We start from the raw sequence: 108,590 nt of genomic DNA on the forward strand, positions 1-108,590 counted from the left end.
CGATCATGCCAACCAGTCTGGCGCGCAGCTCATCGAGCGACGGAAGTGTGGCGAGTGCCTTCACACCGTCGGCGTTGAGCGAGGTGGTGCCCATCGCGCCGCCGAGAATGACAAGCTTGTCATTTCCCTTGGCGAAATCGGACGCGACCTTCGGCGCCGCAATCGGATCCTCCGAATAAGCAATCAGCGTCTGTCCCTTGAACAGATCGATGATCGATGCGGAGTCCGTGCCCTGAAGAGCGATTTTGGCGAGACGGTTCTTCGCGACTTTAACGGTGCCACCGGCAGCGCGCATTTTCGACCGAAGGTCGTTCATTTGCGCGACGGTGATACCGGCATAGTGGGCCACGACGACTGAACCTGCGTTTCCGAACGCTTCGTTCAGGCCCGTGACGAGTTCGCGTTTTTCCGCTCTGTCCACTGCCTATCTCCAGTTGACCCCTGCCCTGTTTCGAGGACAGGCGTCGGGTTGCCTTTTGCCGGCCGGGCCATCCAGTAACGGATCTCCCGAACGACGCTCGAGGATCCTGCCCCCTTTCGCCACACCGGCGGCAAGCCGACGATGCGCAGACAAAAGGCAAACACGGTTCGAACCTTTCATTGGAGCACTTGCTCCTTTGTCGGGTCTTCACCCGTCTCATGCAGGCCCACATGAATTAAGGCTTTTGGGCCGCCTGCAATCTCGGACAGGATGTCCGGAAGCCTTTCGACTTCCGGCACCGGGCCCAGGATAAATCCGGGGCCCGGAATTCAGTCTCGGATCGGCCTTTCAGCGGCCGATCCAAATTGTCTAATCAGGACGCAGCGAGCGTCGCGACGTCGAGCTTGAGGCCCGGGCCCATCGTCGAGGTGACCGACACCTTCTTGACGTAGTTGCCCTTGGCGCCAGCCGGCTTTGCCTTGGTCACCGCATCGGCGAAGGCACGGATGTTCTCTTCGAGCGCCTTGACGTCGAACGAGACCTTGCCGACGCCGGCATGAACGATGCCGGCCTTCTCGACACGGAACTCGACCGCGCCGCCCTTCGATGCCTTGACGGCGGCGGCGACGTCGGTGGTGACGGTGCCGACCTTCGGGTTCGGCATCATGCCGCGCGGGCCGAGCACCTTGCCGAGACGGCCGACCAGCGGCATCATGTCCGGCGTGGCGATGCAGCGATCGAAATCGATCGTGCCCTTCTGGACGATGTCGACCAGGTCTTCCGCGCCGACGATGTCGGCGCCGGCGGCCTTGGCTTCCTCTGCCTTGTCGCCACGGGCGAACACGGCGACACGAACCGAGCGACCGGTGCCGTTCGGCAGATTGACCACGCCGCGGACCATCTGGTCGGCATGGCGCGGGTCGACGCCGAGGTTCATGGCGACTTCGACGGTCTCGTCGAACTTGACCGAGGAACGGTCCTTGAGCAGCTTCAGCGCTTCACCCAGGGCATAAGCCTTGTTGGGATCAATGCCTTCGCGGGTCTTCGATACACGCTTTGCAATCTTTGCCATGATCTCAGCCCACCACTTCCAGACCCATCGAGCGGGCGGAGCCCTCGACCATGCGCATGGCCGCCTCGACGTCGTTTGCGTTCAGATCCTTCATCTTGGCGGTCGCGATTTCGCGCACCTTGTCGCGCGAAACGGTGCCAGCCTTGACCTTGCCCGGCTCCTTCGAGCCCGACTTCAGGTTCGCGGCCTTCTTCAGGAAGTAGCTCACCGGCGGCGTCTTCATGACGAAGGTGAACGACTTGTCCTGGTAGTAGGTGATGACGACCGGAACCGGCGATCCCTTTTCCATTTCCTGGGTCTGCGCGTTGAACGCCTTGCAGAACTCCATGATGTTAATGCCACGCTGACCAAGCGCCGGGCCGATCGGGGGCGACGGCGTAGCCGAACCCGCGGAAACCTGGAGCTTGAGCTGGCCTGCAATTTTCTTAGCCATCTCTTTTCCTGCCTTTGTCTATGCCGGCCCCACCATCAGGGAAAACACCGGCGGTTGCAGTCTGGTGGTGCGGTTCACGTGGCCGGCTAAAGCCACATTCGCCTCCCACCGTTCTCAGGCCGTGCGTTTCCGCACCGCCTCCCCCGATCGCCGAGCCGGCGTCGCCGGCTCAACATCGGGGATTTCGGCTCAGCCCTTTTCGACCTGTCCGAATTCCAGATCGACGGGCACGGCGCGCCCGAAGATCGAAACTTCCACCTTGAGCCGCGCCCGCTCCTCGTCCACTTCCTGGACGAAACCGTTGAACGACGCGAAAGGACCATCCGAAACGCGGATCGCCTCGCCGATCTCGAACGTGACCGACGGCTTCGGCCGCTCGACGCCTTCCTGCACCTGGTTCAGGATGCGCTGCGCTTCCGCCTCGGTGATCGGCACCGGCTTGGAGTCGCCAAGAAAGCCGGTGACCTTCGGCGTGTTCTTCACCAGGGAGAACACGGCATCGGTCAGGTTGGCCTTCAGGAGCACGTAGCCCGGGAAGAACTTGCGCTCGGCATCGACCTTGCGGCCACGACGAACCTCGACGACCTTTTCGGTCGGCACCACGATCTGCTCGATATCGGCGGACAAGCCCTTCTGCTTGGCCTTATTCTCGATGTCCTCGGCGACCTTCTTTTCAAAGTTCGAATAAGCGTGGACGATGTACCAGCGCGCAGCCATTTTTTTAGACTTCTCCGTATTCGCCGGACTTAGCGTCCAATGCCCAGAATCTGTTCGATCGCGAGGCCCATCAACTGATCGGCGCTGAAGAAAAAGATCATCGCAATCACAGCGAAGGCCAGAACCATCACCGTCGAGATCATCGTTTCGCGCCGCGACGGCCAAGTCACCTTGGCGGTCTCCGAGCGAACCTGCTGGAGAAAGACGAAAGGATTTGTGGTTTTCGAAGCCATATGCCGCCTGTCTTCAAGACCCGTTGGCCGGGCCTCCTGGATGATCCCGCTGGCCGGGACATGCCGCCTGAGCCCAGTCTCGCGCCGAATCAGCGCAATCATTTCGCCCATGCAAATCAGACGCGTAAAGCCGGCCTCCCAGCTCCACGCGTCGCGTGCCTGTTCCGTCTACATAAAACCGATTCTTGATCCACGCAAGTGGCAAGTGTCCGCTTTATGACCAAACGCCGCCTCGGAACCATCCAGTCGTTCCGTCCCGGCTATGGCGCCCTTATGCCCCAATCGGGCTAATATGGCAAGCGTGTCGCCGGTTTTCAAAGGCCGGTCCGCAGAAATATGGTTCTTGATGGCCATTTAGAGAATGGGAGGAGTAGCGGGGTTGAACCTACGACCCGCGATTCTTCAGGCCGATTGTCCTTACTGCATCGCGTGCCCCCGGTGCACATTCGGTATTCGACGAGGAAAATTGGATCAACGGCTGGGCGGAATGTCTTGGGGCCTTTTACAGAGGTCGGCTTGACGCAGTTCGGCGGAGCTCGACCCGCCTCGCCCAATCGCCACCCTCGGAACCATTGTTCGTTCCGTGCCGTTGGGTGTTCGGAAGGGGCATCATCAAATGCAAATGTCGGAGGATTTAGGCAAATCGCCGGAAAAAGGCGGTGACGGCGTGGTGCGCCGTTTGGTCGAAGAAACCGGCATTACCGAAAACCAGGCCCGCGAGCTAATCGTCTTCCTTGGGCTAAATTGGACATCGCTTCTGCGAGAGGCCAGGATCTTAAAACCGAGGCATTAGATCCGTACGACCTTATCGAGACCAAGGCGAAGTCGCTGACCTTCCGCAAAGGCTAGAGCGAACGATTCCAGTTCGAATGATCGGGTAATTTCCTGATCCGCCTCGATCACGCGCACGAACCATTCGCCGCAGGCTTCGACCACTTCGACCGCTGGTTGGCGTATGCCATCTGGGAGCACGTCATCCATCGCGTTGCCTCGCGAGCAATGGGGAAACGCCTATTGTCATAACGCTCAGCCAAGGTGGCTTTCAATATCAAATGTGGTTGACCCGGATCCAGTCCTAGCCGGGTCTGATCGCCTTCATTTTCCAGGGAACATTTTTTCAAGTTGGCACTTTTTTGGCCGTCAGACCAAAGGAGGCTGTCATGAAGCGGCGCGTCGATCGCGAAAAGATTGAACGGGCGAACCGCGAGAGCAAGGTCGTGCTGGATGCGGAACGCAAGGCCAGGGAAGATAAGACGGCGCGCCTACGAGAACAGCGATTGGCTTTGCAGGCAGGCAGCCCACAAGTTACGGCGCAACGCCGAAGCAATCCAGATTAGAGCCGGAAGCGGCTTTGCGATCGGCAGACCCGGCGCCGTCCGCTTTCAGAGAGCCTACTTGTGCTCCTGACGCCTTTCGATCTCGTATGTTAGCCATCGGCAGAACATACCGGCGATCGACGCTGCGGCGCCGCCAAGTAAGCAGGCGACGAGCAGCGGACTTTGTGAAGCGCTTTTCCAACTCACGATGGCGAGGAGGACAACGCTCAGCGTTGAAATCAAATAGCCCACACCCTTGAGCATTTGCAGAGCAGCTTTTGTCATGCCTGAAATCTCCTTGAAGGCTGCACTTCGGAACATTCTTCACGCCCCGAAGTTCCAGAGCCGACCCACATCTGCGAGGCGTCTTGATGCCCAACTTTCTAAAGCTGCCGACAACGGCGAATGCCCTGATCAGAGTGGTGATCGAAACCCCACGTGGTGCCGCGGCGAAATTGGCCTATGATCCGGCGACGCAGGTTTTTGGATATGTCCGCCCTTTGCCGGTTGGAATGAGTTATCCTTACGATTGGGGCTTTGTTCCCTCCACATTGGGCGAGGATGGTGACCCTCTTGATGGGCTCGTTATTCATCAGGCGACTACCGCGCCAGGCGTGATCATCAAATGCCACTTGCTGGGTGCGTTGCGTGTCAAGCAGAAGGATCGGGACGGCAAGGCAATCCGCAATGATCGATACATTTTCTGTCCTCACAAGGAGGATGCGGAAGACGAGCCCGCGGTCGCAGACCAAGTGCCCGAGCACCTCAGGCGGGAAATCGAGCAGTTCTTTCTCTCATCGGTGCTTGGGACCGGAAAAACCATCAAATTCAAGGGCTGGCAATGCGCTGACGAGGCATTACGAGCGATCCGCAAGGGCATGAAGGCCTTTGCTGCTCGCGGATCAAGCCGTATTAAGGGCTAATCGTTCGGCTGGCTATTCCCGCCAACCGAACGGCATCCAATCCTTTGTCGCGATTTTCCTGGGAAAATGGCACGGGCAGCAGGGCTCGAACCTACGACCTGCGGTTTTGGAGACCGCCGCTCTACCAACTGAGCTATGCCCGTATCGTGTGCGCCTCGGCGCAGCAGGGGTTTCCTAAAAGCTTCCGCGCTCTGTGTAAAGAGTGGTTTGCACGCAAACGCGCCTTCATCCCCTCGCCGGAGATCCGGACCACCGATGACTGGCCGCCGCTTCGGCCTGTTCTGGACGTCTACGACTACGATTTCACGGCCGGCGGCTTGTATGGCCCGCCAGGCACGCCCCAACCCCAGGCCGGCATCGGTTCGGTTTCCGGATCGCAAGTCTCGCCCAGATTGGAATTCATCTTGGCCAGCCGCGATCCCCATTCGACATAGCCCATGAAGGCCGAACGGAACTCGGGATCGTCGGGCAGGCCAACGGCATCGGCGGCATCGGCGAGCAGGTTGATCCAGCGGCGGCGCTGCTCCTCGGTCAAATGCTTGCCCAGATGATGCATGACCATCTCGCGGTGGCCGCCGAACTTTTCGCTGTAGGTCTTCGGTCCACCGAAGACCTCGCCGATGAAGGCCGCGACATGGGCGGGATGGTCTGGCGACATGGCCTTGAACACCGGCCCGACGACCGGGTCCTGCGCCACCTTGTCATAAAAGGTCCGTGTCAGCCGGTTCAGGGCTTCGCTGCCGCCGGCCCATTCGTAGAGTGTCGGAACGTCCTTGCGCATGGTCACCTGTCCTCGATGCCGCTGACGGTAGCGGAAAGACCCGGCCGGCCTCAACCTGCCTCGATGGCCAGTTCAACATACGCGACGTTACAGTTTGGCCGGCATGTCGGCTTCGGCATTGGCAGACGGCACGACCCGGCAATTGTCGGGCCTCGGAACCGATCTGCATATGGTGGCGCCTGTCATTTCGTCAGCAGACTGACGTCCGGTCGCCAGCCCGAATTTGAGTATCGTCTCACGATCAAGCTGCTGTTGATCCGGGGAAATGGCGAACAGGCCAGGCCTGACCGCCATTTCCTCGAGATACGCATCGACCTTGTCCTGAAAGCCAAGGGATCCCACGCTTAGGCGCACGGCCGGACCAATCAAGCGTCTGACGCCACCGGCAACCATGATCGGACAGGCCGAAGCACATTCGCCCTCCGATTCGATGGTGAGCCCGCCATGGACGCCCTCCTTGGCCAGGCAATCCGCCGAGGGATCGCAATCCACGAAATCGGTGTGAGCGACGACAACGTCGAGCCTGCGTTCCCGGATGAGCCTGCCCGCCGCAAGCGCGCCCTCGACATCTCCTCCTCGCGAGCTGATGACGATCGGCAGCCGCCGGCCGGCGACGGCATCGAGCGCCTGGCGCAAGCTTTCCGGCGTCCGCGCGGTGATCGTACCCTCCGCCGAGATCCATTCCGGGCAGTCGGGATCGCACAGCGGGTTGCTGCCGCGGACGAACACAAAACGCATGTCCGCTTCCTTTGGCGCCGTAGTCCTGGCCGACGAGGGTAGAGCGGGGCCTGCCTGGGCGGTCGCGACATTGGCCGGCCTTGTCCCTTTGTCCTTGTCCGTCAATATCTCCCGGCAATTCGCCGGCATCGGATCTGCCTTGCAGATCGTGCTGGCGGTGAAAAGCTCGACGGTGTCCAGGGACGTGACGAGGTTCATCCGAAGCATGTTTTGGAGAACCAATTGATGGATATCGGTGGCCGGCGTGTTCTTCATCGTCAGCAGTACGCCGTCGCCTATCCCCATGCCTTTCAGATAGGCCGAAAGCTTCTTCTCGACCGCCTTGCTCATTTCGTAGGTCTTGTAGCTGCCCGCGTTCCTCCGGCTGACAATTTTGGTGCTGATGATCTTCTTCCTGCCGTTCACGATCCGGTAGGTGGTCCGATAGAGCAGCTTCTCGCGCTGGTAGGTGGTGGTGATCTGGTGGACGCCGAGATAGGCGAAGTCCCCGACCACGCGGCGAATTCCGCCGGAAAACATCAGCGGGCAAGCAGAGTTGCACATGGCGCCGTTGTCATAGGCTGTGCCAAAGTAGTCGGTGCCCTTGTCCTTGCAATCCTTCATCCGCGGCTCGCAGCCGGAAAACGCCGTCGTGCCGACGGCGATATCGAGCCTGTTCTTGCGGATCATCCGGCCGAGGGTCACCGCAGCATCGACGTTGCCGCCGGGGGAATTGACGACCACGGGCAATTGGCGGCCTTTGAGCGCCTTGAGCGTGCGCTTGAACAGCGATGGCGTGCCCGCCTCGATGGTGCCTTCAGCCGATATCCATTCGGGACAATTGGGCTCGCAGCCCGGCACATTGCTGCGCACGACCGCGAACCGCATCGACGGTATGTCCAGCGACTGCTCCTGAGCCTGCGCCGCCGAGACCGACAGCACCATGGCCGTCAACAGCACGACACGGACCAGCGCCCGCAACCACCATGCCTCGAAACAGCGCCCTGGAACCACTCTTTCGCCAAGCTCCCGCAATGCAAGCCATACTAGTTGGCGCGATGGCGCTTGCAACAGCTTTGAAATTATTGCGGCTGACGGCTGTCCCGGCTGCCTGGAAACAAAAAAGGGCGGTCCGAAGACCGCCCTTTCCGTGTCGATCCGGCCAATGCCGGCGTCGATTATTCCTTGATGGTGACGACGATGCCGGCACCGACGGTGCGGCCGCCTTCACGGATGGCGAAGCGCAGCTTCTCTTCCATGGCGATCGGCACGATCAGCTCGACATCGACCGTGATGTTGTCGCCAGGCATCACCATCTCGGTGCCGGCCGGCAGCGACACGATGCCGGTCACGTCGGTCGTGCGGAAGTAGAACTGCGGGCGGTAGTTGGTGAAGAACGGCGTGTGACGGCCACCTTCGTCCTTGGTCAGGATGTAGGCTTCGGCCACGAACTTCTTGTGCGGCTTCACCGTGCCCGGCTTGGCCAGAACCTGGCCGCGCTCGACACCTTCACGATCAACGCCGCGCAGCAGCGCGCCGATGTTGTCGCCAGCCTGGCCCTGATCGAGCAGCTTGCGGAACATTTCCACGCCCGTGCAGGTCGTCTTGGTCGTCGGACGGATGCCGATGATCTCGAGTTCCTCGCCAACCTTGACCACGCCGCGCTCGACGCGGCCGGTCACGACCGTGCCGCGGCCCGAGATCGAGAACACGTCCTCGATCGGCATCAGGAACGGCTTGTCGAGCGGACGAACCGGGGTCGGGATGTAGGCGTCGACCTGAGCCATCAGCTCGCGGATCGCGTCCTCGCCGATCGTCTTGTTCGAATCCTCAAGAGCGGCCAGCGCCGAACCCTTGACGATCGGAATGTCGTCGCCGGGGAATTCGTTCTTCGACAGAAGCTCGCGAACCTCGAGCTCGACCAGCTCGAGCAGCTCGGCGTCGTCGACCTGGTCGACCTTGTTCAGGAACACCACGATCGACGGCACGCCGACCTGACGGGCGAGCAGGATATGCTCGCGGGTCTGCGGCATCGGGCCGTCGGCGGCCGAAACGACCAGGATCGCGCCGTCCATCTGCGCGGCGCCGGTGATCATGTTCTTCACATAGTCGGCGTGGCCGGGGCAGTCGACATGGGCGTAGTGGCGGTTGGCCGTCTCGTATTCGACGTGGGCCGTCGAGATCGTGATGCCGCGCGCCTTCTCTTCCGGTGCCGCATCGATCTGGTCGTAGCGCTTGTACTCGCCAAAATACTTCGTGATCGCCGCCGTCAGCGACGTCTTGCCATGGTCAACGTGACCAATCGTGCCGATGTTCACATGAGGCTTAGTGCGCTCGAATTTACCTTTTGCCATAGTCTCTTTCCTTGGACGGCCTTGACCTTCAGTTCAGTCGAATGCGGGGCGATTAGCGACAAAGGCCAAAAAACACAAGCGTCTTTTGGCTGGGTGCCGTCTCACTCAGTCCGAACCTGGGATCCGATTGCGGGATGTGGCGCTGATATAGGAAGGCTCGGCACGAAATGAAATGGGTGACAGGCCGGCCGATCGAGGTCTGCGTCAAGCGCTCTTGCCCGCCGATCCCTGTCCGGCTCGCGGCCGACTGATGGCCTATTGCGGTGGCGACCGACGTCTGATCTCCTGACCTCATGCATTTCATCCCTGCTTCAATCCGCGGCCCGCTGTTCATGATCGTTTCGACGGGGTCGTATCTCGTCAACGATACGATGATGAAACTCGCAACGGCGGGCTTGCCCTCCTACGAGGTGCTGTTCCTGCGCGGGGCCGCGGCAACACTCTGGGGCTTCCCGCTGCTGTTCCTGCTCGGCTATGGCAAGCAGATTCCACTGATCTTCGACGGCCATGTGCTGCGCCGAAACCTGCTCGAGCTGGCGGCGATTCTTTGCTATGTCGTTGCACTCGCCAACATGCAAATCGCCGATTCCACCGCGCTCGGACAAATCACGCCGCTGTTGATGCTGGTCGGCTCGTCGATCCTGTTTGGCGAACGCATCGGCGGCCAGCGCATGGCGCTGATCGGGATCGGCTTCATCGGCGCCCTGATGGTGGCGCAGCCTACCATGCAAGGCATTTCGGTCTATGCCCTGCTGGCGCTCGGCAATGCGGCGCTGTCGGCCGCGCGCGACCTTGCCGGCAGGCATGTCCCCGCGGAAGTGCCCGGGATGATCGTGGCGATTTCCGCCGTCTTGGTGGTGCTGGTCGGCGCGGGTGCCGCGCATCTGATATCCGAGCAATGGGTCATGCCCGAGGGGCGCCATTTGCTGCTGATGGCCGGTGCCGGGTTTTTCCTGATCTTCGGCCATTTCTTCATCTTCATGGCCTATCGCGTCGGGCCGACCAGCGCGGTGGCGCCGTTCTACTACTGCTTCACCGTCTGGGCCGTCATTTCAGGCCTGCTGGTGTTCGGGCAGTTCCCTAACACGCTGGCGATCTGCGGCATCCTGCTGGTGGTGGCCAGCGGACTGACGATCGTGTCGCTGGACCAGCGCAAACGGAGGCTGACTGTCGTAGCCTAGTATCGGCGCCATCGCGCCTGTCTTGCGCCGCTGTTGCAGAGGCCAGATTGATCGTCTATTCGGCCATGTATCGTCCATTCGGCGAAGACATGATCAATTCAGCCAAGGGAGGTTCCCCATGACCGATTTTGACCAGAACAAGAGTTCCGACGCCGAGCACAAGGCCGCCATTCGCAAATCGCTGGTCGGCTGGGCGGTATTCATCGCGGGAACGCTGATCTTCTTCGCCGCGGCCGATGCGGTGCTGATGCCATAGGCAAGCCCGAAGCAGGTCTTGCCTCGGCCGAAATTCGAATTTCGGACGATCCGCCCTGCGCCTAAAGCGGTCCACCGTTTCGCGGAAACGGCGACCGCTCCAGCCTTTTGTTTTGGCGCAATTCCTATGGGAAAACCGCCTAACACTTTTCCTGGAATTGCCCTAAAGCGTCCGGCGTCCGCTGAACTGATGGTAGGCCCACAGCACAACCACCGCGCCAACCACCGCGACGATCAGGCTGTAGATGTTGAGGCCAGTGACGCCCGACGCGCCGAAGGCACTGAAGATCAGGCCGCCGACAATGGCGCCGACAATGCCAAGCACGATATCCATTATCATGCCCTGGCCGGTCTTGTTGACGATCTTGCTGCCCAGGAAGCCGGCGATGACGCCGAGTATGATCCAGCTGATGATTGACATTTTTTCCTCTCCATCCCCCGCCGCCCCAACATTTTCATATGATTGTCAAAACCTCAAGCCAGCTTGAAATTCCGGCCGGATGCGCCATTGTTGCGGATGGGCCGGGCTTGGTTGAGATGGAGGATCCACTATGGGACTTTTTGACAACGCCGTTCCCGGCGGCAACATCACCAAACCGCTGATGATCGCGCTTGGCGCATTGCTGGTCGGAAAGATGCTGAGCGGCAGAAGTGCCGAACAGCCGGATCAAGCGCCTGCGCCAGCCGACCCAACCCCTGCCGGAACCACCGCCAGTGATGGCGGCCTGCTCGGCGGTCTGGGCGGCCTGCTCGACAAGCTCAGGGATGCCGGCCACGGCAACACCGCGGACTCCTGGGTCGGCACCGGGCAGAACCAGTCGATCAACGCCAATGATCTCGGAGCCGCGCTTGGGCCGCAAGTCATCCATGAGATCGCGCAACGCACCGGGCTGGACGAACAGGAGCTGCTCAAGCAGCTGTCCACCGCCCTGCCTGGCATCGTCGACAAACTGACACCGAACGGCCAGGTGCCTCAGCAGCACCAGGTGGCATCGGCGTTCAACAGCTGACGCGGCGCAGATTATGCCTGAAGCGCTGCGCGTTTGGTCGCGCAGTGTCCGGGCTTACCGATGGCGGGGATGAAAATCTGGAGCGGGTAGCGGGAATCGAACCCGCATATTCAGCTTGGAAGGCTGCTGCTCTACCACTGAGCTATACCCGCGCCTTGCACTGAAGTATCGGATTCACCCGAAAAGCGCCATGCACTTTTCGGCCCGATGCTTTTCTCGTTTCAGGGCTTCCGGGCCGGCAGTGGTGGAGAGGGTTGGATTCGAACCAACGTAGGCTAAGCCAACGGATTTACAGTCCGTCCCCTTTAACCACTCGGGCACCTCTCCAGTCTGCCGCCGGAGCCATGCAACGAGGCATTCTTGCCGATCCCGGAGCCCGAGATAGATGTCTTCTCCGAAATCAGCGAAGCGCCTTATGGCGGCAAGGCCATTGGGTGTCAACCGCGCAGGAAGGGTTTTTCGATGTTGTTCGCCGGCTGCGGCGACAAGGCATATCCTTGGTCACGGGAGACAGCTATAGAAGCCGGCCATGAGCAACAATTCCAACACCCCGAAAGACACCCATTACGCCAAGCTGCGCCGCGCCTTTCGCGACGAGAAAAACGGCGGCGCGCCGGCGTTCCGGCCGCGCCAGCCCGTTCCGCCCGGCGAAAACACCGCCGACGGCCTGGTGCGGCTTTATGGCCTGCACACGGTGCGGGCGGCACTCGACAATCCGCGCCGCAAGATTCGCAAAATGCTGGTGACGCGCAATGCGGCCGAGCGTCTCGAGATTGCCGATCTTGCCGCCCTGCCCTTCAAGGCGGAACTGGTCGAACCCAGGGACATCGATAAGATCACCGGATCGGATGCCGTGCATCAGGGCGTGCTGATCGAGGCGGAACCGCTGAAGCCCAAGCGCTTGGACGCGCTCGGCGACACCAAGCTGGTGCTGGTGCTCGACCAGGTCACCGATCCCCACAATGTCGGCGCCATCCTGCGCTCGGCGGTCGCCTTCGGGGCCGGCGCGCTGATCACCACGGCGCGCCACAGCCCGCAGGAATCGGGCGTGCTGGCGAAATCCGCCTCCGGCGCCCTGGAACATATCGACCAGATCGAGGTGAAGAACCTGGCCGACGCGCTCGGGCAACTGCATGAGGCCGGCTTCCAGACGATCGGGCTTGATTCGGACGGGCCGGCGGAACTCGAGACCAGCTTTGCCGGCGACAGGATCGCGCTGGTGCTCGGCGCCGAAGGCAAGGGCCTGCGCCAGAAGACGCGCGAGACGGTGACGACGCTGGCGCGGCTCGATATGCCCGGCGCCATCCGCTCGCTCAACGTGTCGAACGCCGCGGCGGTGAGCCTTTATGCGGCGCGGGCATTCTTGAAGCGCGGCTGAGCCGAAAGCGGCAGACTATTTGCTCCAAACGAGAACGGGTCCCGGCGACAGACGCCGAAACCCGTTCTTCGACGGACGGAAGTTGGCGACTTGGGAACGTTACGTCGCCTTCTCCCGACCTATGCCGCTTTGCCGTGAACTGAGGCTGCTTCGCCGCCAACCTCGAAATTGGCCATCCGTTCCAGGGCCCTGACGAGCGCCGAATGATCTTCCTTCGCGCCGCCATTGGCGGCGCAGGAATTGAACAACTGCTGCGTGGTCGACGTGTTTGGCAATGACACACCGAGCGCCTTGGCGCCCTCCAGTGCCAGGTTGAGATCCTTCTGGTGCAGTTCGATCCGGAAGCCCGGCGCGAAGGTGCGCTTGACCATGCGCTCGCCATGCACTTCGAGAATGCGCGAGGCTGCCAGCCCACCCATCAGCGCCTGCCTGACCTTGGCCGGATCGGCGCCGGCTTTCGATGCAAAAACAAGCGCTTCTGCGACGGCTTCAATGGTCAGCGCGACGACGATCTGGTTGGCGACCTTGGTGGTCTGGCCGACCCCGTTCGGGCCGACCAAAGTGATGTTCTTGCCCATCTTCTCGAAGACGGGTTTTGCGCGCTCGAAGGGCTTGTCCTCGCCACCGACCATGATGGTGAGCGACGCCGCCCTGGCGCCGACCTCGCCGCCGGACACCGGCGCGTCGAGATAGTCGCAGCCGAGCTCGTTGATCTTCTTGGCGAAGGTCCTGGTCTCGATCGGCGAGATCGAGCTCATGTCGATGACCAGCTTGCCTTTGCTCAAACCGGAGGCGACGCCGTTGTCGCCGAACAGCACATCGGCGACCTGCGGCGTATCCGGCACCATGGTGATGATGATGTCGGCCGCCTTGGCGACGGCGGCGTGGCCGGAGACCGACTTCAGCCCCTTAGCGACGAGATCCGCCGGCGGCTTGGAGCGATGATCGCTGGCGATGACCTTGTAGCCGGCATCCAGCAGATGCCCCGCCATCGGCGCGCCCATGATGCCGAGGCCGATGAAGCCTATGGTTTCCATTATGGTTCTCCTGAAGTCTCTGCTCGAACTCGTCGAAGGTTGGCGCTGCCCCTCATCCGCCCGCCGGCACCTTCTCCCCGTATAGTGACGGGAGAAGCGAAGCGCTCCGCCTAAGCCGCCGCGCTTCCCTGCCCGGCCAAGTCCCGGAACCAGCCCAGTCCGGCCTCGGTGCCGGCCTTCGGCTTGTATTCCGCGCCGATCCAGCCGGAATAGCCGATGCGGTCGATGTGGTCGTAGAGGAAGGGATAATTGATCTCGCCCGTTCCCGGCTCGTGGCGGCCCGGATTGTCCGCAAGCTGGATATGCGCGATGCGGCCGAGGTTCGCCTCGATTTTACGGGCGAGATCCCCCTCCATGATCTGCATGTGATAGATGTCGTATTGCAGGAACAGGTTTCTTGAGCCGACCCGGTCGATCAGCGCCAGCGCCTGTTCTGAATAGTTCAGGAAGAAGCCCGGAATGTCGCGGGTGTTGATCGGCTCGATCAGCAGCCGGATGCCGGCCTGCTCCAGTTTTTCCGCGGCGAAGGCCAGGTTTTCGGCGAAAACATCCTCCAGCACCTTGCGGTCGGCGCCGGCAGGCGCGATGCCGGCCAGGCAGTTTACCTGCGGGCAGCCGAGCGCCTGTGCATAGGTGATCGCCTCGGCGATGCCCTGGCGGAATTCCGGCACGCGGTCCGGCAGTACGGCGATGCCGCGCTCGCCCTTGCCCCAGTCGCCGGCCGGCAGGTTGAACAGCACCTGGGTCAGGCCGTTCTTCTTCAGCCTCGCGGCCACCACCTCGGGCGCATGGTCGTAAGGGCCGATATATTCGATGCCCTTGAAGCCCGCGCGCGCTGCTGCGTCGAAGCGATCGAGGAAATCATGCTCGCCAAAAAGCATCGACAGGTTGGCTGAAAAACGTGGCATTCTTCTTGTCCCTCTTATCAGTCGAGCATCACGATCGCGGTCGGGGCGTCTTCCTGATGTTCGGCAAGGTCCTCGAATTCGGTGATCTTGTCGATCTCGGTGCCCATCGAGATGTTGGTGACGCGCTCGAGGATGAATTCGAGCACGACGGGAACCTGGTGCTCCTTCATCAGCCGTTGCGCCTCTCTGAAGGCGGCGGCGAATTCCTCGGGCTTGCGCACCCGGACCGCCTTGCAGCCCATCGCCTCGGCCACGGCGACATGGTCGACGCCATAGCCCGCCTCCGGATCGCCTGACCGGTTGATGTTCTCGAAGGCGAGGCTGACCTCATAATCCATCGAGAAGCCGCGCTGCGCCTGGCGGATCAGGCCGAGATAGGCGTTGTTCACGACGACATGGATGTAGGGCAGCTTATGCTGCGCGCCGACCGCCAGTTCCTCGATCATGAACTGGAAATCATAATCGCCCGACAGCGCCACGATGGTGCGGTCCGGGTCGGCTGCGCGAACGCCAAGCGCGGCGGGCAGCGTCCAGCCGAGAGGGCCGGCCTGACCGCAATTGATCCAGTTGCGCGGCTTGTAGACATGCAGGAACTGCGCCCCGGCGATCTGCGACAGACCGATCGTGGTGACATAGGTGACGTCACGGCCGAACGCCTTGTTCATCTCCTCATAGACGCGATGCGGCTTCAGCGGCACCTGGTCGAAATGCGTCTTGCGTTTCATCGTCTTCTTGCGGCCCTGGCACTCCCTTGCCCAGCCGGACCAGTCGCGCAGCTTTCCGGCCGTCTTCCACTCAGTGGCGACGTCGAGCAGCATCTTCAGCGCGGCACCCGCATCGGACACAACGCCGAGGTCCGGGGCGAAGACGCGTCCGATCTGTGTCGGCTCGATGTCGACATGGATGAACTTCTTGCCCCTGGTGTAGACGTCGACCGAGCCGGTGTGGCGGTTGGCCCAGCGGTTGCCGATGCCGAAGACGAAGTCGGCCTCCAGCATCGTCGCATTGCCGTAGCGATGCGACGTCTGCAGGCCGCACATGCCGGCCATCAGCCGGTGGTCGTCCGGAATCGCGCCCCAGCCCATCAGCGTCGGGATGACCGGAACGCCGGTGATTTCGGCGAACTCGATCAACAGGTCGGATGCATCGGCATTGATGATCCCGCCGCCGGCGACGATCAACGGCTTGTCGGCCGCGTTGAGCATGGTCAGCGCTTTTTCCGCCTGGGCCCGCGTCATCGCCGGCTTGAAAGGAGCCAACGGTTCATAGGCGTCGATGTCGAATTCGATCTCAGCCAGTTGCACGTCGACCGGCAGGTCGATCAGTACCGGGCCAGGCCGCGACGAGCGCATGAGGTGAAATGCCTTCTGCAGCGCCATGGGGACGAGATAAGGTTCCATGACGGTGACAGCCCATTTGGCGACGGGTGCCGCGATGGCGGCGATGTCGACCGCCTGGAAATCCTCCTTGTTCAGCCGTGCACGCGGTGCCTGGCCGGTGATGCACAGGATCGGAATGGAATCGGCTGATGCCGAATAAAGCCCGGTGATCATGTCGGTACCGGCCGGGCCCGAAGTGCCGATGCACAGTCCGATATTGCCCGCCTTGGCGCGGGTGTAACCTTCGGCCATATGCGAGGCGCCCTCGACGTGGCGGGCGAGAACATGGCGGATGGTGCCCCGACCCTTGAGCGCCGAATAGAGCGGATTGATCGCCGCACCCGGCACGCCGAAGGCGCAGGAAATACCTTCCTTTTCGAGAACAAGAACCGCCGCATCGACAGCGCGCATCCTGGCCATTTTCCGGCCCTCCACAGGGTTTGTCATTGTTGGATGGCCTGTTATCTCAGCAAGCCGGCTATTTTTCAATTTTTTCAGAATATTTTTTCATTTCTAGAGAATGGCTCCTATGCCCTGATTTTATTCGGTTTTCGGTTTTCCAGGATTTTTCTCTCCGCCTAATTGAAAAACTTTTTCATTGCACGTTTGGAGAAATCGGCGAGACTGGCGTCATGGAAACCACTGAGAAACGGCAGCGTGGTCGGCCCCGCGCTTTCAACGGGCCATCCGAGGCCAGTTCGGTGCAATCGCTCGACCGGGCGTTGCGCATCCTGGCCATCGTGGCGGAGGGCAACGGCCTGTCGCTGAGCGAGATATCGGCGCAAAGCGGCCTTGCCGCCTCCACCGCCTACCGCATGCTGACGACGCTCGAAAACCACCGCATGGTCGAGTTCGACACATCAGACCAGTTGTGGTCGATCGGCGTCGAGACCTACCGCATGGGCGCGGCGTTCCTGCGCCGCCGCAAGCTGGTCGACCGCGCCCGCATCGTCATGCAGGAACTGATGGAAAAGACCGGCGAGACCGCCAATCTCGGTGTCGCCGAGGATGATTGCGTGGTGTTCGTCAGCCAGGTCGAGACGCACCAGGCGATCCGCGCCTTCTTCCGCCCGGGAACGCGCAGCCCCTTCCACGCGTCGGGCATCGGCAAGGCGGTGCTGGCGCATCTCGAACCGGAGCGCGTCGGGACCATCTTGCGCAAGGCCGGCCTGCAGCGCTTCACCGACAAGACGCTGTCCGAGATCCCTGCCCTTGCCCACGACCTGGCCGTCATCAAGCAACGCGGCTGGTCGGTCGACGACGAGGAACGGCACCCCGGCATGCGTTGCGTGGCCGCCGCCATCTTCAACGAATTCGGCGAGCCGATCGGCGGTGTCTCCGTGTCGGGGCCGACCGTGCGGGTGACGCCGGAGCGGCTGGCCGAGATCGGCCCGATGGTGCGCGGTGCCGCGGCCGAAGTGACCAGGATGATCGGCGGCGCGCAAGCCGGTTGATCAGCAGCTTGCCCAGGCAATGCGTTCCTGGTCGCAGTCCGGTCCCCCCGGGGTCCTGCTCGTCAAGGCCACTCTCCCCTCTGCTGGCGCTTGAATGGCCGACTGGACGTTCGCAAAATCGCTGGAAACCACGGCAGCATGACGCCGCCTTGCCGCGGCGTTCGAATGCATGCGAAAGGGCACGGATGCGGAAAACGGTTCAGCTCTTGCTTACGGCTTCACTTTGCGGATGCGTAGCGGCGGCACCTCGACCTGATGCCGGCGGAGGCCAGCGGGTCGAACCCATTCCGATCCCGCTTGCCCTGGAGGAGATCATAACCACCGGCATCCGTCAGCGCTTGCCGGATCCTGCCTCCGCCAAGTTCGGAAGGATGCTTGCCGGCGAGCGGACGCTGAACGGCCGCAAGGAGATCGTCGTCTGCGGCTTCGTCAACGGCAAGGATTCCTCCGCCGGCTACGGCCGCGACCAAGCCTTCATTGCCAAGATCTACCCGGATTCGGGAAGCAGCTTCGAACTGGTCGCCATGGGCGACGCTTCGGAAACGAGGCATATTGTCGGCAGCACATGCAACGCAGCCGGATTGCCAATGTCCGATTCCAGCTCGAAAACCCAACTGTAAGCATTTGTGAGACAACGGAAAAAGGGGCTCCCGCGAGCCCCCTTTCTGTTGTTGAACAGTCCTCCCCTCAGAGCCGGCAGTAGTGACGATAGCCGTCGTAACCGACATAGGTGTCGGAGTCCGGATCGTAGCTGGAGTAGCGATCGAAGCAGCGACGGACGTGCCAGGAACCGCCGTCTTCGTCGACATAGACGGTACGCGGCGGCTGCTGGGCGAGCAGGCTGCCCAGGACGAACCCGCCGACGCCGGCGGCGATGCCGATGCCGAGGTCGTGGTGATGCGAATGAGCCGCCGAAGGCTGAACGGTACCGACCAGCATGGTGGTGGCGGCGGTGGTGGCGATGAGGCCGGAAACGAGTGTGCGCTTGAACATGATGATCTCCTTGCTTCGTTGACCGAGGCGATCCATCCGCCTCTTGATCATCTGTCGTTGCCGCGCAGGAAAAGGTTCGAATCTTTTTTCGATTTTTTGCAGAGCCGGCCCGGTCGTACCCTCACCCGGTATCTCTCGTTTCGTCCCACGATCCGACGAAGGGCGCATCCAATGAAAAAGGGCGGCCGAAGCCGCCCTTGTGAGGAGAAGTGGGTCCCTCCATCAAAGGAAAATGATCACCTTGCCGTGCTTGTGGTGATGATGGTTGTGGTGCCACCACCAATGCTTCTTGAAGTGCTTCTTGTGGTGATGGTTGTGATGATGATTATGCATACCGTGAGCAGACGACGTGCCGACGGTGCCGGCAAGCGCGCCGGTGGCGACGAGGCCTGATGTCAGAGTGCGCTTGAACATGATGATCTCCCGGACCCTTGATCGAGGCGACCCATTCGCCTCCGAACCTCAGTCGTCGTGGCGCGGAAAAGGTTCGAAAGGTCGAGGAGATTTTTCGGTGAGGCGTAGGAGTAGCGAGAGGCGGATCACACGAGGTCGCGGACCACTACCGACTATTGACTACCCCTCACCCCATGCCCGTGATGTGACGCAGCCAGAAGGCGAGCGCAATGAAGCCGATGATCGTGGTCACGCCGGTCCAGTCGACATTGGCCTTCTTCACGTCGCTGATGAGCTTGACCAGCAGCATCCAGGCGATGACGACGATGGGGAGAATGATGACAAGCCTGATCATGCGACACTCCAGTCCGAAGCGATTGCACCTGGTGTCTATGTAGGAAGCGTCTTGGTGGATTTCAGCACGCTGCGGGTAACTGAAAATGGAGTTTTGTCTTTACTGACGCACGAAATATGCTAACGGGGCGCCATGCCCTTGTAGCTCAGCTGGTAGAGCAGCGGTTTTGTAAACCGAAGGTCGCGGGTTCGATTCCTGCCGGGGGCACCAGCTCTGACCGACGATTCCCCGAGCGTCCAAATCTTCCGAGCGCGGCCTCCCTAGGAGGCACCCACTGGATGGGCCGATACGTTCGTCCGGGTGAACGTATTCCGCACCCTGACGGACCTGTAGACATACGCGACCCAGATGCCTGTCAAAACAAACGAAACTATCGGTGCCGCCAGCGCATCGCCTGCGAGCACCTGGCTCACCGGAACACTCAGAATGGAGGCGATCCAGATCGTGTCCAGGACAAAGACGACAGGGATCGCAAGCCACTGAAGCAGAAACAATTGCGGAAAGCGATGGCTGCGCCGAAGCATCGACACAAGCACAACCAGCTGAAGCGCCAGAAATGCGAGGTTGAGGGCAACCTCACCATACACCACCAGTGGCCCATTGGAGAGGGTCATGAGTTGCTGGTAGCCGTCGGCCGAATTGGCGAAGTCGGCCAGTGTGCGCAGCGGCGACAATGCCTGACCGATCGCCAGCAGCATCAGCCAACCGCCGAAGCCCACAAGAGCCTCAGGGTTCTGCGACGGCTTCACGGCTGATCGAACGGCAAAGAAAACAGGCACGCCGATCAACAGCAGCACGATCGCCAAATGCCAGATGGAAAACGCCCCCATCTACCTCTCCCCCTTTTTATACCCTCTCAAGTTGTATCAGATTTCAGTTTCAACTCAAGAGGCGAGCCTCGCATCGAGCGACGTTGGATGCCGAGACAAGGATTTCTCCTGTCTGCTCCTGACTCCCTTAAACCCCGATCGCCGCCACCAATATCCGGTTCTGCCGGCGTATCGCCGCGCGCAGTTCCGGTATCCTGGCCTCGTCGCGCTTCACGAATTCGATGAACATCATGTTCATGTTGTTGAAGATCAGTTCGCCCAGGGCTGCCCCGTCTATATCCTGCCGTACCAGGCCGATCTGCTGCAACCTGGCGATCAGCGCGCGGATCTGTTCGGTGAGAGAGCGGTCGAGCGCGGTGTAGGCCTGGCCGAACGGGCTGTCGGGCAATTGCGTCGAGATCGCCATCGCCTGCCGCCACATCTCCTTGCTGAGATAGTGTAGCGAGTGCTCGATATAGATGCCGACCAGCGTGTCCAGCGCATCACCGACATTGGCCGGCGGCCGGGCGACGACGCCGCGCCCGGCATTGAGCACCTCGTTGACCTCCAGCGAGACGATGGCGCCGAGGATGTCGCCCTTGTTCTCATAGTAATTGTAGATCGTGCCGACGGAGACCTCGGCCTGGGCGGCGATTGCCTCGATCTTGGCACCCTCATAGCCGGCCTCGCGAAAGAGCGCCGCCGCCGCCTCGATGATGCGCCTGTGCCGGTCCGCCTTTTGCCTTGCCCGCAATCCGCTCATATCGCCTCTTGCCATAAAAACAGAATTGACTCAATTTTAGAATTGGTTCAATTTTTTGCAAGAAGTCACAAAGGCAAGGGAGAACACTCGATGTCCATCAAATCCGCAGCCGGGAATCCGCTGTCCGTCCTGAAGCGCCACTTGCACGCGGCATGCGCCGCCACGGCACTGCTGCTTGCCGCCGGCAGCCTCGCCGAGGCCGCCGATCTCAACGCGCTGATCTGGTGCGACCATTCCGATCCGGCGCTGCTGCAACCCTTCGAGGAGGCCAACAACGTCAAGGTCAACGTCAAGGAATTCGAGGGCACCGGCGCCGGTCTCGCGATCGTCGAGCAGTCGCAGCCAGGCGACTGGGACGTGATGGTGATCGACAGCATCGACGTGCCGCGCGGCGTCGAAAAGGGCCTGTTCGAGCCGCTGCCGGAAGACAAACTGCCCTTCACCGACCTCTTCCCACAGGTGAAGATGGACGGCTCCACAGTGGTGGGCGGCAAGCGTTACGGCATCACCGAAAAGTTCGGCTACAACACGATCGGCTTCAACAAGACCAAGGTCGATCCGGCCGACATGCAGTCCCTGGCATCGCTGACGTCAGACAAATACAAGGGCAAGGTTGCCATCTACGATTATTACCTGCCCGTCATCGGCATGGCGGCGCTCGCCATCGGCAAGAAGACGGCTGACCTCACCGAAGCCGACCTGCCCGCCCTCAAGGAAGAGCTCCTCAAGATGAAGGCCAACGCCAAGCTGGTCGGCGAAGTGACCGCCAGCCAGACGGCACTCGCCACCGGCGAAGTCGATATTCTGGTCGGCGGCGGCGAATGGGTGACGGCGGGGCTGGCGAAGGAAAACCCGGCGCTGGATTTTTCGATCCCGAAAGAGGGCGCGGTGCTTTGGTCGCAGTCGCTGGCCATGTTCAAGGATTCCAAGAACAAGGACATGGCGCTGAAGTTCATCCAGTACATACTGAGCCCGGAAGGCCAGGCGCGGCTTGCCACTTCCTCCTGCTATTGGGGCATGCCGTCGAACACCAAGGCAGCGCTGACCGACGATCAGAAGAAGATCCTGCGTTTCGACGAGCAGCCGGGTTTCCTTGCCCGCGCCCAGTCCTATCCGGCGCCGAATGCCGAACTCGACAAGAAGATGCAGGATATGTGGACTGAAATGCTGCAGGCGAAGTAAGCGCCCGCCGCTGATGAGCTCCGCTGGACACAACGGGCGTGCCCCGCCACGGGCGGGTCGCGCCTTGCCTTGGGCGCTGGTCACGCCGGCGCTTGGCTGGACGCTGCTGTTCTTCGTGCTGCCGTTCATCGCCATGGGGTTTTCCAGCCTCACGGCGCATGAAGGCGGCGGCTTCACACTTGCCAATTACAGCCAGTTCTTCACCAACCCGTCCTACTGGCAGGCGATGGTCAACTCGCTGCAAGTGACGGCGATCGTCACCGTGGTCTCGGTGCTGCTCGCCTATCCCTTCGCCTGGATCCTCGCCGAACAGGTGCCGGAACGCTGGCAGCGGCTGGCGCTGATGCTGGCCGTGCTGCCGTTCTGGACCTCCTATGTCGTGCGCTCCTATTCCTGGCTGCTGGTGCTGGCGCAGAACGGTGTCATCAACCGCGTGCTGACAGGTTCAGGTCTCACCTCCGAGCCACTGCAGCTGGCCAATACACGCCTGGCCACCGTCACCGGCTTCGTGCATTTCTTCGTCATGCTGTTGACGCTGACCATCTTCGCCAACCTCAAGCAACTCAGCCCGAGCTACCGCAAGGCGGCCGCCGATCTCGGCGCCGGGCCGGTGCGGACCTTCCTGCATGTCGTCCTGCCGCTGACCCTGCCCGGCATCATGGTCGGCGCCTTCCTCACCTTCGTCCTGTGCATCGGCGACTACATCACGCCGCAGATCCTCGGCGGCAACAATGAGCTTCTGATGCCGCAACTGGTGATGATGCAGATCGGCCGGCGCGGCGATTTTCCGCTGGCCTCGGCGCTGTCGATCATCCTGATGGCGGTGGTGAGCATCGCCTATCTTGCCTGCGCGCGCTGGCTGAAGATCGAGCGGGCGTGACCATGCGCCAGTTCGTCCGCGCCGTTTCCTGGGTCTATGCGCTTGCCGTCTACGGCTTCATCTTCCTGCCGGTTGTCGTGCTGGTGCTGTTCTCGCTGCAGTCGACCTCCTTCCCCATTCCGCCCTTCACCGGCCCGTCGCTGCGCTGGTACGACGCGGTGCTCTCCGACGCCCGGCTGACTTCGGCGCTGGTCAATTCGCTGATGGTTGCGGTGCTTTCCTCGGCCGCCGCCGTCACGGTGGGCTTCCTCTCGGCCTGGGGTTTCGCTCGCTTCGTGCTGCCGGGCTCGGGCCTGCTGCGCGGTCTGATCACGCTGCCGCTGACGGTCAGCTACCTCATCATCGGCATGGGCCTCCTGGTGCTGTTCAACTGGGCCGGCGTGCCGAAATCGCTGCTGGCGGCCGGCATCGGCCATGTCGTGATCAACCTGCCGCTGTGCTTCGCCATCATCTACAGCCAGATGGGCGACCACCAGATCAACATCGAACGCGCCGCGCGCGATCTCGGCGCGCCGGAATGGAAGGTGTTGCTCCTCATCACCGTGCCGGTGATGGCGCCGGCCATCTTCGCCGGCTTCTTCCTGTCGATGACCTTCTCCTGGGATGAGTTCGTGATCTCCTTCCTGCTGACGCGCTTCGATACCACGCTGCCGGTGGAGATCTGGAACCTGTTGCGCTCCGGCCTCAACCCGAAAACCAACGCCGTCGGTTCGCTGGTCTTCGCCGTTTCCATCGTGCTGGTGGTGCTGTTCGAACTGACCCTGTTGCGGAGAAAGCCGGCATGAGCGCGCCCCTGGTCGACATCCGCAACGTCTCGCACCGTTTCGGGCAGCTGGCCGTACTGAAAGACATCTCGCTGCGGATCGAGCCCGGCAGCTACACGATCCTGCTCGGCCCGTCCGGCTCCGGCAAGACGACGCTGCTTTCTATCCTGGGCGGCTTCGTCACGCCCAGCGAGGGCAAGGTGTTCATCCGCGGCGCGGACTGCACCTCGACGCCGCCGGCCAGGCGCCCGACGACGACCGTATTCCAGGACTACGCGCTGTTTCCGCATATGAGCGTCGGTGGCAATGTCGGGTTTGGGCTGCGCATGCAGGGCGTCGACGGCGCGACACGCGCCGCCCGGGCGCGGGAGGCGCTGGCGCTGGTCGGGCTGGGCTCCGCCTTCGACAAGAAACCGCACCAGCTTTCCGGCGGCCAGCGGCAGCGCGTGGCGCTGGCGCGTGCGCTGGTGATCGAGCCGGCGGTTCTGCTGCTCGACGAGCCGCTCGGTGCGCTCGACCTCAAACTGCGCCGGCAGATGCAGGACGAATTGAAAGCGATCCAGAAACGCGTCGGCACCGCGTTCATCCATGTCACCCACGACCAGGAGGAGGCGATGGCGCTGGCCGACCACTGCGTGGTGATGAACGATGGCCGCATCGAGGACGAAGGCCCGCCCGAGCGCGTCTATCACAGGCCGGCGACGCGCTTTTCGGCCACCTTCATGGGTGAAAGCACGATCCTTGCCGGCAAGGTGACGGACGCCAGGGACAGGACGATCACCGTCACGACGCCTGTCGGACCGGTTTTGGTGCCCGGCACTTTGCCCGCGGGTTCGGCCATTGCGCTGGCCATACGGCCGGAGCATCTCATTCTCGGCGGGGCCGCGGGTACCGCGGGTCTCGGCACGGCAAAAGTGAGCGACGTGGTCTTCCAGGGCAGTTTCAAGCGCGTGCTTGCCATTTCCGCCGAAGATCCCTCGCTGCAGTTCATCGCCAAGCTGCAAGCGTCAGCCACCGTTCAGCCCGGCGACACGGTTGCCGTTTCGTGCGATACCGACCAGATCATCGTTTTGGCGGACTGAAATGGGAAGTTTTCCGGCCATCGACGCCGCTGATTGGTACGAGACCATCCGCATGGCCGACGGCGTCACGCTGATCCACGAGCCATGGATCAAGCCGTTCTTCCGCTGCAACATCTGGCATGTGCGCGGCCGCGACCGTGACCTGCTGTTCGACACCGGTCTTGGCCATTTCAGCCTGCGCGCGCATGTGCCTTTGGTGAGCGAGCGCAAGCTGACCTGCGTCGCCAGCCACACGCATTTCGACCATATCGGCTGCCATCACGAATTTCCCGACCGCTGCGTGCACCGTGCCGAGGCGGAGATCCTCGCCGATCCGCGCAATGAATGGACAGTGGCTGACCGCTATGCGACCGACGATATGTTTGATCGATTGCCGCGGGGTTGGGAGTCGTCCCGCTACCGGATCCTGCCCGCCCCTGCCGACCGTCTGCTCTTACATGGCGATGTCGTCGATCTCGGCGACCGAGCCTTCGAGGTGATCCACACACCCGGCCATTCACCCGGAGGCATCGCGCTCTACGAGGAGAAGACCGGCATCCTGCTGTCCGGCGACATCGTCTATGATGGCCCGCTGATCGACGACGCCTACCACTCGGATGTCCCGGACTATGTGGCGACACTGCTCGCCATGCGCGACCTTGATGTCTCGGTCGTGCATGGCGGCCATTTTCCGAGCTTCGGCAAGGTGCGCTACCGCCAGCTTATAGACGAATACCTGGCGCGGAAGCGGCAGGCAGGCTGCCATCTGCGGCAGTCCCCGTAGTCAGATCAACGCATCAATTCGAAATGCCGTGGAAATGCCTGATGCAGCAGGAGCAGCATGGTCTTGCGCAGCACATCCGTGTCACGGCTGGAAGGGTTCAGGTGATCCCAATACCACGCGCCGTGAACCAGATAATTCAGGCTCTCGGACAAGGTTTGTATGTCGACGCCGGCGTAGCCGCCGCTTCGCGAAATCTCGACCAGCAGCTCGCGCGCTTCGGCGGTGTAGGCCAGGTCGCTCGGCAGGCCGATTTCATTGTAAATCTGCATGCTCTTGCGGTCGCTGGAGAACACGACGAAGACAGAAACCCATTTCGGGTGCTGCCGGGCGAAGCGTTGCGCGCAATCGACCGCGCCCAATAACCGTTCAACCGGCGACAGGCCGGGTGCCCGCACCAGCGTGACCCAGAGCGCGTCATACTGATCGCTGAGATACTGCAGCACCGCCCGGAACAGATTCTCCTTGCTGCGGAAATGAAAGACGACCAGCGCATTGGACGAGCCGACATGTTCGGCGATGCGCTGCATGGTGACGCTCGCCAGGCCCTCCTCCGCGATGAGCTCGATGGTGGCGTCGATGATGCGCTGCACACTCGCTTCGCCACGCTCGCGCCGACGGTCCCTGGGCGGCGCCGCATCGTTGGCCGCGCCCTTCGTTGCCACAGCCTTACGTTTCTCCGGCTTTGCCGTTGGCTTGCGTTGCGCCATTTCGTCAGGCCTTTCGGACCGGCGGCGGAACTATCCCGCCGCATAAGTTACTTCGGCATATGGCACGCCGGCTCATCGCGGAAATCGCTCAAAGCGCCGGCCGTGTCCGCGCGTTTCCATACCATTGGCCCTGCGCCGTTTCATAGGCCAACCCTGCCCGGAAGACATCGGCATCGCTATAGGTGCGGCCGATGATCTGAATGCCGGTCGGCACGCCATTGGCGGCGCGGCCCGACGGTATGGTCAGGACCGGGCAGCGGCTCAGCATGTTGAACGGCGTCGTCATCACCCATCCCAGCGAGGGGTTCACCTCTTTGCCGTTGATCTCGACCTTGTCACTGGTCTGGTCGAACTCCGCCGGCACCGCGGGAAGCGCGTTCGTCGGGCAGATCAGCACGTCGTAGGTCTCGAGCAACGGACCAAGCGTCTGGTACATCCGTGCCGCCACATCGAGGGTCGCGACAAACTCCGTGGCCTTGGATTTCTGCCCGTCCTCTGCGAACTGCCTGGCATAGCTGGTCATGTCCTTGCCGTGCTTCTTGAGCAGTTGCGACAGGGAGGCCCCGAACAGGTGCTCGAGATAAGCGATGCCGGCCTTGAGCACTTCATCACCCCACCCGAGATCGACCTCCTCGACCGTGGCACCCAGCGCGCGGAACACATCGCAGGCGGCAAGCGTATTCTTCCGCACGTCGGGATGGACTTCAAAGGAACCGAGATCCATCGAAAAAGCGATCTTCCAGCCCTTGATCGGCTTGTAGTCGAGCGGCAGGCGCAGTTTGGGACGCAGCGTGGCGATGTCGAGGGGGCTTGGTCCGGCCATGACATTCTGCAGCAGGATCGCATCCCTGACGTTTCGCGCCAGCGGCCCGGTGTGGCAATAGAAATCGAGGTTGAAGGGCGGCTCGTCCGGATTGCGGCCGTAAGGCGGTTTGAAGCCGACAAGACCGCAGGCCGAGGCGGGAATGCGGATGGACCCGGCGATGTCAGAGCCGGTGGCGATCGCCGATGTGCCGGAAGCGAGCGTTGCAGCCGAACCGCCTGAGGAGCCGCCCGGCGTGAAGTCGCGATTCCATGGATTGCGGGTGACACCCCACCGCTTCGACCAAGTATAGCCGGCGCAGCTGAATTCCGGTGTCGCCGTGCGGGCATGGACGATGCCGCCAGCCTTCATGATGCGTTCGTTCATGGTCGAGGTGTGGCCACCAATGGCATCCTTCGACAGCAGCGAGCCGTGCGAGGTCGGCTTGCCCTTGATGTAGCTCTCGTCCTTGATGCCGATGGGCAGCCCTTCGAGCGCGCCGGTCCTGGCGCCCTTTGCGTATTTCGCCTCGGCCTTGGCGGCCAGCTCCATTGCTTCCTCGAAATGCGTGAAGGTGTGGCAGTTGATCGCCGATCTGGTGGCTTCGGCACGACTGATGGTGGCCCGCATCAATTCGACGGGCGACAGTTTCTTCGCCTTGAACAGCCGCAGCGCCTCATTGGCCGGCATGTAGCAAAGGTCGAGATCGGACATCGGAAGTCTCCCGCGATCGTGAGATCGCACTTGGCATGAAGGGTTGCCGGACCGCGCATCGCGGTCCGGTGGCTGTTCGTTGGTGTTGGCGGCGCTATTTCTGGAGGTCGGTCCAAATCTTCGTGTAGAGCGCCTGCACATCCGGTGGACAGGCCGGCATGAACTGGCCCTTGGCGGCGAATTCAGCCGGAATTGCCACTTCGGGCGCCGTCTTCATGTCATCCGGCATGAAAGCCTCGGAGCCCTTGATGCCGTTGGCATAGCGGGCGAAAGCCGAAATCATCGCGGCATTCTTCGGGTCCATGATGAAGTTCTGGAAGAGCTTGGCGTTCTCGACATTCCTGGCGTCCTTGAGGACGGCTACATTGTCCATCCAGATCGGGAAACCTTCCTTGGGATAGCCGTAGACGATCTTGGCGTTCTCGAGCCGCTCGCGCAGCGATATGCCGTTCCAGTTGACGCCGGCGGCAATGTCGCCCCTGCCCAGGCCGTCGACAGCCGCATAGTCCAGCGACAGCCACTTCGCCTTTGCCTCGACCAGCTTGTCGTGCACCTTCTTCAGCACCTGCATGTCGTCGGTGCAGTATTTGCCGCCCTCGTAGGCGATGGCGAGAAACATGATGTCACCCATTTCGGGCGCGACATTGATCTTGCCGACGAGCTCAGGCGGCGGGTCGAGGAAGATCGCTGACGTGTTCGGGTCGCCGGCATAGACCGCCTTGTTCACCGAAATGCCTGTCGTGCCCCACTGCCATGGGACTGTGTATTTGCGGCCCGGATCGAAGGGCACATCGACCCATCGCGGATCGACATTCTTGAAGTTCTCCATCTTGTTGGGATCGGTTTCCAGGAGCAGACCTTCGCTGATCCAGATCGGCACGACACTGGCTGACGGCACCACGATGTCATAGCCGGATGCACCCTGGCGGACCTTGGCCAATGCGGTGTCGTTGGAATCGTAGTCCGTTACGGTGACCTTGATCTTGTAGGTCTCCTCGAACTTCTTGATGAGGTCCGGACTGGTGTAGTTGCCCCAGTTGTAGATGTTGAGTTCGCCATCGGCGCGGGCCGCGCCTGTCGCGGCAAGCAGCGACAGCCCCAGGGCCGCCGCGGTCAGTTTCCAGTTCATGCTAGTGCTCCCATTGTTGGGACCGGCCGCGTTGCCGCCTCGGTCCGTCTCCTGCTGATGAACAAGCCTGGCGATGCCATTCAGCCCATGGCGAGCCGACCGGCAGTCAAAATTCCCCTCTTCGCGGCCATTCACTGCGGATGCCAGCTGGCCAACTTGGTCGTTGGCCTGAAGCTAGATTATAACTAACTATACAGTCAATATCTTTACACCGGCATTGCCGTGTCGCTGTCCGTCACCCGCCACGGTTCTACACGGTGAGCAGCGGATGAAGGCCGCGCGGGGCTTCAGCCATCCCTGCTGGCGGGAAGTGAAATCCGATAGTCCGGACCGCGATTCCTTGGCTTGCGCCACGGTCTCAGACGGTCCTTCAATCTCGTTTGGACAACCGGCTTCTCGTAAAGCGGAGCCGGCAGGCCGGCGAGCGCATAATAGTCGTCAAGGATGCTGGTCTGCAGCAGACGCTGCTCCTGGGTGAAGAAGCTGAAATGCGCGGCGACCAGATCGCCGAAAACCTTTCCCGGCCGATCGAGCTTCGTCGGCAAGGTCGCTGACAGCCATTCCTCCTCGTCATTTCCCGGCGGGAAGAAAAGCTCGCCGGTCTCCAGGATATCCGACCCGAAAAAACCGATCGCATTGATCGAGAAGCGTCCCAGTCTGATTTCCCGGTCAGGCACACGGAAATCACCCAGCCGGTTCGTCCGGACAGCCTCGATGAAGACCGGATGAAGCGCCTCTGGAAAGCTTGCATGAGCCCAGGAATAGGGACACATCGCCTGGCAGGTGAGCGGTCCCTCGATCAGGACCCTGGAAAGATTCTTGATCAAGCTGTTGCAGACCGCGTTGTTGATGATGAGCGGCGCATACCAGAGGGCCGCTCCCTTTTCCGCCAGGGCCCGCGCCTTGAACCTGGGAAGGAAGCCCTCCTCCAGAAAGACCACATCGTCGTCGAGGCGCAGATAGAGAGCGTCGGCATCGTCACAGAAGCGAAAGAATCTGCCGATGACATCGATGCTGCCGTCGGCGCTCGGAACCGTCTTTATCTTGCAGCGCGGATCGCTGGCAGCCAATCGCTGGAGATAGGCCCGATCGGCTTCGTTGCGGCAATTGTCCCACAGATGCCATTCGTGCACCTCAGGACTTTTCAGAACATGGTGGCTGAGCAGGCGTAGGTACTTCTCGCGGCCTGCCGGGGTCACAACAATCAGCTTCATGAGGTCCTGCCAGCAATGGTCGCTTGTCCTGGTCGGCCAGCGACCCATGGCAAGCCTAAAGCAAGTCCTGGAAAAGTGTGAAACGGTTTTCCGCGCAGGCCTGAGCGATAGAGAGGTTCGACGCTTCGACGAGCCGAGAAGCACGGCGCAAGACATCCGTCTGCACAATGCCAGACGAGAATCCCTCCATTCGTGGCTCTTCGCATTCATCCGGCTTTGGTGTAGGGGCTCGCCATGACAGTAGCAGAGACCAAGGCACAAACGCCGATTCCGGGCCCATGACAAACGCAGCCTGCCGCAATCTCGTCGTCGTCAGGGCCGATGACAACTCTCTTCATCGCGGATGGGGGGCGGACGATCCTCGCTGTGAATTCGATTTGATAGTCAGCTACTACGGCAGCGATCCGTCAGCGTTTCGTCTGCCTTGTGAAAACCGTGTCGATTACAAGGGCGGAAAATGGGACGGCATACACGCTCTGTTCGCAGAGCGGCCCGAACTGCTGGATCACTACCGATATATCTGGTTCCCGGACGACGATATCGAGGCCGACCGGGCGACCATCGAAGCTTTGTTCGTCAATATGCGCCGGTTCGACCTGCACGTCGGCCAGCCAGCACTGACGCTGGATAGCTATTACACCCACCTGCCGTTTCTTCGCTGCAAGAGTTTCGAATTTCGCCTGGTCGACAAGATCGAGGTCATGGCTCCCTGCATAAGGTCCGACATCGTGGCCAAGATGCTACCGCTTTTCGAACACTCCATGGGGGGTTTCGGTCTCGACTCCTTGTGGACGCGGCTTGCCGTACGAAACCTTGGAACATCCGCCGTATTCGACGCCTTACCTGTCCGCCACACGCGGCCAGTTGGAGTTCACTTGGCTACCACGATGCTCGGGTCCGGCCACACGGCGGAGTCGGAACTCCGCCAACTCGGGTTGCGATATGGATTTGGCGAGTTCTTTCCCCTGTCTTACGAGGCCGTTGATCTCAAAGGCAGGCGTTGGCGATCGCGGCCGATTATCGGCTTGCGCATGGTGGCTGACTATGTTCTGGGCCGAAGAGCTTTTCGTCAGCTGCACAAGTGGAAAAGGCGACTTTGGCACCTGCTGCGCAGGCAGTATTCCAGGCCGGTCGAACTGTCTCAGATCAAACTCTAACCATAAGTCGGCAGATCCGGGAATGGACAAGAACCTGCTCAGCGAAGCCGACATTCTCATTGTCGGCGCGGGCTTTTATGGCGCGACGCTCGCCGAGCGCATCGCCACGCAACTCGGCCGGCGCGTGCTGGTGATCGACCGGCGCCGGCACATCGGCGGCAATGCCTACACCGAGGAGGATCCCGCCACCGGCGTCGAGATCCACCGCTACGGGCCGCATCTGTTCCACACATCCAATGAAGAAGTCTGGAATTACCTGCGCGGCTTCACCGGCTTCACGGCCTATCGCCATCGCGCGTTTTCGACCTATCGCGACAAGGTCTATCCGCTGCCCATCAACCTTGCCACGATCTGCCAGTTCTTCGGCAAGCGGCTGAGCCCGGACGAGGCGCGCGGCATGATCACCGGACAGGCGGCGGAGCTTGGCGATCGCCCGCCGGCCAATCTCGAGGAGAAGGCGATCTCACTGGTCGGCCGTCCGCTCTACGAGGCTTTCATCAAGGGCTACACCGCCAAGCAATGGCAGACGGATCCGCGCGAACTGCCGGCGCAGATCATCGCCCGTCTGCCGGTCCGCTACACGTTCGAGGATGGCTACTTCAACGACCGTTTCCAGGGCCAACCGGTGGATGGCTATACGGCGATCTTCGAAAAAATGCTCGCGCATGAGCTCATCGAAACACGGCTTGGCGTCGATTTTTTCGATATCAAACCCTTGCTGCCGAAAGACCTGCCGGTCGTCTACACCGGTCCGATCGACCGTTATTTCGACTATTCGGAGGGCGAGCTCGGCTGGCGGACCATCGACATCGATCTCGAGGTCATGGACACGCCGGATCATCAGGGCACGGCGATCATGAACTATGCCGACGAAACCGTGCCCTACACCCGCGTGGTCGAATTCCGGCATTTCAATCCGGAACGTCAGCACAAGAGCGACAAGACACTCATCGGCCGCGAGTATTCCCGTTTTGCCGGCCGCGCCGACGAGCCCTACTATCCGATCGATACACGCCGGGATCAGGCGGTTTACCGTCGCTATCTCGAACGGGCGACCGCCGAGAAAAACCTGCATCTGGGCGGACGGTTGGGCACCTACCGGTATCTCGACATGCACCAGGCGATCGGCGCGGCCTTGAAGGCTTTCGAAACCGTGCTTGAACCCTACTTTACCGGCAAGCTCGATTCTGTCTCGCGGTCGCCATGACGGGTCTGGCCTGACTCGTAAAAAATCAGCCGCTCAGGCTGATGCCACCGATCTCCCGTCGGTCGCAAGCTGCCGGCGGAACCATTCGAAGGTGCGCTGGATCCCCTCCTGGTAGCCGGTTTTTGCCTCCCAATCGGGAAGCACCTGTCTTGCCATCGTCAGGTCAGGGCACCGGTTTGTCGGATCCTGCGGGAGAGGCGGATGGTGTTCGATGCGGCTGCCCGGAACAAGCGAACTGACGAATTTCGCGGTCTCGAGAACCGAGACCTCGCGATTGTTGCCGATGTTCAAGGGGCCCCGATGCGAGATGCCGTCGCGCCAGAAGAACCGCTCCAACCCATCGACGATATCGTCGATGTAGCCCCAGCTGCGCGATTGCGAGCCATCGCCATAGACGGTCAGGATTCCCGTGGTCAGGGCTTGGCTGACAAAATTCGAAACGGCGCGGCCGTCATCGATACGCGTTCGCGGCCCATAGGTGTTGAACAGCCTGACGACGCGCAAGTCGAGGCCGCTGACGCGTTGCTCTTCGAACAGCAGCGCCTCGGTGCAGCGCTTGCTCTCGTCATAGGAGGCCCGCGGCCCGGTACAGTCCACGGATCCTCGATAGGTCTCCGGCTGCGGCGAGACCAGAGGATCGCCATAGACTTCCGAAGTCGAGGTGAAGCAGAAGCGACCGCCGGGCTTGAGCAGCGACAGAAGATTGAGCGCGCCGCCTATGTTGGCCCTGATCGTGCGCGCCGGCTCGCGCATGTACCACACAGGCGAAGCTGGTGACGCCAGATGGATGATCTCGTCGAAATGCTGGCTGGCGGTGAAGCTCTCGGCATCGGCGATCCGCAGGCTGAACCGCGGGTCCGAGACATGGGCAATGTTGTCTTGCAATCCGGTCCACAGATTGTCGACGACAACAAGCGTTTCCAGATCATCGCGCCGCAACAGGCGATCGACAAGATGGGAGCCAATGAAGCCGCAGCCACCAGAAACCAACACGCTGCGTGGCATGCGCATTCCCTCCAGAAACTCTTCGTTCAACGTCCTGGTAGGCCCGTTTCCCAAAGAGTATGGGAACCTGTCCTATCCAGATCCGAAGGACTTCTAGCAGTGCTTCCATCGATGCCGCAATTGCAACGATCAAACTGTTTCGCGCCTGCCGCGGGCCGGTTGTCCGAGGATGAGACCATCACCGGATATATAGTTCGGATGGGTAAACGTATTTTCGCGGGCTACAGTGCCTTTTGCGGGCAAGGCATTCCCGCGGCATCGCCGCAGCGCGACGCCGCGGGCTGTGGCCTGATGCTCAATTCTTCGGACCGGCGCACAAGCTCGGCGAAGACCAGCGCGAAGCTACCCAGCATGACAAAGACGATGATCAGGCGTGTTACCGGCAATATGTCGGCCTCGTCTGGCTGGTGCGTGCCCCCGAACACCGGAATCGTCCAGGAGATCTTGCGCACAAAACAAAAGTGCCACAGCGCCCCTCTTGGTCTCCCGAAGGATACAGCGATGCTGCGGGCGCCCCACGCCACCCATGCCGGCTAACATGATCGATCGGGCTTTACGAGAGCTTAAGCCCCCTCTTAACCATCACATTCGCTCAAGCCATGACATGAAGCGCGACCTGCCGGTGCGGGCGATGCCGTCGCGGCATGGTCTTGCCGGCCGGCACGATGGCTCCCTTTGCAGACCCGCCCGCACCATGCTACCCCGGCGCTGCGCGGCCAGACCCGCCGCCGCCAATCGGTCGCGATCGGGGAGCCATGAGCACAGCCGCCAACAGCATCGCCTTCGTCTCGTCCGACACAGCAGACGCCAAGGCGGCGCTGGAGAGCCTGTCGGCGCGTTATGGCCAATGTCCCGTCGCGGATGCCGGGGTTGTCGTGGCTCTGGGCGGCGACGGCTTCCTGCTGCAGACCCTGCGCGACACGATGGGGACGGGGAAGAAAGTCTACGGCATGAACCGTGGCACCATCGGTTTCCTGATGAACGAGTATCGTTCCGGCGGCCTCACCGAACGCATCGCGGCCGCCGTCGCCGAGACGATCCGCCCGCTGGAGATGCAAGCCGTCACCTCGGAGGGTGAAACGGTTTCCGCACTGGCGATCAACGAGGTGGCGCTTTGGCGCCAGTCCTACCAGACCGCCAAGATTCGCATCACCATCGATGAGCAGATACGGCTTGAAGAGCTGAACTGCGATGGCGTGATGATCGCGACGCCGGCCGGATCGACCGCCTACAATCTTTCCGCGCATGGGCCGATCCTGCCGCTCGACGCCCCACTGCTGGCGCTCACGCCAGTCAGCCCGTTTCGCCCGCGCCGCTGGCGTGGCGCATTGCTCTCCAACAAGGCGACCGTACGCTTCGACATTCTGGAGCCGGAAAAGCGACCGGTGAACGCCGCCGCCGACCATACGGAGGTCAAGGCGGTGACCTCCGTAACGGTTCGCGAGTCGCCGACAGCAACGGCAACATTGCTGTTCGATCCCAATCATTCCTGGAACGAGCGCATCCTGGCCGAACAGTTCCGTTACTGAGCCGGCACACAGACAGGCGGCCGTATTAGGCATAGCGATTAAGGTTACAAGTTCACAATCGCGCCAATCCCGCCCGTTTCTGTTGACAAATCGCGGACTTGCGCCTAATCGCAATGCCAATCTTGCAAGCGCGTGGCGCTTGCCGCGACGAATAACGTTGCGCCTCCCCGAACCAGCCAAAGACAACAACACTTGTCCTCAGACACCACGATCGCTCAAGAAGCGTTGACCTTTTCAGACCTCGGCCTGTCGCCGAAGGTGCTTTCCGCAGTTACCGATGCCGGCTACACGCAGCCGACTCCGATCCAGGCCGGTGCCATCCCGCACGCCCTGCTCGGCAAGGACGTGCTGGGCATAGCCCAGACCGGCACCGGCAAAACCGCCTCCTTTGTGCTGCCGATGCTGACTCGGCTGGAAAAAGGCCGCGCCCGCGCCCGTATGCCGCGCACCCTGATCCTGGAGCCGACGCGTGAGCTTGCCGCGCAGGTCGAGGAAAACTTCGTCAAATACGGCAAGAATCACAAGCTTAACATCGCGCTTCTGATCGGCGGCGTATCGTTCGACGAACAGGACAAGAAACTGGAGCGTGGCGCCGACGTGCTGATCGCGACCCCCGGCCGCCTGCTCGACCACCGCGAACGCGGAAAGCTTTTGCTCAATGGCGTCGAGATCCTCGTCATCGACGAGGCCGACCGCATGCTGGACATGGGGTTCATTCCCGATATCGAGCGGATCTGCGAAATGATCCCGTTCACCCGGCAGACGCTGTTCTTCTCGGCGACCATGCCGCCTGAGATCACCAAGCTGACGGAAAAATTCCTCCACGCACCGGTGCGTGTCGAGGTTTCCAAGGCTGCGTCCGCCGCCACCAACATTATCCAGCGGCTGGTCAAATCCGGCTCCAAGCCGTGGGACAAGCGCGAGACGTTGCGCAACCTGATACGGGCCGAGGACGCGGAGCTGAAGAACGCCATCATCTTCTGCAACCGCAAGGTCGAGGTGTCGGAACTGTTCCGCTCGCTGCTGAAGTATGATTTCGATGCTGGCGCCCTGCATGGCGACATGGACCAGCGTGCCCGTATGCAGATGCTGGCCAATTTCCGTGACGGCAAGCTTCGCTATCTCGTGGCTTCGGACGTCGCCGCGCGCGGACTCGACATCCCCGATGTCAGCCACGTCTTCAACTATGACGTGCCGATCCATGCCGAGGACTATGTCCACCGTATCGGCCGCACGGGCCGCGCCGGGCGCTCCGGCAAATCCTTCACCATCGCGACCAAGTCCGACACCAAGTATATCGACGCCATCGAACGGCTTATCGGCAACAAGATCGAGTGGCATGACGGTGACCTGTCGACCGTGGTCGCCAGCGAGGGTGAAGACGATGCGCCGCGCCGGGGCAAAGGCGCGCCGCGCCGCGCTGGCCGCAAGGACGATGATCGCAAGGACAGGGGCGAGCGCAAGAAGGGCGGCGAACGCCGCGCCAGACATGGCGAGGAAGATACCCCTCCGGTAATCGCACAGCAGGAACAGCCCGATGTGGCTGAGACGCCTGTCGCCGATATCGGCGAACGGCGCGCGCGCAAGGATGCAATCCGCTCGGAAAATGGCGAGCGCAAGGGCTCCGCGGATCGCGCGCCGGAACGAGGCGATACCAGGCCGCAGCGCGATGGCAACCGCCCTGCCCGCCACCGGCAGGAAGACAACGACGCGACCGTGGGCTTCGGCGACGACATGCCGGCCTTCATGCGCATCGTCGCCAAGGTATAATCCGGACCGCTTTCGAGGGCAGGCCGGCCAGCCGGCATGCCCTCCCGACGAACTCAAAAAATGCATCGGCTCCCAGCCTGGACGACACGCTTCATGCATGTCGCTCTGCTGAAACCGGCGCCACTCCTGGATGCCCAGGGTTGGCTTGCCTCGCCCGTTACATTGGCCCAGGCATCATCTTGGTCGGTTTCTCCAGCATCGGAAACTCGGCCTTGTTGCATTTCACGTTCGGGTTCGTCGGACTGAACATGCCGTTCGGATTATCCCTGAACAGCCAGGCGTGAAGATCGTAGTGGACGAACTCCCTCGGGATGAGCGGATAGTGTCCCTCCATCGGTCCCATGAAGGTCTGGCCAAACAGCTTCGGCGGCTCTTTGATATCCGGCGTCAAAGGCACCAGCCATTCCACGCCGACCAATTTCAGACCCTTCTTGGTCGGCTCGTAGATCAGGACGTTGGGCTTCATCGGGTCGAGTTTCTGGCCGACACTTGGGACGTTGACGAAATGGATGCCCATGGCCCCTTTCGGATAAAACATCGCGCCGGATATCTTTTCGCCGGCATAGTAAACGCACCCGACGGTCGACAGATAGAGGTCGCGGACAGCCGCGGTGTAGTCTTCATACTTGGCCAACGATTTCTTCAACGCTTCGATGTCGGCCTTGTTGGCTTCTTCGGCCTGGGCCGTGGCAGCGTCGAACGATACGCCGAGAAGGCCGGCCAAAACGAGGACGCCGCAACGCCCAAGGCGAGCTTTTCTTGTCATGCATTCCTCCCAGATATTCATCTGGCCGTGCAAGACCGAGGCGGGAAAATGTTTGATTGCGCGGCCAAGCTGTACCGCCTCATCCCCTCTGGAACAGCAATGATGCTATTCCTTTCCAAGCCCGTGGGAAAGCCGTTATTTAGAGCTAGCTAATTCTCTGGCGCGCCAGCCTGAAGAGCACCGAAGTGCCTCAAACAAAAACGGCCCCCGTGGGGGCCGTTTCGCATTCGCTTGCCGAACGATCAGGTGAGCGGCGACAGCTGGATCTCGACGCGCCGGTTCTGGGCGCGGCCTTCGGCCGTCGCGTTGGACGCGATCGGACGCGTCTTGCCGAAGCCGGTAACGGCGAAGCGGCGCTGATCGACTCCCTGCCCGGACAGATAGTTGGCAACCGCCAGCGCACGGCGCTGCGACAGATCGAAATTGTGCTGCTCACCGCCCGTCGAATCGGTATGGCCAAAGACATCGACGGTCGTCTGGCGGAACTTCTTCAGCACCAGTGCGACGGAATTCAGCACCGGATAGAAGCCGGGCTTCACCGCATCCTGATCTACATTGAAGGTGATGTCGGACGGCATGTTGAGGATGATCTGGTCGCCGCTGCGGGTGACGCTGACGCCGGTGCCCTGGAGCTGCCGGCGCAATTCCGCCTCGTTCTGATCCATTGTCGCGCCGATGGCGCCACCGGCCAGCGCACCGATGCCAGCGCCAATCAGCGCGTTGCGGCGGTCATTGCCGCCGGCAAGCAGACCGAGGCTCGCGCCTGCGAGGGCGCCGAGACCGGCACCGGCGGCCGTGTTGGAAATCTTCTGGTCGCCCGTATACGGATCGGTGGTGGTGCAGGCGCTCACGAGCAAAGCCGTCGCCATGACGACGAGCACGGTCTTCTTCATAAATGGTCCCTCTCCAAGTCGCGCCTTTTTCGACGGCGCCAAATCAGCCCTTCCCGCGACTTGTAACATAAATTGCGGCGAAAAGCGGAACAGGAAAAACGCCCGCGACGGCTTTTCCCGAGGTCAGTCACGTGACGACCGGCTTGGCCGGTTACCAGAGATTCTTGCCGTCGATGACCACCACTTCGACCTTGTCGAGATCGAAATCATCGAACAGCCGCGAATTGACGCTGATCTTGGGATTGTCGAAATCCGGCTCGCCGGTCGACCAATCCGGCGTTTCGGTGAACGTGCCGCAGCCGCAAGTTGTGCAAAAACCATGCTTTACGGTTTTCGAGCCCCACTGATAGAAGGTAACGTTTTTCAGTGGCGTGATGAGCTTGAACTGCGATGGGGTGTAGTAGGCCCAGAGCGAGCCGCGTTTCGAGCAGAACGAACAGGTGCATTGCGTCACCGTCCGCGGTGCCTCTGAAACCTCGAATGTCGTCGCTTTGCAGTGGCAGCTTCCCTTGATGGTCATCGACGTCACCTCTCTATTGTCCGCCGCCCATGCGGCAGGGCATCATAAAGAAGCGATCCTGACAACTGTCCGTCAGCAGGCTCCACGCCTGACCAGCCGGCCGGAAATCCTAGTAGGATGATGGCGGCACGAACAGGCAAATGGTCTTGCCGGCATCGAGCCCGGCCTCATGCGCGCACCAGTGAAATTCGCCGTCGGGCGAATCCTTGATACGCCTGTCGCTGTAAGCCAGCACCTCCCCGGTATCCTTGATGACATAGCCTTCCGGGCGCTCGCTGATCGAAGTCTGCGACACCTCGTGGCAGTCGTAGTTGGCGCAGCAGGCGAACGGATAACTCCAACCTTGCGGCTTGGCCGCGGTCGGCTTGGCATCATGCGCCAAGGCAGGCACCGACAGCAGCGCTATCACACAGGCCGCGCACAGGGGAATGACAAGCTGGCCAACCGATGGAACGGCGATGGCCGATCTGGAATTGGCGGCAAACATGGGAACGTTCCTTTCAAACGAGGTTCAAGCGTTTCTTGCTTGCCCGTTCCCGGAACGTGTCTTCCCAGCGGCCAAATCGTCAGCAGATATGCCGCGACCGGCCATAAATGCTTTTGTCTCTTCCGCCTTGATGGTGAGCCGAAATGTGAGTCGGCGCAAGAAATCGCTGCATGAGGCGCTGGCCGCACAAGGCAGCAACTTTCTGCCGTTGATAGGCATGACAGATCCTAGGCGTTGGCCCGCTTCCTCCTGAGAAAGAGCAAGCCATCGCAACCCGGATCAGTGGTGGACGGTGCTAGTCCAGATCCGCCACGGCTTCACCGGCGCCGCCCTCGATGCGTTGCGACAGCGAGGCTTCCATGAAGTCGTCGAGATCGCCATCGAGAACGCTTGACGGGCTGGTGCTTTCGACGCCCGTGCGCAGATCCTTGACCAGCTGATAGGGCTGCAACACGTAGGAACGGATCTGGTGGCCCCAACCGATGTCGCTTTTCGAGGCTTCGGTAGCGTTGGCGACGGCCTCACGCTTCTTCAGCTCTTCCTCGTAGAGCCGCGAGCGCAGCATCTCCCAGGCCTTGGCCTTGTTCTTGTGCTGTGAACGCTCAGCCTGGCAGGCGACCGCGATGCCGGTGGCGATATGGGTGATGCGCACGGCCGAATCGGTGGTGTTGACGTGCTGGCCGCCGGAACCCGACGAGCGATAGGTGTCGATGCGCACATCCGATTCCGAAACATCGATCTCGATCCTGTCATCGACGACTGGGTAGACCCAGATGCTGGAGAAGGACGTATGGCGACGCGCATTGCTGTCATAGGGCGAAATGCGCACCAGGCGGTGGACGCCCGATTCCGTCTTCAGCCAGCCATAGGCATTGTGGCCCTTGATCAAGAGAGTAGCGGATTTGATGCCAGCCTCTTCGCCATCATGCACTTCCAGCACCTCGACCTTGAAGCGGCGGCGCTCGGCCCAGCGCGTGTACATGCGCAACAGCATCGAGGCCCAGTCCTGGCTCTCGGTGCCGCCGGCGCCGGCATGAACTTCGAGATAGGTGTCGTTGGCGTCGGCTTCGCCCGACAGCAGCGTCTCGACCTGGCGGGCCTTCGCCTCGCCCTGCATCGACCGGATCGCCGCTTCGGCCTCGGCGACGATGCCCTCGTCGCCTTCTTCCTCGCCAAGCTCGATCAAGCCGATATTGTCTTCCAGCGCCTGCGTCAGGCCCTTGACCGCCGCGATGCCTTCCTCGAGGCTCTGGCGCTCGCGCATCAGCTTCTGGGCTTCCAGCGGTTCGTTCCAGAGGCTGGCGTCCTCCGCCCGCACATTCAGGTATTCAAGCCGCTTTATGGCCTGATCCCAGTCAAAGATGCCTCCTCAGCAGGGTTATCGCCTGCCTGATCTCGTCGACAATATTCTGCGTTTCCGCGCGCATGGCCTGGTATTCGTCCTGTTGCTGGAGTGACGCTTGGGTCGGCGCGATACATAGGGACGGCGCCGCCATGTGTAAAGCGAAATGGGCCGGCCCCCGGCCAGCCCAACAGGCGGCATCGAGCCCCGTCAGTAGAGGCCGCCGCCGCCGTCCTGGATGGCCTGGTTCGCCTGTGGCGACAGTGCGCCGCCCGATGCGTTGGAGCCATCGGCACCCATGCCGATCACCCAATAGCTGTCTGCCGGACCGGTGCCCGGCTTGAAGGCCTCGATGATGGTGCCCGGATCGCCCGACGTGGCACGCATGCCGGTCTTGCGGTTGATGGCGATCAGATTCATGCCGTCCGGCACCTTGAAGTCGACATTGGGCGTGCCGTCGAGTGCCACGCGCATGAAGTCCTTGAAGATCGGGGCGGCCAGACCGCCACCGGTGGCGCCATGGCCAAGGCCGCGCGGCGTGTCGTAGCCCATGTACAAGCCAACCACGAGGTTCGGCGTATAGCCGATGAACCAGGCGTCCTTTTCGTCGTTGGTGGTGCCGGTCTTGCCGGCGATGTGGCGGCCCAGTTCCCCGATGGTGGCGCCGGTGCCGCGTTGCACCACGCCTTCCATCATCGAGGTGATCTGGTAGGCAGTCATCGGATCGAGCACCTGCTCGGAATTGTCGACCAGCTCCGGCTCCGGCTGATTCTTCCACTCAGGCGCGTTACAACCTTCGCAGCCGCGCTCATCCTGCTTGAACACGGTCTTGCCGTAGCGGTCCTGGATGCGGTCGATCAGCGATGGTTTGATCGACTTGCCGCCATTGGCCATGATCGAATAGGCCGAAACCATGCGCATGACGGTCGTCTCGCCAGAGCCCAGCGCCATCGGCAGATATGGCGCCAGATGATCGTAGACGCCGAAGCGCTCGGCATATTCGACGACCAGCTTCATGCCCATGTCGTTGGCAAGCCGCACGGTCATCAGGTTGCGCGACTTCTCGATGCCGGAGCGCAGCGTTGCCGGCCCGGCGACGGTGCCGTCATAGTTCTTCGGAGTCCAGGTCGTGTTGCCGCTCTGGATGGTGATCGGTCCGTCCATGATCACCGAGGCCGGTGTATAGCCATTGTCGAGCGCGGCCGAATAGACGATCGGCTTGAACGAGGAGCCGGGCTGGCGCATGGCCTGGGTGGCGCGGTTGAACTCGGACTGGGCATAGGAGAAGCCGCCGACCATGGCCAGCACACGGCCGGTGTGCGGATCCATGGCGATCAGACCGCCCTCCACCTCTGGAACCTGGCGCAGGCTGTAGGTATTGTCCGAGCCTTCGTTCTTCTGCACGAAGATGACGTCGCCCGGCTTCAGCACATCGGCCGGCGACTTGGCCTTGACCGTCTTGCCGTCGACTACATGGCGCATGGCAAAGCCCATGTCGTCCTTGCTGACGGTACCTTCGACGCGTTCCTTCACGATATCGCCCGACGCCTGGCGTGCGGGCTGCAGCCCTATCGAGAGACCGGACGCCGAGGAGTCGAGCACGACGGCCAGGGACCATTCGGGAACATCTTCCAGTCCCTTGACCGCTCCCAGCGGGACGCCCCAGTCACCGGACACGTCGATTGACTTCACCGGCCCGCGATAGCCACGCAGCGTATCGTATTTGATCAAGCCGTTCTGCATCGCCTTGCGGGCGATAAGCTGAACTTTCGGATCAAGCGTGGTGCGGACGGATAAGCCACCTTCGTACAGTGCATTCTCGCCGTAGCGGGCAATGATCTGGCGACGCACCTCCTCGGTGAAATATTCACCCGCGAAGAGATAGGTGCCGGTACGGCGCGGCGTGACGCCGAGCGGCTCGGCCTTGGCCTTGTTGCCTTCCTCACGCGTGACGTAGCCATTCTCGACCATCTGGTCGATGACCCAGTTGCGGCGCTCGATAGCGCGATCGGCATGCTTGAAGGGATGGTAGTTGTTGGGGCCTTTCGGAAGCGAAGCCAGATAGGCAGCCTCGGCGACGGTCAGTTCGTTCACCGATTTGTCGAAATAGGTGAGCGCCGCGCCAGCGACACCATAGGCACCGAAACCGAAGAAGATTTCGTTGAGGTAGAGCTCGAGGATACGATCCTTGGGATAGGCCTGCTCGATGCGGAAGGCGAGGATCATCTCCTTGATCTTGCGCTCGTAGGTCTGGTCCGCGGTCAGCAGGAAGTTCTTGGCCACCTGCTGGGTGATCGTCGACGCGCCGACCTGGCGCCTGCCCGAGCCGAAATTCTGCAGATTGACGATGATGGCGCGGCCAAGACCGGTCACGTCGATGCCGGGGTGATTATAGAAATTCTTGTCTTCCGCCGACAGGAAGGCCGCCTTGACGCGATCCGGGATCGCCTGGATCGGCAGGTAGAGGCGCCGTTCTCGCGCGTATTCGGCCATCAGCGAGCCGTCGGAGGCATGGATGCGGGTCGTCACCGGCGGCTCGTATTTGGCCAGCACCTCGTAGTCGGGCAGATCCTTCGACAGATGGCTGATGTAAATCGCAACGCCCGCCGCGACCAAAAGGGCCAGCGTCGTGCCGATGCCGAAGAAATAGCCAATGAGACGAATCATACCCGCTCCAGTCCTTGGTTCGGGAATTCCCTAAACGAAGCCGCCTTCCACGCAAGCTTTCGAACCGGTCCCAATCCGTAATCGAAAACCCATGTCGCCGCCATGTGGACAAAATACGGCAAGGCCTGCTTTCATGACCTCGAGCCGCAAATAAAGGCACCGGGTGTTGTCATCCAGCAACGCTGCCCTAGGTTGCAGGCGCCGCCAGGCATGTCAACCTCCGGTCCCCGTTCCGGCACGGGCGGAAGCGAACAGCGCCACGGCGTTGGTGATGCTTTGTGCGGCCTTGCCGCGCCATTCGGCGTCGAGCAGTTGCGCTTCGTCCTTGGCATTCGAGAGATAGCCGAGTTCGACCAGCACGGATGGCACGTCCGGCGCCTTCAGCACCTTGAATCCCGCCGAACGCTGCGGATTGTTGATGAGGCCGACGCTGGTCGAAAGCTGGCCGACCAGCGTGTGGGCGAAACTCATCGAGAAGGTGTGCGTCTCGCGGCGGATCAGGTCGATCAGGATGTCGGTCACTTCCTTGTTATCGTCCTTGATGACCATACCGGCAAACTGGTCCGAGAGATTCTCGCGGTCGGCAAGCGCCTGCGCCTCGGGATCCGATGCCTTGTCGGAGACCGTATATACGGTGGCGCCGCGGATGCCCTTGACGCTGATCGTATCGGCATGGATCGAAATCAGCAGATCGGCCTCATGCTGGCGGGCAATGCGCACGCGGTCGTCCAGACGCAGATACTCATCGGTGTCGCGCGTCATGAAGACATCGTATTTGCCGATAGCCGCTAGCTTGTCGCGCAACTCCGTGGCGAAGGCCAGCGTCACATTCTTCTCAATCGTGCCGTTCAGACCCTCGGCCCCGCCGTCGACGCCGCCATGGCCGGGATCGATGACGACGGTGAAGCGATGGCCCGGATTGGAGACCGGCCCGGTGCCGACCCGCCCACCCTTGTCGGTCGAAACAGTCGAACCGGTGGTCAGCGCCTGGTTGGCAAGGGCGGCGTCGAACTCGCGTTCGGAGGCTGCCGACATGTCGATGGCAATGCGGTAGCCGGTTCCGTCCTCATTCTTGAGCACATCCAGCTTGTCGACGGCGAACGGTCCCTTGCCGGTGAGGATCAGCCGCGAAACGCCTTCACCTAGCTCGCCCAGGCGCACACTCTTGACCAGGCCGCGCGGCTTCAAGTCCTTGGCGTCGATCGCCAGCCTGGTATTCGCCAGATCGATCACCAGGCGATTGGGTCCGCGCAGCAGGAACCATTTGATGTCAGGCTCGCGATCGAAATCCAAGACGATGCGCATCTTGGTGGCATCGCCCACCATCTTGTAGCCTTTGGCCACCAGCGGCGCGTCGGCGGCATTGGCAACGGAGCAAAACGCCTGGGAAATCACGACCAGCAGCAGGAGACAGAAAGCGCCGAGAATCCGGCCGCCAACACGACATCCCTTGTCTGTGAAGTCCGCCAGTCCCATCTCTCTTCCAGTCGCTCCCGGTTTGGCGCCAGGCGCCCGCTCGTTTCGTCGAAGTGCCGGTTAGGCCGCGAACTCGATTAACGATTGGTATCCAGAGAAGGTTAACCAAGCCTTTTCATGCAAGGATCGGAACCAGGCTTACGTTACGGAACTGCTTTTTGCCGGCATCGGAAATCGGGGTTGCCTTCCACCCCGCCAAATCATAAAAGCGATAGTGGATCACTGCAATCCTGGAACCGCCCTCCTCCGCAGCTTCCTGCTACAGGGTTAGATGAAAGGCGGCTCCTTTCGCTTCACGCGAAAAGGCTTCAAGTGATTGCGACGAATTTCGCAGGTGTGCTCCCGTGGCGGGGGAATCGCCTGCGTGAGGAAAACGGCCGGGTTTGTTCCCGTGCCGGCTCTGTACGAGCAAACAAGCTGGTCCGGTTTCCGGGCTTTGGTTCAAAAGGTTCTGCTGGTGACGATGGCTTCAAGCGCAATCATGGAAAGGTCCGCATCAAACCGCGCCAGTATGGCTGCGGGCGGCACCGCCATGACACGCAGGCACCGTCCGGCGGACATTCAATTATCCGGCACCCACTCTCATCCAGACACACAGCAGCGGGTTTTGCCCCGCCAGCTGCGGCTGACGGCTGCCGGGGGGAAACGAAATAATGCCCAACAAAATGCTGATAGACGCCTCCCACCCGGAGGAAACACGAGTTGTCGTCGTACGCGGTAACCGTATCGAAGAATTCGACTTTGAATCCCAGGACAAGAAGCAGCTCAAAGGAAACATCTACCTCGCCCGCGTAACGCGCGTCGAACCCTCCCTTCAGGCAGCCTTTGTCGAATATGGCGGCAACCGTCACGGTTTTCTCGCCTTCAGTGAAATACACCCCGACTACTACCAGATCCCGGTCGCCGACCGTCAGGCACTGCTGCGCGCCGAAGCGCAGGAGGCCGAGGACGAAGAGGACGAGGACGGCGACGGCGATGACCGCCAGAGCCGCGATCGCGGCCGGCGCGGGCGCCGGCGCGGCGGCAAGAGCCGTGACCGGGCCGAACACAAGCGCGATGCGAGCGAGGCAGGCGAAGGCTCCGGCGAGTCGAGTGAAGGCAGCGACAATGGCGACATCGTTGTCGAGGAGATCTCCCATACTTCCCAGATCATCGAACACGCAGCCGACACATCGGAACATTCAGATACGTCGGAGCATGCCGATACGTCCGGCCATGATGAAGGTTCCGGCGAGCAGGACGAAACCGAAACCCGCGAGGGTGGCCCGACATCGATAGCCGCCGCTGTCGAAGGCGACGTGGTTTCCGAGCCTGTCTCGCAGACGGAACAGGCCACTGAAGCAACGTCCGGCGACAATGACCGCGGCATGCTGGAGGAAGTTCAGTCCTCGCATCCGGATGACCACGAGATCGAATCGGTCGGCGCCGAGGATGCGCTGGAAGAAGTGCGCAACCGCCGCAAGCCGGTGCGCCGCCAGTACAAGATCCAGGAAGTGATCAAGCGCCGGCAGATCCTGCTGGTGCAGGTCGTCAAGGAAGAACGCGGCAACAAGGGCGCCGCGCTCACCACCTATCTGTCGCTTGCCGGCCGCTATTCGGTGCTGATGCCCAACACGGCACGCGGCGGCGGCATTTCCCGCAAGATCACCAGCGCGGTCGACCGCAAGCGCCTGAAGGAGGTCGTCGCCGATCTCGAAGTGCCGCAAGGCATGGGCGTGATCCTGCGCACCGCCGGCGAGAGCCGCACCAAGGCGGAGATCAAACGCGACTATGAATATCTGATGCGGCTCTGGGAGAACGTGCGCAATCTCACGCTCCAGTCCACCGCTCCTGCCCTCGTCTACGAGGAAGGCAGCCTGATCAAGCGTTCGGTACGCGACCTCTACAACAAGGACATCGACGAGATCCTTGTCTCGGGCGAGGAAGGCTATCGCGAGGCCAAGGACTTCATGCGCATGCTGATGCCGAGCCACGCCAAGGTGGTTCAGCCGTTCCGCGACACGACGCCGATCTTCGTGCGCAACGGTATCGAGGCGCAACTCGACCGCATGCTGCAGCCGCAGGTGACGCTGAAGAGCGGCGGCTACATCATCATCAATCAGACCGAGGCGCTGGTCGCCATCGACGTCAATTCGGGACGCTCCACCAAGGAGCACTCAATCGAGGACACGGCACTCCACACCAATCTGGAAGCGGCCGAAGAGGTTGCCCGCCAGCTCAGGCTTCGCGATCTCGCCGGCCTGATCGTCATCGACTTCATCGACATGGAGGAGAACCGTAACAACCGCTCCGTCGAGAAGCGGCTGAAGGATCATCTCAAGAACGACCGCGCCCGCATCCAGGTCGGCCGGATCTCGCATTTCGGCCTGATGGAGATGTCACGCCAGCGCATCCGCGCCAGCGTGCTGGAATCCACCATGAAGCCCTGCCCGCATTGCGGCGGCACCGGCCATGTCAGGTCCGATTCGTCGGTCGCGCTGATGGTGGTGCGGGCGATCGAGGAATTCCTGCTCAAGGATTCGCGCAGCCACATCACGGTCCGCACGCCGGCCGCGACCGCGCTCTACGTGCTCAACCACAAGCGCGGCACGTTGGTGGAACTGGAAAGCCGCTTCGGCCTGACCATCACCATCGAGGCGGACGACACGGTTGGCGCGCAGCACTATGCGATCTTCCGCGGCGCCCTGGCTGAAAAGCCCGAGGGCTTTGTCGAGGTCCGCAGCCTGCCAGCCTATGTCGAGCCGGACGAGCCCGAGGACGAGATTGTCGTCATCGAGGAAGAGGATGAGGCACCAGCGCAGGCCGAGCAGCCACGCCAGCAGCCGCAGCAAAACCAGCAGCCACGACCTGTCGGTGGCGAGGACGGCGAAGGCCGCGACCGCAAGCGCCGCAAGCGCCGCAGACGTCGCGGCGGCCGGGATCGGGATCGCGAACATGGCGCTCCGGCGGATGGCTCATCCACCTCGGCTCCGGCCGGAGATTTCGCCGAAGCGGCAAACGCGGCGGACGATGACGACACCGAAACGGACGACGCCGCTCCGATCGCTGCCAGCGCTTCCGACGAGGCGGTACAGGCTTCGGATGACGGCCAGGGCAAAAAGCGTCGGCGCGGCAAGCGCGGCGGCAAGCGCAACCGTCGCGAAGACGGCGAAGGCGAGGCCGAGGCAAGTGCCGGCGAAACAACCGAGCCTTCCGAAGCTGATGCTTCCGAGAGCGAGCCTGCCTCGATCGAGCCGGCGGCTGTTGCTGTCGTGGCGGAAGAGCCGGTGGCTGCGGTGAGCGAAGAGGTGCCGAGCACCGAGAAGCCCAAGAAGCCGCGTCGCGCAGCCAAGCCGAAGAAGGCAGCCGCCGAGGTCGCCGTCGAGACGGCCGTTGTCGAAGCGGCTGTGGAAGCGCCGGCCGAGGCTCCCGCGGCGGTCGCCGAGGAAAAAGTGATTGCGGCCGCCAAGGAAGAGCCCTCGAAGGCCCGGCCGTCACGACGCAAGCCAGCGGCAATCGATGCACCGGTCGTGCCGGTGGTTTCCTCGACCGTCGCCAGTGAGCCGGAAGCCAAGACCGAAGAAAAGCCGAAGCGCGCCGGCTGGTGGCAGCGGAAGGGCTTTTTCTAAGCCTTTCAACTGGTTGAAGTTATTTTTTGATACGAAAATCCCGCGCCGATCGAAGGACGGCGCGGGATTTTTCATGTCAGGTGTTCCCACACTGCGAGGAATGGGAAACCGTCCCACGCCTTCCCGGAACCGCGCTAAGGGGCGAAAATCGACCAGTTCATCATCCTGGCCAACTTCTCCAGGGCGATCGACCCCAGCTTGGAATTGCCATTGGCGTTGAGGCCGGGCGACCAGACGGCAAGCGAGGCGACACCCGGCACGATGCCCAATATGCCGCCGCCGACGCCGCTTTTTCCCGGAATGCCGACGCGGAAGGCGAAATCCCCGGAGCCGTCATAGTGGCCGCAGGTCAGCATCATGGCGCCGATGCGCCGCGCGCGCTCCGCCGACACCACGGAATGGCCGGTCGCCGGGTTCTTGCCGCCATTGGCAAGGAACCGGCCGGCCATCGCCAGTTGCCGGCAACTCATGGCAATAGCGCAATGGTGGAAATAGACGCCCAGCGCCAGTTCCGGTGCGTGATGAAGATTGCCGAAGGATTTCATATAGTTGGCCAGCGCGAAATTGCGATAGCCGGTGGCGCGTTCGGACGCCGCCACCTCGCGGTCGATGATGATGGTCTCGTCGTCGGCGAGGAATTGGATGAAGCGCAGGATCTCGCCGATCGCTTCGCGTGGCTGATGGCCGGCAAGCAGGATATCGGAGATGACGATGGCGCCGGCATTGATGAACGGGTTGCGCGGAATGCCGTTCTCGTGCTCGAGCTGGACGATCGAGTTGAACGGATTGCCCGACGGCTCGCGTCCAACCCGTTTCCATAGCGCGTCGCCGACATTGCCGAGCGCCAGCGTCAATGTGAATACCTTCGAGATGCTCTGGATGGAAAAAGGCTGGTCGGCATCGCCGGCCATCAGCACACGACCATCGTTGGTGACGGCGGCAATGCCGAACTTCCTTGGGTCGACCTTGCCCAATTGAGGAATGTAGGTCGCGACATCGCCGCGATCGGTCCGTTCAGCCATTTCGGCCGCGACCTCGGCCAATGCCTGATCAAGTTTGGGGGCCAGTTCGAGTTCCGGCATGGTGCTACCTCAACCAGCGTTCGATGCGCGACATAGCCTCGACCATGTCATGGTGGCTGCCGGCATAGGAAAAACGCATCGTGCGGTGCCCCGCCTGGGTGTCGAAGTCGCGGCCAGGCGTCGCCGCCACATGCGCCTCGGCCAGCATCTTGCGCGCGAAGGCCATGCTGTCATTGGTGTGCCGGGTGACGTCGCAAAACGCGTAGAAGGCGCCATCCATCGGCGCGGCCAGCGGAAAGCCGAGTTCGGGCAGACGTTTCATCAAGAGCTCTCGATTCCAGGCGTAGCGGCCCTTGACGGCCTCCAGCTCCTCGGTCGCGGCAAAGGCCTCGATCGCAGCGATCTGCGACAATTCCGGCGGCGAGATGTAGAGGCTTTGGGCGATCCGCTCGACCGGCCGCACCAGCTCTTCCGGCAGCACCATCCAGCCGATGCGCCAGCCGGTCATGCAATAGTATTTCGAGAAGGAATTGATCACGGTCACGCTGTTGCCGAAGGCGAGTGCCGTGGTGTCGGGCGCGCCATAGGCCAATCGATGATAGATCTCGTCGGAAATGACGGCGATCCCCAGTGTCTCCGCCATATTGACCAGCGCCGACAGTTCGTCGGCCGGTATAACAGCGCCGGTCGGATTGGCCGGGCTCGCGAAAAGAACCCCCTTCAGCGGCTTCTCGCGGTGCGCTGCCTCCAGGTGACCGGCATGCAGATAGGCCGCTTCGCCGAGTTCGATCTCGACCACATCGATGCCGAGCGCCGCCATGATGTTGCGATAGGCGGGATAGCCGGGTGCCGCGATGGCTACGCGATCGCCCGGATCGAACATCGCCAGGAAGGCGAGATTGAAGGCCGCCGACGATCCGGTGGTCACCGCGATCCGGCCGGGCTCGACCTCAAGCCGATAGTGATCCGCGTAGTGCTCGGCGATCGCCTTGCGCAGACCGGCCAGCCCCAACGTGTCAGTGTAGCCTATGCGCCCGTCCTGCAAGGCCTTGGCGGCCGCGGCGCGAACCCGTGCTGGCGCGGGATCGGAGGGCTGGCCGACCGCCATTGAGATCACCGGCACGCCTTGAGCCTTCAGCCTGTTCGCTTCGGCCAGGACATCCATGGCGTGGAACGGTTCGACATTGCCACGGCGTGAGAGCGAAACGACCATTTTACCCCTGTCCCGACAGTTGAGCACGCCATTCCCTTGATGCATGCGCCGCACAAATGCCCGATTGATGTGAGGATCACAAGTTGAGGAAGTTTTTCCGGTGCCGACTTTTCATCTTTCGCCCGCTCGTCTACCAGTTGACACGTCATGTTGAGCCGCCCCAGATCGACGATTGCCCAGGCAGCGCGCGTTTTCGCGACGTTTTCGCTCGGCGTCGCCGTTGCCGTGGCGAGTTCAGTCACCGCCTTCGCCCAGAACGTGCCTGTCATACGCGATGCCGAGATCGAGGCTCTGGTGCGCGATTACGCTCGGCCGATCTTCAAGGCTGCCGGGCTGGCGAATGACGGCATCGACATCGTCCTGGTCAACGATTCCAGCTTCAACGCCTTCGTCACCGGACGCCGGCTCTTCATCAACACAGGCGCGCTGATGACGGCTGAGACGCCGAACGAGATCATCGGCGTCATCGCGCACGAGGCCGGTCATATCGCCGGCGGCCATCAGCAGAAACTGCGTGACCAGCTCGAGCGCGCCAAGACGATGGCCATCATCGCCACCTTGCTTGGCGCGGGCGCCATGGTCGCTGGCGCGACCACCAACAGCCGCGGTCTTGCCGGCGCCGGCATGGGCGTGGCGGCTGGCGGCGGCGAGATGGCGCAACGCAGCATCCTCGCCTACCAGCGCACCGAAGAAACGACCGCCGACCGTTCGGCTATCACCTATCTCAACGCCACCGGCCAGTCCGGCATGGGCATGCTGAAGACCTTCGCCCGCTTCCAGAGCGCGCTGTCCTTGTCGGGCACGCAGGTCGATCCCTATCGGATCAGCCATCCGATGCCGCAGGAACGCATCGCAAATCTCCAAGTGCTGGTGAAGCAGAGTCCCAATGTCGACAAGGTCGACCCTCCGGCGCTGCAGCAGCGCCACGACATGATGCGGGTCAAGATCGCCGTCTATATGGACGGCCAGGCCGCGGCGGCGCGACTGATGCAAAAGATGCGGGGCAGCCTTGCCGCACAGTACGGCGATGCCCAGTCCACATATCTTTACGGCGACATTGCCGCGGCGCTCGTCAAGACCAACGCCCTGATCAAGGCGCAGCCCAAGAACGCCTATTTCCAGGAGTTGCGCGGCGACATACTGATGAAGGCGAACAAGCCCAAGGATGCGGCCGAAGCATACGCCAAGGCGGTCAGCCTCGATCCGGCGCGGTCCGGCCTGCTGCCTGTCTCGCTCGGCCAGGCCCTGATGGCCGTAGGCACGCCCGATTCGCTGAAGAAGGCCGTCGTGCAGATCAACAACGGTCTGGGGCGAGACAAGGAAAACTCCGCTGGATATCGCTACCTGGCGCAGGCTTATGGCGAGTTGGGTGACATACCGGGGGCCGAGCTTGCCACGGCCGAGGGTCATTTCTATTCCGGCAACTACAAGGATGCGAAGATCTTCGCCATGCGGGCGCAGCAGCAGATGAAGCGCGGCGAGCCGCGCTGGATCCGTGCGCAGGACATCATAAATTACAAATCGTCAGGCAAAATCTAGTGAACCTTCCGGCCACGCGCTGCGACACAGCGGGACCGGGAAACAGGCAAAAGGAACGAAAACGATGAAAAAGGCACTGCTGCTGGGCACCACGGGGATCGCTGTAGCCCTTGCCATGCTGGCTTTCGGTTTCGTGGCCGGCAGCCCACAGATTGCCAAGGCCGGGACGGCGCAGCCTGCGGAGACGGCTCAGCCTGTCCAGACAGCGGGGGCCGATACCAAGATTGACCGCACCGAGGTCGAAGGAATCATTCGCGACTATCTCCTGAAGAACCCGGAAGTGCTGCTTGAAGTGCAGGACGCGCTGGAGGCCAAGCAGAAGGAAGAGCAACGCCTCGCCGCGCTCGGCGTCATCAAGAACGCCAAGGAGCAGATCTTCAACTCCAGCTTCGACGGCATTGTCGGCAACCCGAACGGCAAGGTGACCATCGTCGAGTTCTACGACTACAATTGCGGCTTCTGCAAACGTGCCATCGAGGACATGCGGGCGCTGACCAAGGCCGATCCGGATTTGCGCTTCGTGCTCAAGGAATTCCCGATCCTCGGACCGGACTCACAAAAGGCGAGCGTCGTCTCCATGGCGTTCCACCTGATGAAGCCTGAAAAATACGGCGAGTTCCACAATGCGCTGCTCGGCGGCCAGGGACGCGCAACCGAAGCGGCCGCGATCAAGGTCGCGGTTTCACTCGGCGCCGACGAGGCGACGCTGCGCGAGAAGATGAAGGACCCGTCGATCACCGAAGCCTTCGCCAAGACCTATGATCTTGCCAACAAGCTGGCGATCACCGGAACGCCGTCCTATGTGGTCGGCAACGAAGTCGTGTTCGGGGCTCTCGGGCAGGAAGTGCTGGCGGAAAAGATCGAGGCGGCGAAAGCCGCGCTTTGATCGGCCGGGAGTTTTCTTCACGGGCGCATTTCGGCCTGTTGTGGACAGTGAAAGAACGCACTTGCGCTCTTTCCGCGGGCGACTATGCCCATTATAGAGAGCCAGCGCGCCGGTTTGACACCGGCGCCGGAAAAGGTCGGCTTTTTTGAAAACGGTTTTCGTCCTGAACGGTCCCAATCTCAACGCGCTCGGCAAGCGCGAGCCGGGCATCTATGGCGGCAAGACGCTTGCCGCCATCGCCGACGACTGCAAGCAGGCGGGCACGTCGCTCGGGCTTGAGATCGATTTCCGCCAGTCGAACCACGAGGGCGACCTCGTCGACTGGATCCAGGAAGCCGGCGACAAGGCCGCCGGCATCGTCATCAATCCAGGCGCCTACAGCCATACCTCGATCGCGATCCACGACGCCATCCGCTCGGTCGCGCCGCTGCCGGTCGCCGAGGTTCATCTTTCCAACATCCATGCGCGGGAATCATTCCGCCACGTCTCCATGGTCGCGCCGGTCGCCGTCGGCATGATCTGTGGCTTTGGGCCGCTCGGCTACACGCTGGCGCTACAGGCGCTGGCCGCACGCCTATGACCGGCCAACAAACAGAAGGCTCGAAAATGTCGATAAAGAAAACCGGTGTTGACCAGCAGCTGATCCGCGATCTGGCGGGCATACTGAACGACACCAACCTGACCGAGATCGAGGTTGAACTGGGCGACCTGAAGGTACGCGTGTCGCGGCAGGCACCCGCCGTCCATGCCATCGCCGCACCCCCGCCGGCCTATGCGCCGGCGGCTGCCACCCAGCCCGCGGCATCAGCCGCGCCGGCAGCGGTCGACGTGTCGAAGAACGCGGTGGCCTCGCCGATGGTCGGCACCGCCTACCTGGCGCCCTCGCCCGACGCCAAGCCGTTCATCGAGATCGGCCAGAAGGTCAAGGAAGGCCAGACGTTGCTGATCATCGAGGCGATGAAGACGATGAACCAGATCCCGTCGCCACGCGCCGGCACGGTAACGGCGATCCTGTTCGAGGACGCGACGCCGGTCGAATACGGCATGCCGCTCGTCGTGATCGAGTAGAGCTGGCAGGATGTTCCAGAAGATCCTCATTGCCAATCGCGGCGAAATCGCGCTTCGGGTGCTGCGTGCCTGCAAGGAACTCGGCATCCAGACGGTGGTGGTGCATTCGACCGCCGATGCCGACGCCATGCACGTCAGGCTCGCCGACGAGAGCGTATGCATTGGCCCGCCGCCGTCGCGCGACAGCTATCTCAACATCCATCAGATCGTCGCGGCCTGCGAGATCACCGGTGCCGACGCCGTGCATCCAGGCTACGGCTTCCTGTCGGAGAACGCCAAATTCGCCGACATATTGGCGGCGCACAACATCACCTTTATCGGCCCGTCCGGCGACCACATCCGCATCATGGGCGACAAGATCGAGGCCAAGCGGACCGCCAAGCGCCTTGGCATCCCCGTGGTGCCAGGCTCCGACGGCGCGGTGACCGACGAGAAGGAAGCCAAGCGCATTGCCGCCGAGATCGGCTATCCCGTGATCATCAAGGCCTCGGCCGGTGGCGGCGGGCGCGGTATGAAGGTTGCACTCACCGAGGCGGACCTCGAGATCGCATTGCAGACGGCGCGCTCGGAAGCGGGTGCCGCCTTCGGCGACGATGCCGTCTATATCGAGAAGTATCTGCAGAAGCCGCGCCACATCGAGGTGCAGGTGTTTGGGGACGGCTTTGGCGGTGGCGTGCATTTCGGCGAGCGCGACTGTTCGCTGCAGCGCCGCCATCAGAAGGTCTGGGAAGAGGCCAATTCGCCGGCGCTCAACGCCGAGGAGCGGTCCCGCATCGGCGGCATCTGTGCCAAGGCCATTGCCGATCTCGGCTATTCCGGCGCCGGCACGATCGAGTTCCTGTACGAGAATGGCGAGTTCTATTTCATCGAGATGAACACGCGCCTGCAGGTCGAGCATCCAGTGACGGAAGCGATCACTGGCATCGATCTCGTGCATGAGCAGATCCGTGTCGCTTCCGGCGGCGGTCTTTCGGTCAAGCAGGAAGACATCAAGTTCAACGGCCACGCCATCGAGTGCCGCATCAATGCCGAGGATCCCCGCACCTTCACCCCCTCGCCCGGCACGATCACGCATTTCCACACGCCGGGCGGTCTCGGCATTCGCGTCGATTCGGGTGTCTATTCCGGCTACAAGATCCCGCCCTATTACGACAGCCTGATCGGCAAGCTGATCGTTCACGGGCGCAACCGCGTCGAATGCATGATGCGGCTGCGGCGGGCACTGGATGAGTTCGTCGTCGACGGCATCAAGACGACCTTGCCGCTGTTTCGCGACCTCGTCGGCAATGCCGACATCGCCAATGGCGACTATGACATCCACTGGCTGGAAAAATACCTGGCCAAGGAAGAGTAGTCCGGGGACGCGATGACCCGTCCCTACGCGCCCGGCTATCGCATCCCGACCGACCTCCTGCTCAAGGCATACGCTTCGGGCGTCTTCCCGATGGCCGAAAGCGCCGGGGATCCCGAGGTTTTCTGGGTGCGGCCGGAAACGCGCGGCATCATTCCCCTCGATGATTTTCACACGCCCAGAAGCCTGAAGAAGACAATCCGCAAAAACCCATTCGACATCCGTTTCGACTTCGATTTCGAGGCAACGATCGATGGCTGCGCCGAAAAGCGTGAGGAACGGCGCTCGACCTGGATCAACGCGCCGATCCGAGAGGCCTATGTGCAGTTGCACCGCATGGGCCACTGCCATTCGGTCGAGGCCTGGCGCGAGGACAACTTGGTCGGCGGCCTTTATGGCGTTTCGCTTGGACGGGTGTTCTTCGGCGAAAGCATGTTTTCCAAACAAACGGATGCTTCGAAGATCTGCCTGGTCTACCTCGTCGAGCGCCTGAAGGCGCGCGGCTTCGCGCTGCTCGACACGCAATTCACCACGGAGCATCTGAAGCACTTTGGCGCCGTCGATGTGCCGCGCGGCAAATACGAAAAGATGCTGGCCGAAGCACTGAAGGGCGAGGCGATCTTTTTTCCGTAGGAATCAAGACCCCTACTTGGCCGCAGCCTCGATGGGCGTCTGCGAATGGAACATCATCTTCCAGCCGTTGACGCGATGGACATAGCCGGTGCTCACCAATGCCGCATAGGGTTCGCCATTTTCCCGCGTCGCGTGCGCCTCGTAAGTCAGCATGATGATATCGCTGCCCGGCTCGATTATTCCCTTGAGTTCCATATCGAGATCGCGCCAGCGGTTGGGCTTGGTCGCGGTCTTGGCCAAGTCTGCATTGTCCATCGCCATTGCCATCTGAGGAAACGCCACCAGGCATTCCGTATCGGCGTTGGCGGCGTAGTAGGCTGCGTCGCCGGTCCAGAACCCTCTTTCGAGCTCAAGCAGCTCTTTCTTGCTGGCCGTGATCCGCTTGCTGTCCGACATCGGTCTATCCTCCGGGCGCATCAATGCGCATCGTCCGTGATCCAACGCATGATGGACACGACGGTTCCGGGGGATCAGTTGGTGTCTGACGTATCCGGTTCCGTGGGGGCGGGCTGTTCCACATCCGATGTGGCGGCAGGCTTGGCTGTGGTCGGCTTGGCCGCAGGTTTCGAAGCGTCGGCCTTGGTCGCGTCAGCCTTGGTGGCGCCGGGCGAAGGGACATCCGACTTCTGCTTGCATTCCTTCAGCCAGACGTCATAGACGGCGTGTTCGACGGCATTGAGGCCGGGGCTTTCGGCGAACATCCAGCCGGTGAAGATACGACGGATCTTGCGGTCGAGCGTGATCTCGTCGACCTCGACGAAGGAATCGGTCTTCGGTTCCTCTGTCTGCGGCCGGGAATAGCAGACGCGCGGCGTCACCTGCAGAGCGCCGAACTGCACCGTCTCGTCGATATAGACGTCGAAGGTGATGATGCGGCCGGTGATCTTGTCGATGCCGGCGAACTCGGCGACCGGGTTGGTTATGCGATCCGACCCCGCGGGAGCCGCCGGCGCGGGTGCGGGCGCGGCAGGCGCGGGCGAAGCAGCAAACGCCGCTGTGCTGACGGCGAGGCTGGCGGCTAACGCCAAGCCGCCCGTCGATATCAGGTTGAAAAAGCTCATATAAGGGTACCGGTGGTTCGCGCCCGGGTGATTCCGTCAACCACCAAGGCTAGTCGCCGTTTTCTGATCAGCAAGCAGCTAAACACCAATTGTGGCGATAAAGGACCGGCCTGCACTTTGCGTCGCTGCGGACGGGGCCCGTTACGACCCGGGCGTCCAGGCGTCATAGTCACCCGTGACCTGCGGGCGATGCTGGTTCGTCAGCACCGAGCCCTTCGGGCGATATGCCGCCGGCGTGCCGGTCAGATTGGGCTGATGCGGCTTCTGCCAGTCGCGCGGCTTGTACTCGTCACTGGGCGGCGCGACATCGACGCGGTGATGGATCCAGCCGTGCCAGCCTGGCGGGATGGCCGAGGCTTCGGAATAGTTGCGATAGATGACCCAGCGGCGCGTGCGGCCTTCCGAATCGATTCCACCCTCGTAATAGACATTGCCGGCCTCGTCCTGGCCGACTCGCTTGCCGTACCGCCAGGTGTGCAGGCGTGTTCCCAGCGTCTGGCTGTTCCACCAGGTGAAAAACTGCGTCAGGAAAGTCTTCATCTCAGAACCCTCGCGCCGACGGCGCCTGTTTCCTGCTTATGGCGTCAGGCCTTCGGGAAGGCAAGGGTTTTGCCGTGGGGAGCGCGCAAATGGCGCGCCAGCGACCCGACACAAGCCTGTGATCTCCAGAGGCGGAAGGACGCACGCTTGCCAAGCCTTTCCGCTCTTTCTAAAGCTCAGCGCGCCCATGCGGGTATCAATCCGGCCATGGGCCGAAGGAGGTGACGATTGGCCACGAAATTGCCGACCACCGACATTAGGATCGACGCCGAGCTGATTCGCCGCCGCAAGGGCGGCACGCCACTGGTCTGCCTTACGGCCTACACCTATCCCGTCGCTCGCCTGCTCGATCCCCATGTCGACCTGCTCCTCGTCGGCGACAGCGTCGCCATGGTCCTGCATGGTCACGAGACGACGCTGGGCGCCTCGCTCGAGATGATGATCGCTCATGGGCAAGCCGTGATGCGCGGCTCGGCCAGGGCCTGTGTCGTCGTCGACATGCCGGCCGGCAGCTACGAGGACTCGGCGGCGCAGGCGTTGGCCTCGGCGCGACGCATCATTGGCGAGACCGGCTGCCAGGCGGTGAAACTCGAAGGCGGCGTCGACATGGCCTTGCAGATCGCGGCGATCGTGGCCGCCGGCATTCCGGTCATGGGCCATATCGGCCTGCTGCCGCAATCGGTGGAGAAGGACGGCGGCTACAAGATCAAGGGCCGCACGGACGAGACGATCGCGGCGTTGATGGCTGATGCGCTCGCCGTAGAAAAGGCTGGCGCGTTCTCCGTGGTCATCGAAGGCACGATCGAGGCGGTCGCCGCCGACATCAGCCACCGCATCGCCATTCCAACCATCGGCATCGGCGCCAGCGGCGACTGCGACGGCCAGATCCTCGTCATCGACGACATGGTGGGGCTGACCGTCGACCGTGTGCCAAAATTCGTCAAGGAATACGCCGACCTGCGCAGCGTGATCGCGCACGCCGCCGAGCAGTACGCATCGGAGGTGCGAAATCGGACATTCCCCGGTCCTGCGCATGTTTTTTCCGGCTCAACCACCAATGGCGGAGACCGAGCATGAGCCGGCCCGATGTCGTCGATAGCGTTGCCGCACTTCGCGCCAGGATTCGCGACTGGCGGCGCGACGGCTTGCGCGTCGCCATGGTTCCAACCATGGGCGCGTTGCATGAAGGGCATCTCTCCCTGATCAGGATCGCGCGCGAAAAAGCAGAGCGCTGCGTGGTGTCGATCTTCGTCAACCCGACGCAGTTCGCACCGAGCGAGGATCTCGACAAGTACCCGCGCCAGCTTGCCCGTGACCTGGATCTGCTGGCGACGGTCAAGGCCGATCTTGCCTTCACGCCGACGGTTGGCGCGATGTATCCCGCCGGCTTTGCCACCAGGATCTCGGTCGGTGGCCCGTCCGCCGGGCTCGAATCGGACTTTCGCCCCACCTTTTTCGAAGGCGTGGCCACCGTCGTCGCCAAGCTCTTCCTCCAGGCAGCGCCCGACTACGCGGTCTTCGGCGAAAAGGATTATCAGCAGCTTTGCGTCGTCAGGCAGCTCTGCCGCGACCTTGACCTGCCCGTCGAGATCACCGGTGCCCCGACCATACGCGACGCCCATGGCCTCGCCATGTCGTCGCGCAACGCCTATCTCGACGATGGTGAACTGGCGGTCGCTCGCCAACTCAACGTGATTCTGCGCCAAGCGGCGGCGGCGTTGGCGGCCGGCGTACATCGAGACGGTGCAACCGGCCGAGCCGGTCGTGCCCTGATCGCCGCCGGCTTCCAGAAGATCGACTATGTCGAGGCCCGCGAAAGCCTGACGCTTGCGCCCTGGCGCCGCGACAGCACGGGACGCCTCCTCGCCGCTGCCTGGCTTGGCAAGACGCGGCTGATCGACAATGTGGAAATTCCCAGGGTCTAGGGCAAAGGGTCGATCGACTGCATTCAGCTTCCTGCCGCGCCTACCTCACGCCTATCCGCCCGCCGGTCCTTACCAATAATTGCCCCACGAGCACCCCAATAATCCCAGCCGATGCTTTCACGACTGCATCGGCAAGATGCGCGTGGCGGCCGGGATCGATGATCTGAAGCAATTCCAGTATGCCGGCAGTCGCAATCACAAAGATCGAGGTCTGATACACTCTGTTGGGGAAGCTGAGCGCCAGCGCGAAGCCCAACAGCACATAGGCCAGGGCACGCTCGATATTCGCCTCGGCTATGTGCGGTCTCATCTGGATCGGCGACAAGGTCGCGAAAATGATGATGACAAGCAGCACCAGCGCCGCGATGCGGAACAGTTTTATCATGCCCCTGCATATCCGTCGTGAGCCGGCACAGCAAATGCTGGGATGACGCAGGAGCGGATTGGGGACGGGAGGCGGTATGAGAGGGCCCATGTCCAGGTTGGCGAATGCGATCGACCGCGCCCTGCCGCAGGGCGTCGAGGCCATATACGATTCGGTTGCCAACGTCGGTCGCTGGCACGGCGACCAATTCGGCTCGATTTCGGTGTCCTGCGGCGACCCCGCGCTCCTACGCGACTATGGGTCGGAGGTTCCGTTCTTCACGGCGGTACCGAAGATGGATATCGACATGCGCTTTACGGTCGGATTCCTTCTATGCGCTGCAAGGTCCCGACGAGCGGCAGAACTGGTCGGAGTTACTCCTCTGTCGGCATGTGCAGATACATGGACTGGATGCCGACCCGGCCGGGGCCGGTGAAACGATTGACGATGAAGTTCATATTGGCGCCGAAGAAGCCGCTCGACAGGCGGTCGATCTTGGTTTCCATCCTGACCGAGGCATCCTTGAACAGCCAGCCGCCCGGCTCGATGTCGATGGTCTCGCCAGCGGCAAGCGTCTTTTCGAAGACATTGCCGTAGCCGTGCAGCCAGACGATGCCGTCGCCGGTATCGCCGCGAAAACGGTCGATGAAGAAGCCGCTCTGGCCAAACAGCATCGTCGCCAGGCCGCGTACCCGCTCGAACGTGTAGTCGACATTGCCGGTGGCGGCGAGAAACTGGTGTTCGCGCACCTGGATCTCCTCGCCGCGCCTGAGATGGATCGGCACGATGTGGCCGGGCCCGTCACGGCTGAAGGCGATGATGCCCGCCCCCGACGCCTCGGTGACGAAGATCTGCATACCGGCCATCATGCGCTTCAGCGCGCCTTTGAGCGATTTCAGGCCGATGGTGATGGTGGAATTTTTCCAGAGCAGGATGTGGTGCTCGAAATAGACCGGCATCCGTGTCACGTCGACCGAAAGCACGGGCACCAGTTCGCCCGCAATGTGATAGGTGACGCCACCAAAGGTTTCGTCCGACACCTGGGTCGGCATCAGTTCCGGCAAACTTGGCATGGTTCCCCCTCGCCGCCTTGCACGCCAGCCCATTCCGGCTTCCGCAAGGTCAGCGCAGCAGCTTGGTGCGTGACCCTCAGGCCGTCAAACGAAAACGGGCACATGCCGCGCCGCTCGCGAGAAGGTGATACGGAGTGCCAGCTGATGGCGCTCAGCCGGCAAGCGGCCTGCGATAGACCAGTGTCTGTTCGCCGGAGGGACCCGTGTGCTCGCCGGCATCGCCGGATCGTACGAAACCGTTCGCTTCGTAGAACGCGATGGCACGCTTGTTCTGTTCTTCCACTTCCAGGCGGATGGCGCGGGCTTCAGGGAAACTCTCGATGATCTCGTCGAGCAGCATGCCGCCGATGCCCCTGCCCTGCAGGACTGGAAGCACGTAGAGCTGTTTCAGCACGACCAATTCTCCGCCATCAGCGCCTTCGGCAAAAGCCACGCCACCAATGCGCTTGCCGTCATCGGCGACGAGAAACTCGCTGTTCGGCCGTGTCAGTCTGGTTCTCAGAGAAGCAATCGAATGCCATTGGTCGGTGATTTCAGTGACCTTGGCGGCGCCATAGATGGCGTCATAGGTCGCATGCCAGGTTTCAACCAGCAGCGCCCGGACGGCGGCGAGGTCGCGATCTCCGGCGGTGCGGACGAACATGGTTCTACTCGATGCCGAGCTTGGCCTTGACGAGGTCGTTGACCGCCTGCGGGTTGGCCTTGCCGCCTGTCGCCTTCATCACCTGGCCGACGAACCAGCCGGCCATGGTCGGCTTGGCGCGCGCCTGTTCGACCTTGTCAGGATTGGCAGCGATTACTTCGTCGACAGCCTTCTCGATGGCGCCGGTATCGGTGACCTGCTTCAAGCCTCGGCTTTCGACCAACTGACGTGGATCGCCACCTTCGTTCCAGACGATCTCGAACAGGTCCTTGGCGATCTTGCCGGAGATGGTGCCATCCTTGATCAGGTCGATGACGGCGCCAAGCTGGTCGGGCGAAACCGGCGCATTTTCAATGTCCTTGCCCGCCTTGTTCAATTGACCGAGCAGGTCGTTGATGACCCAGTTGGCGGCGAGCTTGCCGTCACGTCCGGCGGCCACCTTCTCGAAATAGTCGGCGACCGACTTTTCCGAGACCAGGATCGAAGCGTCGTAGGTCGAGAGACCCAGCGAGGTGATCAGCCGCGCCTTCTTGTCGTCGGGCAGTTCCGGCAGTCCTTTGGCCAAGGCATCGACATAGGCCTGGTCGAATTCCAGCGGCAGAAGATCGGGATCGGGGAAGTAGCGGTAGTCGTGCGCTTCTTCCTTCGAGCGCATGGAGCGCGTCTCGCCCTTGACGGGATCGTATAGCCGCGTTTCCTGATCGATCTTGCCGCCGTCTTCCAGGATAGCGATCTGGCGGCGCGCCTCATAGTCGATGGCCTGGCCGATGAAGCGGATCGAGTTCATGTTCTTGATCTCGCAGCGCGTGCCGAACTCGCCACCGGGCCGGCGTACCGAGACGTTGACGTCGGCGCGCAGCGAGCCTTCATCCATGTTGCCGTCGCAGGTGCCGAGATAGCGCATGATGGTGCGCAGCTTGGTGACATAGGCCTTGGCCTCATCGCCGGAACGCAGGTCGGGCTTGGAGACGATCTCCATCAGCGCCACGCCAGAGCGGTTGAGGTCGACATAGGACATGGTCGGATGCTGGTCGTGCATCGACTTGCCCGCATCCTGCTCCAGATGCAGCCGCTCGATGCCCACCTCGATATCCTCGAACTCGCCCTGCCGGTCGGGGCCGACCGAAACAATCACCGTGCCCTCGCCAACGATCGGCTGCTTGAACTGCGATATCTGGTAGCCCTGCGGCAGGTCGGGGTAGAAATAGTTCTTCCGGTCGAAGACGGACTTGTGGTTGATCCGCGCCTTCAGGCCGAGGCCGGTCCGGATCGCCTGCTTGACGCATTCCTCGTTGATGACAGGCAGCATGCCGGGCATTGCCGCATCGACCAGGCTGACATTGGCGTTGGGGGCAGCGCCGAAAGCGGTCGAGGCGCCGGAAAACAATTTTGCTTGCGAGATGACCTGCGCGTGCACCTCGAGACCGATAATGATTTCCCAGTCGCCGGTGGCGCCGGGGATCAGGCGTTTCGCGTCGGGCGTGCGGGTATCGATGAGGGTCATGGTGGCCTGCGCTTCTAGCTCGCGAAGATTGCGATTTTCGCAAATTTTGAGTGTTGGCCTTCGCTAGTGCAAACCGCCAAAAGAGACAAGCGCAAAGCCGCAGGCTAGCCTTTTCAGCCGCTCTCGCTTATAGGACGCTGATCCCAATGGAGAGTGGATGTCCACTTACGCTCAGTCCCGGTAGGGCCCTGACCTCCTAGCGAGGCAGGGCAGAAAACCTGAAACCCCGTGCCGCGAAGCTTCGCGGCGGCGGCATTTTTTGTTTTCCCGGAAACTCTCCCATGGATATTTCGCGCACTGAACAGCGCATCCTGCACCTGCTTGCGCAGGGCGGACGCATTGAAATCGAAAAGAACCAGAAGAAACGGATCGCCTCCGTCAAATGCCTGACCCGCGATGGCTGGCACTATCCGGGCGTCGATCTCGACCTGTTTCGAAAACTGAAACGCAAGAAGGCGGTTTCGTCGTCTGGCGGCGGTCCCTACCGCATCACAAGGCGCGGGCTCGAGCTCGTCCGCTCCGAACTCGACAACAGATAGCATATGGTTCCGCCGGTCGGACTTCCGGCCGGCGGCTCCGTTCACCGCTCAGGCGGTGGCGATATAGGCCCTGATCTCGTCCGCCTCGCGCTCGACATCCTCGATGCGGCGCTTGACCACGTCGCCGATGGAGACGATGCCATCAAGCAGGCCGTCCTTTTCCACCGGCAGATGGCGGAAACGGCCCCTGGTCATGATCTCCATCACCTCGTTGACGGTGTGGTTCTCGTTGCAGATCTTCACCTTCGGCGTCATTGCCGAACGCACGGCGATATCAAGCGCGGCGCTACCTTCCTTGGCAACGACCCGCACGATGTCGCGCTCCGACAGAATGCCGACGATCTTGCGATCGCCATTGGTGATGACCAGCGCGCCTATCTTGTGTTCGGCGAGGATGCGGATGGCTTCGCTGAGCTTTTCGTTCGGCCCGAGCGTCAGCACGTCGTGGCCTTTTCTTTCCAGAATTGCCTTAACCGTCATGGCGTCCTCCTCTGCTTCGCCTGCCGGCCCCCTGCCCAGACCGGCTGTCACGTAAGAGTGAACATCGTGCGCCGTGATCCGTTGCATTTCAAGTGCCGCGGTCGGCGGTCTCCCATTCGGGCGGCTGCCATCGCCGGTCGAACCAGCGCAGGCCGAAGAAGCCGGCGACGAAGCCGCCAATATGGGCCTCCCAGGCGATCTGTCCGTCCACTCCGGGGGCAAAGCCGAGCAGGCCGGTGGCGAGATTGATGATCATCCACACGGCGAGAAAGATCACGACGCCGCGCAAGCGCAATACGACCGCGATCGGCAGCACGGGGCCAGCGAAGGCAGCCTTGCCGGCCGATCGGTCGGTGCGGAAACCGAAACGCGCCGCGGCCCCCATCATGCCTGATATGGCGCCGGAGGCGCCGACCAGCGGTGCCTCGCCATAGGGGTGCATGGCCCAGAAAAGCGCCACGGAAGCCAGTCCGGTGGCCGCAAAGAACAGGGCGAACCAGAGCCCGCCGAGACGATTGGCCAGTGGCGAGCCAAAGGCGGCGAGCCAGACCATATTGATGGCGATATGCGCAAACCCGCCATGCATGAAGGCGTAAGTGAAGGGCCGCGTGAGCAGGAACCAGTCGAAGCCGTATTGGCCGGTGTAGAGGACGGGGATGAAGGCCCCGTCGTACAACAGCGTCATCTGTTGAGCGTCGTTCAGCACATATTGCTGCAGCAGGAAAACGACCGCGCAAATGCCGATCACCGCCAGCACGACGGGCGGCAGATTGAACACCGGCTCGCGCCGGGGCTCCGGCATCGGTTCGGCGTGTTCGCCCTCGGAAGGATCTTGCGGTTCGCTCATCTGCAATCGCACTCTATTGGTTCGATATGGGGGCTGGTTCGATCTGGGGCTGGTTCGATCTGGCAGCATCTAGATCATGGTCAATGGAACCGCAAACAGCGAATCGCCTTGGTGCGAATCAAAAAAGAAGCCGTCCAAGGTTTCCCTTGAACGGCCGGTCGAGCCCCCTGCTCCCCTAAAACTCTTGACTGAAGTGCTGCCGATCGTCGCGAAACGACCGCTTCTGGAGTGGTTTTGGTGTGCCACGGGGCCTGCCCGGGCGCAACGTAAACCAGTTGTTAACCTTAACGGCCCCGACCCGTGAACAAGTGTTAACGACGCTGGCACGCTTCCTGCTCCGCAACGCATGTAGGTCATCGGAGGGCGCCCTTCTGTTCACCGATGGGACATCAGACGACAGAATGCGCGGAGCAGCATACCATGAACCAAAACGGATCGATCACGCTGTTCCATTATTGGAACCGTCTGCGTGACGGACGCCCTGCCCCGAAGCGATCGGAAGTCGAACCGGCCGATATCAAGTCGTTGCTGGCCGATACGTTCATCCTGGAAAGGGACACACGTGGGCAGCCGGTGTTCCGCCTGGCCGGCACCAGGCTCTGCGCCTGCTATGGCCGCGAACTCAAGGGTTTCTCCTTCCCGTCACTATGGCGCGAGAAGGATCAGCGCTTGGTTTCAAGGCTGATTCATGGGGTTTTCGATCAGAAATCGGTCGTGTTGATCATATTCGAGGGCTTCAGTCGCAACGGCCGCTCGAACAAGTTCGAACTGCTTGCCTTGCCGCTTGACGGCGGCATCGAAAACCAGCGCTGCCTCGGCGTGGTCAGCGCCGTGGAGAAGCCATTCTGGCTGGGTGCCGACCCGATCACGGACGCACTGATCGATTCGATCCGTGTCATCGATCCGGAGAAAGAGCTGCTCAACAACCGTCCGGCGATCGACGTCCCCTCGCTTGTTCCAGCCGAACTCGATGCGCCCGATACGATCTCGGCGCTTGGCCGGGCGCGCCGCATCCGCCATCTCGTCGTCTTTGACGGCGGGCGCGAGGAATAGTTGATCATGCCACGGGTGCCGCAGGCTCGTTTTTCCCCTTTGTTAACCCGCTTTGTTGTAATTCTCCGGTGAAGTCCTTCGCATCGACGCGCGGGAATGCCAAACGGGGTGTAGGCAGTCATGAGGTCAGCGGCGGTCGACTACGCGCCGTCCCAAGCTGAAAGGCGTAACTTTCAGCGCGTCCGGGTCAAGATATACGGGCGATTCATGCTGGAAGACCGCACCGAGCATCCTTGCCAGGTCGTCGACATGTCGCCCGGTAACGTCGCGCTCCGCACCGATCGCATCGGCATGCCCGGCGAAAAGGTGATCGCCTATATCGGCCGCATCGAAGGCGTCGTCACACGCACGCTGCAGGACGGCTTCGCCATGACGGTGATCGCGTCCGACCGCAAGAAGGACAAGCTTGCGGCGCAGTTGACCTGGCTTGCCAACAAGCACGAACTCGACCTGCCGGAAGACCGCCGCCACGAACGCGTCGCGCCGCGCAACCCGACCAGCGTGCTGCAACTCACCGACGGCCGTCAGTACCAGTGCCGGATCATCGATCTGTCGCTGTCGGGCGCGGCGATCGAAATCGACGTCAAGCCGGCCATCGGCGTCCAGGTCATGCTGGGCACCATGCGTGGCCAGGTCGTTCGTCATTTCGAGGATGGCGTCGCCATAGAATTCGCCGTCATCCAACGTCCCGAAACGCTCGATTCCGAATTCAACACGCCCCGCGCCTGACCGGCGCGGGCAAGCAATCAAGCCGGCCCTTCGCGGCCGGTTTTTTGTTGCGGCAATCATCCAGGAAAATTTCCGGAAGCGGCTGAACCGCGCGGCAGCCCAAAAGTGGCCACCCGCCCCATGGGCAGCGAAGCCCTCACGCTCTTCACAAACTGATAATCCAAACAATTAAATACCAAAATGATTCAAATTTTATGTTTATTCTACTGGCGTTTTACTTAAAGTCTGCTTCGCGCCTTTGCGTCAAATAAATCCACATGTGGCAATGTCTCCTTCGAACGGGGAGACTAGAAATGAAAGAAACGAGGGGCAAGCTGTTGCTGATGGCAATGGCGATGCAGCTTTCCGCCTGGGGATCAGCATATGCCGCGGGACCGGCCTATATGCACACCGGCGGCCGTACCACGCAGCCTGTCGGCCACTACGAATTCTGCCAGCGCATCCCTGGCGAATGCAACGAGAAGACGCCCAAGGGCGCCCCAGTCGACCTGAGCCGCAAACTCTGGGCGACGATCGTCAGCATCAACAATTCGGTCAATAGCCGCATCAAACCGCGCACCGACATGGAAAACTACGGTGTCGAGGAGTACTGGGCCTATCCCGACAACGGCTACGGCGATTGCGAGGACTACGCGCTGGAGAAGCGCCGCGAACTGATGGACGCTGGCGTGCCGGCGGGTGATCTGCTGATGACGGTTGCACGCCAGCCGAATGGCGACGGCCACGCCGTGCTGACCGTGCGCACCAGCCTCGGCGAGTTCATCCTCGACAATCTGGAAACCAAGGTGCTGTCCTGGACGGACACCGACTACACCTATCTCAAGCGTCAATCGACGGAAAACTCCGGCGTTTGGGTGACGATCAACGACGGCCGTTCCGACGCGGTCGCCAGCGTCCGCTAGTGCGCCAGCATGTCGCCCAAAGCGGCAGCGGTTTTGCGGCATGCATGGAACAGAAATTAAGCGCATCGCGACGCGCTTGAGGAGAAACCCGGTCGAGTCCCCACCCTCCCCGTCCCCAACGACCGGGTCAAAGGAGCCGGCCCCGTCCCCGGGCCGGCTCCGCCATTTCCGGGGTAGCTGCTAAAATTGATCCCAATTCCATGGCATGGTGCGTTCGCGCCCTATATCTCCAGAAGATATCAGCAGCAGGAGGCCTTATGCCGACCGAAGCTCGATCACCGCGTCTTGCGGTTCTTATCGACGCGGACAACACCTCCGCCAAGATTGCCGACGGTTTGTTCGAGGAGATCGCGAAGATCGGCGAGGCCAGCGTGCGCCGTATATATGGCGACTTCTCCAGCACACGGTCCAAGAGTTGGGCAGACATATTGGCGAAGCACGCGATCATTCCTCAGCAGCAGTTCGCTTATACCACTGGCAAGAATGCTTCCGATATTACACTGGTGATCGACGCGATGGATCTGCTCCATAGCGGCCGTTTCGACGGTTTCTGCCTGGTTTCTTCCGACAGCGATTTCACGCGGCTCGCTGCGCGCATACGCGAACAGGGTGTCGATGTCTTCGGGTTCGGAGAGCAGAAAACCCCGGAGAGCTTTCGGCAGGCTTGCCGCAGATTCATCTACACCGAAAACCTTCTGCGTGGCCCGGCGAATATCCCGGACGCCGCGCCCGCATCGAAGCCGCTTCAATCATCCAGTGCCGCGCTGCCGATACTCAAGAAAGTCATCGGCCAGATGGACAGCGAAGATGGCTGGGTGCTGCTCGGCACGTTCGGAAAGCAGCTCTCGAACCTCTTCTCCGACTTTGACCCTCGCACCTACGGTTTCGGCAAACTGAGCGACCTGGTGAGGAATACATCCGAATTCGAGATCGAAGCGCCCAAAGGGGGAGCCATGCGCATTCGAATCAAGCCTGCGACCGTAAGGAAAGGAAAGAACAAATCCGCCTGATCCATGCGGGACTGCCGTCCCCGCACCCTGTCAGTTGGGTCATGACCTCAAAGCTTCTTCAGCCCTGCCTTGAAGCGCTTGCCATTTGCGACGTAGTGCGCGGCCGAGGCGCGCAGCCTGTCGACGGCCGCGTCGTCCAGCACCCTGATCGCCTTGGCCGGCGAGCCGACGATGAGCGAATTGTCGGGAAATTCCTTGCCTTCGGTGACCAGCGCGCCGGCGCCAACGAGCGAATTCCTGCCGATCCTGGCGCCGTTCAGCACGATGGCGCCCATGCCGATCAAGCTGTTGTCGCCGATGGTGCAGCCATGCAGCATGGCCCGGTGGCCGATCGTGCAGCCCTCGCCGACGGTCAGCGGAAAGCCGGGATCGGTGTGCATGACCGTGTGTTCCTGCACATTGCTGTCAGCGCCGATCACAACAGGTTCGTTGTCGCCGCGAATGACGACGCCAAACCAGAAGCCGGCATTGCGGCCGACGCGCACATTGCCGATCAGCGTCGCATCGGGCGCGATCCAGTTTGAACCCGCATCCTCGAAGCTGGGCTCTGTTCCGTCGATCGCATAAAGCGGCATTGTCGGTCTCCGAATCGTCTCAGATGCCGGACCCTAGGAGACTGATCATCCATGAGGCAATGGCGAGCGTGACAATGCCCAGCGCCAGGGACCAGGCAATCGCCGTGCAGCCGCATGACAAGAGCGCGACGGTCGAGATGCGACCCTCACGCCGCGCATCAAGGGCATCGTTGACCAGCATGAACGGCCCGGCGCCAGCCGTGGCTGCCAGCGAGCGCAGCACATGCGAGGGCGATACGTAGGGTTCGGTGAAGGCGACCTTGCGGCCTGATATCAGTTCCATCGCCGAGCCCGTCAGGCCGCAAACCGTCAGCCCGACGAGAAAAGCAAACAGGAAGAGTTCCATCTGGGCCACCTTAACCTTCCATTTACCATGAAATCGCACAGTCGTTTCAGGAAGGCTGCAAGAGCCGTGCCGCGTGATGTGTGCCGCCGAGGCACAACTGGAATGGCGGACGAGCGGTGGATGAGGACCGAGATGAAGCAGGCAGCGATCGCCGACGGCCCGGAACTCACCGTGGTCGATTCCATGCTGATGAAGCGGGTGTTCTACGCCTTCGCGGCACTTGCCTTGCTGTCCGTGGCGATCAGCCTTGGCGGCAAATGGTTCGGCCATTCGATCGCCATGGCCGGATACACGGATGATCCTACCATCCGCCAGGTCGTCATCGGCAACAATGTCATCGCGGTGCCGGCCAATTTCATCCGTTTCGCCCAAGCCCGGCGCGATGGCATCGCCTCGCGTCTCGACCTTTATCTGCGCTATCCCCAGATGGACGGCTACAGCGAGGCTGCTCGCGACGATTTCAATCACTCGGAAGCCAACAGGAACATCGTCTTCCTGTCCTTCGAACCGCAGATGATGTCGCGCGACATGAGTGGCCGGTTCGCGCCGATCTACAGCGCGCTCATCGTCCAGCCCGGCATTCCGGGACCTGGAAGCACGACGGTCTACGGTTTCAACGAGAAATCAGGGTATCTGAACGAGGTGCTGGTTGTCGGCAAGCGCCCGGGCAAGGATCCCTTCGTGGCTCGCTGCCTGAGCGGGCCGAGTGCCGATCAATCTCTGGCGCCTTGCGAGCGAGACGTCCATGTCGGCAACGATCTCAGCCTCACCTACCGTTTTCCCAAGGAATTCCTCGGCGACTGGCAGACGCTCGACGCGGCGATCACGGCCGAGGCCGGGCGATTCCTGAAGACCGGACATTGATGCAAAGACAGGCCACGCCCGGCGCGGCCTGTCTTTGGATTTGCGGGCTCAGCCCAGATCGATGTCGAGGATCGCCATCGAGAAATTGTAGTCGCCGTCATCCTCGTCCTTGAAGACGATGCCGAGGAACTCGTCACCGACATAGACTTCGGCCGAATCTTCCTTGCGTGGCCGTGCCTTGACCTCAAGCTTGGGGTTCTGGAAGACGCGCTTGAAATAGGCGTCCAGCTTTCTGATTTCGTCCGGCTTCAACAGTCTTCTCCGATCATCGGGCTTGCTGGTTTGAAGGGCGCTTCTGGCACGTCGACAATGGCGATGTAAAGGCAAGCCGGCCGTATTGCACCGGAAGCGGCGGCTACCGGGCACAATCGCAATCACGCCGGACAGCGCGCCGGCGCGGAAATCAGATGTCGAAACTGATCACTTGGTCCATCTTCTGCGACGGCAGGAGCTGGTCCATCTGGCGCGAGGGCTGGTCGCAGCCGGTCTCGCCGACCACGCGGGCCGGCACGCCGGCAACCGTCTTGTTGTGCGGCACGGGCGACAGCACCACCGATCCGGCGGCGACCTTGGAGCAATGGCCGATCTCGATGTTGCCGAGGATCTTGGCGCCGGCGCCAATCAGCACGCCACGGCGGATCTTGGGGTGACGGTCACCGCCTGCCTTGCCGGTGCCGCCCAGCGTCACGCCGTGCAGGATCGATACATCGTCCTCGATCACCGCGGTCTCGCCGACGACCAAGCCGGTGGCGTGATCGATGAAGATGCCCTTGCCGATGCGCGCGGCCGGATTGATGTCGGTCTGGAAGACCGAGGACGAACGGCTCTGCAGGTAGAGCGCGAAATCCTTGCGGCCCTGGTTCCACAGCCAGTGCGCCAGCCGATGGGTCTGGATGGCGTGAAAACCCTTGAAATACAGAACCGGCATGATGAACCGGTCGCAAGCCGGGTCGCGGTCGTAATAGGCCTGGATGTCGACGCGCACGGTGGTCGGCCAGTCCTTGTCGTCGGTCAGCATGGTCTTGAAGGTCTGGCGGATGAGATCGGAGCCGATATCCTGATGGGCCAGCCGTTCCGCGATCCGGTGGATGACGGCCTCTTCCAGGCTCTCCTGGTTGAGGATCGTCGAATAGAGGAAGGCGGCGAGCAACGGATCGCGGTTGACCGCGTCCATCGCCTCGTCGCGGATTGAACGCCAGATCGGATCGACCGGCTGCAACGCGCTGTGGCGGGAAATGCTGATGCTGTTCATCGACGTCTCGTCCTGCGTCCTGCTGGCTTGCCTGTTGTGCTTGCCTGCTGTCTGGCCGCACATATAAGCCAGATCATAGCACGATTGAACTCAATTTTCCTTAGTGCTTCGTCAAATGGATTTGGTTCGCAGGAATTCAAGCAGCCATGGAAAACGAACCCTTGATCGACCCGGCTCTGAAAACCGAGTTGTCAATGCTCTACCAAGCCGAGGATCGCCACTACCACAACCTCGCCCATATCGAGGCGATGCTGGCGCTGGCCGGCGATTATCGAACGCTGCTCGACGACCCCCGGGCGGTTGAAGCGGCGATCTGGTTCCACGACGCCATCTACGACAGCAAGGCCAAGGACAATGAGGCCAGAAGTGCAGCTCTTGCCGAGAAAAAGCTTGTGGGCAGCACCGATGCCGGGCGTCTGAACCGCATCAGCGCGATGATCCTCGCCACCGCCACGCACCAATTGCCTTTGTTCGACAACGCGGCGGCAACACGCGACGCCAGCCTCTTCCTCGACATGGACCTGTCCATCCTGGGTAGCGCGCCGGATGCTTTCGACGCCTATGAGCGCGCGGTCCGCCGCGAATATGGCTGGGTGGAGGAGCCGATGTGGCGTGCCGGACGGGGTGCCGTGCTGAAGGATTTCCTCGCCCGCCCGCATATCTTCCATACGCAGGAATTTCGCCAGCGCTTCGAGCCTCAGGCCAGGCTGAACATGGCGCGCTCGCTGGAGACCCTGCAGAAGCCTTCGTGATTTTTCGCTCTGGTTCTCCCGGCTTTCGCACGCGGCCCAAGGAGGCAGAACTGCGAGACACCGATATCGTCAAACGTGAACTCTTCTGAGGTGCCGACATGATGAGTAGCAATTTCTTCCAGCCGGTCGATGCCTCGGCCGTTCCCCGTTTTGCCGGGCTGTCGACCTTCATGCGGCTGCCGGCGGTGGCCAGCGCCGAAGGGCTCGATATCGCTCTCCTCGGCATACCGTGGGATGGCGGAACGACCAACCGCGCCGGCGCCCGCCACGGCCCGCGCGAGATCCGCAACCAGTCGAGCCTCATGCGGCGCGTCCACCACGTCTCGGGGACCGAACCGTTCAGCATCGCCAATGTCGCCGATGTCGGCGATCTCTCGGTCAATCCCATCAATCTCCTGGACGGGTTGAAACGCATCGAGGAAGGCATCGCCGCGATCGTGACGGCAGGCGCCATTCCGCTTGCCGCTGGCGGCGACCATCTGACGACACTGCCGGTGCTGCGCGCCGTCGCCAGGGAACGTGCGGTCGGCATGATCCATTTCGATGCGCATTCCGACACCAACGACCGTTATTTCGGCGACAATCCTTATACGCACGGCACGCCGTTCCGCCGCGCTATCGAGGAAGGCCTGCTCGACCCCAGGCGTGTCGTGCAGATCGGCATCCGAGGCTCGATCTATGAACCGGGCGAGCACGATTGGGCGGTCGCCCAGGGCATTCGCATCATCTACATGGAGGAATTCGTCAGGCGGGGTGCCGCCAGCGTCATGGAGGAAGCGCGCGCCATCGCCGGAACCGGCCCGACCTATGTGACCTTCGACATCGACTGCATCGACCCGTCGATGGCGCCGGGAACCGGCACGCCCGAGCTCGGCGGCTTCACCACCCGAGAGGCGCAGGAAATGGTGCGCCTGCTCGACGGGCTGAACATTGTCGGCGCCGATGTCGTGGAAGTGGCGCCGCCGTTCGATCTCGCCGGCATGACGGCGCTGGCGGGTGCCACGATGATGTTCGAATTGCTGTGCGTGCTGGCGAAGTCGGTTCAGGCAGCACGGGCACCGGACTAAGCGCAAGCACCAGCGCGGGCGGTCAAAGCGGATATTCGGCGTAGAACTCCAGCACGCGTTGCTTGAAGGTCTTGTCCCCGACCGCCAGCATGTGGTCGCGGCCGTCGATGTGGAAAGCCCTGGCGTTCGGCATCAGGGCGGCAAGCTCGTCGGGCGAGCCGCCGATATCGTCTGTCGTACCGACGGCAACCAGTGTCGGCTGGGCGATGCGAGCAATGTCTGTCTCGTCAAGCAATTCCCGGGATTTGGCGATGCAGGCGGCAAGCGCCCGGCGATCGCTGCGGGTCTGGTCGGCGAAGGCGCGAAAGGAGCGGCCGCGCGGATGGGTGGTCGCGGCTGGATCCTCGGCAAGCAGGGCCGCGGCAATCGGGTCCCAGTCGCCGACGCCGTCGATCATGCCGATGCCAAGGCCGCCAAAGACCAGCGTCGCCACCTTGTCCGGATCGGACAGGGCCAGGAACGCCGCGATGCGCGCGCCCATCGAATAGCCCATCACATGGGCCCGTTCGATGCCGAGATGGTCGAGCAAGGCGGCGGCATCGGATGCCATTTTCGCGGGCGTATAGTCGGCCTCGTCATAGCTCTTGGATGAAGAGCCATGGCCGCGATTGTCGAAGGCGATGGCGCGATAGCCGGCGTCGTTGAGCGTCTTGAACCAGCCGGGCGACACCCAGTTGACATAATGGCTCGAAGCGAAGCCGTGGATCATGAGCACGGGATCGCCCTCGCCCGACACCGGCTGGCGATCGAGGAAGGCAAGATCGAACCCGTCATGGGGAAAAAACTGCATCGGAAGGCGACCCCTGCTCTCAGTCGGAATCGACGTTCGGAGAATCGCCCTTGTCCGCCGGCGACATGCCGGGCCCCGACGCGGTGCCGATCACGGGATGGCGCAACAGATCGCCGTCCACGATACCGTCCTTGGCGGCCGTGCCGGCCTTGAGCTCAAGTACGAAGCGGACCGGTTCACCGGGCGACACAATCGCCTCGGATTGCGGCTCCCCTTGCTTGATCGCGCGGATCCTGCCGTCCTGGCCGACAAAGATCAGGTCGAGCGGCATCGGCGTGTTCTTCATCCAGAAACTGACATTGCGTGTCTCATCGAAGACGAACAGCATGCCATGATTGGCAGCCATGTCCTCACGAAACATCAGGCCGGCCTCACGCTCGGCCTCGGTGTCGGCGACTTCGATCGAGAAGGAGCGTTCGCCTTGTTTCGTCACCGCGACCAGCGGCGTCGGGTCGACAGGAAGGATCATCGCCCGGCCGTCGGCCGCGCTGGGGACCTGGAAATAGAAGAAGGCGCCCGCGGCGATGATGACGGCAGCAGCGGCGCACAACACGCCCGCCGTCAGCCAGTTCTTGTGAGCCATATGAAATCCTCGGCCGGAATCGCCCTAGTGCGAGATCGGCAAGGTGCCCATATCGGGGTGAATTTCGGCGGCCATAAGGCCTTTGTCACCACGACCGAAACGGACAAGCACAACCTGCCCCGGCCGAAGCTCGGTGATGCCGTAGCGGCGCAAGGTCTCCATATGGACAAAGATGTCCTCGGTGCCCTCGCCACGCGTCAGGAAGCCGAAACCCTTGGTGCGGTTGAACCACTTGACCAAAGCTCGTTCGAGCCCGCTCTCCGGCGTCACCGCGACATGGGTGCGCTGTTCCTGCATTTCCGCGGGATGGACAGCGGTGGTGACATCCATGGACAGCACGCGGAATGCCTGCAGCCCGCGATCGCCCTGTTTGACCAGGCAGACGACGCGCGCCCCTTCCAAGGCTGTCTGGAAGCCGTCTTTTCGAAGGCATGTCACATGGAGGAGGATATCGCCCGAGACACCGTCATCGGGAAGGATGAACCCATAGCCCTTGGCCACATCGAACCACTTGATGGCGCCGGCAATTTCGGTCAGGTCGGCGGCATCGCCGCCTTCATCGCGCTTCAAGGCGTCGCCAAGGGTTCCGGCCCGCCCCGTCAAAGAGGCCTTTTCCCCCATAAGAATGCCCCCTTTTTGCAAGAACACCGCAACTGATTCTTGACACCAGATTAACACCGCGGCTTCCGGTGTGTGCAAGACCTGCCGTGCCTTTTTTCACGGTTCATTGCGCGAATACCGGATTTGTTCTTTGCCGGCATTGCCCGCCGCCGGCAGATTGCCCTTTGCACGGCTCGACCCTATGTTGCGCCGCATCCCAACAGAACGAGGAAAACACATGCGCTATCTGCACACCATGGTCCGCGTCGCCGATGTCGATGCCTCGCTCGATTTCTACTGCAACAAGCTCGGACTTAAGGAAGTCCGCCGCTATGAAAACGAACAGGGCCGCTTCACGCTGATCTTCCTTGCCGCCTCCGAGGACGAGCAGAGCGGCATCAACGAGAAGGCGCCGCTGATCGAACTCACTTACAACTGGGACCCCGAAGACTACAAGGGCGGGCGCAATTTCGGCCACCTCGCCTATGAGGTCGACGACATCTACGCCACCTGCCAGCATCTTATGGACAATGGCGTCGTCATCAACCGGCCGCCGCGCGACGGCAACATGGCCTTCATCAGGTCGCCGGACGGCATCTCGATCGAGCTTTTGCAGAAAGGCCCGGCGAAGGCCAAGGCCGAACCCTGGGCTTCGATGGCAAACACCGGAAGCTGGTAGGCGTTGATCCGGGCGGACAGCGCCCGGCAACCCTTTGCGCTCGGCAAGATACTGCCTATCTGTGTCGTGCCGTGCCAGCGCCGGCCCATTGTCAGGGAACGGGCACCCGTCCGCGGAGAATTCCACATGCCATCCAGCCATGCCGACGTCGCCACAGAACATGCCAGCCGCTACCTGCAGCAATTGTGCAAGCATTGGGCGCACAAATTCCCGGTCGAGTTCGATCCGCACCACGGCGCGATCGACCTCTCGCTTGGTCGCACCGTCATGGATGCCGATGCGGCCGCACTGCACATCACGGTGTCGACCGATGAGGCAGGAGCGCTCGAGCGCCTGGAAAGCGTGGTCGCCGATCATATCAAGCGCTTCGCCTTCCGCGAGGAACTGACCTTCGACTGGAAGCCGGCGGAGGCGTGATCTAGGTTTTGCCGGCCTGACCGGCCATCTCCAGCAGCGCCAGCACCGAGCGCCAGTTGCGCGCGGTGCCCGGCACCTTCAGAACGCGCGGAATGAGGTTCGCAAACACGGATTTGCCGAGGCCATCGGGCGCGCTGAGGTAGAGTACGTCGCCCTTTACCTCGAAGCGCTCTGGGCCGGTGCACTTTTCGGCCAGCCGCGCCACCTCGTCGACGGTGGGCTCACGCTCCAGCGCATAAGCATGGAGCTTGGTGTGGTCGGCGGCCGCTTCCGGATAGGGATTTTCACTCACCAGCCGTTCGAACCATGGGAGATCGCGCACCATGATGCGGGAATGAAAACCCCACTTCTTCTCGAAGGCCGTTTCGATCTGCCTGGTTAGCGCGGCCGCGTCGCCCTTGCCGGCCCGGAACACGGCATTGCCGCTCTGTACATAGGTGGCGACATCGGAAAAGCCGAGATCCTCGAAGAACGACCTGAGCTCCGCCATCTTGACGATGCGATTGCCGCCGACATTGATGCCGGAAAACAGCGCGATGAAAACCTTGCCGCTCATATGATGAATCCCGCCAATGTCTCGTTGTCGGTGATATCCTGGTACTGGACGCCTTCGGCCTCGAAGTTTGCCTTCAGCAGGTCGAAATTGCGGCGGTCCTTGGTTTCGATGCCGATCAGGACCGAGCCGAAATTTCGCGCCGACTTCTTCAGATATTCAAAGCGCGCGATGTCGTCGTCCGGACCCAGCATTTCGAGGAAATCGCGCAGCGCGCCGGGGCGTTGCGGGAAGCGGATGATGAAGTACTTCTTCAGGCCCTCGAAGCGCAGCGCCCGTTCCTTGACGTCCGGCAGCCGCTCGAAATCGAAATTGCCGCCCGAGACCACGGCGACGATGGTCTTGCCGCGGATTTCCTTCCTGGAAAAATCCTTCAGCGCATCGATCGCCAGCGCACCGGCCGGCTCGAGCACGACGCCTTCGATATTGAGCATCTCGATCATGGTCGCGCAGAGCCGGTTTTCCGGGATCAACCGCACCATGTCGGCGGCAAAGTCCTTGAGATACCGCAAGGGTTCGCGGCCGATCTCGGCCACCGCCGCGCCATCGACGAAGTTGTCGACCTTCGCGAGCTTCAGCCGCTTTCCGGCCGCGAGGCTGTCGTGCAGGCTCGGCGCCCCGGCCGGCTCGCAGAAGACGAAGCGCGCCTCCCTGCCCTGATCGGCGAAATAGTGGGTGACGCCGGCGGCGAGCCCACCGCCACCGACTGGCAGCATGATGATGTCAGGCATGCGCGCACCGGCCATCTGGTCCGCGATCTCATAGGCCACCGTCGCCTGCCCCTCGATAATGTCCTTGTGGTCGAAGGGCGGCACCATGTGGGCACCGGAGATTTCGGTGAATTCGAAGGCGGCGCGATAGCAGTCGTCGAAAAAGTCGCCGACCAGCCTGATCTCGACGAAATCGCCGCCGAACAGCCTGGTCTTGTCGATCTTTTGCTGCGGCGTCGTCACCGGCATGAACACCACGCCTTTTTTGCCGAAATGGCGGCAGACGAACGCGAAACCCTGTGCATGGTTGCCGGCCGACGCGCAGACGAACAAGTCAGCCTGGTTGCCGGCGGCAAGCGCCTTGCGGAAGAAATTGAAGGCGCCGCGGATCTTGTAGGAGCGCACCGGGCTCAAATCCTCTCGCTTCAGCAGCACCCGAGCGCCGGTCTTTTTCGACAGGTAGTCGTTTTCCTGCAGCGGCGTTTCCGGAAAGATCTGACGGAGCGCCGCGGCGGCGACGGCGACGCGGGAGGAAAAACTGCTCATCGGAAAGCCACCTTGTGCCGCATGTTTCGTACAGACCTGTCATCGATCCGGCCGCACAGCGCCTATCTGTTGCAAGCTGATCCGGCGCAGCCGACCCTGCCTATTGCATATCCGGCTCCGCAACGCCATTGTCCGGCCCTTCATGCCCTTGCGCAAAGGGCATTCGCAGAATCCTTGCAAGCACTTGGAGGCGTTTGTTCATGCCTGTTGCATCAGTCGGTCTGAAATCCATGTCGCTGCCGGAATTCGGCGAACCGATGGCGATGACGCCGGTCGCCCGAAACACCCATGGCGACCGCGAGCATGCCGCCAACATGGAGGATGGCATCGCGCTCGCCGACGACGCGCCGCGCGAGGGGCTCGCGGCGCGCTGTCCCCAAGCCTGGAGCCGTGTCGAGGCGCGGCGCGCCTTCAGGTCGGATGTCGGCATCCGCCTCAAGCCGGAGGTGCTGCCCTTGCTCCAACATTCCGGCTTTCCCATTTTGGCTTTCGCGCAACACTGCGATGGCCGTAAGCAGCCGCTGACCACATTTCGACGGGACACGACTTAGTTCTGCCGCACTCTCCCTGTCCGGGAGGTGTCGCGGGGGTGGATGGGCCTTTTGGCCGGAGTGGAATTTCAGACGTGCCTTTGAAGAAAATACTTACCGTTGTTCTCGCCTTGCTCGCCGCCGGCTGCGCCGGCCCGCAAACGCAGGAATTGCTTGGCAGCGCCATCGTCGCCGCGCCGGTGACCGAAATCGCCGGCAACCACTCCATCTTCATTGCCACGACGCGCAAGAAATCCGATGATCCCAACAAGGTTTTCGACGGTGAGCGCTCGGCGACGCTGAACTATGCGCGCGTGAATGTCACCGTCCCAGGCCTCCACAAGACTGGTCAGATCGAACGGCGCTCACGCGGCAAATCGGATGATCCGGCCAAATATTTCATGGCTTCCGAGGTCGTCGGCTACGATGCGCAGCCGAAATTCTCCAGCGCGCTCAACGCCGATATCGCGGCGCGCGGCGGCCGCGTCATGGTTTTCGTGCATGGCTACAACACCGGCTTCGACGACGCGGTCTATCGCCTGACCCAGATCGTCCACGATTCCGGCTATCCGGGCACGCCGGTGCTGTTTTCCTGGGCCTCGGGCGCAAAGACCACCGATTATGTCTATGACAAGGAAAGTGCCAGCGCCGCACGCGACCAGCTCGAAGTGACATTGCGCATGCTGCAGCAGTCCGGCGCGCGGCGCATCGATATTGTCGCGCATTCGATGGGAACCTGGGTGACCATGGAAACGCTGCGTCAGATGGCCATCAGCGGCGACCGCGATCTCGGCGGCAAGCTCGGCGACGTGGTGCTTGCCTCGCCCGACATCGATGTCGATGTGTTCAAGAGCCAGATGCGCCGCTACGGCAAGCCCGACAAGCCGTTCATCCTGCTGTTGTCCGACGACGACCGCGCGCTGAGACTCTCCGGCCTGATCGCCGGTTCGCGGCCGCGCGTCGGTGATTACAAGGATGCCGCCGATCTTGCCTCCTATGGCGTGACGGTCGTCGATCTCTCCAAGGTCAAAGGCAGCGACAGCTTCAACCATACGAAATTCGCCGACAATCCGGCGCTGGTGAAGATGATCGGCCAGCGGCTGCGCGAGGATGACGGCTTTGCCAGCGACCGGGACGTGACCGACCGCATCAGCCTGCTCGGGCAATAGATGCGGCACCACGGATTTCGCCGTGTCCGTTCACCCTTGCGGCAGTGTCAGGCCACTTTGAACTGGACCACGCCGGCCTCTGGCTATATCGGAATGGTGTGCGACGTCATGCGTTTGACGTCCCCCGTCGCGGGAGCCGGCGCTTGACCTTGCGCTTGAAGAGTTTCGTCGTCGCCTTGGCGCTCGCCGTTGCCGGCTGTGCTGGCCAGAACACGCATGATCTGCTCAACAAGACGACGGTCACGGTTCCCGCCTCCGACATCGCGGCCACCCACGAGATCTTTGTCGCCACCACCCGCCAGCAGGCGACCAAGGATCCACGGCAGGTGTTCGACGGCGATCGCTCGTTGACCACCAGCTACGCCCGTGTCGATGTCACCGTGCCGAAGGTCCACCAGGTCGGAGCCATCGAGCGGGCCAAGGGCTCGGCCAACTCAAACCCGGCCAAGCAATTCACCGCCACCAATGTCGTCCACTATGGCGATGGCCCGCAATTCGCCAAGGCGGTCGGCGCCGACATCGCCATGCGCGGCGATCGCGCACTGGTGTTCGTGCACGGCTTCAACAACGGCTTCGACGATGGCATCTACCGGCTGACGCAGATCGCCCACGACACGAAGTATCCCGGCACGCCGGTTCTGTTCTCCTGGGCGTCGAGCGCCAAGACGACGGGCTATATCTACGACAAAGACAGCGCCAACGCCGCCCGCGACGACCTCGAGGCGACGCTGAGGATGCTCGCCAAGACGCGGGTCAAGAGCATCGACATCATCGCCCATTCAATGGGAACCTGGCTGACCATGGAGGCACTGCGCCAGCTCGCCATCACCGGCGACCGCGATCTCGACGGCAAGCTCGGCTATGTCGTCCTGGCTTCGCCCGACATCGATGTCGACGTGTTCAAGAAGCAGATGATACGCTACGGCAAGCCGAACAAGCCGTTTGCCGTGCTGCTTTCAGGCGATGACCGGGCGCTCAAATTGTCTTCACTTATCTCTGGCGACAAGCCGCGTGTCGGCGACTATGGCAATGCGGCCGACCTCGCCAGCTATGGCGTCTCCGTTGTCGACCTGACCAAGGCCAAGGGCGGCGACGGTGGCCTCAACCACGCGAAATTCGCCGACAATCCGATCCTGGTGCAGTTGCTCGGCGACCGGCTGCGCACCCCTGCCGGCCTCGCCTCCGACGAGCCCGACCCGGCACAGCTCAACAATCTCGGCCAGGGCCTCGGCAAGGCCGTCGGTTCAGTCGCCGAGGTCGTCATCACCACGCCGTTCAAGGTGCTGACCATCGTCACCGGCGGGTGAGCAGGCGCCGGTACCTGGCCTCAGACGAACAGGTCGACCTTCCGGAAGGTCGTTACGTCGATCAGGCCGACATCGGAAATCCTGAGTTCCGGGATGACCACCAGCGCCAAAAGCGAATGCTGCATGTAGGCGTTGTTCAGGGAACAGCCCATCTTTCGCATTGCCTCGGTCAGTTTCTCCGCCTTGGCGGCGACGATCTCGGCGCGCTCGTCCGACATCAGCCCGGCGATCGGCATTTCGACCAGCGCCAGTTCCTTGCCCTTGGAAAACAACACGACGCCGCCGCCGACTTCGCCCAGCCGGTTGACCGCCAGCGCCATGTCCCGCTTGTTGGTGCCGACGCAGATGATGTGATGGGCGTCATGCGCCACGCTCGAGGCCATGGCGCAATCGCTCATATAGCCGAACCCGGAGACGAAGGCGTTGGTGACACCGCCCGTGCCCCTGTGGCGCTCGACGAGCGCGATCTGGCAGACATCGTTGCGGCGATCCATGGCGACCAGCCCGTCCTCGACCGGTAGATCCGCTTCCAGCGCCCGAGTCGGCGCCTGGTTCTCGATGACGCCGATGACCCGCACCCGCACCTCGTTGGCACCCTTGGGAGCCGCGATGTCGAAATCGCCGGCCTTCAGCTTCTTGCCCAACTTGACGGTGTTCTTCGCCGTCTTCGGGTAGTCGTAAGCCGGAATGTCGATCTCGAGCTTGCCGCCCTTGGCCAGCCTGACGCCGCGCGCATAGACCTCGTCGATGGTCATTGCCGCGAGATCGGAGACAATCAGCAGGTCGCCCAACCGCCCCGGCGCGATCGAACCGATCTCACGTTCCAGCCGGAAATGCTGGGCGGTGTTGATCGTCGCCATCTGGATCGCCGTCACCGGCTTCAGCCCCTGGCTGATGGCGTGGCGCACCACCCGATCCATGTGACCTTCGTGCACCAGCGTGCCTGAGTGGCTGTCGTCGGTGCACAGGATGAAGTTACGCGGATCGATGCCGCTCTCCGTCACCGCCTTGATCTGGGAGGCGACGTCGTACCAGGCCGAGCCCAGCCGCAGCATGGCCTTCATGCCCTGGCGCACGCGGGCGATAGCGTCCTCGGCGCGCGTGCCCTCGTGATCGTCCTCGGGTCCGCCGGCGACATAGCCGTGGAACGGGAGGCCAAGATCGCGCGACGCATAGTGGCCGCCGACCGTCTTGCCCGCATGGACCGTCGCCGCGATCTCACCCGACATGACCGGATCGTTGGCGGCGACACCCGGAAAATTCATCACCTCGCCGAGCCCGATAATGTTTTCCCAGGTCATCGCTTCCGCGACATCGGCCACCGTCAACTCGGCGCCGGCGTGCTCCAGCCCGGGCGCCGAAGGCACGCAGGACGGCATCTGCACATGCACGTTGATGGGCATCGCCACCGCCTCGTCATGCATCAGCCGCACGCCGGGCAAGCCGAGCACATTGGCGATCTCGTGCGGATCGATGAACATCGACGTCGTGCCGTGCGGGATGACGGCGCGGCAGAATTCGGTCACCGTCACCATGCCGCTCTCGACATGCATGTGCGCGTCGCAGAGGCCGGGTACCAGATAGCGCCCGCCGGCATCGACCACCTTGGTGCCTTGGCCGATGGCGTGGCTGGCATTCGGCCCACAATAGGCGAAACGGCCGCCGGCGATGGCGATGTCGGTGCCGGCGATGATCTCGCCCGAGTGAACGTTCACCCAGCGGCCGTTGCGGATGACGAGGTCGGCGGGCTTGCGCCCCATGGCAACGTCGACCAGATGCGTCGCCATCTCGGTCCAGGGCTTGGGTTTCGTCGCATGCGCCGCCGGCTTCTTTGCCATGAAGGGACTCCTGTTTGCACGACTGTGCCAAGCCTGCCTGGTTTTGACCAGCGCCAAACCGCGGGTCGGCGAGCCGCACAGGCTGCAACCAGAAATGGATTCCGTTTTGTCGTAAATCGGTCTACCTTGCCTGCCAAGGATCTTTCTGGCTCTTCATCCGGGGAGTTCAATGTATCGCCTATTGGTCGCAAGCGCCGGTCTTCTTGCCGCCCTGTCCATGCCGGCTTTCGCGGCCGACCCGACAGTCGACGTGCCGATGACCGCGCCAGGCTTCGACTGGACCGGATACTACGCCGGCCTGCAGGCAGGCTATGGCTGGGGCCAATCCGACATCTCAGGAACGGAGGGCGAGCCGTTTTCCGTCTCGCCTGACATCGATGGCGGTTTCGTCGGCGGGCACGTCGCGGGGCTTTGGCAGTTCGACCAGGCGGTGATCGGCGCGGAAGCCGACCTCAACTATTCCGCCGTCGACGGCGCGACCGAAGCGGGGCCAGGGAACAATTTCGGCACCGACATCAAGTGGTTCGGGTCGGTCAACGCCAAGGCTGGCTACGCCATGGACAGGGTGCTGGTCTACGGCATAGGCGGCATCGCCTTTGCCGGTGTCGAAACCTCGCAAGCGTCGGGCTCCGCCTTCTCCCAGACACGCACGAATGTCGGCTGGACCGTAGGTGCCGGCGTCGACTATGCGCTGACCGACAAGTTCGTCGTCGGCGCGCAGTATCGCTATTATGATTTCGGTTCCGAGCACTATGATGGATCCGCCGATTTCGTCGGCCGCGACCAGGATACGAAGCTGAACACCGTCGGGATCAATCTCAGCTACAAGTTCTGATCCTTACCGACATCGACAGGCGCGCGACGCCTGTGACGCAGTCAACAATTCGACGATAGGGGCGGCCGGCGCCCCCAGTGGGCGGGGGAATGGGTTGGGCCTGGTAGACGCCGGCCTCGGCGGATCAAATCCACCGTCCAAACACCTTACTCATTGCGCGCGGCGCGGATAATTCCGCGATCACACCAGTATCGCCACGCTTTCTCCTATGGGGTGCGCGTTTCCGACAGCTCAAGAACACGACTTGACGGCCTGTGTCTGACATCTGAAAAGGGCGGGCCTGCGGACGTGGCGGAATTGGTAGACGCAAGGGACTTAAAATCCCTCGATCTCTGATCGTACGGGTTCGATTCCCGTCGTCCGCACCACAATGAAATCATACGACCGTCAAAGGGACCTTCTTGCCTGTTTGCTAGATGCGCGTGGTGCCGCTCTCTTGGCCACCAGTACGTTGTATAGGCGACGGCTGACCGGCGCTTCGCCCATGGTCTGGTCCACAGCCCACCTCAATGATTCCGACCAGCGCGCGCACAAACTCAACCATGTCGTTTGCCGTAATGGCCGCTTGGTCAGGGCTCTGCCCAATGCGTTCGGCGGCCGCGCAACATGACAGACGGATGAGATCGTAGTGCGGATCCCTTTCATCCTCCGGCAACACAGACAATTTCATGGCTCGGCGATAAATCAACCGCAGCAATTGTTCGAGAGCTGCTCCGACACTCATGCGCTTGCTCCGCATTGGTCAAGCCTCCCGCGCTCCAGGGCGCTGGGAACGTCGATGAGGAGGTGTCCCATTCTGTGCCAAAGGCTGCATCACAGCCATTAATATATCGTTTATTGCTAATATACGCTTCGCGGGAGCGGCCCTGTGGCCTCCATGAGGTCGTTTGCGGGCGCCAGAACACTGTCAGGCAAGGATCGGGTTCAGCTTCAGATACTGGATCAGAATAATCGTCTTGGCATCGACGATGCGGCCGTCGGCGATGCCGGCCAGCGCCTCGTCCAGCGGCATTTCCAGAACCTCGATGTCCTCCCCCTCCTCCGGCGCGCCGCCGCCGGCCGAGATTCGGTCGGCGGGCGAATAGCGCGCGACGAAGAACCAGAGCCGCTCGGTGACGCTGCCCGGGCTCATGTAAGGCGAGAACAGCCGTTCCACATGTTGCAGCCGGTAGCCGAGTTCTTCCTCGGCCTCCTTGCGGATGGCGGTCTCGGGATCGTTTTCATCGAGCAGCCCGGCACAGGCCTCGATCAGCGGTTCGCGGTGACCGGTCACGTAGGCGGGATAGCGGAACTGGCGCACCAGGAGCACCGTCGAGCGCTGAGGGTCGTATGGCAAAATGACCGCGCCATCGCCGCGATCATAAGTCTGTCGGACCTGCGTCTCCCATTGGCCGTCGCGCCGGCGGTAATCGAGGACAGTCTTCTTCAGGACAGCCCAGTCGTCGGAGAGGATTTCTTCCGAACGGATGCGGATGCGGTCTTCCATCATGGTCTCCATGCTATGGGTCGAGGCGTAGCCGCCAACCGGTATTTGCGCAATGCAGGCGAATGGTTCAAAAATACGTTTCACCGTCTCGTGTCTGGCGCGCCCTCGATCCATTGCCTAGACAGCTGCTTACCCCTCCCGGAGCCCCTTTTCATGACAACATCGCTTTTCCAGCCGATCACGCTCGACGGCCTCGCCTTCCCCAACCGTATCGCTGTCGCTCCGATGTGCCAGTATTCCGCCGAGGACGGCTGCGCCAGCGACTGGCATCTTTACCATTGGATGAACCTGGCCATGTCGGGCGCTGGCATGGTCACGGTGGAGATGACCGATGTCGAGCGGCGCGGGCGCATTTCGCATGGCTGCCTGGGTCTCTATTCCGACGACAATGAAGCCGCCGCCCGTCGTGCCCTGGACGCCGCAAGGCGCGTGGCCGCCCCAGGCACGAAATTCGGCACGCAGCTGGCGCATGCGGGCCGCAAGGCCTCGAACCGCAAGCCTTGGGAGGGCGGCGGGCCGCTGCAGCCAAACGAGGATCCGTGGCAGACCGTCTCGGCCTCGGCCATCGCCTATGACACCGGTTGGAATGTGCCGCGCGCGCTGGATGAGGAAGAGATCCTGCAGCTCATCGAACGATTCGCTCAAGCCGCAAGGCGGGCCGAACGCGCCGGCTTCGACTTCATCGAACTGCATGCCGCGCATGGCTACCTGATCTTCCAGTTCCTCTCGCCATTGTCCAATCAACGCACCGACCGCTGGGGCGGTTCGCTGGAAAACCGGATGCGCCTTGTCGTCGAAATCGCCAGGGCGGTGAAGAAAGCGGTGCCGAAGCTGATGCTCGGCGCGCGGCTGTCGGTGAAGGACTGGGTCGATGGCGGCTTCGAAGTCGAGGATGCGATCGAGGTGGCGAAGGCACTGAAGGCGGAGGGCGTCGCCTATCTCTGCTGTTCCAGTGGCGGCAATTCGCCCTTGCAGAAATTGCCCACCGGCCCCGGTTACCAGGTGCATCTGGCGGAAGCCGTGCGCAAGGGTGCCGGCATCCCGACCCGCGCGGTCGGGCTGATCGACGATCCCAAACAGGCCGAGGCAATTCTCGCCGAGGGCCGCGCCGACATGGTGGCCCTGGCGCGCGCCTTCCTTGCCGATCCGCGCTGGGGATGGCGTGCGGCCGCCACATTCAGCGAAAAGATCCATCCGGCACCGCAGCTCGCCCGCTCGGTGACGACGATGGAACACTGGATGAAGGCGGCCGGCTGACTTGCCTTTTGCCGACAGTGCCTTGCGGATTAGCCTGATATGGCGGCCCGCAGGATGGCTCGCAGTTTATCGCGGTCAAGCTTGATCGGGTTGCCGCCGGCACAAGGGTCGCTCTCGCCCATCATGGAGACGCGTTCCTCGTCGATGTCGGTCAGCCCGATCCCCGGCAGCGTGGCGGGGATGTTCAATCGGACCCGCAGTTCGATGATCCAGTCCAAGACCGCGCGAGAATCGTGCGTCGGAAGGTCGAGGACGCGCGCAAGCAGGCCGAGCTTCTCTTCCACCACCGGGGCGTTGGATTCGACGACATAGGGCATCAGCACGGCGTTGAGCAGGCCGTGATGGGTATCATGGAGGGCTCCGAGCGGATGGGCGAGCGCATGGATCGCGCCGAGGCCCTTCTGCAGGGCCACGCAGCCCATGCCGGACGCGATCAGCATCTGCGCACGGGCTTCGATGTTCTGCCCATCCTCCACGGCGACCGGAAGCCAGGTCTTGATCAGCCTCAGGGCATTGAGCGCGATGCCTTCGGCCATGGGGTGATAGCTCGGCGCGCAATAGGCTTCCAGCGCATGCGAGAGCGCGTCCATGCCGGTGGCCGCCGTGATATGGGCGGGCAGTCCGGTGGTCAGCTCCGGGTCCATGAGCACCACATCCGGCATCATGCGCGGATGGAAGACGATGACCTTGCGCTTCTCGGCCTCGTTGGTAATGACCGAGGCGCGGCCGAGCTCGGAGCCAGTACCGGCGGTCGTCGGTATGGCGATAACAGGAACGAGGTGGGACGTGTCGGCACGCTTCCAGTTGTCGCCGATATCCTCGAGATCCCACATCGGGATGGATTGCGTCGCCATCAGCGCGATCGCCTTGGCGGCATCGAGCGCGCTGCCGCCGCCGATGGCGACGACGAGATCGTGCTGGCCCTGCTTCAGAATCGCCACGCCGTCGGCGACATTGCCGCCGGTCGGGTTTGGCTTGACGTTGTGGAAGAAGCCGGCATCCAACCCGCTCGCCTTGAGCACCTCGAGCGTGCGCTGCACCGGAAAGAGGGCCTTCAGGCCATCATCGGTGACGACCAGCGGCCGCCTCGCGCCGAGTTCGCGAACGATGCCGGCAAGTTCCGAGATCCGACCATTGCCGAAGCGCACTGAGGTCGGGAAGCTCCAGTTGCCGGAAACGGCCGGGGTGAAAGCGGTCATGGGATCATTACCTTGAATTGGCTTGGGAATTGGCTTGAGGTCAGGCTGTCGCCAGCTTCTGTCGTTTGAGCGCCCGGCGTCGCAGGAAGTCGACCAGGAAAACCAGGATCAGGGCCGGGATGAAGTTGAGCGTGGCGAGCGCCGGATAGATCGGCGAGGAGCCGACGGCGATGCCGCTGTAGACGAAGATCGGCAGCGTGCGCGCCGTGCCTGCCAGCGAATAGGAGACGTAGAAATTTCCCCAGGAAAGGAGAAAGGCGAAGGTCGCGGCGGAGAGAATGCCGGGCCACAACAGCGGGAAAGTGATTTCGCGGAAGACTTCCAAGCCGGTGGCGCCGGCATCGCGCGCGGCATCCTCCAGCGTTTCGTCGAAGCCGTAGACCTGCACGGCCACGATCACCAGCGCGAAGGGTGTGATGTAGACGATGTGGCCGATGATCACCGTCGCCAGCCCGGTCGAAAAGCCCAGCCAGTTGCCGAGCACCGAAAACCACAACAGCATCACCACGCCGAGCAGCAGTTGCGGGAACAGCAACGGCAGGAAGCTGACGGCTCGGAAGACGTTCTGGAAGCGGAAGCGATAGCGGATCCACGCCACCGCGCCGGCCGAGCCGAGCACAGTGGCAAAGACCGTCGAGACCGCCGCGACGATCGCGGAATTCGCGACCGCCGGCAGGAAGTCGGGCTTGCGGAACAATTCGCCATACCATTCGAGCGAGAAACCTTCGATCGGGAAGGTCAGCACGCGGCTGTCGGTGAAGGAAAACACCACCAGCGTGAGGATCGGCACGTAGAAGAACAGGATCAGCAGAGCCATGGTGCCGACGAGGAAAACGTCGACAACCCTGTCCTTCAGGCGTTCCGGGATCATCGGACAGACCTTTCGTGGTTGGCCGACCCGCGCATCAGGATAAAGGCGGCGAGCGACAGCGACAGGGCGCCGATGACGATCAGCACCAGCGTCAGCGCCGCACCGAGCGGCCAGTTGACCCGCGTCTCGAAGCTTTGGCGGATCAGCTCGGAAGCCAGCGGCGCGGTGCCGCCGCCGAGCACCTTCGGTTCGAGGAAGGCGCCGAGGCTGAGCACAAAGACCAGCACGGCGCCGCAATAGAGCCCGGGACGGGCAAGCGGCAGCGTCACCTCGAAGAATGCGCGCAGCCGCGATGCGCCGGAATCATAGGCGGCCAGCACCAGGTCTCGGTCGATGCGTGCCAGCGACAAATAGATGGTGAACATCGGATAGACGACGAGGCCATAGACCATGCCGATCATCGTGCCGGTCGGCGTGAACAGGAGATTGAGCGCTTCCGGGCCGAGGCCGAGATGCGCCAGCAGCCAGTTGGCGACGCCGCTCTTGTCGAGCACGAGGATCCAGCCGAAGGTTTTCAGCACCGCGTCGGTCAGGAAGGCGAAGATGATCAGGATCTGGATCTGCGCATTATAGGCCCTGAGCCGCGTCGCCAGCGCATAGGCGGCGGGAAAGGCGATGAGCACGCAGACGACCACGCACACCAAGGCCATGGCGACGGTTCGCGCCATGATGGTCCAGTAATGCGGTTTGGAGAACACTTCGGTCCAGACCTTGAGGTCCCAGGTCCAGGACAGGCGATAGAACTGCGTCGTCTGAAACGACAGCACCACCGTCATGAGCAACGGAATGATGAAGAACAGCAGCATCACGACCGCGAGCGGCGCCACCGCCGCCACGAGAACCGGATCACCCCAGTGCTTGCTATCGGTCCGCACGGCTCACTCCGAGAGCAGGAAGCTGCGGGTCGGATGAAAGCCGATCCTGACGCTGTCGGAGACCTTGGCCGGCAGATCGAGCGAGCCCGCGAGATCCATGACCACGGCCTTCTCCAGGCCGGGCACCCGCACGCGATACTGCGTCGACGAACCCTTGATGAAATACTCCTCGACGGTGCCGTTCAGCACCCATTCGCCGGGTTCAGCCGCGCCGGTGACGAAACGGATGGTTTCGGGACGAACCAGCAGGGCTGTCGGCCCGCTGCCCAGGAAGAGAGAAATCTGCTCCCCGGCGATCACGGCTGCGTTGTCACCGACCAGCGGCGAAGTAACCTTTGCGTCGCCGCCGTCGCGCGAGACGGCCACCGGCAAGAAATTGGTTTCGCCGATGAAGCCGGCGACGAACATGTTGGCCGGACGGTAGTAGATATCCGACGGCGTGCCCAGTTGCACGACCTCGCCGGCGCGCATGACGCAGATACGGTCGGCAAGCATCATGGCTTCTTCCAAATCGTGGGTAACGAGGACGAAGCTGGTGCCGAGTTCGCGATGCAGTTTCTTCAGCTCGGCCTGCAGCGATTTCTTCAGCTTCGCGTCGAGCGCGCTCATCGGCTCGTCGAGCAGAAGCACGCTCGGGCGCGAGATCAGAGCGCGGGCGAGCGCGACGCGCTGCTGTTCGCCGCCGGAAAGCTGGACGGGATAGCGTGTCAGATACTCGCGCTTAAGGTGCATGAGGTCGAGCATGGCTGATATGCGCTGGTCCATCTCGGCCTTCGCCACCTTCTGCAGCTTGAGTGGAAAGCCGATATTGTCCGACACGGTCTTGTGCGGAAACAGCGCCAGCTTCTGGAAGACCATGCGCGTCGGCCGCTTCGCGGCCGGCACGCCCTGCATGTTCTGGCCCTGGATTTCCAGCACGCCGGCGGTCGGGTCCTCGAAACCGGCAAGGATCTTCAGCAGCGTGGTCTTGCCGCAACCGGAAGGGCCGACAAGCGCCATGAATTCGCCCGCGCCGATGTCGAGGGACACGCCATGCAAGGCTCGCATGGAGCCGTAGTCCTTGACGATGCCAGACGCATTGATGATTGGCGCATTGATGATTGCGGTTGTCAAAACTCGCCCGCCCTGAATGTGGGTGAAAATATATGATGGAGCCCGCGCGCCGGAACGCGCGGGCTTCAATTCAATAAATGACGTTCAACGCGCGGCCAGTTCTTCCTGCCAGATCGCCAGCATGTCGTCGATGTTCGGCGCGACGGTGTGGAAGTGGCTGTTGTCCCAGGCCGTCCACATATAATCCATCTGCAGCGCCTTCTTCTCGGCGTCCGAGAACAGCGCTTCCGTCTTGGCGTTCGGAACGAGATTGCAGGTCGCCTCGGTGATCGACAACTGCTTGGCCACCTCCGGCGAGACGATGTATTTCAGGAAGTCGGCGGCGACCTTGGAGTCGCGGTCGTTTGCGATCAGGCCCGTAGCCTCCATCCAGATGATGCCCTGCTTGAGGCCATTCCTCGGCTCGGGCACGATCGACTGGATGTAGTCGTGGCCCTTCATGCGCAGCGACGAGGTGGCGTAGGTGCCGCCGCCGATCAGCGCCCGGAACGAGCCATCGATCAGGCCTTTCTGGGCGATCGCCAGGTCGGCGACAATGGCACGGGTGTTCTTGAAGGCTGCACGCAGCACCTTGCGCACTTCGTCGAGTGCTGCCTGGTCGAGTTCGACATAGGGATTGACGCCGGCGTAAAGGGCCAGCGGCATGATCGGCCAATCGCCCCAGTCCAGCAGGCAGATCTTGTCCTTGTAGGCGGCGTCGAAAACCGGCGCGTAGCTCGACCAGGTCTCGAGCTTGTCGAACTTGGTGTTGACCGTCGGTCCGACCCAGCCCCAGCGGGTCGGCAAGCCTGTTGCCTTGCCTTCGAATTGCAGGGGCGTGAAGGGCGCACGGAACTGCGGGTAGAACTCGGCGTATTGGTCGGCGAAATCCTTGTCGTCGATGTAGCGGCAGATGCCCGCCGGCCCCATGCGCGCGATCCAGGGACTGTCTGATGAAACGAGGTCGAAATCCTTCGATGCACCGGCGGCGAGCTTGGCGAAGCCGCCCGCGGAGTCGGTGATCAGGTCGACGGAAATGGAGACGTCCTTCTGCTTCTGGAACGGGTCCAGGATTGACGGCGCGTTGTAGCCTTCCCAGCACATGTAGTTGAGGCTTTCGGCGGCGGATGCGTCCTTCGGCATGCCGAGGATGCCGGCGCCCGCGACCGCAAGCCCGAGGCCGCCCATGCCCTTCAGCACCGCGCGGCGATCGACGCCCCCGGTGCCTGATGTTCCCTTTTTCATTTGCCTGTTCCCTTCCTTTGTTATCAGCCCAAAAACTCCCGGTCAGACGATGCCGAGGTACCGCCTGATCTCCCATTCGCTTACCTGCTTCTGGTACTCGCCATACTCAAAGCGTCGTCCGGTCACGAAGCTGTCGATGAAGTCCTCGCCGAAGATCTCGCGGGCGACTGTGCTTGCGTTGAGCCGCTCCGCCGCCTGACCGAGATCCGACGGGAAGACGGCCTCCAGCGAAGGGGTCGCGGCATAGAAATTCTCGCCGCTGCCGCCCGGCGGCTCGATCTCGTTGCGGATGCCGTGAAGGCCAGCGCCGATGCAGAGCGCCAGCGCCAGATAGGGATTGGCGTCGGCCGAGGGCACGCGAAACTCGACGCGGGTGGATTCGGGCTCGTCATTGATGACGCGCACCGCCGCCGTGCGGTTCTGGACACCCCAATTGGCCGAGGTCGGCGCCCAGGCGCCGGGCACCAGCCGCTTGTAGGCGTTGACTGTTTGGGCGCACATGGCCAGCAGTTCCGGCATAAGCCCGACCAGGCCGCCGATGAAATGACGCCCGAGCCTGCTGATGCCATCCTGCGCGCCGGGATCGGCGAACACCGCATTGCCCTGCCGGTCGCGCATGGAGACATGCAGGTGGCCGGACTGGCCTGGCAGCGCCGGCGAAAGCTTCGACATGAAGCCGGCGGTCAGGCCGTTGCGGGAGAAATAGGCCTTGGCGAAATTCTTGAACAGCGCCGCGTCGTCCGGGGATTTCAAGCCCTTGGCATAAGTGAGCGGTGCTTCAAAACATCCCGGCCCGAGTTCGGTGTGGATGGCGTCGAGGCCGATCCCCATAGTCGTCATCGTATCGTGCAGGCCCTGCAGCAGGTCGCCATGGATGGCCGATGTCTGCAGCGAATAGGTGCGGTTGCCCTGCGCGAAATAGGTGAGGTCGCGATAGCCCTTGGCGCGTAGGCTTTCGGGCGTCTCGTCGAACAGGAAGAACTCGTATTCGAATGCCGAGAACACGTCGAAGCCAAGTTCAGCGGCATCCCCTATCAGCCTTTGGCAAAGATTGCGCGGCGAACGCTTGCCGAAATCGCCCGAGAAATCGGCGATGCAGAGCGCGGCATCCTCCGCGAACGGATATTTGCGCAGGCTCGCGGCATCGAGGAATGCCGGCCGGTCGATGAAAGCGCCGTCGATGAAGGTTTTCTCGGCGATATCCCAGAAATAGAGGACCTCGCAGAACGGATAGCCCTTGGCGGCCAGCTTGACTGCCTTGTCGACGGAGACCAGCTTGTCGCGAAATTCGCCGGCTGGGTCCATCATGCCGATGTGCACGGCCCTGGCGCCAAGCTTTTCAACACCAGACGCGAAGGCCGCACCGGCTTCATTGACTGTCGACATATATGCCCGCCTCGATATTTTCATCCCGAGGCTAGGGTTGACCTTCACGCAACTGAATATCCCGATAGGGATAGACGAGACGAAAATTAGGGCAGCCCCGAACGGGCTCCAGAAGCCCGGCCAGAGGACAAAAGATCGTGGTGATTGCAGGCTTTGCGCCGTGGAACCGGAAGATCGCTGCGGCGATCCAGGAGGTCGGCACGCCGGACTTCCCGCAGCGTATCGAAGAGGCGCTGAAGGCGGTCATCGACCTCGATATCGTGATGATCTTCGCCTATTCCGGCACGGAAAAGCCGATCTGCCTCTACCACAATATCGATCCCGTACGCGCGGCGACCGTGATCACCGCCTATGCAAACGGACCTTATCTGCTCGATCCCTTCTACCGCGCGGCGACGGACCCGAAGGCCGTCGGGGTCAGGCAACTGAGAAGAATGGCGCCGGACCAGTTCTACAGTTCGGAGTATTTCCGCCAGCATTACGGCCTGACAAAAATTCGCGACGAGGTCGGCATCGTCTGCCGGCCGGCGGGGAGCGCGGCCATCGTCATCAGTTTCACCCGCCCGATGGAATCACCCGCGTTCGGACGGCGCGATCTCAAGGCTATCCATGATGCCGAACCGGTGATCCGGCTTTTGATCGAACGGAACTGGAGCAACGCTCGCCTCAGTCCGAGGGGAACCGATGGCGAACCGGTCGATCCGATAAATGCGACCCTGAACCGGATGACAGGCGGCGTGCTGACACCGCGCGAGATCGAGATCACCTCGCTGATCCTGCGTGGACATTCGAGCGCGGCTATCGCCGATGCGCTGAACATCGCCGAGGGGACGGTTAAGATCCACCGCAAGAATATTCACCAGAAGCTTGATATCTCCAGCCAATCCGAACTGTTCTCGATGTTTATCTTTCATCTTTCGAAGCAATAACGCGCAATGGCGCTGAGTAGCGCTTGCGGCGAGCGTTGAGACAGGCCGCGCCAGCCACCGCGCGTCAAAGATGGGCGGCATGCGATCCGGCTGGCGTTGAAAAGGCTCGGGTTTGCTTGCTTTGCCGCGGGAGGGGCCACAGCCCGGCTGGTTGCGCAACGATTGCGGCTACTGAGACGCCGATGCATGTCACCAAAAAAATCCGTTTTTTTGGAAATGATCTCGGGTGTGTTGATATTCAGGTGATGCCGGCCCGCGAACGGCAATTTTCTGCGCTTCCGGTGCTTACGTTACCCAAACGCACGCTGCGTGCTGGTTCTCGAAGCCACCATCCCCGGCTCGGCCTGACCTGAATACATCCTAAAGCACGTCGCGAACGCGACGCGACTTTTGGGCGCAGGCTGAAAGCCACTTTTGCAACCAAATTGGCTGCTTTGCGTTGCGGCCATGATGGACAACAAACCCTTTGAAACTCCGGTCGTGGTCGAACTCGGCCATGTCGGCAAGTATCGCCATATCCGCAGCACCCAGGAAGCGGCGGAGTGTCTGATGACGGTGTGGCCGCTTAATCGCGGCCCGCGTCATCGTGATGCCCTCGACACTTGCCTCAAAGTGCTGGAAGGTTATCGTTCGACAGCGGATGCGCGACGGGCATTGATCGAGGCCGCCAGGGAATCTGAAGTGCTGGTGCCCGAAGACAAGCTGTCCGACGACCGGCTGCATTGAGCAGGCGGACCTTTCAACCGGAGGTTTTGATGGCGAAGCTGACTTACAAGATCGTCGAACATGACGGCGGCTGGGCCTACAAGGTCGGTTCGACCTTCTCGGAGACATTCCCCACCCATCAGGACGCACTGCGCGCCGCCGAGATCGCTTCGGCCGAGCAGCAGGTGGCAGGCGCGACGGACGGCATCCAGTATGAGGATGCCGACGGCAAATGGCACGAGGAACTGGCTGACGGCCGCGACCGGCCGCAGACCGAGGTGTCAGACTAGATTTTCCGAAGAAGAGAGCTTGCCTGCGGGGAAAAGGCAGGGCGCCGACCGCGGACGCCAGGAGAGACGGCGTCCTACGGTCGACGGCTGCCCAGCGGCCGACTATTTGCCGCAGTACTGGTCGTTCACGTTGCCCTGGGCATTCGCGTCAGGCCCGGCCGTGTTGTAGGCACAGGGGCCGACCGGGCCCGAACTGCCAAGGGTGTCCAGCCCGGAGCGGTCGCCATTGATGCTTCCGGTCGTGTTCTGGTCAACGCCTGAAGAGTATTCGTTGGCGAACGGCCACCAGTCGTGATGATTGGAATATGCGCCGTCGGATGACTGGGCCATCGCCGATGTGGCGAGGCCGATCGTCAGAACCGATGCTGCGAGAAGTTTCGTGTACATTGAATTACTCCGTGTCTTGGTCGCCTTGGGTGCGACACGGGTAAACCCGCCGGTCAGCCGGATGGTTCATTGAAATTGTCGTGAGGCTGAGGTGATGGAAACGCCCTGGCGCCGATCCGCTCGATGAAACCGATCACCCGCCTGGGCTCGACAAACTGCGGCATATGGCCAACGCCATCGACAGGTTCGAAATCGAGCCCCTCGATCCTGCCTCGCATGGGCTCGCCGTGGATGCGGATATCGATGACGCGGTCCGCGGTTCCGAAGAGGATGCCGGCGGGCATGGCAATCTCGTCATAGCGTTGTTCGATGCGACCGAGATCCTGTTCGATGGCCACGATATCGGCTGATGTCGCCTGGAAATTGCCTGGCCGCAGCCCGAGCCACCCGCCGCCGGCGACCATATAGTCCTCGGGAAAAGCCTGCGGCCCGAAGATGAACTCCATTGTCGGCCGCGCATAGCGCAGGCTCAGAGGTATCGCCACGGTATAGGCCATGACCCAGCGCAACAGGCGCGAGGGAATATAGAGCAGGTCAAATCGCTGGCGTGCCCGGGTTTCCAGATGCGTCAGCGGCGCCAGCAAGGCGATGCCCGAAATCGCCTCGGGATGTCCCACGGCCAGGGTCAGCGTGACGGCGCCACCCAGCGAGTGGCCGACCACCAGCGGCGTTTCCAGCCCCAGCCTTTCGATGAAGCGCCGCACCAAGGCCGCCTGTTCGGGCAACCGGCCCGTGGCGCCATTGGCGCGAACCGAATAGCCCGATCCCGGACGATCGAGCGCGATCAGCCGGTAGCCCGGGCCAAAATGCCCAAACAGCGTGTGCCGGAAGTGATGGAGTTGCGCACCAAGCCCGTGCAGGAAGACGATAGGCCTGCCCTCGCCCACATCGACATAGTGGATGCGGTTGCCGTCGATCTCGATGAATTTTCCGACCGGCGGCACCAGTCTCTGTGCCTTCGCCGCGATCCACAACGTTGCCAGCACCAGGCAGGCAATCCCCAGGGCCGCCAGCAGGAACAGCAGGGCCAGCAGCCAAGACAGGATCGATATCAGCATTGTTCACCCAATCAGAACCTGTTTGAGCTTAACCGCATCCGGTCACGCCGCAACCTTGCGTCGAAGCGGGCGCGTCCAGGCATGGATTGTTCCCCGCTCGGTTGGCATTGCCGACAGCCACGCGCCGCGCTATCTCAGGCGACCCGTCCTGCCGGAGCCCTCCATGACCGAAATCGTTACCGCCGCCATGCTCGTCATCGGCGATGAAATCCTGTCCGGCCGCACCAAGGACAAGAATATCGGCCACCTCGCCGATATCATGACGGCGATCGGCATCGACCTGAAGGAGGTGCGCATCGTTCCCGACGAGGAAGACGAGATCATAGCCGCCGTGAATGCCGTGCGCGCACGCTACACCTATGTGTTCACCACAGGCGGCATCGGCCCGACCCATGACGACATCACTGCCGATTCGATCGCCAAGGCGTTCGGTGTTCCCTGTGAATACGACGCCAAGGCCTATGCGATGCTGGAGGCGAGCTATGCCGCGCGCGGCATAGAATACACCGAGGCGCGCAAGCGCATGGCGCGAATGCCGCGCGGCGCCGACCATATCGACAACCCGGTTTCCGTGGCGCCCGGCTTTCGCATCGGCAACGTCCATGTCATGGCCGGCGTGCCCTCGATCTTCCAGGCCATGCTCGACAATGTCGTGCCGACGCTGAAGACCGGCACGAAGATGCTGTCGGCGACGGTGCACTGTCCGTTCGGCGAGGGCCTCGTTGGCGGCCCATTGGGAGAGATCCAGAAAGCGCATCCGGACACGATCATCGGCTCCTATCCAAAGTATGGCGACGGCAAGTTCTGGACCGAACTGGTGGTTCGCGCCCGCAGCCAGGAGGCGCTTGACGCCGGGCGCGCCGATGTCGAGGCGATGGTGGCGGGTTTCGCCGCCAAGGCGAGTTGATCGACCTCTGAAGCAGTTCACGCAATTCCTGTGGGAGAACCGCCTCACACTTTTCCTGGAATTGCTCCAGGCGGAACCAAGCGCGGCGCCGCGGCGTTTTCTTGCACGCGAGCTCCGAGGCTCGCCAGATTGAGGGATCACCATGCGCTTCAAGACCATCGTTGCCATTCTGCAGAACGAGCAGGACGCGGAGCGCGTGCTCGACTGCGCCATTCCGCTCGCCAGCCGCTTCCAGAGCCACCTGATCGGCATCCATGCCGAGGCGCTTCCGGTGCCTTACACCTCGGCAACCGGTTTTCCCGACACCGAGTTCCTGCAGGTATCGGCCGATATGAGTCGCGAACGCGCCGAAAAGCTTCAGGCGGTTTTTCTGAGGCAAATCGAGGATTCAGGCCTGTCCTTCGAATGGCGCAGCCTGGAGAGCTTCTCCGGCGACAGTGCCCTGACCGGCATTTCGAGCGTGCGCGCCGCCGACCTGATCATAGCGGCGCAGAGTGAAACCGGCAGCGACCCGAGCGCGGATGTGGGCACGCTGGTCTACGATGCCGGCCGACCGGTGCTGGTGGTGCCGCCGCAGGGGCCGTTGCTCACCACTTTCAAGCACGTGCTGCTTATCTGGAACGGCAGCAAGGAGGCGGCGCGCGCAGCCTTTGACGCATTGCCCTTCATCATCGAGGCCGAGAAGACCGAGATATTGATCATCGATCCTCCCGATACGCTCGATGACAGCCCGGAGGCCGCCGGAACCGAAATCGCTTCGTCCCTTTCACGTCATGGCGCCAGTGTTGGCGTCTGCGTACAGAAATCGGGGGGCATCCCGGTCGAGGACATGATCCAGACGAGGATCGTCGAGACCGGCGCAGATCTGCTCGTTCTTGGCGCCTACAGCCATTCGTGGCTGCGTCGGCTTCTGTTCGGCGGAGTGACACGCTCGGTGTTGCGCACCGCGCCGGTGGCGGCCTTCCTGTCGCGGTAAGTCCACAGCGATCGTTTCCGGTCGCCCTTGCCAAGGCCAAGGGTTTCCAGTTAATTCCGCGCGCATTCCCCTGTTTTCTTGCACGCGGCCTTCGCGTGCTGCGGAGTGCGCGAGACATGTCCCTTCCCGAAAAAGCCTTCCCGGTCTCCTGGGACCAGTTCCATCGTGACGCCCGCGCTCTCGCCTGGCGGCTTGCCGGCGCCAACAAGGGTCAATGGAAAGCGATCGTCTGCATCACGCGCGGCGGGCTGGTTCCGGCCGCCATCATCTCGCGCGAACTCGGCATCCGCATCATCGAGACGGTCTGCGTTGCCTCCTATCACGACTATTCCAGCCAGGGGCAGTTGCAGGTGCTGAAGGAAGTCACCCCCGCGCTGCTTGCCGAGGATGGCGCAGGCGTGCTGATCATCGATGACCTGACCGACACCGGCAAGACCGCGGGCATCGTGCGGGCAATGATGCCGAAGGCCCACTTCGCCACTGTCTACGCCAAGCCCAAGGGCCGGCCGCTGGTCGATACTTTCGTCACCGAAGTCAGCCAGGACACCTGGATCTATTTCCCCTGGGACATGGGCTTCACCTACCAGAAGCCGATCGCCGACGATCACGTCGGCTGATTCGCAAACAAACCGCTTTTTCCAGTTAAGCCGTGACCGATGACAATATTTGCTTCCGCGAAAGGCTCCGCGGGGCAGAATATCCTGTGAAATCGACGTTTATTGACGGGAATGGGCCAACCTGACCAAAGTTTTTACTTTTATTGGCGACGATTAGCCGTAAGATTCGTGAGACGGCAAACGATTCTGGAGGCTGGGGCTAGCTTCTCCGATGTTGACGAGGCCAACGACGCACAACCATCTGGCTGAAAGGGTCCGGCGACTCTTCGGCACCGCGCCGTGCCGCCTGCAGGTCGCCGCCCTGCCCTGGCGCGATACCGGGAACGGCGTCGAGATCATGCTCATCACCAGCCGTGATACCGGCCGCTGGGTGTTGCCGAAGGGCTGGCCGGAGGCCAAGGAGCCACTCTGCGAAGCGGCGGCCCGCGAGGCCGGCGAGGAAGCCGGATTGCGCGGAAGCGTCTCCCATCTCGAAGCCGGCCGTTACTTCTATGCCAAGGTGCTGGCTTCGGGTGAAGAGGTGCCTTGCGAGGTGCTGGTGTTCCCGCTGCGTGTCGACAAGATCGCCGATCGTTGGAAGGAAAAGCACTCCCGCACCCGCAAATGGGTCAACTCCAGCGAAGCGGTGCGCATGGTCAATGAACCCGACCTTTGCCAGATCATTGCCTATTTCTGCGCAGACCCGCACAGATTCTCCTAGAGCCGACCGTCGACCTCTTGCGCGTGCGCCATGCCGGACTCACAACCCTGTGATGTGCCGCATGAATGGTTTGCTAATTTTTCTTCGCTAGAAAATGACTAATTTGGCGTTTGATCGATGGCGAATCCCGTAAACCCACTTCCGCAAGAACCCGGCGAGCCGAAGCGCGAGCACCGTCCTCGCGTGCTCAAGGGCGGTTCCGTCATCACCGGGATTCAAAACTCGGAAATCGCCGTAATGCTTCGCAACCAGCATGCGAGCGGCGCCGAATTGAAAATACCGATCGAAGCGCGGGTTCCCGATCGTTTCCTTCTCTATGTGCCGCTTGACGGCGTGGCCTACCGCTGCGATGTCCGCTGGCGCCGCAATGACCGGATCGGCGTGCAATTCACCGGCACCGAGCCGAAGCCGAAACTGCATTACGGCTGAAACCGGGCCTGCCAGCCTGAGAGGGCCTTGCAGCCGGGGCGCATCCCCAGACGAGGCCTCGTGTCTGTCCGCGGCGCGTAAATCGCCGCCGGAAACGCAGTCGCGGCGGCGCGTTTCTATCCCCGTTATCCACATGCGTGACACACAAGATGTTGGGGTCACAAAAGCTACGCAAACGAATCCTTGACGGCGCAAAACGAGTCGCCTTTTATAGGCCATGTGCTCTTGTTGAGAGTGCGACCGGAAAGTTCTGAGCCCGGTCTTTTTCCCGGATTATGTGCGTTTTTGCCCGCATTTCCGCCTGTTTACGAGGCCGGCGGAAGCGTTGGGATTGTGGGGTGGTGGGCGACGAAAGGGAGAATTGTCGGACTGGAATAAATTGTCTGTTAATACTATATTTAGTGTTTGCAGGTACGTTCGACGCTAGATAGTGTGAATTTCCCTCGAGTGAGGGAATCGAAAAAATCAGATTTGAGGGACCCGCGGGTTTCGCCGGCGCGTTGTGGCAGAGGCTTCATGAGAAGCCCAGGCAGCAAGTGCTGGGGGAGATGGCGGAATGGAGAGCCGGTCGTTTTCGAACGCCGGCAGACGGCGGACATGCGCGTTTCGCATCAGGGGGAGAAATCCCTGGGGAAAAGCGCTATATATAGACAAAAGGACCGGACCAATGCGCATCGAGCGTCGTTTCACCAAGCAAGGGCAATCGGCTTATGCGGAGATCGAATTCCGCAAGGCTCTTTCCGAGATCAAGAATCCGGATGGCTCGGTGGTGTTCCGCTTGGACAATATCGATGTGCCGGCGCAGTTCTCGCAGGTTGCCGCCGACATCCTGGCGCAGAAGTATTTCCGCAAGGCCGGCGTCCCCGCGCGCCTGAAGAAGATCGAGGAGAACGATGTCCCCTCCTTCCTGTGGCGCTCCGTCGCCGACGAGGCCGAACTCGCCAAGCTGCCGGAAGCCGAGCGCTATGGTTCCGAGATCGACGCCCGCCAGGTCTTCGACCGGCTGGCCGGCACCTGGACCTACTGGGGCTGGAAGGGCGGCTACTTCAAGTCGGAAGAAGACGCGCGCGCTTTCCGCGACGAGCTCGCCTATATGCTGGCCACCCAGCGCGTCGCGCCGAATTCGCCGCAATGGTTCAACACTGGGTTGCACTGGGCCTATGGCATTGACGGTCCGAGCCAGGGCCACTTCTATGTCGACCCCTTCACCGGCAAGCTGACCAAGTCGAAGTCCTCCTACGAGCATCCGCAGCCGCATGCCTGCTTCATCCAGGGCGTGCAGGACGACCTCGTCAACGAGGGCGGCATCATGGATTTGTGGGTGCGTGAGGCGCGCCTGTTCAAATATGGCTCGGGCACCGGTTCGAACTTCTCGCTGCTTCGCGGCGAAGGCGAAAAACTGTCGGGCGGCGGCCGCTCGTCCGGCCTGATGAGCTTCCTCAAGATCGGCGACCGCGCCGCTGGCGCCATCAAGTCGGGCGGCACGACGCGCCGTGCGGCGAAAATGGTCATTGTCGACGCCGATCACCCCGATATCGAGGAATTCATCGACTGGAAGGTCAATGAAGAGCAGAAGGTCGCCTCGCTAGTGACCGGCTCCAAGATCGTCAAGAAGCATCTCGAAGCGATCATGAAGGCTTGCGTCAATTGCGAAGGCCATGACGACGATTGCTTCGATCCGGCCATCAACACGGCGCTGAAGCGCGAGATCAAGGCGGCCAAGAAGTCGGCCGTGCCGGAGAACTACATCTACCGCGTCATCCAGTTCGCCAAGCAGGGCTACACGTCGATGTCGTTCAAGACCTACGACACCGACTGGGATTCGGATGCCTACCTGACCGTTTCGGGCCAGAACTCCAACAATTCCGTGTCGCTGAAGGACAATTTCCTGCGCGCCGTCGAGGACGATGCCGACTGGCACCTGACCGCCCGCAAGGACGGCAAGGTGCTGAAGACGCTGAAGGCCAGGGACCTCTGGGAAAAGATCGGCTACGCCGCCTGGGCGTCGGCCGATCCGGGCCTGCATTTCAACACGACGATGAACGACTGGCACACCTGCGCTTCGGCCGGTGCGATCCGGGCCTCCAACCCGTGCTCGGAATACATGTTCCTTGATGACACGGCCTGCAACCTCGCCTCGATCAACCTGCTGCCCTACCGCAACGCCGACGGCACGATCGATATCGCCGCATACGAGCACACAGTGCGGCTGTGGACCATCGTTCTCGAAATCTCGGTGATGATGGCGCAATTTCCGTCCAAGGAGATCGCCAAGCTCTCCTACGACTACCGCACGCTCGGCCTCGGCTACGCCAACATTGGCGGCCTGCTGATGACCTCGGGCATTCCCTACGATTCCGATGAGGGCCGCGCCATCTGCGCCGCGCTCACCGCCATCATGACCGGCGTCGCATACGCCACCTCGGCCGAGATGGCTTCCGAGCTCGGCGCTTTCCCCGACTATGACCGCAACGCGCAGAACATGCTGCGCGTCATGCGCAACCATCGCCGCGCCGCCTATGGCGACAAGGACGGCTACGAGAAGCTCGCCGTCAACCCGGTGCCGCTGGTCGCTTCCGACCTCAAGCAGCAGGCGCTTGCCGAGCATGCCAAGGCCGCCTGGGACCGCGCCATCGAGCTTGGCGAGGAGCATGGCTACCGAAATGCGCAGGCAACCGTGATCGCGCCGACCGGCACGATCGGCCTCGTCATGGATTGCGACACCACCGGCATCGAGCCCGACTTCGCGCTGGTGAAGTTCAAGAAGCTTGCCGGCGGCGGCTACTTCAAGATCATCAACCGCGCCGTGCCGGAAGCGCTGCGCACGCTGGGCTATTCCGAGAGCCAGATCGCCGAGATCGAGGCCTACGCGGTCGGCCACGGCAACCTCAACCAGGCGCCCGGCATCAATCCCGGCTCGCTCAAGGCCAAGGGCTTCAGTGACGACAAGATCGCCGCGCTCAACGCGGCGCTGAAGTCGGCCTTCGACATCAAGTTCGTCTTCAACCAGTGGACGCTCGGCGCCGACTGGGTGAAGGAAACCTTCGGCTTCACCGACGAGCAGCTCAACGATTTCTCGTTCGAGATGCTGCCGGCGATGGGCTTCTCCAGGAAGGACATCGAGGCCGCCAACATCCATGTCTGCGGTGCCATGACGCTGGAAGGCGCGCCCTTCCTCAAGGCCGAGCACCTTGCCGTGTTCGACTGCGCCAGCCCCTGCGGCAAGATCGGCAAGCGCTCGCTTTCGATCAACAGCCACATCCAGATGATGGCGGCGGCTCAGCCCTTCATCTCGGGCGCCATCTCCAAGACCATCAACATGCCTAACGACGCGACGGTCGAGGACGCCAAGGGCGCCTACATGCTGTCGTGGAAGCTGGCGCTGAAGGCCAACGCGCTGTACCGCGACGGCTCCAAGCTGTCGCAGCCGCTGAACGCCTCGCTGCTCGCCGATGGCGAGGAGGACGAGGACGATGCGGTCGAACAGTTGATCGCGGCCCCGGCGGCAGCGCGCGCGGCGCAGATCACCGAGCGGATCGTCGAGCGCATCATCGAACGCGTGTCGCGCGAGCAGGAGAAGCTGCCCGGCCGCCGCAAGGGGTATACGCAGAAGGCCAAGATCGGCGGCAACACCATCTTCCTGCGCACTGGCGAATATGATGATGGCCGCCTGGGCGAGATCTTCATCGACATGAACAAGGAAGGGGCGACGCTGCGTGGCCTTCTCAACAACTTCGCCATCGCGATTTCGCTCGGCCTGCAGTACGGCGTGCCGCTCGATGAATATGTGCACGCCTTCACCTTCACCAAGTTCGAGCCGGCCGGCATGGTCATCGGCAACGATGCCATCAAGAGCGCGACGTCGATCCTCGACTACGTGTTCCGCGAACTGGCCATCTCCTATCTCGGCCGCAACGACCTCGCCCATGTCGACCAGTCGGATTTTTCCAACACCGCGCTTGGCCGGGGCATCAGCGAAGGCAAGACCGACGCCGTCTCCAAGGGCCTGACCCGCGGTTCGCCGGTGAAGCTGGTGTCGAGGGCAATCGGCAGCGAGCCGAAGGGCTTTTCCAACGGCTCGACCGGCACCCCTGCCCGCTCGGCGCCGACAGCCTTCTCCGGCTCCAACGTGCTGGCCTTGAAGCCGGCCAGCGACGAGGCGATCGCCTACAAGCGCGACTATGAGGAGCGGGCCAAGGAACTGGCCGAGGACATCGCCTTCGAGGAGGCGGCGGGCGCTGCCTCCGAGACTTCGGATGCCACGGCGGCGCTGTTCACCGACGCCGCGGCGAATGAAGCCGCCGAAGCGAAGAAACTCGCCGCCGACCGCCGCGCCAGGTCACTGCTCCAGGGCTACACCGGCAATTCCTGTTCCGAGTGCCAGAATTTCACGATGGTGCGGAACGGGACCTGTGAGAAGTGCGATACGTGCGGCGCGACGAGCGGGTGCAGCTGAGGAAATCTGAAGCGCTAAAACGCAACATCATCGGCCCGGTCGTAAGATCGGGCCGATTTGTTTTTGGGCTCAGTTGGCGCTAGCCGTCCGCCTCTATTCTCCAGCCCACTCCAGCCGCGGCGTCTGCGCTTCAAACAGCGGCTCGTCCTGCCCCGGACAAACAGCGCCTTCCGCCCCTCACCCGCCGGCACCTCGAAGTATTGAATGCCGTCAGGCATTTCGCCCCAAGGCGCCGCAAGGCGGTTCGGGAACCTCGTTGGGGATCGGCGAGCGCTTTCAGTTCTTTCGCGTAGGCGGCGTCGGGGCTGAACCTGTAGCGCTTGACGCCGGTTGGCATAATGCGACGCTCAGTCCGCCGGGCAGAGCTGCGTCCTTCCTCCATACGTTTGATGTGCGTCAAGGCCAGGCGATCCAAGCCTCACTATCGTTGCCATCAGGAACGACCATGGAGACGAGCGATGGACGCAGAGAGCAGAGACAAGATTCAGACGCTCCTTGATCAGCACCGCATCATGACGGTCGCAACACTGAGGGCAGACGGCTGGCCTCAGGCGACGACCGTGGGTTACGTCAATGACGGCCTTTCCCTCTATTTTCTTTGCGGGCTCGACAGCCAGAAGGCGGCGAATCTGGCGCGGGACGATCGCCTGTCGCTGACCATCGATCACGACGCGCCTCAGGTAATGGAGATCACTGGCCTTTCCATGGCGGCACGGGCACAGCCGGTCACGGACAGGGCCGAGGCCGAGAAGGTTCTGAGGATGATGCCGATGAAATATCCGCCACAAGCCTCGATGCCATTCGCGATGCCGACGCCGGAGCAGGTGCGCATCTTCCGTGTGGTGCCTTCAGTCATCTCCGTGCTCGACTACTCGAAAGGTTTCGGCCACGCGGATCTCGTGACCCTTTGAGCGCCTGCTCGCGATCAAGGTCGGTTATGATGACGGCGTTTTCGCAACCTCCCCTTTGGCTGGAAAGGTCATTCAATTCGGCGGCAACACCCGCAGCGTCTGCTCATCAAACAGCGGCCCGTCCTGCCCCGCCCGGACAACAGCACTTTCCGCCCCTCACCCGCCGGCACCTCGAAATACTGGATGCCATCAGGCATTTCGCCCCAGTCGCCGCAGGGCGGCTCTGGAACCTCGTCGGGGTTGGCCAGCGCGTTCAGTTCTTTCGCCCAGGCGGAGTCGCACCTCTCGCCACTTCACGAAGGTGACGAGCGACAGACTGCCGGCGATCACGCAGGCAAATCCGATCAGCAGAAATTTGAGTTCCAGCTCCACCCTGATCCCCCCGGATTGCAGGAACCGGCACTAGACTAGACAGCACGGGGCGGCAATGTCTCGTTTATTCGCAAAGGCGCCGAAGTGACCTGCCCTGCGAATGCAGACAGCTCGGCACGTCCGGCGGCGTCTCGGTCATCGATCGCCATGACGCGAACACAGGCTTCCAGACGCATCACCGCCCAGCGGCCGTTCTCGAGCATCCGGTCCTCGACATCGGCCACGGCGACCGTCATCCTGCCCGCATCACATACCAGGCGGAACCACAACATGATCGATCACATCACCATCGAAGTGAGTGACCTGGAAAAGAGCAAGCTCTTCTATGAACGCGCTTTCGCGCCCCTGGGATATTCCCTGTCCTTCGGCAAGGAGGGCGTATTCTGGGCCTTCGATGTCGGCAATGGCTGCCTGTTCGAAATCCAGCGGACCGGCGAGACGCCGCCACTTACCCATCTGCACGTCGCTTTCCGCGTCGGCAGCAAGGCAGAGGTCGATGCGTTCCATCAGTCGGCGCTGGCGGCCGGCGCCGAAGACAATGGCGTCCCCGGCCCCCGTCCAAACTATGCGGAGAATTACTACGCCTGCTTCGTGCTGGACCCCGACGGATACAACATCGAGGCGATGATCAACGAGCACTCGGCCCCATCCTAGACAGCAGCCCCCATGAGGAGCCGAGGATGAGGGGCTATATGCACCTCGCCTCTCCCAGCCCCCGACTCGGCCACAATCACCTCGTTCCGCGCACGGCCCCTGCAAGTTGATCCAGATCAACGCAGATGCATCGCCAGTGCTGTCTCTTCGGATATCATCCCAAGGAGAACGAACATGTCGACCTACGACCTCATGGTTGTCACAGCAGTCCTGCTCAGCTTCGCGTCATTTTCCGGGGTCCTGGCCTTTGCCACTTTCGATGAATCGCGTCGCCGTCGCGCGAGATAGGGTTAGGGGATCGGACCAGGCGGATGGGCGTTCCGCGGCCATCCACACGACGAAGTGATATAGGTGCAATTTGACGGCGGATCGGATCGAATGAGAACGTCTGGTAGATAGCAACCGGAAAGTGGCCATGAGCGACGACCCCGAGGACGACACCGACATCGTCAACCAACTCGCCTACGTCAGAGCCGATCCAACCCAGCACGATACGCTCACACTTCTCACCATGATCGATGCCGCGATTGCCGAGATCATGGCGTTGAGGAGAAAGTTGCGGCTGAGCGAGGACAAGAATGCGGGGAGCAACCAGCTCCAGTAGGCGGCAGCACCAGAGCGAAGGCGACGCGAACCCCTAAAGCGCGTCGCACCGGAACGGATTCATGCGACGCGCTTTAGGTCTTTGTCTTATGCATGTCGTTCTCCCAAAACCGAGTTCACTTTTGGGCGACATACATTAGTCCGCGTCGGCCATCATCTGACGACCGCCGCCGCCAGCCCAGGCGCGCCATTGCCGCTCGTCGCCATGGAAGACGTTGAGGTCGATGCGGCCGGTCACGCCATGGGACAGGCCCGAGCCGGAATACTGCCAGAACAGCCATTTGCGGCCGGGATAGACCTTGGACGGGTGCCGTGCCACCGCGCGCAGCCAGAACGGGTAATCAAGGAAAGCGCCCTGCAGATTGTCGCGATAGAAATCCGGCGCGGTGTAGATGATGGGACGCTGGCCGTAGTGACGCTCCAGCTTGTCCATGAACACCTGCATCTTCTCCAGCACCTTTTCGCGTGACGGGCGCCGCTTGCAGCTGGAATCGCCGTTCCATTCGACGTCGATCACCGGCGGCAAGGCGCCATCCACCTTCGGCACGTTGCGGATGAACCAGTCGGCCTGTTCGCCGGCGGTGCGGCACCAGTAGAAGAAATGATAGGCGCCACGCTTCAGCCCGGCGGCGTCTGCATTGCGCCAGTTCTTCATGAACATCGGATCAAGATGGTCGCCACCATCGGTCGCCTTGATGTAGGCGAAGTTGGCCCCCTGGGCGCGCAGCTTTTCCCAGTTCACGTCGCCCTGCCAGCGCGAGACGTCGACCCCGTGCACGGCAAGGTGACGGGGCGAGGAGCGGCCGAAATTGATCGGCTTGGCATCGCGAAAACCGTAGCGCGT

Annotated in this window: 120 protein-coding genes and 5 tRNA genes (2 of these 125 cut by a window edge); 57 read left to right on the plus strand and 68 right to left on the minus strand. The window is 62.0% G+C overall.

The window, feature by feature from the left end; translation table 11 throughout:
• The 6 genes from rplJ to EB230_RS21505 all read right to left on the minus strand — a co-directional run.
• Positions 1-421 carry the 5' portion of a 50S ribosomal protein L10 gene (rplJ, locus tag EB230_RS21480; RefSeq protein ID WP_019857958.1) on the minus strand. It extends 98 nt beyond the left edge of the window, so the window shows 421 of its 519 coding nt (coding positions 1-421); the start codon lies at positions 419-421; its stop codon lies beyond the left edge, outside the window.
• A 373-nt stretch (positions 422-794) separates the two neighbouring features.
• On the minus strand, positions 795-1,493 hold the full coding sequence (gene rplA / locus EB230_RS21485) for a 50S ribosomal protein L1 (protein ID WP_056568375.1): 699 nt from the start codon (positions 1,491-1,493) through the stop codon (positions 795-797).
• A gap of 4 nt (positions 1,494-1,497) precedes the next feature.
• Positions 1,498-1,926, minus strand: a complete 429-nt coding sequence (gene rplK, locus EB230_RS21490; protein ID WP_010909262.1) for a 50S ribosomal protein L11 — start codon at positions 1,924-1,926, stop codon at positions 1,498-1,500.
• A gap of 189 nt (positions 1,927-2,115) precedes the next feature.
• Positions 2,116-2,643 carry a transcription termination/antitermination protein NusG gene (gene nusG, locus EB230_RS21495; protein ID WP_010909261.1) on the minus strand — a complete coding sequence of 176 codons (528 nt, stop codon included), beginning with the start codon at positions 2,641-2,643 and terminating at the stop codon, positions 2,116-2,118.
• Between the two features lie 29 nt (positions 2,644-2,672).
• Positions 2,673-2,876 carry a preprotein translocase subunit SecE gene (gene secE, locus EB230_RS21500; RefSeq protein ID WP_010909260.1) on the minus strand — a complete coding sequence of 68 codons (204 nt, stop codon included), beginning with the start codon at positions 2,874-2,876 and terminating at the stop codon, positions 2,673-2,675.
• Positions 2,877-3,665: 789 nt separating this feature from the next.
• Positions 3,666-3,857: a hypothetical protein gene (locus EB230_RS21505; protein ID WP_056568378.1), complete on the minus strand. Its 192-nt coding sequence runs from the start codon at positions 3,855-3,857 to the stop codon at positions 3,666-3,668.
• A gap of 179 nt (positions 3,858-4,036) precedes the next feature.
• Here EB230_RS21505 and EB230_RS21510 point away from each other — a divergent pair, with 179 nt between their 5' ends.
• Complete coding sequence (locus EB230_RS21510; RefSeq protein WP_155772409.1) at positions 4,037-4,213, plus strand: hypothetical protein; 177 nt, start codon at positions 4,037-4,039, stop codon at positions 4,211-4,213.
• Positions 4,214-4,267: 54 nt separating this feature from the next.
• On the opposite strand, the gene EB230_RS21515 is transcribed toward EB230_RS21510, so the two are convergent.
• Positions 4,268-4,477, minus strand: coding sequence for a hypothetical protein (locus tag EB230_RS21515; protein ID WP_172373921.1), 210 nt, complete (start codon positions 4,475-4,477; stop codon positions 4,268-4,270).
• Positions 4,478-4,563: 86 nt separating this feature from the next.
• Here EB230_RS21515 and EB230_RS21520 point away from each other — a divergent pair, with 86 nt between their 5' ends.
• A complete protein-coding gene (locus EB230_RS21520; RefSeq protein WP_172373922.1) occupies positions 4,564-5,115 on the plus strand; it encodes an inorganic diphosphatase in 552 nt (183 codons plus the stop codon).
• Between the two features lie 67 nt (positions 5,116-5,182).
• Here EB230_RS21520 and EB230_RS21525 read toward each other — a convergent pair.
• The 4 genes from EB230_RS21525 to tuf form a co-directional block, all read right to left on the minus strand.
• Positions 5,183-5,258 (minus strand) — tRNA-Trp (locus EB230_RS21525).
• Positions 5,259-5,410: 152 nt separating this feature from the next.
• On the minus strand, positions 5,411-5,896 hold the full coding sequence (locus EB230_RS21530) for a group II truncated hemoglobin (protein WP_172373923.1): 486 nt from the start codon (positions 5,894-5,896) through the stop codon (positions 5,411-5,413).
• Between the two features lie 87 nt (positions 5,897-5,983).
• Entirely contained in the window at positions 5,984-7,558 is a 1,575-nt protein-coding gene (locus EB230_RS21535; protein WP_246738991.1) for a hypothetical protein, read from the minus strand.
• A gap of 233 nt (positions 7,559-7,791) precedes the next feature.
• On the minus strand, positions 7,792-8,967 hold the full coding sequence (gene tuf, locus EB230_RS21540) for an elongation factor Tu (RefSeq protein WP_010909256.1): 1,176 nt from the start codon (positions 8,965-8,967) through the stop codon (positions 7,792-7,794).
• Positions 8,968-9,260: 293 nt separating this feature from the next.
• Between tuf and EB230_RS21545 the strand changes: the two genes are divergently transcribed.
• Positions 9,261-10,148 carry a DMT family transporter gene (locus EB230_RS21545; protein WP_172373925.1) on the plus strand — a complete coding sequence of 296 codons (888 nt, stop codon included), beginning with the start codon at positions 9,261-9,263 and terminating at the stop codon, positions 10,146-10,148.
• 118 nt (positions 10,149-10,266) lie between these two features.
• A complete protein-coding gene (locus EB230_RS21550) occupies positions 10,267-10,404 on the plus strand; it encodes a hypothetical protein (protein ID WP_171883312.1) in 138 nt (45 codons plus the stop codon).
• A gap of 162 nt (positions 10,405-10,566) precedes the next feature.
• Here EB230_RS21550 and EB230_RS21555 read toward each other — a convergent pair whose 3' ends face one another.
• Positions 10,567-10,824: a GlsB/YeaQ/YmgE family stress response membrane protein gene (locus EB230_RS21555; RefSeq protein ID WP_056566410.1), complete on the minus strand. Its 258-nt coding sequence runs from the start codon at positions 10,822-10,824 to the stop codon at positions 10,567-10,569.
• Positions 10,825-10,954: 130 nt separating this feature from the next.
• Between EB230_RS21555 and EB230_RS21560 the strand changes: the two genes are divergently transcribed.
• Positions 10,955-11,413 carry a YidB family protein gene (locus EB230_RS21560; RefSeq protein WP_172373926.1) on the plus strand — a complete coding sequence of 153 codons (459 nt, stop codon included), beginning with the start codon at positions 10,955-10,957 and terminating at the stop codon, positions 11,411-11,413.
• A 78-nt stretch (positions 11,414-11,491) separates the two neighbouring features.
• Here the strand turns inward: EB230_RS21560 and EB230_RS21565 are convergent.
• Positions 11,492-11,565: transfer RNA gene (locus EB230_RS21565), tRNA-Gly, on the minus strand.
• A gap of 90 nt (positions 11,566-11,655) precedes the next feature.
• Positions 11,656-11,740: transfer RNA gene (locus EB230_RS21570), tRNA-Tyr, on the minus strand.
• Positions 11,741-11,942: 202 nt separating this feature from the next.
• Between EB230_RS21570 and EB230_RS21575 the strand changes: the two genes are divergently transcribed.
• Positions 11,943-12,791, plus strand: a complete 849-nt coding sequence (locus EB230_RS21575; RefSeq protein WP_056566416.1) for an RNA methyltransferase — start codon at positions 11,943-11,945, stop codon at positions 12,789-12,791.
• A gap of 119 nt (positions 12,792-12,910) precedes the next feature.
• Here the strand turns inward: EB230_RS21575 and EB230_RS21580 are convergent, their stop codons facing one another.
• From EB230_RS21580 to gcl, 3 genes are read right to left on the minus strand one after another with little or no spacing between them, the layout of a single operon-like run.
• A complete protein-coding gene (locus tag EB230_RS21580; RefSeq protein WP_348646678.1) occupies positions 12,911-14,032 on the minus strand; it encodes a 2-hydroxy-3-oxopropionate reductase in 1,122 nt (373 codons plus the stop codon).
• Positions 13,939-14,736 (minus strand): 2-oxo-tetronate isomerase, encoded by a 798-nt coding sequence (otnI, locus tag EB230_RS21585; RefSeq protein WP_056566423.1) that lies wholly within the window; start codon positions 14,734-14,736, stop codon positions 13,939-13,941. The genes EB230_RS21580 and otnI overlap by 94 nt, the downstream gene beginning before the upstream one ends.
• A 17-nt stretch (positions 14,737-14,753) precedes the next feature.
• A complete protein-coding gene (gcl, locus tag EB230_RS21590; protein ID WP_172373928.1) occupies positions 14,754-16,535 on the minus strand; it encodes a glyoxylate carboligase in 1,782 nt (593 codons plus the stop codon).
• A gap of 212 nt (positions 16,536-16,747) precedes the next feature.
• Between gcl and bhcR the strand changes: the two genes are divergently transcribed.
• Both bhcR and EB230_RS21600 read left to right on the plus strand, forming a co-directional pair.
• Complete coding sequence (gene bhcR / locus EB230_RS21595) at positions 16,748-17,569, plus strand: HTH-type transcriptional regulator BhcR (RefSeq protein WP_056566431.1); 822 nt, start codon at positions 16,748-16,750, stop codon at positions 17,567-17,569.
• 185 nt (positions 17,570-17,754) lie between these two features.
• A complete protein-coding gene (locus EB230_RS21600; protein WP_172373929.1) occupies positions 17,755-18,189 on the plus strand; it encodes a hypothetical protein in 435 nt (144 codons plus the stop codon).
• A 67-nt stretch (positions 18,190-18,256) separates the two neighbouring features.
• On the opposite strand, the gene EB230_RS21605 is transcribed toward EB230_RS21600, so the two are convergent.
• The 3 genes from EB230_RS21605 to EB230_RS21615 form a co-directional block, all read right to left on the minus strand.
• Positions 18,257-18,562 (minus strand): BA14K family protein, encoded by a 306-nt coding sequence (locus tag EB230_RS21605; RefSeq protein WP_056566846.1) that lies wholly within the window; start codon positions 18,560-18,562, stop codon positions 18,257-18,259.
• Between the two features lie 222 nt (positions 18,563-18,784).
• A complete protein-coding gene (locus EB230_RS21610; RefSeq protein WP_172373930.1) occupies positions 18,785-18,976 on the minus strand; it encodes a hypothetical protein in 192 nt (63 codons plus the stop codon).
• A 166-nt stretch (positions 18,977-19,142) separates the two neighbouring features.
• Positions 19,143-19,310, minus strand: a complete 168-nt coding sequence (locus EB230_RS21615) for a hypothetical protein (RefSeq protein ID WP_081850636.1) — start codon at positions 19,308-19,310, stop codon at positions 19,143-19,145.
• 134 nt (positions 19,311-19,444) lie between these two features.
• Here EB230_RS21615 and EB230_RS21620 point away from each other — a divergent pair.
• A tRNA-Thr gene (locus EB230_RS21620) sits at positions 19,445-19,520 on the plus strand.
• Between the two features lie 50 nt (positions 19,521-19,570).
• Here the strand turns inward: EB230_RS21620 and EB230_RS21625 are convergent.
• Together EB230_RS21625 and EB230_RS21630 are read right to left on the minus strand one after the other, a co-directional pair.
• Positions 19,571-20,140, minus strand: coding sequence for a DUF2569 family protein (locus EB230_RS21625; RefSeq protein ID WP_172373931.1), 570 nt, complete (start codon positions 20,138-20,140; stop codon positions 19,571-19,573).
• Positions 20,141-20,267: 127 nt separating this feature from the next.
• The gene (locus tag EB230_RS21630; protein WP_056566443.1) at positions 20,268-20,882 is read right to left on the minus strand and encodes a TetR/AcrR family transcriptional regulator; all 615 of its coding nucleotides are present in this window, start codon (positions 20,880-20,882) and stop codon (positions 20,268-20,270) included.
• Positions 20,883-20,972: 90 nt separating this feature from the next.
• Here EB230_RS21630 and EB230_RS21635 point away from each other — a divergent pair, with 90 nt between their 5' ends.
• The 5 genes from EB230_RS21635 to EB230_RS21655 are packed head-to-tail and all read left to right on the plus strand — an operon-like array spanning position 20,973 to position 25,553.
• Positions 20,973-22,064 carry a spermidine/putrescine ABC transporter substrate-binding protein gene (locus tag EB230_RS21635; RefSeq protein WP_172373932.1) on the plus strand — a complete coding sequence of 364 codons (1,092 nt, stop codon included), beginning with the start codon at positions 20,973-20,975 and terminating at the stop codon, positions 22,062-22,064.
• A 13-nt stretch (positions 22,065-22,077) separates the two neighbouring features.
• Positions 22,078-22,944 (plus strand): ABC transporter permease, encoded by an 867-nt coding sequence (locus EB230_RS21640; RefSeq protein WP_172373933.1) that lies wholly within the window; start codon positions 22,078-22,080, stop codon positions 22,942-22,944.
• 2 nt (positions 22,945-22,946) lie between these two features.
• A complete protein-coding gene (locus EB230_RS21645; RefSeq protein WP_172373934.1) occupies positions 22,947-23,729 on the plus strand; it encodes an ABC transporter permease in 783 nt (260 codons plus the stop codon).
• A complete protein-coding gene (locus EB230_RS21650) occupies positions 23,726-24,790 on the plus strand; it encodes an ABC transporter ATP-binding protein (RefSeq protein WP_056566456.1) in 1,065 nt (354 codons plus the stop codon). The genes EB230_RS21645 and EB230_RS21650 overlap by 4 nt, the downstream gene beginning before the upstream one ends.
• A 1-nt stretch (position 24,791) precedes the next feature.
• Positions 24,792-25,553, plus strand: coding sequence for an MBL fold metallo-hydrolase (locus EB230_RS21655; RefSeq protein ID WP_065005073.1), 762 nt, complete (start codon positions 24,792-24,794; stop codon positions 25,551-25,553).
• A gap of 5 nt (positions 25,554-25,558) precedes the next feature.
• Here the strand turns inward: EB230_RS21655 and EB230_RS21660 are convergent, their stop codons facing one another.
• The 4 genes from EB230_RS21660 to EB230_RS21675 all read right to left on the minus strand — a co-directional run bounded on the left by EB230_RS21660 (position 25,559) and on the right by EB230_RS21675 (position 30,380).
• Positions 25,559-26,215, minus strand: coding sequence for a TetR/AcrR family transcriptional regulator (locus EB230_RS21660; protein WP_246738834.1), 657 nt, complete (start codon positions 26,213-26,215; stop codon positions 25,559-25,561).
• A 133-nt stretch (positions 26,216-26,348) separates the two neighbouring features.
• Complete coding sequence (locus EB230_RS21665; protein ID WP_056566465.1) at positions 26,349-27,776, minus strand: amidase; 1,428 nt, start codon at positions 27,774-27,776, stop codon at positions 26,349-26,351.
• A 94-nt stretch (positions 27,777-27,870) separates the two neighbouring features.
• The gene (locus EB230_RS21670; RefSeq protein ID WP_172373936.1) at positions 27,871-28,905 is read right to left on the minus strand and encodes an extracellular solute-binding protein; all 1,035 of its coding nucleotides are present in this window, start codon (positions 28,903-28,905) and stop codon (positions 27,871-27,873) included.
• Between the two features lie 287 nt (positions 28,906-29,192).
• Positions 29,193-30,380 carry a hypothetical protein gene (locus tag EB230_RS21675; protein WP_246738835.1) on the minus strand — a complete coding sequence of 396 codons (1,188 nt, stop codon included), beginning with the start codon at positions 30,378-30,380 and terminating at the stop codon, positions 29,193-29,195.
• 17 nt (positions 30,381-30,397) lie between these two features.
• On the opposite strand from EB230_RS21675, the gene EB230_RS21680 reads away from it, so the two are divergent.
• Together EB230_RS21680 and glf are read left to right on the plus strand one after the other, a co-directional pair.
• Positions 30,398-31,276, plus strand: coding sequence for a hypothetical protein (locus EB230_RS21680; protein ID WP_056566471.1), 879 nt, complete (start codon positions 30,398-30,400; stop codon positions 31,274-31,276).
• 22 nt (positions 31,277-31,298) lie between these two features.
• Positions 31,299-32,483 (plus strand): UDP-galactopyranose mutase, encoded by a 1,185-nt coding sequence (glf, locus tag EB230_RS21685; protein ID WP_172373937.1) that lies wholly within the window; start codon positions 31,299-31,301, stop codon positions 32,481-32,483.
• A gap of 33 nt (positions 32,484-32,516) precedes the next feature.
• On the opposite strand, the gene EB230_RS21690 is transcribed toward glf, so the two are convergent.
• Entirely contained in the window at positions 32,517-33,488 is a 972-nt protein-coding gene (locus tag EB230_RS21690; protein WP_056566854.1) for an NAD-dependent epimerase/dehydratase family protein, read from the minus strand.
• Between the two features lie 221 nt (positions 33,489-33,709).
• Positions 33,710-33,940 carry a hypothetical protein gene (locus EB230_RS21695; protein ID WP_056566479.1) on the minus strand — a complete coding sequence of 77 codons (231 nt, stop codon included), beginning with the start codon at positions 33,938-33,940 and terminating at the stop codon, positions 33,710-33,712.
• Positions 33,941-34,243: 303 nt separating this feature from the next.
• Between EB230_RS21695 and EB230_RS21700 the strand changes: the two genes are divergently transcribed.
• The gene (locus tag EB230_RS21700; protein ID WP_056566482.1) at positions 34,244-35,017 is read left to right on the plus strand and encodes an NAD kinase; all 774 of its coding nucleotides are present in this window, start codon (positions 34,244-34,246) and stop codon (positions 35,015-35,017) included.
• Between the two features lie 192 nt (positions 35,018-35,209).
• The gene (locus EB230_RS21705; RefSeq protein WP_056566485.1) at positions 35,210-36,787 is read left to right on the plus strand and encodes a DEAD/DEAH box helicase; all 1,578 of its coding nucleotides are present in this window, start codon (positions 35,210-35,212) and stop codon (positions 36,785-36,787) included.
• Positions 36,788-36,944: 157 nt separating this feature from the next.
• Here EB230_RS21705 and EB230_RS21710 read toward each other — a convergent pair whose 3' ends face one another.
• The 4 genes from EB230_RS21710 to EB230_RS21725 all read right to left on the minus strand — a co-directional run bounded on the left by EB230_RS21710 (position 36,945) and on the right by EB230_RS21725 (position 39,453).
• Positions 36,945-37,553 (minus strand): hypothetical protein, encoded by a 609-nt coding sequence (locus EB230_RS21710; protein WP_056566857.1) that lies wholly within the window; start codon positions 37,551-37,553, stop codon positions 36,945-36,947.
• Between the two features lie 242 nt (positions 37,554-37,795).
• A complete protein-coding gene (locus tag EB230_RS21715) occupies positions 37,796-38,446 on the minus strand; it encodes an OmpA family protein (protein WP_056566487.1) in 651 nt (216 codons plus the stop codon).
• Positions 38,447-38,597: 151 nt separating this feature from the next.
• Positions 38,598-38,966, minus strand: a complete 369-nt coding sequence (locus tag EB230_RS21720) for a GFA family protein (protein WP_056566491.1) — start codon at positions 38,964-38,966, stop codon at positions 38,598-38,600.
• A gap of 109 nt (positions 38,967-39,075) precedes the next feature.
• On the minus strand, positions 39,076-39,453 hold the full coding sequence (locus tag EB230_RS21725; RefSeq protein WP_056566494.1) for a hypothetical protein: 378 nt from the start codon (positions 39,451-39,453) through the stop codon (positions 39,076-39,078).
• Here EB230_RS21725 and EB230_RS21730 point away from each other — a divergent pair.
• On the plus strand, positions 39,425-39,706 hold the full coding sequence (locus EB230_RS21730; RefSeq protein ID WP_155772407.1) for a hypothetical protein: 282 nt from the start codon (positions 39,425-39,427) through the stop codon (positions 39,704-39,706). The genes EB230_RS21725 and EB230_RS21730 overlap by 29 nt on opposite strands.
• Before the next feature lie 42 nt (positions 39,707-39,748).
• Here the strand turns inward: EB230_RS21730 and prfB are convergent.
• The 3 genes from prfB to EB230_RS21745 all read right to left on the minus strand — a co-directional run bounded on the left by prfB (position 39,749) and on the right by EB230_RS21745 (position 44,938).
• A protein-coding gene (gene prfB, locus EB230_RS21735) for a peptide chain release factor 2 (RefSeq protein WP_155772406.1) occupies positions 39,749-40,880 on the minus strand; the annotation gives its coding sequence in 2 pieces (ribosomal slippage) (positions 39,749-40,813 and positions 40,815-40,880; 1,131 coding nt in all).
• A gap of 125 nt (positions 40,881-41,005) precedes the next feature.
• Positions 41,006-43,462, minus strand: a complete 2,457-nt coding sequence (locus tag EB230_RS21740; RefSeq protein WP_056566501.1) for a penicillin-binding protein 1A — start codon at positions 43,460-43,462, stop codon at positions 41,006-41,008.
• 213 nt (positions 43,463-43,675) lie between these two features.
• The gene (locus EB230_RS21745) at positions 43,676-44,938 is read right to left on the minus strand and encodes an N-acetylmuramoyl-L-alanine amidase (RefSeq protein ID WP_172373938.1); all 1,263 of its coding nucleotides are present in this window, start codon (positions 44,936-44,938) and stop codon (positions 43,676-43,678) included.
• Between the two features lie 653 nt (positions 44,939-45,591).
• On the opposite strand from EB230_RS21745, the gene EB230_RS21750 reads away from it, so the two are divergent.
• Entirely contained in the window at positions 45,592-48,546 is a 2,955-nt protein-coding gene (locus tag EB230_RS21750) for a ribonuclease E/G (protein ID WP_172373939.1), read from the plus strand.
• 134 nt (positions 48,547-48,680) lie between these two features.
• On the opposite strand, the gene EB230_RS21755 is transcribed toward EB230_RS21750, so the two are convergent.
• Both EB230_RS21755 and EB230_RS21760 read right to left on the minus strand, forming a co-directional pair.
• Positions 48,681-49,628, minus strand: a complete 948-nt coding sequence (locus EB230_RS21755; RefSeq protein WP_056566511.1) for a glutaminase — start codon at positions 49,626-49,628, stop codon at positions 48,681-48,683.
• Between the two features lie 4 nt (positions 49,629-49,632).
• Positions 49,633-50,781 carry an aminotransferase class I/II-fold pyridoxal phosphate-dependent enzyme gene (locus EB230_RS21760; RefSeq protein WP_056566514.1) on the minus strand — a complete coding sequence of 383 codons (1,149 nt, stop codon included), beginning with the start codon at positions 50,779-50,781 and terminating at the stop codon, positions 49,633-49,635.
• A 147-nt stretch (positions 50,782-50,928) separates the two neighbouring features.
• Between EB230_RS21760 and EB230_RS21765 the strand changes: the two genes are divergently transcribed.
• The 6 genes from EB230_RS21765 to aat all read left to right on the plus strand — a co-directional run bounded on the left by EB230_RS21765 (position 50,929) and on the right by aat (position 56,258).
• Positions 50,929-52,320 carry a M48 family metallopeptidase gene (locus EB230_RS21765; RefSeq protein ID WP_056566516.1) on the plus strand — a complete coding sequence of 464 codons (1,392 nt, stop codon included), beginning with the start codon at positions 50,929-50,931 and terminating at the stop codon, positions 52,318-52,320.
• 64 nt (positions 52,321-52,384) lie between these two features.
• Positions 52,385-53,206 (plus strand): DsbA family protein, encoded by an 822-nt coding sequence (locus EB230_RS21770; RefSeq protein WP_172373940.1) that lies wholly within the window; start codon positions 52,385-52,387, stop codon positions 53,204-53,206.
• A gap of 145 nt (positions 53,207-53,351) precedes the next feature.
• Positions 53,352-53,786 carry a type II 3-dehydroquinate dehydratase gene (gene aroQ, locus EB230_RS21775; RefSeq protein ID WP_056566522.1) on the plus strand — a complete coding sequence of 145 codons (435 nt, stop codon included), beginning with the start codon at positions 53,352-53,354 and terminating at the stop codon, positions 53,784-53,786.
• 26 nt (positions 53,787-53,812) lie between these two features.
• Positions 53,813-54,274: an acetyl-CoA carboxylase biotin carboxyl carrier protein gene (gene accB, locus EB230_RS21780; protein ID WP_172373941.1), complete on the plus strand. Its 462-nt coding sequence runs from the start codon at positions 53,813-53,815 to the stop codon at positions 54,272-54,274.
• A 10-nt stretch (positions 54,275-54,284) separates the two neighbouring features.
• Positions 54,285-55,628 carry an acetyl-CoA carboxylase biotin carboxylase subunit gene (accC, locus tag EB230_RS21785; protein ID WP_056566529.1) on the plus strand — a complete coding sequence of 448 codons (1,344 nt, stop codon included), beginning with the start codon at positions 54,285-54,287 and terminating at the stop codon, positions 55,626-55,628.
• A gap of 12 nt (positions 55,629-55,640) precedes the next feature.
• Positions 55,641-56,258, plus strand: coding sequence for a leucyl/phenylalanyl-tRNA--protein transferase (aat, locus tag EB230_RS21790; protein ID WP_056566530.1), 618 nt, complete (start codon positions 55,641-55,643; stop codon positions 56,256-56,258).
• Positions 56,259-56,270: 12 nt separating this feature from the next.
• Here the strand turns inward: aat and EB230_RS21795 are convergent, their stop codons facing one another.
• From EB230_RS21795 to EB230_RS21805, 3 genes are all read right to left on the minus strand, one after another.
• Complete coding sequence (locus EB230_RS21795; protein WP_056566533.1) at positions 56,271-56,654, minus strand: hypothetical protein; 384 nt, start codon at positions 56,652-56,654, stop codon at positions 56,271-56,273.
• A gap of 74 nt (positions 56,655-56,728) precedes the next feature.
• The gene (locus EB230_RS21800) at positions 56,729-57,319 is read right to left on the minus strand and encodes a DUF2155 domain-containing protein (protein ID WP_056566536.1); all 591 of its coding nucleotides are present in this window, start codon (positions 57,317-57,319) and stop codon (positions 56,729-56,731) included.
• A 141-nt stretch (positions 57,320-57,460) separates the two neighbouring features.
• Entirely contained in the window at positions 57,461-57,859 is a 399-nt protein-coding gene (locus EB230_RS21805) for an NADH:ubiquinone oxidoreductase subunit NDUFA12 (RefSeq protein WP_056566539.1), read from the minus strand.
• A 228-nt stretch (positions 57,860-58,087) separates the two neighbouring features.
• Between EB230_RS21805 and panB the strand changes: the two genes are divergently transcribed.
• Positions 58,088-58,936 carry a 3-methyl-2-oxobutanoate hydroxymethyltransferase gene (gene panB, locus EB230_RS21810; RefSeq protein ID WP_056566542.1) on the plus strand — a complete coding sequence of 283 codons (849 nt, stop codon included), beginning with the start codon at positions 58,088-58,090 and terminating at the stop codon, positions 58,934-58,936.
• Positions 58,933-59,784 (plus strand): pantoate--beta-alanine ligase, encoded by an 852-nt coding sequence (gene panC, locus EB230_RS21815; protein WP_172373942.1) that lies wholly within the window; start codon positions 58,933-58,935, stop codon positions 59,782-59,784. Before panB ends, panC begins: the two co-directional genes overlap by 4 nt.
• Positions 59,785-59,824: 40 nt before the next feature.
• Here panC and EB230_RS21820 read toward each other — a convergent pair whose 3' ends face one another.
• The 4 genes from EB230_RS21820 to gatB form a co-directional block, all read right to left on the minus strand.
• Positions 59,825-60,169: a hypothetical protein gene (locus EB230_RS21820; RefSeq protein WP_172373943.1), complete on the minus strand. Its 345-nt coding sequence runs from the start codon at positions 60,167-60,169 to the stop codon at positions 59,825-59,827.
• Positions 60,170-60,522: 353 nt separating this feature from the next.
• Entirely contained in the window at positions 60,523-61,221 is a 699-nt protein-coding gene (locus tag EB230_RS21825) for an AIM24 family protein (RefSeq protein ID WP_172373944.1), read from the minus strand.
• Between the two features lie 151 nt (positions 61,222-61,372).
• Positions 61,373-61,864, minus strand: a complete 492-nt coding sequence (locus EB230_RS21830; RefSeq protein WP_056566553.1) for a GNAT family N-acetyltransferase — start codon at positions 61,862-61,864, stop codon at positions 61,373-61,375.
• A 4-nt stretch (positions 61,865-61,868) separates the two neighbouring features.
• Positions 61,869-63,368 (minus strand): Asp-tRNA(Asn)/Glu-tRNA(Gln) amidotransferase subunit GatB, encoded by a 1,500-nt coding sequence (gatB, locus tag EB230_RS21835; protein WP_056566555.1) that lies wholly within the window; start codon positions 63,366-63,368, stop codon positions 61,869-61,871.
• A 281-nt stretch (positions 63,369-63,649) separates the two neighbouring features.
• Here gatB and EB230_RS21840 point away from each other — a divergent pair, with 281 nt between their 5' ends.
• On the plus strand, positions 63,650-63,907 hold the full coding sequence (locus tag EB230_RS21840) for a YjhX family toxin (RefSeq protein WP_013895772.1): 258 nt from the start codon (positions 63,650-63,652) through the stop codon (positions 63,905-63,907).
• Positions 63,908-63,955: 48 nt separating this feature from the next.
• Here EB230_RS21840 and EB230_RS21845 read toward each other — a convergent pair whose 3' ends face one another.
• Complete coding sequence (locus tag EB230_RS21845; RefSeq protein WP_056566860.1) at positions 63,956-64,387, minus strand: CBS domain-containing protein; 432 nt, start codon at positions 64,385-64,387, stop codon at positions 63,956-63,958.
• Between the two features lie 88 nt (positions 64,388-64,475).
• Positions 64,476-65,234, minus strand: coding sequence for a rhomboid family intramembrane serine protease (locus EB230_RS21850; protein ID WP_056566558.1), 759 nt, complete (start codon positions 65,232-65,234; stop codon positions 64,476-64,478).
• Between the two features lie 420 nt (positions 65,235-65,654).
• Between EB230_RS21850 and EB230_RS21855 the strand changes: the two genes are divergently transcribed.
• The 4 genes from EB230_RS21855 to EB230_RS21870 all read left to right on the plus strand — a co-directional run bounded on the left by EB230_RS21855 (position 65,655) and on the right by EB230_RS21870 (position 68,928).
• Positions 65,655-66,287, plus strand: a complete 633-nt coding sequence (locus EB230_RS21855) for a PAS domain-containing protein (protein WP_056566561.1) — start codon at positions 65,655-65,657, stop codon at positions 66,285-66,287.
• Positions 66,288-66,407: 120 nt separating this feature from the next.
• Positions 66,408-67,016 carry a PilZ domain-containing protein gene (locus tag EB230_RS21860; RefSeq protein ID WP_172373945.1) on the plus strand — a complete coding sequence of 203 codons (609 nt, stop codon included), beginning with the start codon at positions 66,408-66,410 and terminating at the stop codon, positions 67,014-67,016.
• Between the two features lie 293 nt (positions 67,017-67,309).
• Complete coding sequence (locus EB230_RS21865) at positions 67,310-67,918, plus strand: transglutaminase-like cysteine peptidase (protein ID WP_056566567.1); 609 nt, start codon at positions 67,310-67,312, stop codon at positions 67,916-67,918.
• Between the two features lie 257 nt (positions 67,919-68,175).
• Positions 68,176-68,928: an NYN domain-containing protein gene (locus EB230_RS21870; protein WP_056566570.1), complete on the plus strand. Its 753-nt coding sequence runs from the start codon at positions 68,176-68,178 to the stop codon at positions 68,926-68,928.
• Positions 68,929-68,975: 47 nt separating this feature from the next.
• On the opposite strand, the gene EB230_RS21875 is transcribed toward EB230_RS21870, so the two are convergent.
• A complete protein-coding gene (locus EB230_RS21875) occupies positions 68,976-69,503 on the minus strand; it encodes a gamma carbonic anhydrase family protein (RefSeq protein WP_056566573.1) in 528 nt (175 codons plus the stop codon).
• A 19-nt stretch (positions 69,504-69,522) separates the two neighbouring features.
• The gene (locus tag EB230_RS21880) at positions 69,523-69,858 is read right to left on the minus strand and encodes a hypothetical protein (protein WP_155772405.1); all 336 of its coding nucleotides are present in this window, start codon (positions 69,856-69,858) and stop codon (positions 69,523-69,525) included.
• A 123-nt stretch (positions 69,859-69,981) separates the two neighbouring features.
• On the opposite strand from EB230_RS21880, the gene EB230_RS21885 reads away from it, so the two are divergent.
• The gene (locus tag EB230_RS21885) at positions 69,982-70,713 is read left to right on the plus strand and encodes a hypothetical protein (protein WP_172375151.1); all 732 of its coding nucleotides are present in this window, start codon (positions 69,982-69,984) and stop codon (positions 70,711-70,713) included.
• A gap of 48 nt (positions 70,714-70,761) precedes the next feature.
• On the opposite strand, the gene EB230_RS21890 is transcribed toward EB230_RS21885, so the two are convergent.
• On the minus strand, positions 70,762-70,965 hold the full coding sequence (locus EB230_RS21890; protein WP_019857879.1) for a DUF3126 family protein: 204 nt from the start codon (positions 70,963-70,965) through the stop codon (positions 70,762-70,764).
• Between the two features lie 151 nt (positions 70,966-71,116).
• A complete protein-coding gene (gene cysE, locus EB230_RS21895) occupies positions 71,117-71,965 on the minus strand; it encodes a serine O-acetyltransferase (protein WP_056566866.1) in 849 nt (282 codons plus the stop codon).
• Positions 71,966-72,111: 146 nt separating this feature from the next.
• On the opposite strand from cysE, the gene EB230_RS21900 reads away from it, so the two are divergent.
• A complete protein-coding gene (locus EB230_RS21900; protein ID WP_056566581.1) occupies positions 72,112-72,717 on the plus strand; it encodes a hypothetical protein in 606 nt (201 codons plus the stop codon).
• A gap of 101 nt (positions 72,718-72,818) precedes the next feature.
• The gene (gene speB / locus EB230_RS21905; protein WP_056566868.1) at positions 72,819-73,784 is read left to right on the plus strand and encodes an agmatinase; all 966 of its coding nucleotides are present in this window, start codon (positions 72,819-72,821) and stop codon (positions 73,782-73,784) included.
• A gap of 22 nt (positions 73,785-73,806) precedes the next feature.
• Here the strand turns inward: speB and EB230_RS21910 are convergent, their stop codons facing one another.
• The 3 genes from EB230_RS21910 to EB230_RS21920 are packed head-to-tail and all read right to left on the minus strand — an operon-like array spanning position 73,807 to position 75,778.
• A complete protein-coding gene (locus EB230_RS21910; protein WP_056566583.1) occupies positions 73,807-74,574 on the minus strand; it encodes an alpha/beta hydrolase in 768 nt (255 codons plus the stop codon).
• Between the two features lie 19 nt (positions 74,575-74,593).
• Positions 74,594-75,157: a DUF192 domain-containing protein gene (locus tag EB230_RS21915; protein WP_056566586.1), complete on the minus strand. Its 564-nt coding sequence runs from the start codon at positions 75,155-75,157 to the stop codon at positions 74,594-74,596.
• 24 nt (positions 75,158-75,181) lie between these two features.
• On the minus strand, positions 75,182-75,778 hold the full coding sequence (locus EB230_RS21920) for a cold-shock protein (RefSeq protein WP_056566589.1): 597 nt from the start codon (positions 75,776-75,778) through the stop codon (positions 75,182-75,184).
• A 217-nt stretch (positions 75,779-75,995) separates the two neighbouring features.
• Between EB230_RS21920 and gloA the strand changes: the two genes are divergently transcribed.
• Together gloA and EB230_RS21930 are read left to right on the plus strand one after the other, a co-directional pair.
• Positions 75,996-76,436, plus strand: coding sequence for a lactoylglutathione lyase (gene gloA / locus EB230_RS21925; protein WP_056566592.1), 441 nt, complete (start codon positions 75,996-75,998; stop codon positions 76,434-76,436).
• A gap of 126 nt (positions 76,437-76,562) precedes the next feature.
• Positions 76,563-76,853, plus strand: a complete 291-nt coding sequence (locus tag EB230_RS21930) for a DUF2218 domain-containing protein (RefSeq protein WP_056566595.1) — start codon at positions 76,563-76,565, stop codon at positions 76,851-76,853.
• A gap of 1 nt (position 76,854) precedes the next feature.
• Here the strand turns inward: EB230_RS21930 and EB230_RS21935 are convergent, their stop codons facing one another.
• A complete protein-coding gene (locus tag EB230_RS21935) occupies positions 76,855-77,409 on the minus strand; it encodes a DUF1697 domain-containing protein (RefSeq protein WP_056566598.1) in 555 nt (184 codons plus the stop codon).
• The gene (gene ilvA / locus EB230_RS21940) at positions 77,406-78,662 is read right to left on the minus strand and encodes a threonine ammonia-lyase IlvA (RefSeq protein WP_172373946.1); all 1,257 of its coding nucleotides are present in this window, start codon (positions 78,660-78,662) and stop codon (positions 77,406-77,408) included. The genes EB230_RS21935 and ilvA overlap by 4 nt, the downstream gene beginning before the upstream one ends.
• Positions 78,663-78,892: 230 nt before the next feature.
• Between ilvA and EB230_RS21945 the strand changes: the two genes are divergently transcribed.
• The 3 genes from EB230_RS21945 (at position 78,893) to EB230_RS21955 (ending at position 81,668) form a co-directional block, all read left to right on the plus strand.
• The gene (locus EB230_RS21945; protein ID WP_246738836.1) at positions 78,893-79,213 is read left to right on the plus strand and encodes a hypothetical protein; all 321 of its coding nucleotides are present in this window, start codon (positions 78,893-78,895) and stop codon (positions 79,211-79,213) included.
• A gap of 74 nt (positions 79,214-79,287) precedes the next feature.
• A complete protein-coding gene (locus EB230_RS21950; RefSeq protein ID WP_056566606.1) occupies positions 79,288-80,361 on the plus strand; it encodes an alpha/beta hydrolase in 1,074 nt (357 codons plus the stop codon).
• Positions 80,362-80,504: 143 nt separating this feature from the next.
• Positions 80,505-81,668 (plus strand): alpha/beta hydrolase, encoded by a 1,164-nt coding sequence (locus EB230_RS21955; protein WP_056566609.1) that lies wholly within the window; start codon positions 80,505-80,507, stop codon positions 81,666-81,668.
• Positions 81,669-81,688: 20 nt separating this feature from the next.
• Here the strand turns inward: EB230_RS21955 and ade are convergent, their stop codons facing one another.
• Positions 81,689-83,506: an adenine deaminase gene (gene ade, locus EB230_RS21960; RefSeq protein ID WP_172373947.1), complete on the minus strand. Its 1,818-nt coding sequence runs from the start codon at positions 83,504-83,506 to the stop codon at positions 81,689-81,691.
• A 169-nt stretch (positions 83,507-83,675) separates the two neighbouring features.
• Here ade and EB230_RS21965 point away from each other — a divergent pair, with 169 nt between their 5' ends.
• Positions 83,676-84,341 (plus strand): outer membrane protein, encoded by a 666-nt coding sequence (locus tag EB230_RS21965; RefSeq protein WP_172373948.1) that lies wholly within the window; start codon positions 83,676-83,678, stop codon positions 84,339-84,341.
• A gap of 282 nt (positions 84,342-84,623) precedes the next feature.
• A tRNA-Leu gene (locus EB230_RS21970) sits at positions 84,624-84,709 on the plus strand.
• 44 nt (positions 84,710-84,753) lie between these two features.
• Here the strand turns inward: EB230_RS21970 and EB230_RS21975 are convergent.
• Both EB230_RS21975 and EB230_RS21980 read right to left on the minus strand, forming a co-directional pair.
• Complete coding sequence (locus EB230_RS21975) at positions 84,754-85,065, minus strand: hypothetical protein (RefSeq protein WP_155772404.1); 312 nt, start codon at positions 85,063-85,065, stop codon at positions 84,754-84,756.
• A 183-nt stretch (positions 85,066-85,248) separates the two neighbouring features.
• The gene (locus EB230_RS21980) at positions 85,249-85,827 is read right to left on the minus strand and encodes an NUDIX domain-containing protein (protein WP_056566871.1); all 579 of its coding nucleotides are present in this window, start codon (positions 85,825-85,827) and stop codon (positions 85,249-85,251) included.
• 153 nt (positions 85,828-85,980) lie between these two features.
• Between EB230_RS21980 and EB230_RS21985 the strand changes: the two genes are divergently transcribed.
• Positions 85,981-87,084: an NADH:flavin oxidoreductase/NADH oxidase gene (locus EB230_RS21985; RefSeq protein ID WP_172373949.1), complete on the plus strand. Its 1,104-nt coding sequence runs from the start codon at positions 85,981-85,983 to the stop codon at positions 87,082-87,084.
• A gap of 29 nt (positions 87,085-87,113) precedes the next feature.
• On the opposite strand, the gene EB230_RS21990 is transcribed toward EB230_RS21985, so the two are convergent.
• From EB230_RS21990 to EB230_RS22015, 6 genes are all read right to left on the minus strand, one after another.
• The gene (locus tag EB230_RS21990; protein WP_172373950.1) at positions 87,114-88,283 is read right to left on the minus strand and encodes an iron-containing alcohol dehydrogenase; all 1,170 of its coding nucleotides are present in this window, start codon (positions 88,281-88,283) and stop codon (positions 87,114-87,116) included.
• Between the two features lie 40 nt (positions 88,284-88,323).
• Positions 88,324-89,154, minus strand: a complete 831-nt coding sequence (locus tag EB230_RS21995) for an ABC transporter permease (protein ID WP_172373951.1) — start codon at positions 89,152-89,154, stop codon at positions 88,324-88,326.
• Positions 89,151-90,029, minus strand: a complete 879-nt coding sequence (locus tag EB230_RS22000; RefSeq protein WP_172373952.1) for an ABC transporter permease — start codon at positions 90,027-90,029, stop codon at positions 89,151-89,153. The genes EB230_RS21995 and EB230_RS22000 overlap by 4 nt, the downstream gene beginning before the upstream one ends.
• 3 nt (positions 90,030-90,032) lie before the next feature.
• Positions 90,033-91,142 (minus strand): ABC transporter ATP-binding protein, encoded by a 1,110-nt coding sequence (locus tag EB230_RS22005; protein WP_172373953.1) that lies wholly within the window; start codon positions 91,140-91,142, stop codon positions 90,033-90,035.
• 84 nt (positions 91,143-91,226) lie between these two features.
• Positions 91,227-92,366 (minus strand): PotD/PotF family extracellular solute-binding protein, encoded by a 1,140-nt coding sequence (locus EB230_RS22010; protein WP_056566635.1) that lies wholly within the window; start codon positions 92,364-92,366, stop codon positions 91,227-91,229.
• A gap of 42 nt (positions 92,367-92,408) precedes the next feature.
• Entirely contained in the window at positions 92,409-93,752 is a 1,344-nt protein-coding gene (locus EB230_RS22015; protein ID WP_065005070.1) for a glutamine synthetase, read from the minus strand.
• A gap of 137 nt (positions 93,753-93,889) precedes the next feature.
• Here EB230_RS22015 and EB230_RS22020 point away from each other — a divergent pair, with 137 nt between their 5' ends.
• The 4 genes from EB230_RS22020 (at position 93,890) to EB230_RS22035 (ending at position 95,676) form a co-directional block, all read left to right on the plus strand.
• Entirely contained in the window at positions 93,890-94,681 is a 792-nt protein-coding gene (locus EB230_RS22020; RefSeq protein ID WP_065005069.1) for a helix-turn-helix transcriptional regulator, read from the plus strand.
• A 182-nt stretch (positions 94,682-94,863) separates the two neighbouring features.
• Positions 94,864-95,034, plus strand: coding sequence for a hypothetical protein (locus EB230_RS22025; protein ID WP_172373954.1), 171 nt, complete (start codon positions 94,864-94,866; stop codon positions 95,032-95,034).
• A 94-nt stretch (positions 95,035-95,128) separates the two neighbouring features.
• Complete coding sequence (locus EB230_RS22030; RefSeq protein WP_172350726.1) at positions 95,129-95,407, plus strand: DUF982 domain-containing protein; 279 nt, start codon at positions 95,129-95,131, stop codon at positions 95,405-95,407.
• Positions 95,408-95,436: 29 nt separating this feature from the next.
• Entirely contained in the window at positions 95,437-95,676 is a 240-nt protein-coding gene (locus EB230_RS22035) for a DUF2188 domain-containing protein (RefSeq protein WP_019857848.1), read from the plus strand.
• Positions 95,677-95,778: 102 nt separating this feature from the next.
• Here EB230_RS22035 and EB230_RS22040 read toward each other — a convergent pair whose 3' ends face one another.
• Together EB230_RS22040 and EB230_RS22045 are read right to left on the minus strand one after the other, a co-directional pair.
• Positions 95,779-96,063: a hypothetical protein gene (locus tag EB230_RS22040; RefSeq protein WP_056566644.1), complete on the minus strand. Its 285-nt coding sequence runs from the start codon at positions 96,061-96,063 to the stop codon at positions 95,779-95,781.
• A gap of 53 nt (positions 96,064-96,116) precedes the next feature.
• Complete coding sequence (locus EB230_RS22045) at positions 96,117-97,121, minus strand: alpha/beta fold hydrolase (RefSeq protein ID WP_172373955.1); 1,005 nt, start codon at positions 97,119-97,121, stop codon at positions 96,117-96,119.
• 163 nt (positions 97,122-97,284) lie between these two features.
• On the opposite strand from EB230_RS22045, the gene EB230_RS22050 reads away from it, so the two are divergent.
• The 7 genes from EB230_RS22050 to EB230_RS22080 all read left to right on the plus strand — a co-directional run bounded on the left by EB230_RS22050 (position 97,285) and on the right by EB230_RS22080 (position 106,117).
• Positions 97,285-98,028 carry a competence/damage-inducible protein A gene (locus EB230_RS22050; protein ID WP_172373956.1) on the plus strand — a complete coding sequence of 248 codons (744 nt, stop codon included), beginning with the start codon at positions 97,285-97,287 and terminating at the stop codon, positions 98,026-98,028.
• Positions 98,029-98,170: 142 nt separating this feature from the next.
• Positions 98,171-99,004: a universal stress protein gene (locus tag EB230_RS22055; RefSeq protein ID WP_056566653.1), complete on the plus strand. Its 834-nt coding sequence runs from the start codon at positions 98,171-98,173 to the stop codon at positions 99,002-99,004.
• Positions 99,005-99,120: 116 nt separating this feature from the next.
• Positions 99,121-99,621 carry a xanthine phosphoribosyltransferase gene (gpt, locus tag EB230_RS22060; RefSeq protein ID WP_056566656.1) on the plus strand — a complete coding sequence of 167 codons (501 nt, stop codon included), beginning with the start codon at positions 99,121-99,123 and terminating at the stop codon, positions 99,619-99,621.
• Between the two features lie 211 nt (positions 99,622-99,832).
• Positions 99,833-100,321, plus strand: coding sequence for an NUDIX hydrolase (locus EB230_RS22065; protein ID WP_056566659.1), 489 nt, complete (start codon positions 99,833-99,835; stop codon positions 100,319-100,321).
• 117 nt (positions 100,322-100,438) lie between these two features.
• Positions 100,439-100,750, plus strand: coding sequence for a PilZ domain-containing protein (locus EB230_RS22070; RefSeq protein WP_056566663.1), 312 nt, complete (start codon positions 100,439-100,441; stop codon positions 100,748-100,750).
• A 667-nt stretch (positions 100,751-101,417) separates the two neighbouring features.
• On the plus strand, positions 101,418-105,206 hold the full coding sequence (locus tag EB230_RS22075; protein WP_172373957.1) for a vitamin B12-dependent ribonucleotide reductase: 3,789 nt from the start codon (positions 101,418-101,420) through the stop codon (positions 105,204-105,206).
• Positions 105,207-105,664: 458 nt separating this feature from the next.
• Positions 105,665-106,117 (plus strand): pyridoxamine 5'-phosphate oxidase family protein, encoded by a 453-nt coding sequence (locus EB230_RS22080; RefSeq protein WP_172373958.1) that lies wholly within the window; start codon positions 105,665-105,667, stop codon positions 106,115-106,117.
• A gap of 407 nt (positions 106,118-106,524) precedes the next feature.
• On the opposite strand, the gene EB230_RS22085 is transcribed toward EB230_RS22080, so the two are convergent.
• Positions 106,525-106,725, minus strand: a complete 201-nt coding sequence (locus EB230_RS22085; RefSeq protein ID WP_172373959.1) for a hypothetical protein — start codon at positions 106,723-106,725, stop codon at positions 106,525-106,527.
• 34 nt (positions 106,726-106,759) lie between these two features.
• Between EB230_RS22085 and EB230_RS22090 the strand changes: the two genes are divergently transcribed.
• Both EB230_RS22090 and EB230_RS22095 read left to right on the plus strand, forming a co-directional pair.
• Entirely contained in the window at positions 106,760-107,143 is a 384-nt protein-coding gene (locus EB230_RS22090; RefSeq protein ID WP_056562087.1) for a VOC family protein, read from the plus strand.
• Between the two features lie 415 nt (positions 107,144-107,558).
• Positions 107,559-107,747 (plus strand): hypothetical protein, encoded by a 189-nt coding sequence (locus EB230_RS22095; protein ID WP_056562090.1) that lies wholly within the window; start codon positions 107,559-107,561, stop codon positions 107,745-107,747.
• Positions 107,748-107,882: 135 nt separating this feature from the next.
• Here EB230_RS22095 and EB230_RS22100 read toward each other — a convergent pair whose 3' ends face one another.
• A protein-coding gene (locus EB230_RS22100; protein ID WP_172373960.1) for a GH25 family lysozyme crosses the window boundary here: on the minus strand, positions 107,883-108,590 show its 3' portion. 366 nt of this gene lie beyond the right edge of the window; 708 of the gene's 1,074 nt are visible here — the last part of the coding sequence; the start codon falls outside the window, past its right edge — the gene reads right to left on this strand; its stop codon occupies positions 107,883-107,885.

The sequence above is a fragment of the Mesorhizobium sp. NZP2234 genome (genome assembly GCF_013170765.1).
Classification (GTDB): Bacteria; Pseudomonadota; Alphaproteobacteria; order Rhizobiales; family Rhizobiaceae; genus Mesorhizobium; species Mesorhizobium loti_D.

What these genes read in the sequence shown, in the direction of transcription:
- rplA (WP_056568375.1), bottom strand. Translation starts at nt 1,493, where the DNA reads ATGGCAAAGATTGCAAAGCGTGTATCGAAGACCCGCGAAGGCATTGAT.
- rplK (WP_010909262.1), bottom strand. Translation starts at nt 1,926, where the DNA reads ATGGCTAAGAAAATTGCAGGCCAGCTCAAGCTCCAGGTTTCCGCGGGT.
- nusG (WP_010909261.1), bottom strand. Translation starts at nt 2,643, where the DNA reads ATGGCTGCGCGCTGGTACATCGTCCACGCTTATTCGAACTTTGAAAAG.
- secE (WP_010909260.1), bottom strand. Translation starts at nt 2,876, where the DNA reads ATGGCTTCGAAAACCACAAATCCTTTCGTCTTTCTCCAGCAGGTTCGC.
- EB230_RS21505 (WP_056568378.1), bottom strand. Translation starts at nt 3,857, where the DNA reads ATGGATGACGTGCTCCCAGATGGCATACGCCAACCAGCGGTCGAAGTG.
- EB230_RS21510 (WP_155772409.1), top strand. Translation starts at nt 4,037, where the DNA reads ATGAAGCGGCGCGTCGATCGCGAAAAGATTGAACGGGCGAACCGCGAG.
- EB230_RS21515 (WP_172373921.1), bottom strand. Translation starts at nt 4,477, where the DNA reads ATGACAAAAGCTGCTCTGCAAATGCTCAAGGGTGTGGGCTATTTGATT.
- EB230_RS21520 (WP_172373922.1), top strand. Translation starts at nt 4,564, where the DNA reads ATGCCCAACTTTCTAAAGCTGCCGACAACGGCGAATGCCCTGATCAGA.
- EB230_RS21530 (WP_172373923.1), bottom strand. Translation starts at nt 5,896, where the DNA reads ATGCGCAAGGACGTTCCGACACTCTACGAATGGGCCGGCGGCAGCGAA.
- EB230_RS21535 (WP_246738991.1), bottom strand. Translation starts at nt 7,558, where the DNA reads ATGGTGCTGTCGGTCTCGGCGGCGCAGGCTCAGGAGCAGTCGCTGGAC.
- tuf (WP_010909256.1), bottom strand. Translation starts at nt 8,967, where the DNA reads ATGGCAAAAGGTAAATTCGAGCGCACTAAGCCTCATGTGAACATCGGC.
- EB230_RS21545 (WP_172373925.1), top strand. Translation starts at nt 9,261, where the DNA reads ATGCATTTCATCCCTGCTTCAATCCGCGGCCCGCTGTTCATGATCGTT.
- EB230_RS21550 (WP_171883312.1), top strand. Translation starts at nt 10,267, where the DNA reads ATGACCGATTTTGACCAGAACAAGAGTTCCGACGCCGAGCACAAGGCC.
- EB230_RS21555 (WP_056566410.1), bottom strand. Translation starts at nt 10,824, where the DNA reads ATGTCAATCATCAGCTGGATCATACTCGGCGTCATCGCCGGCTTCCTG.
- EB230_RS21560 (WP_172373926.1), top strand. Translation starts at nt 10,955, where the DNA reads ATGGGACTTTTTGACAACGCCGTTCCCGGCGGCAACATCACCAAACCG.
- EB230_RS21575 (WP_056566416.1), top strand. Translation starts at nt 11,943, where the DNA reads ATGAGCAACAATTCCAACACCCCGAAAGACACCCATTACGCCAAGCTG.
- otnI (WP_056566423.1), bottom strand. Translation starts at nt 14,736, where the DNA reads ATGCCACGTTTTTCAGCCAACCTGTCGATGCTTTTTGGCGAGCATGAT.
- gcl (WP_172373928.1), bottom strand. Translation starts at nt 16,535, where the DNA reads ATGGCCAGGATGCGCGCTGTCGATGCGGCGGTTCTTGTTCTCGAAAAG.
- bhcR (WP_056566431.1), top strand. Translation starts at nt 16,748, where the DNA reads ATGGAAACCACTGAGAAACGGCAGCGTGGTCGGCCCCGCGCTTTCAAC.
- EB230_RS21600 (WP_172373929.1), top strand. Translation starts at nt 17,755, where the DNA reads ATGCGGAAAACGGTTCAGCTCTTGCTTACGGCTTCACTTTGCGGATGC.
- EB230_RS21605 (WP_056566846.1), bottom strand. Translation starts at nt 18,562, where the DNA reads ATGTTCAAGCGCACACTCGTTTCCGGCCTCATCGCCACCACCGCCGCC.
- EB230_RS21610 (WP_172373930.1), bottom strand. Translation starts at nt 18,976, where the DNA reads ATGTTCAAGCGCACTCTGACATCAGGCCTCGTCGCCACCGGCGCGCTT.
- EB230_RS21615 (WP_081850636.1), bottom strand. Translation starts at nt 19,310, where the DNA reads ATGATCAGGCTTGTCATCATTCTCCCCATCGTCGTCATCGCCTGGATG.
- EB230_RS21625 (WP_172373931.1), bottom strand. Translation starts at nt 20,140, where the DNA reads ATGGGGGCGTTTTCCATCTGGCATTTGGCGATCGTGCTGCTGTTGATC.
- EB230_RS21630 (WP_056566443.1), bottom strand. Translation starts at nt 20,882, where the DNA reads ATGAGCGGATTGCGGGCAAGGCAAAAGGCGGACCGGCACAGGCGCATC.
- EB230_RS21635 (WP_172373932.1), top strand. Translation starts at nt 20,973, where the DNA reads ATGTCCATCAAATCCGCAGCCGGGAATCCGCTGTCCGTCCTGAAGCGC.
- EB230_RS21640 (WP_172373933.1), top strand. Translation starts at nt 22,078, where the DNA reads ATGAGCTCCGCTGGACACAACGGGCGTGCCCCGCCACGGGCGGGTCGC.
- EB230_RS21645 (WP_172373934.1), top strand. Translation starts at nt 22,947, where the DNA reads ATGCGCCAGTTCGTCCGCGCCGTTTCCTGGGTCTATGCGCTTGCCGTC.
- EB230_RS21650 (WP_056566456.1), top strand. Translation starts at nt 23,726, where the DNA reads ATGAGCGCGCCCCTGGTCGACATCCGCAACGTCTCGCACCGTTTCGGG.
- EB230_RS21655 (WP_065005073.1), top strand. Translation starts at nt 24,792, where the DNA reads ATGGGAAGTTTTCCGGCCATCGACGCCGCTGATTGGTACGAGACCATC.
- EB230_RS21665 (WP_056566465.1), bottom strand. Translation starts at nt 27,776, where the DNA reads ATGTCCGATCTCGACCTTTGCTACATGCCGGCCAATGAGGCGCTGCGG.
- EB230_RS21670 (WP_172373936.1), bottom strand. Translation starts at nt 28,905, where the DNA reads ATGAACTGGAAACTGACCGCGGCGGCCCTGGGGCTGTCGCTGCTTGCC.
- EB230_RS21680 (WP_056566471.1), top strand. Translation starts at nt 30,398, where the DNA reads ATGACAAACGCAGCCTGCCGCAATCTCGTCGTCGTCAGGGCCGATGAC.
- glf (WP_172373937.1), top strand. Translation starts at nt 31,299, where the DNA reads ATGGACAAGAACCTGCTCAGCGAAGCCGACATTCTCATTGTCGGCGCG.
- EB230_RS21690 (WP_056566854.1), bottom strand. Translation starts at nt 33,488, where the DNA reads ATGCCACGCAGCGTGTTGGTTTCTGGTGGCTGCGGCTTCATTGGCTCC.
- EB230_RS21700 (WP_056566482.1), top strand. Translation starts at nt 34,244, where the DNA reads ATGAGCACAGCCGCCAACAGCATCGCCTTCGTCTCGTCCGACACAGCA.
- EB230_RS21710 (WP_056566857.1), bottom strand. Translation starts at nt 37,553, where the DNA reads ATGACAAGAAAAGCTCGCCTTGGGCGTTGCGGCGTCCTCGTTTTGGCC.
- EB230_RS21715 (WP_056566487.1), bottom strand. Translation starts at nt 38,446, where the DNA reads ATGAAGAAGACCGTGCTCGTCGTCATGGCGACGGCTTTGCTCGTGAGC.
- EB230_RS21720 (WP_056566491.1), bottom strand. Translation starts at nt 38,966, where the DNA reads ATGACCATCAAGGGAAGCTGCCACTGCAAAGCGACGACATTCGAGGTT.
- EB230_RS21730 (WP_155772407.1), top strand. Translation starts at nt 39,425, where the DNA reads ATGGCCGATCTGGAATTGGCGGCAAACATGGGAACGTTCCTTTCAAAC.
- EB230_RS21725 (WP_056566494.1), bottom strand. Translation starts at nt 39,453, where the DNA reads ATGTTTGCCGCCAATTCCAGATCGGCCATCGCCGTTCCATCGGTTGGC.
- EB230_RS21740 (WP_056566501.1), bottom strand. Translation starts at nt 43,462, where the DNA reads ATGATTCGTCTCATTGGCTATTTCTTCGGCATCGGCACGACGCTGGCC.
- EB230_RS21745 (WP_172373938.1), bottom strand. Translation starts at nt 44,938, where the DNA reads ATGGGACTGGCGGACTTCACAGACAAGGGATGTCGTGTTGGCGGCCGG.
- EB230_RS21750 (WP_172373939.1), top strand. Translation starts at nt 45,592, where the DNA reads ATGCCCAACAAAATGCTGATAGACGCCTCCCACCCGGAGGAAACACGA.
- EB230_RS21755 (WP_056566511.1), bottom strand. Translation starts at nt 49,628, where the DNA reads ATGCCGGAACTCGAACTGGCCCCCAAACTTGATCAGGCATTGGCCGAG.
- EB230_RS21760 (WP_056566514.1), bottom strand. Translation starts at nt 50,781, where the DNA reads ATGGTCGTTTCGCTCTCACGCCGTGGCAATGTCGAACCGTTCCACGCC.
- EB230_RS21765 (WP_056566516.1), top strand. Translation starts at nt 50,929, where the DNA reads ATGTTGAGCCGCCCCAGATCGACGATTGCCCAGGCAGCGCGCGTTTTC.
- EB230_RS21770 (WP_172373940.1), top strand. Translation starts at nt 52,385, where the DNA reads ATGAAAAAGGCACTGCTGCTGGGCACCACGGGGATCGCTGTAGCCCTT.
- accB (WP_172373941.1), top strand. Translation starts at nt 53,813, where the DNA reads ATGTCGATAAAGAAAACCGGTGTTGACCAGCAGCTGATCCGCGATCTG.
- accC (WP_056566529.1), top strand. Translation starts at nt 54,285, where the DNA reads ATGTTCCAGAAGATCCTCATTGCCAATCGCGGCGAAATCGCGCTTCGG.
- aat (WP_056566530.1), top strand. Translation starts at nt 55,641, where the DNA reads ATGACCCGTCCCTACGCGCCCGGCTATCGCATCCCGACCGACCTCCTG.
- EB230_RS21795 (WP_056566533.1), bottom strand. Translation starts at nt 56,654, where the DNA reads ATGTCGGACAGCAAGCGGATCACGGCCAGCAAGAAAGAGCTGCTTGAG.
- EB230_RS21800 (WP_056566536.1), bottom strand. Translation starts at nt 57,319, where the DNA reads ATGAGCTTTTTCAACCTGATATCGACGGGCGGCTTGGCGTTAGCCGCC.
- EB230_RS21805 (WP_056566539.1), bottom strand. Translation starts at nt 57,859, where the DNA reads ATGAAGACTTTCCTGACGCAGTTTTTCACCTGGTGGAACAGCCAGACG.
- panC (WP_172373942.1), top strand. Translation starts at nt 58,933, where the DNA reads ATGAGCCGGCCCGATGTCGTCGATAGCGTTGCCGCACTTCGCGCCAGG.
- EB230_RS21820 (WP_172373943.1), bottom strand. Translation starts at nt 60,169, where the DNA reads ATGATAAAACTGTTCCGCATCGCGGCGCTGGTGCTGCTTGTCATCATC.
- EB230_RS21825 (WP_172373944.1), bottom strand. Translation starts at nt 61,221, where the DNA reads ATGCCAAGTTTGCCGGAACTGATGCCGACCCAGGTGTCGGACGAAACC.
- EB230_RS21830 (WP_056566553.1), bottom strand. Translation starts at nt 61,864, where the DNA reads ATGTTCGTCCGCACCGCCGGAGATCGCGACCTCGCCGCCGTCCGGGCG.
- gatB (WP_056566555.1), bottom strand. Translation starts at nt 63,368, where the DNA reads ATGACCCTCATCGATACCCGCACGCCCGACGCGAAACGCCTGATCCCC.
- EB230_RS21840 (WP_013895772.1), top strand. Translation starts at nt 63,650, where the DNA reads ATGGATATTTCGCGCACTGAACAGCGCATCCTGCACCTGCTTGCGCAG.
- EB230_RS21845 (WP_056566860.1), bottom strand. Translation starts at nt 64,387, where the DNA reads ATGACGGTTAAGGCAATTCTGGAAAGAAAAGGCCACGACGTGCTGACG.
- EB230_RS21850 (WP_056566558.1), bottom strand. Translation starts at nt 65,234, where the DNA reads ATGAGCGAACCGCAAGATCCTTCCGAGGGCGAACACGCCGAACCGATG.
- EB230_RS21855 (WP_056566561.1), top strand. Translation starts at nt 65,655, where the DNA reads ATGAACCAAAACGGATCGATCACGCTGTTCCATTATTGGAACCGTCTG.
- EB230_RS21860 (WP_172373945.1), top strand. Translation starts at nt 66,408, where the DNA reads ATGAGGTCAGCGGCGGTCGACTACGCGCCGTCCCAAGCTGAAAGGCGT.
- EB230_RS21865 (WP_056566567.1), top strand. Translation starts at nt 67,310, where the DNA reads ATGAAAGAAACGAGGGGCAAGCTGTTGCTGATGGCAATGGCGATGCAG.
- EB230_RS21870 (WP_056566570.1), top strand. Translation starts at nt 68,176, where the DNA reads ATGCCGACCGAAGCTCGATCACCGCGTCTTGCGGTTCTTATCGACGCG.
- EB230_RS21875 (WP_056566573.1), bottom strand. Translation starts at nt 69,503, where the DNA reads ATGCCGCTTTATGCGATCGACGGAACAGAGCCCAGCTTCGAGGATGCG.
- EB230_RS21885 (WP_172375151.1), top strand. Translation starts at nt 69,982, where the DNA reads ATGAAGCAGGCAGCGATCGCCGACGGCCCGGAACTCACCGTGGTCGAT.
- cysE (WP_056566866.1), bottom strand. Translation starts at nt 71,965, where the DNA reads ATGAACAGCATCAGCATTTCCCGCCACAGCGCGTTGCAGCCGGTCGAT.
- EB230_RS21900 (WP_056566581.1), top strand. Translation starts at nt 72,112, where the DNA reads ATGGAAAACGAACCCTTGATCGACCCGGCTCTGAAAACCGAGTTGTCA.
- speB (WP_056566868.1), top strand. Translation starts at nt 72,819, where the DNA reads ATGAGTAGCAATTTCTTCCAGCCGGTCGATGCCTCGGCCGTTCCCCGT.
- EB230_RS21910 (WP_056566583.1), bottom strand. Translation starts at nt 74,574, where the DNA reads ATGCAGTTTTTTCCCCATGACGGGTTCGATCTTGCCTTCCTCGATCGC.
- EB230_RS21915 (WP_056566586.1), bottom strand. Translation starts at nt 75,157, where the DNA reads ATGGCTCACAAGAACTGGCTGACGGCGGGCGTGTTGTGCGCCGCTGCT.
- EB230_RS21920 (WP_056566589.1), bottom strand. Translation starts at nt 75,778, where the DNA reads ATGGGGGAAAAGGCCTCTTTGACGGGGCGGGCCGGAACCCTTGGCGAC.
- gloA (WP_056566592.1), top strand. Translation starts at nt 75,996, where the DNA reads ATGCGCTATCTGCACACCATGGTCCGCGTCGCCGATGTCGATGCCTCG.
- EB230_RS21930 (WP_056566595.1), top strand. Translation starts at nt 76,563, where the DNA reads ATGCCATCCAGCCATGCCGACGTCGCCACAGAACATGCCAGCCGCTAC.
- EB230_RS21935 (WP_056566598.1), bottom strand. Translation starts at nt 77,409, where the DNA reads ATGAGCGGCAAGGTTTTCATCGCGCTGTTTTCCGGCATCAATGTCGGC.
- ilvA (WP_172373946.1), bottom strand. Translation starts at nt 78,662, where the DNA reads ATGAGCAGTTTTTCCTCCCGCGTCGCCGTCGCCGCCGCGGCGCTCCGT.
- EB230_RS21945 (WP_246738836.1), top strand. Translation starts at nt 78,893, where the DNA reads ATGTCGCTGCCGGAATTCGGCGAACCGATGGCGATGACGCCGGTCGCC.
- ade (WP_172373947.1), bottom strand. Translation starts at nt 83,506, where the DNA reads ATGGCAAAGAAGCCGGCGGCGCATGCGACGAAACCCAAGCCCTGGACC.
- EB230_RS21965 (WP_172373948.1), top strand. Translation starts at nt 83,676, where the DNA reads ATGTATCGCCTATTGGTCGCAAGCGCCGGTCTTCTTGCCGCCCTGTCC.
- EB230_RS21975 (WP_155772404.1), bottom strand. Translation starts at nt 85,065, where the DNA reads ATGAGTGTCGGAGCAGCTCTCGAACAATTGCTGCGGTTGATTTATCGC.
- EB230_RS21980 (WP_056566871.1), bottom strand. Translation starts at nt 85,827, where the DNA reads ATGGAAGACCGCATCCGCATCCGTTCGGAAGAAATCCTCTCCGACGAC.
- EB230_RS21985 (WP_172373949.1), top strand. Translation starts at nt 85,981, where the DNA reads ATGACAACATCGCTTTTCCAGCCGATCACGCTCGACGGCCTCGCCTTC.
- EB230_RS21990 (WP_172373950.1), bottom strand. Translation starts at nt 88,283, where the DNA reads ATGACCGCTTTCACCCCGGCCGTTTCCGGCAACTGGAGCTTCCCGACC.
- EB230_RS21995 (WP_172373951.1), bottom strand. Translation starts at nt 89,154, where the DNA reads ATGATCCCGGAACGCCTGAAGGACAGGGTTGTCGACGTTTTCCTCGTC.
- EB230_RS22010 (WP_056566635.1), bottom strand. Translation starts at nt 92,366, where the DNA reads ATGAAAAAGGGAACATCAGGCACCGGGGGCGTCGATCGCCGCGCGGTG.
- EB230_RS22015 (WP_065005070.1), bottom strand. Translation starts at nt 93,752, where the DNA reads ATGTCGACAGTCAATGAAGCCGGTGCGGCCTTCGCGTCTGGTGTTGAA.
- EB230_RS22025 (WP_172373954.1), top strand. Translation starts at nt 94,864, where the DNA reads ATGCATGTCACCAAAAAAATCCGTTTTTTTGGAAATGATCTCGGGTGT.
- EB230_RS22030 (WP_172350726.1), top strand. Translation starts at nt 95,129, where the DNA reads ATGATGGACAACAAACCCTTTGAAACTCCGGTCGTGGTCGAACTCGGC.
- EB230_RS22035 (WP_019857848.1), top strand. Translation starts at nt 95,437, where the DNA reads ATGGCGAAGCTGACTTACAAGATCGTCGAACATGACGGCGGCTGGGCC.
- EB230_RS22040 (WP_056566644.1), bottom strand. Translation starts at nt 96,063, where the DNA reads ATGTACACGAAACTTCTCGCAGCATCGGTTCTGACGATCGGCCTCGCC.
- EB230_RS22045 (WP_172373955.1), bottom strand. Translation starts at nt 97,121, where the DNA reads ATGCTGATATCGATCCTGTCTTGGCTGCTGGCCCTGCTGTTCCTGCTG.
- EB230_RS22050 (WP_172373956.1), top strand. Translation starts at nt 97,285, where the DNA reads ATGACCGAAATCGTTACCGCCGCCATGCTCGTCATCGGCGATGAAATC.
- EB230_RS22055 (WP_056566653.1), top strand. Translation starts at nt 98,171, where the DNA reads ATGCGCTTCAAGACCATCGTTGCCATTCTGCAGAACGAGCAGGACGCG.
- gpt (WP_056566656.1), top strand. Translation starts at nt 99,121, where the DNA reads ATGTCCCTTCCCGAAAAAGCCTTCCCGGTCTCCTGGGACCAGTTCCAT.
- EB230_RS22065 (WP_056566659.1), top strand. Translation starts at nt 99,833, where the DNA reads ATGTTGACGAGGCCAACGACGCACAACCATCTGGCTGAAAGGGTCCGG.
- EB230_RS22070 (WP_056566663.1), top strand. Translation starts at nt 100,439, where the DNA reads ATGGCGAATCCCGTAAACCCACTTCCGCAAGAACCCGGCGAGCCGAAG.
- EB230_RS22075 (WP_172373957.1), top strand. Translation starts at nt 101,418, where the DNA reads ATGCGCATCGAGCGTCGTTTCACCAAGCAAGGGCAATCGGCTTATGCG.
- EB230_RS22080 (WP_172373958.1), top strand. Translation starts at nt 105,665, where the DNA reads ATGGACGCAGAGAGCAGAGACAAGATTCAGACGCTCCTTGATCAGCAC.
- EB230_RS22085 (WP_172373959.1), bottom strand. Translation starts at nt 106,725, where the DNA reads ATGACGGTCGCCGTGGCCGATGTCGAGGACCGGATGCTCGAGAACGGC.
- EB230_RS22090 (WP_056562087.1), top strand. Translation starts at nt 106,760, where the DNA reads ATGATCGATCACATCACCATCGAAGTGAGTGACCTGGAAAAGAGCAAG.
- EB230_RS22095 (WP_056562090.1), top strand. Translation starts at nt 107,559, where the DNA reads ATGAGCGACGACCCCGAGGACGACACCGACATCGTCAACCAACTCGCC.